We start from the raw sequence: 92923 nt of genomic DNA, 5'->3' as shown, positions 1-92923 counted from the left end.
ATTCGCAAGCTGACCAGCGGTTACCGTTTCGTCGACGCCGGGTCGGTTACCGCCCTGTGCCGCCAGCGCAAGTCGGCCGCCGAAATCGCCCTGATGCAACGCGCCAAGGACATGACCCTGGAAGTGCACAAGGCCGCGGCGAGCATCCTTCACGAAGGCATCACCACCACCGAAGTCGTCGAATTCATTCGTCAGGCACACCGCAAGGTCGGCGCGCCGGGTTCGATCTTCTGCATCGTGCTGTTTGGCCCGGCCAGCGCCTTCCCCCATGGCGTCAAACATGCGCAGACCCTGAAGGACGGCGACATGGTGCTGATCGACACCGGCTGCCAGGTGCACAGCTACCTGTCGGACATCACCCGTAGCTACGTCTTCGGCACGCCGAGCGAGCGCCAGCGCGAGTTCTGGAACAAGGAAAAGGCCGCCCAAGAGGCGGCCTTCGAAGCCGCCGTGATCGGTGCGCCCTGCGCCAGCGTCGACGCCGCCGCTCGCCGCAGCCTGGAGGCCGCGGGCCTGGGCCCGGCCTACAAACTGCCGGGCCTGCCGCACCGCACCGGTCACGGCATCGGCCTGGACATCCACGAAGGCCCGTACCTGGTCGGTGGCGACGATACGCCGCTTGCCGAAGGCATGTGCTTCAGCAACGAGCCGATGATCTGTGTGCCGGGCGAGTTCGGCATCCGTTTGGAGGATCACTTCTACATGACGGCCGAAGGCCCGCGCTGGTTTACCCAGCCCAGCCACTCGGTGGATGATCCATTCGGGTTGAATGCCTGAAGCGTCCCTGGAGCCGACTTTTTGGGCGCCATGAAAGGCAAAAGCGGACATCGGGCGATCTGGTAGGAGTGGCTTTAGCCGCGAGCTTTTTATCAAGGTAAACAAAGAGCTCGGGGCTGAAGCCCCTCCTACAAAGCCACGCATTCATCGGCCGCCCCCGCCTTTTGCAGGCAACGCGCTGAATTCAATCCGCAAGATCATGAACAGGCTCCTGGAAACGAAAACGCCCGGCCAATTGGCCGGGCGTTTTTCATTCACCGCGCTGGTTCAGTCGATGCTGACGCCGTAGAAGGGCGTCAGGCCGAACGGGCTGATGCGGAAGTCCTGCACCTCCTTGCGCATGGGCTGGAACACCCGGGAGTTGGCGATCGGGGTGATCGGTACCTGAGCCTTGAGGATCTGCTGGGCCTGCTGATACAGCTTGATGCGCTCGTCGTGGTTGCTGGTGGTCTTGGCCTGGGTGACCAGCTTGTCATAGGCGGGGTCGCACCACTTGGCATAGTTGCTGCCCTTGACCGCTGCGCAGCTGTAGAGAACACCCAGCCAGTTGTCCGGGTCGCCGTTGTCGCCGGTCCAGCCGTAGATCATCACGTCGTGTTCGCCGGCCTTGGCGCGCTTGATGTACTCGCCCCACTCGTAGCTGACGATATTGGCCTTGATGCCGATCTTGTCCCAGTCGGCCTGAATCATCTGGGCCGAGAGCCTGGCATTGGGGTTGGAGGCGCGCTGTACGGTCATGGCCCACAGGTTGATCTGGGTGCCGGGGACGATGCCGGCCTCCTTGAGCAGTTGCCGGGCCTTTTGCGGATCGTGCGGGGCGTCCTTGATCTTCGGGTCGAAGCCCCACTGGCCAGGCGGCAGGGCGTTCTCGGCCACTTGCCCGGCACTGCGGTAAACGGCCTTGATGATCGCCGGCTTGTCGATGGCCATGTCCAATGCCTGGCGCACCTTGAGCTGGTCGAGTGGCGGGTGCGTGACGTTATAGGCCAGGAAGCCCAGGTTGAAGCCCGGCTGGCTGAGTACCTTGAGGTTCGGGTCCTTCTCGGCCAGCTCGATATCTTCGGGCCGCGGGTAGCCGCTGACCTGGCATTCGCCGACCCTGAGCTTCTGCAGGCGCACGGCGGCGTCGGTGTTGATCGAGAAGATCAGGTTGTCGAGCTTCACGTCTTCGGGCTTCCAGTACTGCCGGTTGGCGGTATAGCGGATGCTGGAATCTTTCTGGTAGCGCTTGAACACGAACGGCCCGGTGCCGATCGGCTTCTGGTTGATCTCGCCAGCCTTGCCTTCCTTGAGCAGCTTGGCGGCGTACTCGGCCGACTGGATCGAGGCGAAGCTCATCGCCAGGTTCTGCACGAAAGCGGAATCGACATTGTTGAGGTTGAAGCGCACGGTGTAGTCGTCGAGCTTTTCCACGCTCTTGATCGTGGTGTTCAGGCCCATGTCGGTGAAGTAGGGCGACTCCGAAGGATAGGCCTTGCGAAATGGCTGCTCGGGGTCGAGCAGGCGGTTGAAGGTGAACAGCACGTCGTCGGCGTTGAAGTCCCGACTCGGCGTGAAATAGTCGGTGGTATGGAATTTCACACCCTTGCGCAGGTGGAAGGTGTAACTCAGCCCGTCATTGGCCACCTGCCACTCGGTGGCCAGCCCCGATTCGACCTCGGTGCCGCCACGCTTGAACTGGGTGAGGCGGTTGAACACGGTTTCCGCCGACGCATCGAAATCCGTGCCGCTGGTGTACTGGCTGGGGTCGAAGCCGGCCGGACTGGCCTCGGAGCAGTAAACCAGGGTGCTGGCGGCCTGGGCCATTGGCGCACAGGCCAACAGTGCGGTGGTCAGTAGCAAGGGTTTGAATAGGGTCTTGTCCATGAATGTCCTGTCGACAGGTGTGAATCGGTGTGTCGATGGAGCATGCCGCACTCTGGATTTTTTCTACAAGATCATCTGGTTTGCTGCTAATAACCCGTTTGCGATCCTTTTCCCATTGCCTATGCGATGCCGTACTGGATCGCGCTCACGGGCTCTGTCTGGTGCCGGCCAGTGCTTGCCGCTTTAGTGGTGGCGAGCCTGCTTATTTGCGCATAGTCGCGAACCCCGTGATGGGCTGGCTCAGCACCCGCTTTCGTTGGCGCGTGACGACACGCCGCTGGCCTGCGTGCCGGGTGAGTTCGGCGTCCGCCTGGAAGATCACTTCTATATGACGGTCGAAGGCCCGTGCTGGTTTACCCAGCCCAGCCACTCGGTGGATGATCCATTCGGGTTGAATGCCTGAAGCGTCCCTGGAGCCGATTTCTGGGCGATATGAAAGGCAAAAGCGGACATCGGGCGATCTGGTAGGAGTGGCTTTAGCCGCGAGCTTTTTATCAAGGCAAACAAAGAGCTCGGGGCTGAAGCCCCTCCTACAAAGCCACGCATTCATTGGCCGCTCTCACCTTTTGCAGGCAACGCGCTGAAGTCGATCTGCAAGATCACAGGCTCCCGGAAACGAAAACGCCCGGCCGATTGGCCGGGCGTTTTCATTCACGCTGCAGGGATTACTCGATACTCACACCGTAGAAGGAGTTCAGGCCGAACGGGCTGATCTTGAAGTCCTTCACCCGGGTGCTCATCGGCTGGTACACCGTGGAGTGGGCGATTGGCGTGTTCTGCACGTCGGCCTTGAGCAGCTGCTGGGCCTGCTTGTAGAGCGCGGTACGCTCGTCGCGGTCGTTGATCGCCTTGGCTTTCTTGATCAGCGCGTCGAACTCCTTGTTGCACAGGCGGCTGTAGTTGTTGCCGCCAATGGAGTCGCAGCCGTACAGCACGCCCAGCCAGTTGTCGGGGTCACCGTTGTCGCCGGTCCAGCCGATCAGCAGGGTGTCGTGCTCGCCGGCCTTGGCGCGTTTGTTGTACTCGCCCCACTCGTAGCTGACGATGCGTGCCTTGATGCCGACCTTGGCCCAGTCGGCCTGAAGCATCTCGGCCATCAGCTTGGCGTTGGGGTTGTACGGGCGCTGCACCGGCATGGCCCACAGGGTGATCTCGGTGCCTTCCTTCACGCCGGCGGCCTTGAGCAGCTCCTTGGCCTTTTCCGGGTTGTAGGGGGTGTCCTTGATGGTGTCGTCATAGGACCACTGGGTCGGCGGCATGCCGTTGACCGCCACCTGGCCGGCGCCCTGGTACACGGCATTGATGATCGCCGGCTTGTTGATCGCCATGTCCAGCGCCTGGCGCACTTCCAGCTTGTCCAGCGGCTTGTGCTCGGTGTTGTAGGCCAGGTAGCCGACGTTGAAACCAGCCTGATCAGGCATCTGCAGCTTGGGATCCTTCTTCAGGGTTTCCAGGTCGGCGGGGCGCGGGTAAACGCTGACGTGGCACTCGCCAGCACGCAGTTTCTGCATGCGCACCGACGGGTCGGTATTGATGGCGAAGATCAGGTTGTCGATCTTCACGTCATCCGGGTTCCAGTATTCCTTGTTGCCCTTGTAGCGGATCTGCGCGTCCTTCTGGTACCGGCTGAACACGAACGGGCCTGTGCCAATGGGCTTCTGGTTGATTTCCGATGCCTTGCCGGCCTTGAGCAGCTGGGCGGCGTATTCGGCGGAGTGGATCGAGGCGAAGCTCATGGCCATGTTCTGGATGAAGGCGGCGTCGACCGTGTTGAGGGTGAAGCGCACCGTGTGTTCGTCGACCTTTTCGAGCTTGGCGATGTTCTTGTCCATGCCCATGTCGGTGAAGTACGGGAACTCGGTGGGGTAGGCCTTACGGAACGGGTCGTCCTTGTTGAGCATGCGGTTGAAGGTAAACAGCACGTCGTCGGCGTTGAATTCGCGGCTCGGCTTGAAGTAGTCGGTGGTGTGGAATTTCACGCCTTTACGCAGGTGGAAGGTGTAGGTGAGGCCGTCATCGCTGATGTCCCACTTCTCCGCCAGGCCCGGCATCACCGAGGTGCCACCACGCTCGAACTGCGAGAGGCGGTTGAAGACGGTTTCCGCTGCGGCATCGAAATCGGTGCCGGTGGTGTAGAGCCCCGGGTCGAAGCCCGCGGGGCTGCCTTCGGAGCAGTACACCAGATTGCCGGCTGCCTGTGCGAAGGGGGCGCTGGCTATCAGGCCGGCGACGACAAAAGCCTGAATAAAGGCGTTCTTGTGCATGGTTACCTCATGTCTGTTGTGATTTTTCCTGAGGGGTCTGCTGCGTTGAAGCGTGGCGTGTCGGATGGTGACGAGCCTGCCTTGAGCCTAGACCTTGTTTCAGCCTATGCACGGGCTGTGCCGAAAAGCGCCGGGCAAAAAAAGAGGAGGTTGCGAGCACGCTCGCAACCTCCTCTTTTGTGACGCCGGCAGGCGGATTACAGCTGTACCTCGATCACGCCGTCGGCGTTCATGGTCACCTGGCTGGTACCGGCTTCGACCTCTGGCGTTGCGCTGTCGGAAAACGCCGAGGCCTTCATGGCCTCCATGCGCATCGGTGGACGTACGAAGCCGCCGCTGTTGAGGTTCAGGCTGACCAGCTTGTAGCTCTTGCCGCCCAGGGCTTCGGTGGTCAGCTGGGCGCGCTCCTTGAAGGCCGCGACGGCGTCCTTGATCAGCGCGTCTTCTTCCTTCTTGCGGGTGGCGTCGGCAATGCTGAAGCTCATGCCGCCCATCTTCAGGGTTTTCAGCATCTCGCCGGTGAGCTTGGAGAGGGCGGCGAAGTCGGCGCTTTCCAGGCGGATTTCGGCACGCTCGCGCCAGGCGCTGATTTCTTCACCTTTCTCGCTGTATACCGGGTAGCTGTTGCGGCTGCCCTGGGAAACTGTCACGCCCTTCACGCCGCGGGCCTGGGTCAGGCCTGCATTGAGGGTGCGGGTGATCTCGGCGGCCAGTGCCGCCGGGTCCTTTTGCTGGGCTTCGGTGTACAGGGTGACCTGCATCAGGTCGTGGGCCACTTCATGGCTGACCTGGGTGCTCAGGGAAATCTGGTTGTAGCGCGGCTCTTCGGCGTGCGCGGCGATGCTCAGCAGGCCGGCGGTGGTGAAGGCCAGTGCGGTGGCGAGGCGGGACAGTGGCAGCATGGCGATTCCTTTTCGGTTACGTGCGGCTGGCTGCCGCGTTCATCAAGGTAGACGAAGGACATCGGGTAACCGGGTCAAGGTTCGGCAAATTTTTTTGCAGGGCAGGTAGACAGCGCTTTTCAGACAGTAGACGGCGCAGCGGGGAACCACGCCCAGCCAGTGCCGGGCGTGGTGTGCGGTCAGGCGGGAGTGACGTGGGCGTCAGGCAGCGGGGTGGGCGCCGGCGCTCCGGTGTCATGCCGTTCGCGGGCGACGGTCCAGACCAGAATGGCAGCGACGATATCGAAGATCGCCAGTACCACGAACAGCGGGCTGTAGCCGATCTGGGTGACCAGCACGCCGAACACCAGGGTGAAGGCTGCAGCGCCCAGGTAGCCGCACATGCCGCCCAGGCCGGTAGCAGTGGCCACCTGATCTTTCTTGAAGGAGTCGGAGGTGATCGAGTAGAGCGCGCCGGACAGCGTCTGGTGCGCGAAACCGCCGATGCACAGCAACAGAATCGCCGTGTACGGGCTTTCCACCAGGCCGATGCAGGCCGGGCCGATCATGCAGCTGGCGCCGAACAGCAGCACCATCTTGCGCGAGGTGAACAGCGATACCTTGCAGTAGCGGTGGAAGAACGGGCTCAGGTAGCCGCCGAGCACGCAGCCGATGTCGGCGGCAAGGAAGGGCAGCCAGGCGAACATGGCGATTTCCTTGATGTTCATGTGCCGCTCGGTCATCAGGTACAGCGGAATCCAGGCGTTGAAGGTCTGCCAGGCCGGTTCGGACAGCACCCGCGCGGCGGCGATTGCATAGAAGTTGCGCACCTTGAAGATGCCTTTCCAGGCGCCTTTCTCACGCTTCTCGCTGTGCAGGTGGGCTTCCTGACCAGAAAGGATGTAGTCGCGCTCTTCGTCGCCCAGGCGCCTCTGGTCACGCGGGTGCTTGTAGAGCCAGGCCCACAGCAGCGTCCACACCAGGCCCGAGCCGCCGACGATCAGAAACGCCAGCTGCCAGCCGCTGTGCAGGATCGCCCAGACCACCAGGGGTGGCGCCAGCAGCGCGCCAAGGGAGGAGCCGATGTTGAACCAGCCGATGGCCACCGAGCGCTCCTTGGCCGGGAACCATTCGGTGGTGGCCTTTACGCCAGCCGGTAGGCCGGCTGCTTCGGTGATGCCGAGCAGACCGCGCATGAACGCCATGCTCTTCCAGTCGGTAGCCAGCGCGGCAGATGCGCAGGCGATGGACCAGCCAATGGCGAACACCGCGAAACCCAGTTTGGTGCCGATGAAGTCGATGACCCAGCCAGCAATGGGCTGCATGAGGGCGTAGCAGATCTGCCAGGCGGCGACGATCTTGGCGTATTGCTCGGTGCTGATGGCGAGGTCGGTCATCAGCGTAGGGGCGGCGACCGACAGGGTGTTGCGAGCGAGGTAGTTGATGACCAGGCCGGCAGTGACCAGGCTGACCATCCACCACCGGATACCTTTTATTCTCATTATTTCACCTGAATTATTCTTGGAGACTGGTGATTGTTCAGGGCTGCTTTCGTGAGCGATCTGAGACAATTTGTTACATATATACGCTCTCAAGAAATATGTTGTCATACAACATAAATATGTGAATATTGAGTTTTATTTTTATAACTAAAAAGGAGTTTGGCGCTGATTTTCGGGTTTTTAACCGTTTTGACGTGCGTTTTTGCTCGGTTTTGTCGCGCGGTATAGGCGGGAACCTGCCGCGAAAAACCGTGATTTAGCCCTGTCGTACGATGACGTGTGGCGTAGTGCTATTCCTGTCCCAGTGCAGTTGAGGGCAGCGAGCTGTACCTCATGACTTGCGCGTGCGCACGTGCATGACGATGCAATCGAGCCTGCCGCCTGGGCTGCTGCGGCGCGTTGCCGCATCAGCCGGCAGGTGGCCTTGGTTATACTCGCCGGGCTCGCCATGAGCCTTTAGGAGAGTTGATGCTGGCCCCTGTTCAGTTGTTGTCCGCCAGTCGCCAGAACCTCTGGCGGCTGACCCTGATTCGCCTCCTGGTGCTGGCCGCGCAAGCCGGTTCGGTTGGCCTGGCGTATAAATCCGATCTGTTGCCGCTGCCCTGGCTGCAGCTGAGCATCACCCTGGGCGCGTCCCTGGTGCTTTTCCTGCTGACGGCGCTGCGCTTGCGCGGGCCCTGGCCGGTTACCGAGGCCGAGTACGCCATTCACCTGGGCTTCGACCTGATCATCCACAGCGTGCTGCTGTATTACTCGGGCGGCTCCACCAACCCCTTCGTGTCCTATTACCTGGTGCCGCTGACCATCGCCGCCGCGACGCTGCCATGGCTGTTCACCATGATTCTCGGCGGCATGGCGCTGGCGTCCTACACGCTGCTGCTGGTCTGGTCGCACCCGCTGCAACTGCCCGTGGGGCCACGCGAGAGCCTGCTGGTGTACGGCATGTGGCTGAGCTTCGCCCTGGCGGCGGGGCTGATCACCTTCTTCGTCGCCAAGATGGCCGAGGAACTGCGCCAGCAGGAAAAACTGCGCGCCGAGCGCCGCGAGGAGGGCATGCGTGACCAGCAGTTGCTGGCCGTCGCCACCCAGGCTGCCGGCGCCGCCCACGAGCTGGGCACGCCGCTGGCAACCATGAGCGTGCTGATCAAGGAGCTGCGCCGCGAGCACCAGAATCCGCTGCTGCAGGAGGACCTGGCGCTGCTGCAGGAGCAGGTCAAGCTGTGCAAGGAAACCTTGCAGCACCTGGTGCGCGCCGCCGAGGCGGACCGTCGCCAGGCCGTGGTGGAAATGCCGGCGGTCAGCTGGCTGGAAACCACCCTAAACCGCTGGCACCTGATGCGCCCGGAAGCCAGCTACCGTTACGAGTGCCTGGGTGTGGGCAAGTCGCCGCAGCTGATGCCGCCGGCCGACCTCACTCAGGCGCTGCTCAACCTGCTCAACAACGCCGCCGATGCCTGCCCGGACAACCTGGAAATCAGCCTGGACTGGGATCACCAGTGGGTACGCCTGAGCATCCGTGACTACGGCGCCGGTGTACCCTTGGCTATCGCCGAGCAGTTGGGCCGGCCGTTCTTCACCACCAAGGGCAAAGGCAAGGGCTTCGGCCTCGGCCTGTTTCTCAGCCAGGCCAGCGTGACCCGCGCCGGCGGCACGGTGAAGCTGTATAACCATGAAGAAGGCGGCACGCTCACCGAGCTCAAGTTGCCGCGCGCCTACGCCCGGGTGTGAGCCTGGCGCAGGTTTGTCGATGCAGCGCACTGCCGAGCCGGCAGACCGCGAGCATGTATTGAGGAGTGAACCATGAGTGACGAAACGCTGCTGGAAAGCGAAGAACAGCCCCACCTGCTGCTGGTCGACGACGACCCCACCTTCACTCGCGTGATGGCGCGCGCCATGAGCAGCCGTGGGCTGCGCGTGTCCACCGCCGCTTCCGCCGAGGAAGGCCTGGCACTGGCCGCCCAGGACCTGCCCGATTACGCCGTGCTCGACCTGAAGATGGAAGGCGATTCCGGCCTGGTGCTGCTGCCCAAGCTGCTGGAGCTGGATGCCGAGATGCGCGTGGTGATCCTCACCGGCTATTCGAGCATCGCCACCGCCGTGGAAGCCATCAAGCGTGGCGCCTGCAACTACCTGTGCAAGCCTGCCGATGCCGATGACGTGCTTGCCGCACTGCTGACCCAGCACGCCGATCTCGACACCCTGGTGCCGGAAAACCCCATGTCGGTGGATCGCTTGCAGTGGGAGCACATCCAGCGCGTGCTGACCGAGCATGAGGGCAACATTTCGGCGACCGCCCGCGCCCTGGGTATGCACCGCCGTACCCTGCAGCGCAAACTGCAGAAGCGCCCGGTTCGCCGCTGAGGTCAGTCGCATTGCTTGCGAGCGGCGCGCCCTGACAAGCGCCCGCCCGGGGGGCTGAAGCCTTGCTATCATTAGCAGCCTATCGACGTGCCTGAGCGCAGGCGCGTCGGCGCTTTCCATGGCCTCTTCACCCTTCGGAACCTCCATGCTCGCTGTAGTCCAGCAGACACTGGCGATCACCGCCCCCGTCTTCGCCATGCTGTTTCTCGGCGTGCTGCTCAAGCGGTTGCGCTGGATCGACGACCCCTTCATCGATACCGCCTCGTCCCTGGTGTTTCGCGGCACCATGCCGACGCTGCTGTTCATCAGCATCGTCCAGGCGGACCTGAGCACCGCGCTGCAACCTGCGCTGATCGGCTACTTCGTATTCGCTACCGTGGCGAGCTTCGCCCTGGCCTGGTTGTGGTCGATCTGGCGTTGCCCGAAGGTAGACCGCGGCATCTATACCCAGGGTGCGTTTCGCGGCAATAACGGCATCGTTGGCCTGGCTCTGGCCACCAGCATGTTCGGCGACTATGGCCTGTCGGTAGGCGCGGTGCTCGGTGGTATCGTGATCCTCTGCTACAACGTGCTGTCGGCCATCGTGTTGAACATCTACGCGCCAGGCATGAAGGCCGACCCCTGGTCGCTGTGCAAGAGCATTTTCACCAACCCGCTGATCATCGGCGTGCTATCGGCCATTCCCGTCGCCTACTGGAAGGTGCCGCTGCCGCACTGGACCATGGTCTCCGCCGAGTACTTCGCGCAGATGACCCTGCCGCTCGCACTGATCTGCATCGGCGGCACGCTGTCCCTGGCCTCGCTGCGCGAGAGCAGCGCCATGGCGGTCAGCTCCAGCCTGATGAAGATGGTCTGGCTGCCATTTCTGGCGACCATCGGCGCCTGGGCTCTGGGCTTCCGCGGCGCCGACCTGGCGATCCTGTTCCTCTATCTGGGCAGCCCAACGGCAGCGTCGAGCTTCGTCATGGCCCGGGCGGTGAATGGTAACTACCAGCTGGCCGCAGCTATCATCGTGATCACTACGCTGGCCGCGGTGGTCACCACCAACGTCGGGTTGTTGCTGTTGCAGTGGGCGGGATGGGTTTGACGGCGATTGTTGTGAGCGGACGCGCGTTGATTGTGATTCAGTACCGATTCGCAAGTGCCACGATTGTCAGCCTCCGGGCAACTCGCTAGCATTCCTGCCCAGCGTGTAACCTGATGTGACGGCGCCGCCCAATGCGGCTGATGACGCCGCACGCAGCGATTTCTTTTCTCAGAGCCAACAGTGTGAGTGCGGGCGCCAGCGCTGCTGAGCCAGCACAAGGAGTGCAGTGCGGTGGTTCGTTTCCCTCTGCGATGCCGAGCCTTTCGGCGCGCACCGGTCGCCTCGCGGCTGGTGCTGCTGCTCTGCGCCCTGCTTGCCATGCCATTGAGCTGGGCCGAGCCTGGGCAGACCGCACCGTCCGTTTCCCTGCAAGGCCCCAGCGGCGGCTGGCGCTATTACGGCCTCAACGATGGCGATAGCGACGCCCGTGTGGCGTACCCGACGCCGCCCATCGACCGCGGCGCCCAGCGTGGGCGCAGCCTGATCGAAGGTACTCTCAAGAACATCGGTCAGCTGCGTGCGCCACATCGGCTAGTGGTCAACGGCAACCCGCTGCCGCTGTACACCGATGAGCAGGGCAGCTTTGCCCGGCCTTACGCCTTTGGTGCGGGCTCCAATAGCGTGGAGCTGGTGGCTGGCGAGGGCAAATCGCTCAAGCGCGTGCAGTTCTACGAGGCCAATAACCTGCGCACGCCGGCGCGAATCCGCATGGTGCTCGGTTGGGACGATCCCAAGGCCGAGCTCGACCTGCATGTGGTCACCCCGGATGGCCAGCACGCGTTCTGGAGCCACCCGGTACTCACCAATGGCGGCGGCCTGGATGTCGACAGCGTCGATGGTCCCGGCCCGGAAATGTTCACCATGACTGCGCCGCTGCAAGGTACCTACCTGATCTACGTGAACTACTGGGGTAACCTGGGCAGCGAGGGCTACAACTTCGAGGCCGGCAGCAACCAGAACGAGATCATCACCGCGCAGATCAACCTGATCTTCAACGAGAACACCGTCAACGAGAAGCGCGAGACCTTCGTGGTACCGCTGCGCGCCATTGGCGAGCTGCTTTTCGTGAAATCCTTCAATTACTGATATCCCGAGGCTCGGATGAACCGGAATACCACTGCCCACCTGCGCCACGTCGCTCTGCTGCTGACGGCCGGCCTGCTGGCTGCCTGCGGTCAGGACTCACGCGAACTCGGTGAGCGCAGCGCCTTGGGCCTGGACCTCAAACACCCCGATGCGCTGATCGAAAGCGCCTCGCTCAGCCGTCTGCCCAAGGACCTGCTGGCCGTGCCGCTGCTGCGCGACACCCTCACCGAGGACTTCGTGTTCTATTACGAGCACAACGCCGACCGCCTCGGGCTGGTCGGCAGCCTGCGGCGGATCATCTACGAGCGTGACCTGAAACTGCGCGACAACTTGCTCGACGAGTTGCTCGACCAGCCCGCCGACGTCGCCCTTTGGAAGGGCGCCGACGGCAAGCTCAAGCACTTCGTGATGGTCATGCAGCGCGGCGGCCTGGCCAAGGTACTCGAGCCCCTGGCCCATGTGGCGCTGGACGACACCCAGCTCAGCCAGGCCGGTGAGCTGCGCGTCGATGGCAGCAGCGTGCCGCTGTACCGCCTCAATTACCTGGGTGATCGCGCCCTGCTGTTTGCCAGCCATGGCGACAAACTGCTGGTGCTGTCATCGCCCGGCATGCTGTTCGGCGAGGACGACAAGCTCGGCCGCGACGCCACCGAATCCGTCGAGGCACTGCTCGATGGTGACAATCCCTTCGCCAAGCGCTTCGGCCTCAAGGCTCGCGAAACCGAGCAGCAGCGCATTTCCCTGAGCGGCGAGTACGTCGCACTCGGTTATCAGCGCTTCTTCCCGGCCTTTGCCGGGGTGCGTTTCGAGAAGGGCGAGGGCGGCTGGAGCAGCTTCCTGGCACTGAACGAAGTGGACGACCAGCCGGCCATGGACTTCACGGCGATCTGGAAAGCCATGCCCATGGGCGCCAGCGCTTGCGTGGCGGTGCCGGTGGCGCCGGGCAGCGCCGAAAAACTGCTGGCCAAGGTCGGCGCCAGCGAGCAGGCCAGCGAAGAGCTGCGCAAGCGCCTGGGCAACGTTGCCGGCCTGTGCTGGTACGCCGACTCGCGGCTGCACTCGCCGCTGCTGGTCGCCCATCTGGATGAAGTCGCCACGCCGGAGCTGGATCAGGCCATCGGCGGGCTGTTCGACGGCATGATCGGCGCCTTCGAGCCCAATGCCGAGAACGGTCGCTTTCCGGTGGAAAGCCAGGCCACGGCCGATGGCCACACCTGGCGCCGCGAGGTGGGCTCCAACTTCGGCCAGTACCCGGCGGAGCAGGGCGCCATCCCCGATGCGCTGGTCTCCCAGGGCTTTTTCCGGGTGAGCCTGGCGCGTCAAGGCCAGACCCTGCTGTTCTCCCTGGATGACCGGCTGGTTAACAAGGCGCTCGATACGCTGAACAAGCGTTTCCCGCCACTGGCCGAAGTGCTGCCAGCCGACGGCGTGGTGCCCGGATACCTGGCGCCCGAAGGCCTGTCGCGCCTGCTCGAACAGGAAACCCTGGACAGCCTGCCGGCCAACTACGAGCCGGTATTCCGCAACGCCGCCGACACCCACCTGCTGCCCAAGCTGCGCGCCCTCGGCGGTTATGGCCAGTTCGCGCTGACGCTGCCCAAAGACACCGAAGCCGATGACGATTGGAAGTGGATTCCGCTCGAATGGCGCGCGCTTTGATCACTGCCATGCCGGCCTGGCGCGTGCTGCTGGCTGCGGCGCTGTTCGCGTTTGGCCTGTGCGCGCGCGCCGAGCAGGCGCCCGGCCTCGATCCCGAGCAGTCGCAGATCTTTCGCGCCTGGTTCGTGCGTATCGCCCAAGAGCAGCTGCGCCAGGGCCCGAGCCCGCGCTGGTATCAGCAGGATTGCGTAGGTCTAGTGCGTTTCGCCGCCAACGAGGCGCTCAAGGTGCACGACGCCAAGTGGCTGCGCGCCAATGGCCTGTCCAATCGTTACCTGCCGCCCGAGCTGCAGCTGAGCGACGCGCAACGCACGCTGGCGCAGAACTGGGAGCAGGGCGGCGGCAAGCGCGGCCCCTACGTCAACGCGATCAAGATGATCCAGTTCAACAGCGCTCTGGTCGGTCGCGACCTGAACCAGGCGCGCCCCGGCGACCTGATGTTCTTCGACCAGGGCGACGACCAGCACCTGATGATCTGGATGGGCCGCGACATCGTTTACCACACCGGCACCACCACTCCCACGGATAACGGCATGCGTGCCGTCAGCCTGCAACAACTCATGACATGGAAGGACACCCGATGGATACCCGACGACGCCAACCCCAACTTTATCGGCATCTATCGGCTGAATTTCCTCGCGCGATGAACCGTCTGCTCGCCGTCGCGCTGCTGGCGCTCATGCCCCTGGCCGCTCACTCCGAAGACGAAGTGCCGGCCAGCGGCTACACGCCGCTGGCCGGCGAGTCGTTCTTCCTGCTCGCCGACTCGAGCTTCGCTGCCGATGAAGTGGCCACCGTGCGCCTCGAGGCGCCGGGCCGCGATTACCGCCGTTATCGGATGGAAGGCTACGGCGGCGTGGACATGCGCCTGTACCGCATCGACCAGCCGCTGGAGTTCCTCAAGCGCCAGAAGAACCTGCACCGCGTGGTCGCCGAGGGCCAGTTCAAGGGCGAGGGGCTGTCCAACACCCTGTCGTACCTGTGGGACAACTGGTACCGCAAATCCCGCCGGGTGATGCAGCGCGCCTTCTCCTACGAGTCGCGCAAGCAGGTCACCGAGGAGGCGCCGGAGCTGAAGATGGGCAACGCCATCGCCGCTCCCACCGAGTACACCCCGCAGGTGCAATTCGCGCCGATGAAGGGCCTGCCGCTGGTCGCCGAGTTCCGCTACCCGCTGTGGGAAGCCAAGCCTATCGAGCCGCCTGCCGGCGTCGACCTGTCCGGCTCGTCGAGCAACTTCGTCAGCGTCGCCTCGGGTAACGTCTACGTGCCGCTGGGCAAGCTCAAGCCGGGCCTGTATCTGGCCGAAGCGATCATCGGCAAGTACCGCGCCACCACCGTGGTGTTCGTCTCCAACACCGTGGCGGTCAGCAAGATCGCTGGCGGCGAGCTGCTGGTGTGGACGGCCGACAAGCACCAGGGCACCCCTGTAGCCGACGCCAAGCTGCTGTGGAGCGATGGCGTGGGCGTGATGACCAGCGGCAAGACCGACGCCCAGGGCCTGCTGCGCCTGGGCCACGCCAGCCCGGAGCGCTCCTACGTGATAGGCGAGGACGTCGACGGCGGCGTGTTCGTTTCCGAGAACTTCTATTACGACAGCGAAATCTATGACACCAAGCTGTACGCCTTCACCGACCGCCCGCTGTACCGCCCCGGCGACTGGGTGGAAGTGAAGATCGTCGGCCGCGAGTTCAAGAACGCCCGCGAATCCGTAGCGGCCGGCACCGCACCGATCAGCCTCAGCGTGCTCGATGCCAACGGCACCGTGCTGCAGACCCAGAAGCTCGATTTCGACAGCGCCCGTGGCGGCCAGGCTCGCTTCCAGCTGCCGGACAACGCCGTGGCGGGCGGCTACGAGCTGCGCTTCGCCTACCGCGACGGGCTGTACAGCAGCGCCTTCCGCGTCGCCGAGTACATCAAGCCGCACTTCGAGGTGTCACTGGATCTCGACAAGCCGGACTTTCGCACCGGCGAGCCGGTCAAGGGCGCCCTGGTACTGCTTTACCCGGACGGCAAGCCGGTGGCCAACGCCAAGGTGCAGCTGAGCCTGCGTGCCCAGCAGCTGTCGATGGTCGACAACGAACTGCAGTACCTCGGCCAGTTCCCGGTCGAGCTGGCCAGTAGCGAAGTCAGCACCGACAGCCAGGGCCGCGCGGCGCTCGACCTGCCGGCTGCCGACAAGCCGAGCCGCTACCTGCTCAGCGTGTTCGCCAGCGATGGCGCCGCCTACCGGGTCAAGACCAGCAAGGAAATCCTCATCGAGCGCGGCGCCGCCCGCTATCGCCTGAGCGCGCCGCAGCGTTTCAGTTCGGCCGGCCAGGCGGTGAACTTCACCTATCAGAGTGAAGGCGCCAGTGAACGTAAACCGGCCCGCTACGAGTGGGTGCGCCTGGAAGATCAGAGCACCGGCAACGGTGAGCTGGCGGCGGATGCCAAGGGCTTCGAGCTGAATTTCGAGCGCCCCGGTACCTACAGCATCACCCTCAAGGATGACAGTGGCCTGATCCTCGGCGCCACCGGCCATTCGGTCAGCGGCGAAGGCGTCAAATCGGTGGCCGGCACCATCGAGATCGTGCTCGACAAGGCCGAGTACCAGGCCGGCGACGAAGCCCTGGCGCTGATCACCTTTCCCGAGCCGGTCAGCGATGCGCTGCTGACCCTGGAGCGCGACAAGGTCGAAGCCACCGCGCTGCTCTCCAAGGGCGGCGACTGGCTCAAGCTCGAGCGTTTGTCCGACACCCAGTACCGCGCGCGGATTCCGGTCGGCAAGACCTTCTCGCCGAACATCACCTTCTCGGCGCTGTATACCCGCGGCGGCGATTACAGCTTCCAGAACGCCGGCATCAAGGTCGCCACGCCGCAGATCGACATCGCTATCAAGGCCGACAAGGAGGTGGTGCAACCGGGCGAGCTGGTCACCGTCGAGCTGAGCACCCTGTTCGAAGGCAAGCCGGTGCCGACGCGCCTGACGGTCAGCGTGGTGGACGAGATGATCTACGCCCTGCAACCGGAAATCGCCCCGGGCATCGACCAGTTCTTCTATCACCCGCGCCGCAACAACGTGCGCACCAGCGCCAGCCTGTCGTTCATCAGCTACGACCTGGCCCTGCCGGGCATTCCCAGTGCACCGGGCCGCGCCAACCGCAGCGAGCGTGGTGTCAAGGTGCTGGAGCGCCCGCGCCGCGAAGAAGTCGACACCGCTGCCTGGCAGCCGGATCTGGTCACCGATGCCAACGGCAAGGCGAGCTTCAGCTTCCGCATGCCGGACTCGCTGACCCGCTGGCGCATCACCGCCCGAGCAGTCAGCGCTGACGGCGATGTCGGTCAGAAGCGCCAGTTCGTGCGCTCGGAAAAGCCGCTGTACCTGAAGTGGAGCGGCCCGAGCCGCTTCCGCGTCGGTGACAAACCGGCGTTGGGCCTGTTCGCCTTCAACCAGGGCGAGGCGGGCGCCAAGGCCGAGCTGCTGATTCGTCATGGCGAGCAGGAGCAGCGCCGCGAGGTGATGTTGGCCAAGGGCATCAACTACCTGCCGGTCGAAGAGGCAGTGATCGCCGCTGGCGATTTCAGCGCCGAGCTGCGCCAGGCCGACAAGATCGCCGACGCGCTGGCCGTCAAGCTGAGCACCGTGGCGCCCGGCTGGCAGCAGGTGCGCAGCGAGCACCTGTCGGTGTTCCCGGGCAGCACGCCGCTGCAATTGCCGGCCGATGCCAGCCAGGTGCAACTGCGCGTGGCCGACAGCGGCGCGGGCCTGTTCAACGCCGCGCTGGACGACCTGCTCGACTACCCCTATGGCGGTGTCGAGCAGACCGCCAGCCGCCTGCTGCCACTGAGCCTGGCCTACCCGGCGCTGGCCGCCGGCGAGCCGCGCATCAAGGATCGCCTGCGCCTGATCATGCAGAACAGCCGCCTGCGCCTGGTGCAGATGGCTGGTCCCGAAGCGACCTTCACCTGGTGGGGCGGCGATGCCGATGGCGACGCCTTCCTGACCACCTACGCCTATTATGCCGACTGGCACGCCAGCCGCGCCCTGGCCATTCAGTTGCCGCCCGAGCACTGGCAGCGCGTGCTGGAACTCTATGCCAAGCGCGCTCCAGAAACGCCACTGCTGCAGCGTGCGCTGATCCTGGCGTTCGCCCGCGACATGGGCCTGCCGGTGAAAACCCTGCTCGAAGGCCTGGTGTATGACCTGGCCGCCGCGGGTGAGGGCGAGGAAGTGGTGCTTGGCGAAGGCGACAGCCTGGTGATGGCGGCGCCGGATTCGGCCCTGGGCCAGGCGATTGCCCGCGAGCTGGGCAATCGCCTGGCGCAGCAGAACAACGTGCCGGTCGCCGAGGCCCTGCAAGTACAACTCGATGGTGCCCGTCGTCGCCTGGCCGAGAGCCAGTCGCCGTTCGTCGCGGCCGTCGCCTTGTACCTCGATGGCCCGGATCGTCAGCGCGCCCAGCGCCTGCTCGGCGAGCTGGCACCGGCCCAGGCCGGCCTGGAACGCGCCCTGGCGCTGACCTGGCTGCAACCTTCGCTGGACCTGCGCAGTGCCCAGCCGACGCTAGCGCTGGAGGGCGACTGGCAGGCCGTGGAAGGCACCAGCGGCGACAACTACTGGCAGTGGACGGGCGTGCAACCGCCCCAGGCCCTGCAGGTGGCCGGCGATCTGGATCAGCCGAACGACGTACGCCTCGACTACCAGAGCGCCCAGGCTGCGCCGAGCAATGTGCCGGTCACCGTCAAGCGTCGTCTGCTGCGGCTGGTACCGGGCGAAAAGGCCTTCGAGTTCCGTGCCGAAGAAGTCGGCAAGGACGAGATATCCAGCGCCGACCTGTACCTGGACGAAGTGACCCTCAGCAGCGAAGGCGAACAGATCCTGCGCTACGGCATGCTGGAAGTGCCGCTGCCGCCGGGCGCCGATGTGGAGCGCACCACCTGGGGCATCCAGGTCAGCGGCCTGGGTGGCGATGAAGCCGCGGCGCTGGAAAAGGCCCGCAACGAGCCGGGCGAACTCAGCTATGCGGTGCCGGTGGACGCCCTGCAAGGCGAACTGGTGCTGCGTCACCTGGTGCGCTTCTCGCAGAAGGGCGAGTTCGTGTTGCCGCCGGCTCGCTACGTGCGCCTCTACGCGCCGGGCCAGCAGGCACTCGAGAGCGAGCCCGCATTGCAGAAGGTAACCGTTGAGTAAGTACGGCCTGCTCGTTTCGCTAGCCCTGCTGGCCGCCTTGGGCGGTTCGGCGATGGCCAGCGAAGCGCCGCTGTCGCTGGCCTGGCTACGGGCCGACGGCAGCGAGTTGTTGCGCCTCGACGGGCAGCGGTTGCTCAGCCGCGAAGCTCTGTCTGACAGCCTGGAGGCGCCGCTGGGCAGCCTGTGGAAGCTGTTCGTCTACGCCTATCTGGTCGACACCAAACAGCCGGACAACGGCTATCAGTGCCGCGGGCAGGACAAGGAAGAGGTTTACTGCTGCAACCCCGGCGAGCGCATCGACCGGGACCAGGCGCTGGTCAAATCCTGCGGCCTGTATTTCGAGCAGCAGAACCTGCAACTGGACCAAGACGACTGGTCGCGCTACTGGCAGGCGCGCAAGGCGCCGAGCTGGATCAGCGAGCGCCAGCGCCTGGCGCCGGCGACCCGCGTCTCCATTCAGCAACTGCTCACGCAACTTGCGCAATTGCCCGCCCAGGCCGATGCCCGCAAGGTGCTGCTGGACGTGGTGCTGGCCGGCGACGGCTCGACCGTCAGCGCCCTGGGCAGCCGCCTGCGGGTGAAGACCTGGAGCTGGCTGGCCGATAACGATCCCCAGGCGCGCCAGGGTGGTTTCGCCGGCTGGCTGGCCGACGGCACGCCCGTCTGGGCGGGCGGCTCGGGCACCAGCGTGATGGTGCTCAAGCGCCATGCCGAGGCGCTCGGCCAGGTGCTGCCAGCGGCCTGGCCAAGCGAGGCCGGCAGCTGCGTCGAGGTGCGCCTGTTCGCCCGCTACCCGTTGCGTCAGCTGCGGCGCGAGGGCAGTGACGCGGCCATGGAGCCGGGTGTGCTCAACGGGCGCTACGAGGTCGAGTTCGCCAATGGCAACCGCCTGCCCATCGAAAGCCACGGCGAGCTGTTTCTCGAACGTACGAACGAGGGCCAGCAGCTCACTGCCCATCTGCAGCGCGAAGACTACGTGGCCCGGGTGCTGGATCGAGAGGCCTCGGCGCAGCCCGCCGAGGCCGCCAAGGCACTGGCCATCGCTGCGCGCACCTACCTGTTGCAGAGCGCCGGTCGCCGTGGCGAATGCCTGCGCATCGACGACAGCAGCGCCAGCCAGCGCGTGGCGCCGCGCCCGGCCAGCCAGGGCGCCAAGTATATCGCCGCGTGGACGGCCGACCTGGTGCTGGCCGGTACGCCGGTGACCTATCACAGCACCCAGCCGGGGCCTGATCGTCTGGCCTGGAGCCAAGCGGTCGAGCAGGCGAACAGTGGCCTGCGTTACGACGCCATCCTCGCTCGCGCCTTCCCGCGTGCCACCCTGAGCCGTTGGGACAAGCCCGTGGCCGCCTGCCAGCCGCTGGTCGCTGCCGAGCAGTGGCTGCGCAAGCAGCGCCGCGACTGGCGCCCGCGCCTGGACATGGAGCCGGGGTATGAAGAAATTCAGCAGTTCACCGTTTGCCAACTGGCTTCCGGGCGGCCCTATGTGGATCGTGAGCGGCAGCGCATTTTCGTGCGCGGCTTCTTCTCCCTACAGGATCGCCTCGACCTGACCCACGAATACCTGCACCTGGCGTTCGTCGCCCACCCCAATGGACAGGACGAGGCCTACGTCGAAGGCCTCGCCCGCACCCTGTTACTGGAATGACATCATGGCCCTGATCACCCCTCGTATCGCCCTCTGCCTGACCCTGCTGCCGCTGTGCGCACTGGCCGAGGTGAAGCTCGACACGCCACGTAGCGGTTGGCGCGTCGGCGGTGGCGACGGCGCGCAGTTCATGCAGGAGGTCAATTACCCGGCCTCTTCGGTGAACAGCGCCGCCAACCAGGCCGACACCGCACGCATCAAGGGTGCGATCAGCGCGTTGCGCAAGGACGAGAGCAGGGCGCCGGGTCGCTTGGTGGTCAACGGCACCAGCATGCCGCTGAAGATCGACGAGGACGGCGGCTTCGACCGCCCGTTCGTGTTCCCGGCCGGCAGCAACAACGTCGAGGTGCGCAGCCCGGATGGCAGCCAGCGTCGGCGCGTGCAGTTCTACAACAATGGCAGCGGCGAAACCCCCGCGCGCCTGCGCGTGGTGCTGTCGTGGGACAGCGACAACACCGACCTGGACCTGCACCTGGTCACGCCCGATGGCGAGCATGTGTGGTACGGCAATCGTTCGCTGGCCAACGGCGCTGCCCTGGATGTCGACGTGACCACCGGCTACGGCCCGGAAATGATCGCCTCGCCCACGCCGCTAAAGGGCCGGTACCTGGTCTACGTGAACTACTACGGCGGCGGCTACAGCTACGACGAAGAGGGCGAGGGCAACCCCGAGCAGATCCTCACCACCGGGCAGATCACCTTGATTACCGAAGAGGGCACGGTCAACGAGAAGCAGGAGAGTTTTCTGGTGCCGATGCGTACGCCGGGTGAGCTGACGCTGGTAAAAAGCTTCAGCTATCCCTGATCTTCAACCCGGGCTACAGGCGTGATGCGTGTCGTTTGGTATCAAAAAAAGCTTATCCATTCTTCATTATTATTCGTTTGATCGCGCTGAATCCCTTAGTCACACTCAGCTCCATTGCTCGCCACGGTTTCTCTGCCGGGGCGGGCAAGGTTGCAAACAGACGAGTACATCATCCAGGGACGGATGCTCCTGCCAGCCGCTTCCAGCGGTCCCCAGCGGGCCTCTCATTTGAGAGGCTCGATCTTTTCGACGGTAGCGATGAAGTCCCACGCGCATTTCCCCCAATGGCTCTCCGCCTTTCTGCCTGATGCCCTGCACACCCGTCCTCGTGAGTGGAGCCGCGCCGCCTTTGGTGCCGCTGCCGGGTTCCTGTTCAGCGCCTGGGTATGCAGCCAGTTGTTCGGCTTGCACATGGCGGTACATTTCTCCGGCCCCCTGGCGGCTTCGGCCGTGCTGCTGTTCGCCGTGTCCTCGGGGGCTCTGGCCCAGCCCTGGTCGATTCTCGGCAGCTACCTGTGCGCCAGTGCCGTCGCACTGACGATCACCCATTTCATCGATCACAGCCTGCTCGGCGCGGCGTTGGCCCTGGGCCTGAGCCTGCTATTGATGTGCCCGCTGCGCTGCCTGCATCCGCCGGGCGGGGCCATCGCTTTCTGCATGGTGTTCGCCACACCGCTGTCGGGCGAGCCATTCTGGCAGCCGGCGCTGGCGGCGATGACCGCCGGCGTCGGGCTCCTGGCCTGCGCGCTGCTCTACAACAACCTGACCCGCGTGCCGTATCCGCGCCCGCACCCCGGCACGCCTGCGGTGCATCACACCCGCGACCCGCTGCCGAGCGAGCGCGCCGGCATCAACGCCGATGACCTGGACTACGCCCTTGACGAACTGGGTTCCTTCGTCGACATCACCCGTGAAGACCTCGAGCTGATCGTGCGCAGCACCGAGAAGCACGCGCTGCGCCGCAGCACGGGCGAGATCCGTGCCGGGCAGATGATGTCCCGCGACCTGATCCACGCCACGCCGCAAACGGCGGTCGCCAAGGGCCTGTACCTGCTCACCCATCACGGCCTCAAGGCGCTGCCGATTCTCGACGCCGGCAGGCTGGTCGGTATCGTCAGCCTGGTCGATCTGGTCAGCGCCACGCGGGCCAATACGTTCAACCTGCGAGCGATCCTCGGCCTGCAGAAGAAGCAGACGCTGGGCGAGCTGATGACCGCGCCGGTGCGCACGGTGGATGTCGATACCCATGTCGTCGACCTGATCGCGTTGCTCTCCGACGACGGCCTGCATTGCCTGCCGGTGCTCGACGAGGGCCGGCTGGTCGGGGTGATCACCCAGACCGACCTGGTCGCCGCGCTGCACCGCGACCTGCTCAGACACCTCGATTGAAGCATCGAATGATCCGCCGCGCGCCCGTACACTGGGCGCCGGATCAGGCTTGAGGAATCGCCAGCGCCAATCGGGCTGGCCCAGCGACCATGGATATCGACCTTACCCGTACCTTTCTGGAAATCGTCCGTAGCGGCAGTTTCATCGCCGCCGCCGAGCGCATGCACGTCACCCAGACGGCGATCACCGCGCGTATCCAGAAGCTGGAAAGTCATCTGGGCAGCATGCTGTTCGTGCGCAATCGCGCTGGCGCGCGGCTGACGCCCGATGGCGAGGCGTTCGTCACCTACGCCAACCAGATCCAGCAGACCTGGGAGGCCGCGCAGCGCGACCTGCCGTTGCCGGACGGTTATCACAACGTGCTGCATATCGGCGGCGAGGTGAGCCTGTGCAATCCGCTGATGCTGCGTTGGGTCAGCGCCATCCGCGAGGGCGTCGACGGCTACGCGGTGCGCGCCCAGGTGGCCGAATGCGCCAGCCTGTTGCGGCAGGTGGAAATGGGCGTGATGGACGCGGCGCTGGTCTACCAGCCCACCTACTGGGCCGGCGTGCAGGTCGAGCAGGTGCTCGAGGAAAAGCTGATTCTGGTCCGTGCGGCAAACCCGGAGCCCTACGTCTATATCGACTGGAGCGACAGCTTCCGCGCCCAGCACGACCGCGCCCTGCCGGACAAGGCGCGGGCACCGGTGTCCTTCAATCTCGGGCCGCTGGCCCTGCAATACATCCTGGAGCACGGCGGCTCGGGCTACTTCCGCACGCGCGTTGTGCAGAGCTACCTGGACAAGAAGGTACTGGAGCGGGTGCCCAGGGCGCCAGAGTTCAGCTACCCGACCTATCTGGTGTATTCCCGCGAGCGGGATTCGGCAGCCCTGCAGCAAAGCTTCGAGCTGCTGCGCGAGATCGCTGCGCAAGATACCGACTGGTCGCAGCGCTGGGATCCGGCGTTGTAGGCGTCTGCTCACGATTTTCAGGTTGAAGTTCAGCGCTTTGCCTGCGAAGTGGCGGTAGCAGCCATAAGGCCCATCTGTGGGAGCGGGCCATGCCCGCGAAAAAATCACGGGCATGGCCCGTCCCCACAGGTAAAGCAACGATGTCCGCTTTTGTTTTGTAGCAGTCCTTTACGCTGCCTGAGAGATCATGAGCAACCCCTCCGTCTTACTTCAGGCTTTCCACCCGCACCGGCGCCACGCCCGTCTTGAGCATATCCAACGACTCGGCCGCCTTGCGCGACACGTCGATGATGCGCCCGCGGGCGAAGGGGCCTCGGTCGTTGATGCGCACCACCACGCTCTGGCCATTGTCGAGGTTGGTAACCCGAACCATGGTGCCGAAGGGTAGGGTGCGGTGTGCGGCGGTCAGCGCGTTCTGGTCGAAGCGCTCGCCGCTGGCGGTCTTGTTGCCGTGGTGCGCGCGGCCGTAATACGAGGCCTTGCCTTCAGCGCGGTAGTCGCCGGCCACGCTGCTGTCATAGCTGCCATAGGGCAGGCCGCCACGGGGCGTGCTGCAGCCGGCGAGCAGCAGGCTGAACAGCACCAGCACAATCGACAGTCCTCGCATCGTTGTTCTCCCTTTGCCATCCATCAGACATGAAAACGCCGGGCAATCCCGGCGTTTTCAAATCGCTCAACCTTCGAGCTTCTTCTTCAGCAGTTCGTTCACTTGCCCCGGGTTGGCCTTGCCCTTGGAGGCTTTCATGGCCTGGCCGACGAAGAAGCCGAACATCTTGCCGCGCTTGGCTTCGTCGCTGGCGCGGTATTGCTCGACCTGCTCAGCGTTGGCCGCCAGCACTTCGTCGAGCATCGTCTCGATGGCGCCGGAATCGGTGACCTGCTTGAGGCCCTTCTTCTGGATCACTTCATCGGCCGTTGCGCCTTCACCGGCAGCCAGGGCCTCGAAGACCATCTTGGCGATCTTGCCGCTGATGGTGTTGTCCTTGATGCGCAGGATCATGCCGCCCAGTTGCTCGGCCGACACCGGCGACTGCTCGATCTCCAGGCCTTCCTTGTTGAGCAGGCTGGACAGCTCGCCCATCACCCAGTTGGCCGACAGCTTGGCATCGCCACAGGTCTTTTCGACGGCTTCGAAGTAGTCGGCCATTTCGCGGCTGGCGCTGAGCACGCTGGCATCGTAGGTGGACAGGCCGAACTGGCTCTCGAAACGCTCGCGCTTCTGCGGCGGCAGCTCGGGCAGTTGGCTGCGCAGTTCGTCGAGGAAGCTGCGCTCAATCACCACCGGCAGCAGGTCCGGGCAGGGGAAGTAACGGTAGTCGTTGGCTTCTTCCTTGCTGCGCATGGAGCGCGTCTGATCCTTGTTGGGATCGTACAGGCGGGTTTCCTGCACCACCTTGCCGCCGTCCTCGATCAGCTCGATCTGGCGCTGCACTTCATGGTTGATGGCTTTCTCGATGAAGCGGAAGGAGTTGACGTTCTTGATCTCGGCGCGCGTGCCGAACTCGGCCTGGCCCTTAGGGCGTACCGACACGTTGCAGTCGCAACGCAGCGAGCCTTCGGCCATGTTGCCGTCGCAGATACCCAGATAACGGACGAGTGCGTGGATGGCCTTCACATAGGCCACCGCTTCCTTGGCCGAACGGATGTCCGGTTCGGAGACGATTTCCAGCAGCGGCGTGCCGGCGCGGTTCAGGTCGATGCCGCTCATGCCCTGGAAGTCTTCGTGCAGGCTCTTGCCGGCGTCTTCTTCGAGGTGCGCGCGGGTGATGCCGATACGCTTGACGGTGCCGTCTTCCAGGGTGATGTCGAGGAAGCCCTTGCCCACGATGGGATGATCCATCTGGCTGGTCTGGTAGCCCTTCGGCAGGTCCGGGTAGAAGTAGTTCTTGCGCGCGAAGACGTTACGCTCGGCGATCTCTGCATCGATGGCCAGGCCGAACTGGCAGGCCATGCGCACGGCCTCGGCGTTGAGCACCGGCAGGGTGCCGGGCATGCCGAGGTCGACCAGGCTGGCCTGGGTGTTGGGCTCGGCGCCGAAGGTGGTGGCGCTGGCCGAGAAGATCTTCGATTGGGTGCTGAGCTGAGCGTGAATCTCGAGCCCGATGACGGTTTCCCATTGCATAAAAGTGTTCCTCAGAATCCGCTCGGTGCTTGTTTGTGCCAGTCGCTGACCTGCTGGTACTGGTGCGCGACGTTGAGCAGACGACCTTCCTGGAAGTAGTTGCCGAGCAACTGCACGCCCACCGGCAGGCCATCGACGAAGCCGGCCGGCATCGACAGGCCGGGAATGCCGGCCAGGTTGGCGGTGATGGTGTAGATGTCTTCCAGGTAGGCGGAGACCGGGTCGGCGTTCTTCTCGCCGAGTTTCCAGGCCAGGTTCGGCGTGGTCGGGCCGAGGATCACGTCGACGTCCTTGAAGGCCGCCACGAAGTCGTTCTTGATCAGTCGGCGGATCTGCTGGGCCTTGATGTAGTAAGCGTCGTAGTAGCCGGCGGACAGCGCGTAGGTGCCGACCATGATGCGGCGCTTCACTTCCTCGCCGAAGCCTTCGCCACGGGAACGCTTGTACAGGTCCTGCAGGTCCTTCGGGTTTTCGCAGCGATAGCCGAAACGCACGCCGTCGAAACGCGACAGGTTGGAGCTGGCCTCGGCCGGGGCGATCACGTAGTAGGCCGGGATGGCATGCTGCATGTTCGGCAGGCTGATGTCCTTGACGGTTGCGCCGAGCTTCTTCAGCTCCTCGACCACGGCCATGACTTTCTCGCCGATGCGCGCGTCCAGGCCGGCACCGAAGTACTCCTTGGGCAGGCCGATGCGCAGGCCCGCCAGTGGCTGGGCGAGGGCGGCCAGGTAGTCATCGACCGGTTGATCGACACTGGTCGAATCCTTCGGGTCGAAACCGGCCATGGCGCCGAGCAGCAGGGCGCAATCCTCGGCAGAGCGGGCCAGCGGGCCGCCCTGGTCGAGGCTGGAGGCGTAGGCGATCATGCCCCAGCGCGACACCCGACCGTAGGTCGGCTTGATGCCGGTGAGGTTGGTCAGCGCGGCCGGCTGGCGAATCGAGCCGCCGGTATCGGTGCCGGTGGCGGCCGGAATCAGCCGTGCCGCCACGGCAGCCGCGGAGCCGCCGGAGGAACCACCGGGTACACGGCTGGTGTCCCAGGGGTTCTTGACCGGGCCGTAGTGGCTGGATTCGTTGGCCGAGCCCATGGCGAACTCGTCCATGTTCAGCTTGCCGAGGCTGACGGTACCGGCAGCCTTGAGCTTGTCGACCACGGTGGCGTCGTAGGGCGCCTTGAAGCCGGTGAGGATCTTCGAGCCGCAACTGGTCAGCACGCCCTGGGTGCAGAACAGGTCCTTGTGGGCGATCGGCGCGCCGAGCAGCGGACCGTTTTCACCCGCAGCGCGGCGGGCGTCGGCGGCCTTGGCCTGCTCGAGGGCCTGGTCGGCGGTGACGGTGATGAAGCTGTTGAGCTGCGGATCGAGCTGCTCGACGCGGCTCAGCAGGCTCTGGGTCAGCTCGGCGGAGGAGAATTGCTTGTCGGCGAGTGCGCGGGCGATCTCGGCCAGGGTCAATTGATGCATGGCGGAAGGCTTTCCTTACTCGATGACTTTGGGAACCAGGTACAGGCCGCTTTCCACGGCCGGGGCGATGGCCTGATAGGCGTCGCGCTGGTTCGCTTCGGTAACGGCGTCGGCACGCAGGCGCTGGGTGGTTTCCAGCGGGTGGGCCAGGGGCTCGATGCCGGTGGTGTCGACCGCCTGCATGTTGTCGATCAGGCCCAGAATGCTGTTGAGGGTTGCGGTGGTCTGTGGCAGTTCACTGTCACTCAGGCCCAGGCGGGCCAGGTGTGCGATCTTTTCCACCTCGGAGCGTTCAAGCGCCATCGGGTTCTCCCTTTGAAAACTGGCCGCCAGGCGGTCGCCAGCGCGCGTATCGGCAGGTACCCGTGCACAGGTGGCAGGGAACGGATGCGCTTGGCTGGCGGTCTAAGGCGGCGACGTGCGGCTTGGGGCAGTTACCGGTAGCGCATGACAGCTTTTCAGTGCTGTCGCCACCCGTGTGAAAGATGCCTCAAGGCCGCGGAAAAACAGGCAATCTAACATATTGGTGCCTTGCTCAAAATCCCTGCCGTTGTTAGAGTTTGCCGCACTTTTTTACCTGCGTGTTTTCTTGCGCCGATCTTTACCACGCGTTGCCTAGGGTCCCTATCCCATGTTCAAAAAACTGCGTGGCATGTTTTCCAGCGATCTGTCGATTGACCTGGGCACTGCCAATACCCTTATTTATGTACGCGAGCGCGGCATCGTCCTGAACGAGCCGTCGGTCGTCGCCATTCGTACCCATGGCAATCAGAAGAGCGTCGTCGCCGTCGGTACCGACGCCAAGCGCATGCTCGGTCGTACTCCTGGCAACATTGCCGCCATTCGCCCGATGAAAGACGGCGTGATCGCCGACTTCAGCGTCTGCGAAAAGATGCTGCAGTACTTCATCAACAAGGTTCACGAAAATAGCTTCCTGCAGCCGTCGCCACGCGTGCTGATCTGCGTGCCGTGCAAGTCGACTCAGGTCGAGCGCCGCGCCATCCGTGAATCCGCCCTGGGCGCCGGTGCCCGCGAAGTGTTCCTGATCGAAGAGCCGATGGCCGCTGCCATCGGTGCCGGCCTGCCGGTCGAAGAAGCCCGTGGTTCGATGGTCGTCGATATCGGTGGTGGTACCACTGAAATCGCACTGATCTCCCTGAACGGCGTGGTCTATGCCGAATCCGTACGGGTTGGCGGCGACCGTTTCGACGAAGCCATCATCACCTATGTGCGCCGCAACTACGGTTCGCTGATCGGCGAATCCACCGCCGAGCGCATCAAGCAGGAAATCGGCACCGCCTACCCGGGCGGCGAGATCCGTGAGGTCGACGTACGTGGCCGCAATTTGGCCGAAGGCGTGCCGCGCAGCTTCACCCTGAACTCCAACGAAGTGCTCGAAGCGCTGCAGGAATCCCTGGCAACCATCGTCCAGGCGGTCAAGAGCGCCCTGGAGCAGTCGCCGCCCGAGCTGGCTTCGGACATCGCCGAGCGCGGCCTAGTGCTGACCGGTGGTGGCGCGCTGCTGCGTGACCTCGACAAGCTGCTGAGCCAGGAAACCGGCCTGCCGGTGATCGTCGCCGAAGACCCGCTGACCTGCGTCGCCCGTGGCGGCGGCAAGGCGCTGGAGATGATGGATCGTCACAGCATGGATCTGTTGTCCACCGAATAAGCCGCACGCCTCACGCTGCAGCAGCTCGGAAGCTACCATCGCGCCGCATGCAGCTTCCGGGCAGGCTACGAGGTAATCACCATAAAGCCGCTATTCGCCAAAGGTCCTTCGCTCGGTGTTCGCCTGCTGGTGTTCGCCGTGCTGTCGGCCGCTCTGATGGTCGTCGACGCCCGTCTCACCGTCCTGCATTCGGTTCGTAGCCAGCTCGGCCTGATCGTCGAGCCAGTGTACTGGCTTGGCCGTCTGCCGGTCACTCTGTGGGAAAGCGCCACCCAGGAGCTCAGCTCGCGCAACGAGCTGGCCGCCGAGAACGAGAAGCTCAAGGCCGAACAGCTGATGATGCAGCGCCGCCTGCAGAAGCTGGCCGCGCTGACCGAACAGAACGTGCGCCTGCGCGAACTGCTCAACTCCTCGGCGCTGGTCGACGATGAAGTGCTGGCCACCGAGCTGATCGGTATCGACCCCAACCCCTTCACCCACCGCATTCTCATCGACAAGGGCGAGAAGGACGGCGTGGTGCTCGGCCAGCCGGTACTCGATGCTCGCGGCCTGATGGGCCAGGTGGTTGAGGTGATGCCCTACACCTCCCGTGTGCTGCTGCTCACCGACACCACCCACAGCATTCCCGTGCAGGTCAACCGTAACGGCCTGCGCGCCATCGCCACCGGCACCGGTAACCCCGAACGCCTCGAGCTGCGCCACGTCGCCGATACCGCCGACATCAAGGAAGGCGATCTGCTGGTCAGCTCCGGTCTTGGCCAGCGTTTCCCGGCTGGCTATCCGGTGGCCACGGTGACCGAGGTGGTGCATGACTCCGGTCAGCCGTTCGCCATCGTCCGGGCCGTGCCGACCGCCAACCTTAATCGCACCCGCTACATGCTGCTGGTATTCACCGACCCGCGTTCGCCGGCGCAGCGTGCTGCCGAGTCGGCGGAGGCTCAGGAAGAAGTCGACCGCCAGACGCGTCACCGTCCTGACGCCGAAGCGCCTATCGAAGACGCCCCACCGGTCGAGGCGCCGCCACCGGAGGTGCAGCCCGTAGAGCCACCCAACGGTGAGGAGCCCCGCTAATGATCGCGTCCCGTTCGAGCAACCTCTGGGTGATCTGGGCCAGTCTGGTGCTGGCCTTGCTGCTCAGCGTATCGGCCATGCCGCGCTTCATGGAAATCGGCCGACCGCTGTGGCTGGCGCTGTTTCTCACCTACTGGGTGCTGGCCGTGCCGCACCGCATCGGCATGACCAGCGCCTTCTGCATCGGCCTGCTGGCCGACGTGCTCAATGGCACTTTGCTGGGGCAAAACGCGCTGATCCTCACCCTGATCACCTTTCTGGTGCTCAGCCTGCATCAGCGCCTACGCATGTTTCCCATGTGGCAGCAGAGCATGGTGCTGTTGGTGGTGTTCGGCGTGGCTCAACTGGTGCAGCTCTGGCTCAACGCCCTGACCGGCAACCGCCCGCCGACCCTCGCCTTCGTGCTGCCGGCTCTGGTCAGCGCGCTACTCTGGCCCTGGGTGTGCACCCTGCTGCGTGCCGTGCACCGGCGCATGCGAGTCAACTGAACCGCGCTGTAGCGCCTGATTGCGAGACCTGTGCATGACCACGCTCTACCTGGCCTCCGCTTCGCCGCGCCGTCGCGAGCTGCTCGCGCAGATCGGCGTCCCCTTCACCACCCACGTGGTGCCCATCGATGAAACCGCGCAGCCCGGCGAGGCGCCTGCGGCCTACGTCGAGCGCCTGGCACGGGCCAAGGCTCAGGCTGCTCTCGCGACTCTGGCTGATCGCCGCGACGCCGTGGTGCTCGGCTCCGACACCGCCGTGGTGCTCGATGGCCGGATTCTCGGCAAGCCCGTCGACCGCGAGGATGCGCTGGTCACGCTGGGGGCGCTGTCCGGCCGCGAGCATCAGGTGCTGACCGCCGTCGCGCTGGTCAGTGATAGCCGCGCCGAAGCGCGCGTGGTGACCAGCACGGTGTGCTTCAAGCCTCTCGACCGGAAACAGATTGAAGCCTATTGGGCCACTGGCGAGCCGCGCGACAAGGCTGGCAGTTATGGTATTCAGGGGCTGGCTGCAGTGTTCGTCAGCCAGATGCAGGGCAGTTATTCAGCGGTGGTTGGCCTGCCGTTGTGCGAGACTGCCGAACTGCTCGCGCAATTCGCGATTCCGTGTTGGCAAACGACTGCCAGCGCATAACCTAAGAGGTTGCAGGCTGCGATGGTTCGGGCGCGATGAGCCCGCCGCTGCTTTCAGCTTCATCTCAGCCAAGAGATGGGCGCATGAGTGAAGAGATTCTGATCAATATCACGCCGATGGAGTCGCGCGTGGCGGTGGTGGAAAACGGTGTCCTGCAGGAAGTGCACGTCGAGCGCACCCAGCGCCGTGGCATCGTCGGCAACATCTATAAAGGCAAAGTGGTGCGCGTGCTGCCCGGCATGCAGGCGGCGTTCGTCGACATCGGCCTGGAGCGTGCGGCGTTCATCCATGCTTCGGAAATTTCCAGCCGCGAAGGCAGCGCCGTGGAGAGCATCAGCGCCCTGGTGCACGAAGGCCAGAGCCTCACCGTCCAGGTCACCAAGGACCCGATTGGCAGCAAGGGCGCGCGCCTGACCACCCAGTTGTCGATCCCGTCGCGTTATCTGGTGTACATGCCGCGCACCAGTCATGTCGGCATCTCCCTGAAGATCGAAGACGAAGCCGAGCGCGAACGCCTCAAACAGGTGGTCACCGATTGCGTGGCCGCTGAAGGCATCGCCGAAGCCGGCGGGTTCATCCTGCGTACGGCGGCCGATGGCGCGCGGGCCGAGGAGATTCTCGTCGACATCCGCTACCTGCGCCGCCTGTGGACGCAGATCGCCGAGCAGATGAAAAGTGCGCCGACGCCCTCGGTGATCTATGAGGACCTGAGCCTGGCCCTGCGCACCCTGCGCGATCTGGTCAGCCCGCGCTCCGAGAAGATCCGCGTCGACTCCCGGGAAACCTTTGGCAAGGCCACCGCTTTCGTCGCCGAACTGATGCCGGAAATAGCCGACCGTCTGGAGCATTATCCGGGCGAGCGGCCGATCTTCGACCTGCACGGCATCGAGGACGAGATCCAGAAGGCCCTGGAGCGCAAGGTGCCGCTCAAGTCCGGCGGCTATCTGATCATCGACCCCGCCGAGGCGATGACCACCATCGACGTGAATACCGGCGCCTTCGTCGGCCATCGCACGCTCGAAGAGACCATCTTCAAGACCAACCTCGAGGCGGCCACCGCGATCGCCCGCCAGCTGCGCCTGCGCAACCTCGGCGGCATCATCATCATCGACTTCATCGACATGGAAGACGAGGAGCACCAGCGCCAGGTGCTGCGCACCCTGGAAAAGCAGCTGGAGCGCGATCACGCCAAGACCAACATCATCGGCATCACCGAGCTGGGCCTGGTGCAGATGACCCGCAAGCGCACTCGTGAAAGCCTCGAACAGGTGCTGTGCGAGCCTTGCAGCCACTGCCAGGGGCGCGGCAAGCTGAAAACCGCGGAAACCACCTGCTACGAAATCTTCCGTGAGATCCTCCGCGAGGCCCGTGCCTACCAGCCCGAGGGCTACCGCGTGCTGGCCAACCAGAAGGTGGTCGACCGCCTGCTCGACGAGGAATCGGGCAACGTCGCCGACCTTGAAGCATTCATAGGACGAACCATCAAGTTCCAGGTCGAAACCATGTACTCCCAGGAACAATATGATGTGGTGCTGCTGTAACGTTGCCCGGCCGGGCCGGGAAGTGAACTGAATGGCGCGTCTGGGGCAGGCATTCGCCACGTTGCTGCGCTGGGGCCTGGGGCTGTGTGCGCTGGGCCTGGTGCTGGCCGCCTTTTACGTGAGCCTCGGTCGCCAGTTGGTGCCCCTGGTGGCCGAATACCGCGAAGAGGCGCAAACCCGCGCCAGTGAGGCCCTGGGCATGCCGGTCAGCATCGGCGCACTGGAAGGGCACTGGAGCGGTTTCGCGCCGCTGCTGACCGTGCGCGATCTGCGCATTGGCGAAGGCGAGCAGGCACTGGCTCTCGACCAGGTGAAGGTGGTGCCCGACTTGCTTGGCAGCCTCATGACCTGGCAACCGCGCCTCGCCGATCTACAGCTCGATGGCCTCAGCCTGACCCTGCGTGAAGACAAGCAAGGCGCCTGGCACGTGGACGGCCTGCCGCAACGGCAGAATCAGCCGCCGCTGGATATCGCCAAGGCGCTGCGCCAGTCCCAGGTGCTCGGCCATCTTTCCCTGCTCGGCAGCCAGGTTAGCGTCCAGGCGCTCGGGCAGGCGCCGCTGCAACTCACCGACATCAACCTCAGCGTCGATAACGGCAGCAGCCGTCAGCGCCTGAACGCACGCCTGCACCTGCCGGATGGCCAACCCCTGGCCCTGCAGCTGCGCACGCGCATCCAGGCCGAGCACTGGCAGGACGCCCGTGCCGAGCTGTACCTGAGTGCGCCACAGAGCGACTGGGCCGCCTGGCTGCCGCAGAGGCTGACCCGCGATTGGCACCTCGACAATCTGCAACTGGGCGGTGAGCTGTGGGGCGTGTGGGACCAGCGTCAGTTGCAGCGTGCCGTTACTCGCCTGCATGCGCCAGCCATCAAGGGGCATTATGGCGAGCGCAAGTCCGTCGCCCTCAAGGATCTGGCCCTGAATGCCTACTTCGAGCGCAAGGGTGATGACTTCGACCTGTTGCTCGATGATTTCGCCTTCAGCCGTGGTGACAACCGCTGGGGCGAAGCGCGAATCGCCCTGGGCCATCAGGCGGCCAAGGACGACCAGTCGCAGCGTTGGAAACTGAGCGCCGACCGCCTCGATGTCGGCCCGCTTGTGCCGCTAGTCGAGAGCCTGGCGCCGCTGCCGGACACGGCGCTGGATCTGCTGCAGACCCTCAAGCCCCACGGCGGCCTGCGTAACCTCAACGCCAGCTTCCAGCCGGATGCTGAGGGGCCGAAACGTTTGCAGTTCTCCGCCAACCTAGAGCGCGTCGGCTTTTCCGCCTGGCATGCCTCGCCTGCCGTGGAGAACGGCAGTGGCAGCATCACCGGAGACCTGGGCGGCGGCGAACTGAAGGTCGACAGCGAAGATTTCTCCCTGCACCTGACCACCCTGTTCCCGAAGGCCTGGGTCTATCAGCAGGCCAAGGGTCGGCTGACCTGGACCCTCGACGACGAAGGCTTCACCCTGCGTGCGCCTTATCTGCAAGTGGTGGGTGAAGAGGGCAAGGTGGCCGGCGATTTTCTGATCCGCATGCTCAAGGACCCAGAGCGCGAGGACTATATGGACCTGCGCGTCGGCATGCGTGACGGCGATGCGCGTTTCACCGAAAAGTACCTGCCGACCCCGGTGCTCAGCCCGGCCCTCGACGAATGGCTGAAGACCGCCATCCGCAGCGGCAAGGTCAACGAGGGCTACTTTCAGTATCAGGGTTCGATCAACCGCAACCCGGATCCGGCAGTGCGTAGTATCAGCCTGTTCTTCGACGTGCAGGACGCCGAGCTGGCCTTCCAGCCCGGCTGGCCGGCGCTGCGTGATGCCCGCGGCCAGGTGCTGATCGAAGACAGCGGCGTGCGCGTGCGCGTTTCCGAAGGCAAGATTCTCGACAGCCGCGTGCGCGAGGCATTTGCCGATATCCCCCATGTCGACAGTGGCCAGACTCCGCACCTGAAGCTCAAGGGCAAGCTGCAGAGCAGCGTCGGCGATGGTCTGAAGATCCTTCAGGAAACCCCGCTTGGCGTCGCCGACACTTTCGCTGGCTGGAAGGGCGAGGGCGCCCTCAATGGCGCTCTGAATCTGGATATCCCACTGCAGAAAGGCGAGCCGGCCAATGTGATCGTCGACTTCAGCGCCAACAAGGCCTCGCTCGCCATCAGCAAGCCCGATCTGCAATTGAGCGACGTGACCGGAGATTTCCGTTACGACACGGGCAAGGGGCTGAGCGCGCCGACGATCACTGCCCGAGCGCTGGGACATGCCATCCGTGGCAAGGCGGTGGCCGATGGCAAACCCGGTCAGCCACGTAGCCAGATCGAGGCCAATGGCGTGGTAACTCTGGCGAGCCTGACGCAGTGGTTGGGCGTCAAGCAGAAGCTGCCGGCAGAAGGGAGCCTGCCATATCGCCTGAACCTGAGCCTGGAGGGCGCGCAAAGCCAGCTGAGCGTCGACTCCGACCTCAAGGGCCTGAGCATTGGCTTGCCGGCGCCCTTCGGCAAGGCTGCCAACGAGCAGCGCGCGGCTCAGTGGCGCATGAGTTTCGGCGGTGCCGAGCAGCGCTATGGGCTCGACTACGCCAATGTGGCCAGCTTCACCCTGGCTGCACCTACAGGCAAGTTTGACCAGAGTCGCGGTGAGCTGCGCATTGGCGATGGCCCGGCGATCCTGCCGAGCAGTCGCGGCGTGCGGGTGCGTGGGCGCGTCGAGCGGGTCAACCTGGCCGAATGGCAGAAGGCGATCGAGCCTTATCAACAGGCGTCACGTCAGCAGACGCAGCAGTTGTTCAGCGATGCGCAGCTGCGTATCGGCCACTTCGAAGGCCTTGGGCAGAAGCTCGATGATCTGGATGTGGGCCTCCGTCCGCTCAATGGCGGCTGGTCGCTGAAGCTGGACAGCACCCTGGCCAAGGGCCGCATCGACCTGTTCGAGGCCGCCGACAAGCCTATCGTCGCCGATATGGAATATGTGCGCCTGCCGGCCGCCAAGCCGAAAACCGAGGACGAACCGGAGCCTGAGGCGCCTGACCCGCTGGCCGATTTCGACCCGCGCAAGATTCCGGCGCTGAACCTGCGCGTCGCCCATGTGTTTCAGGGCGACGACGACATGGGCACCTGGTCGCTCAAGGCACGGCCGGACGGCCAGGGCGTGCAGTTCAGCGATCTGGACATCAACCTCAAGGGCTTGCATATGGGCGGCGCCATCGGCTGGCAGGGGGTGCCGGGGCAGACGCGCAGCTGGTACAAGGGCCGCCTGCAGGGCGAAAAGCTCTCCGAAGTGCTCAAGGCCTGGGGCTACGCGCCGTCGGCGACCAGCGAAAGCTTCCGCCTGGACGCCGACGGCCACTGGCCGGGCTCGCCAGCCTGGTTCAGCCTCAAACGCTACTCCGGCAGCCTCGACGCAGCGCTGCGCAAGGGCCAGTTCGTCGAGGTGCAGGGCTCAGCATCGGCGCTGCGGGTATTCGGCCTGCTCAACTTCAATTCCATCGGCCGGCGTCTGCGCCTGGATTTTTCCGACCTGCTCGACAAGGGCCTGAGCTACGACCGGGTGAAAGGCAACCTGCTGGCTACCGACGGCGTGTTCGTCACCCAGGAGCCGATCACCATGACCGGCCCGTCGAGCAACCTGGAGCTCAACGGCACCCTTAACATGGTTAACGAGGGCATCGACGCCAAGCTGCTGGTCACCCTGCCGGTGACCAACAACCTGCCGATTGCCGCCTTGATCGTCGGCGCACCGGCCATTGGCGGTGCGCTGTTCATCGCCGACAAGTTGTTGGGTGATCGCGTGGCGCGCTTCGCCAGCGTGCAGTACGACGTCAAGGGCACGCTGCACGACCCGGAACTGAAGTTCGACAAGCCGTTCGAGAAGCCCAACTGAGCCGGAGGTCATGATGTCATTCGCCGTGATCCAGATGGTCAGCCAGGACGATATCGCCGCCAACCTCCTGCAGGCCCGGCGCCTGCTGGAGCAGGCCGCGGCGGGTGGCGCGCGACTAGCCGTGCTGCCGGAAAATTTTTCCGCTCTGGGCCGCCGCGACGCCGCAGCTCTTGGCCGCCAGGAGGCCAGCGGCGAAGGCCCGGTGCTGCCCTGGCTGCGCAGCGCCGCCCGCGAGCTTGGTTTGTGGATAGTCGCCGGGACCCTGCCGCTGCCACCGCGAGATGAGCCCGACGGCAAGCCGCGGGCCTGCTCGCTACTGGTCGATGAGCACGGCGAGTTCGTCGCCCGTTACGACAAACTGCACCTGTTCGACGTGGATGTCAGCGACAGCCGCGGCCGTTATCGCGAGTCGGACGACTATGCCCATGGCGGGCAGATAGTGGTGGCCGACACGCCCGTCGGGCGTCTGGGTTTGACCGTCTGCTATGACCTGCGCTTTCCTGAACTCTATGGCGCCCTGCGTGAGGCTGGCGCCGAATTGATCACCGCGCCCTCGGCCTTCACTCGGGTTACCGGGGCGGCGCACTGGGAGGTGCTGATTCGCGCCCGCGCCATCGAAACCCAGTGCTACCTGCTGGCGGCGGCCCAGGGCGGCATTCACCCTGGCGGCCGGGAAACCCACGGCCACAGCCTGATCGTCGACCCCTGGGGGCGTAAGCTGGCAGAGTACGCCGAGGGTGAAGCGATGCTGCTGGCCGAGCGGGATGCCGGCGAGCAGGTGGCGATTCGCGAGCGCATGCCGGTGCTGCGACACAAACGTTTTTTCGCTGCGGCCGAGCCGCGGCAGCCTGATGTGGAGACCTTATGAGCGACCTGTTATCGACCGTCAGCGAGCAACTGCTGAGCCCCGGCGGCTTGACCCTGGAGCACCTGCCGGGCGTGCTCGGCGAGCTGGCCGGCCCTGGCATCGACGCCGCCGACCTGTACTTCCAGACCCAGGTCTCGGAAACCTGGGTGCTGGAAGACGGCATCGTCAAGGAGGGCAGTTTCAACCTCGACCAGGGCGTGGGCGTGCGTGCCCAGTCCGGTGAGAAGACCGGTTTCGCCTACAGCAATGCCATCACCCCCGAAGCGCTGAGCCAGGCGGCTCGCGCCGCGCGCTCGATTGCCCGCGCCGGTCAGCAGGGCCGCGTGCAGGCCTTCAAGGCTACCGAAGTGATGCCGCTGTACGCCGCCGACAACCCGCTGGACGTGATCGACCGCGCCCAGAAGGTCGAGCTGCTCAAGCGCATCGACCTCGCCACCCGTGCTCTGGATCCGCGCATCAAACAGGTGACGGTGAGCCTGGCCGGCGTCTGGGATCGCGTGCTGGTCGCGGCTACCGACGGCAGCCTGGGCGCCGATATCCGCCCTCTGGTGCGTTTCAACGTCAGCGTGATCGTCGAGCAGAACGGCCGTCGCGAGCGCGGCGGCCACGGTGGCGGCGGGCGTACCGACTACCGCTATTTCCTCAACGAAGATCGCGCCATGGGCTATGCCCGCGAGGCGCTGCGCCAGGCACTGGTCAATCTCGAGGCGATCGCTGCACCAGCCGGCACCCTGCCGGTGGTGATGGGCGCCGGCTGGTCCGGCGTGCTGCTGCATGAGGCGGTCGGCCACGGCCTGGAAGGTGATTTCAACCGCAAGGGCAGTTCCAACTACAGCGGCAAGATCGGCCAGCAGGTGGCATCCAAACTGTGCACCATCGTCGATGACGGCACCCTGGCCGAGCGCCGTGGTTCGTTGAGCATGGACGACGAGGGCACGCCGACCCAATGCACCACGCTGATCGAGAACGGCGTGCTCAAGGGCTACATGCAGGACAAGCTCAACGCCCGCCTGATGGGCGTGGCGCGCACCGGCAACGGCCGCCGCGAGTCCTACTCGCACCTGCCGATGCCGCGCATGACCAACACCTACATGCTGGCCGGCGAGAGCGACCCCGAGGAAATCATCCGCTCGGTAAAGAAGGGCATCTATTGCGCCAACCTCGGCGGCGGTCAGGTCGACATCACCAGCGGCAAGTTCGTGTTCTCCACCAGCGAGGCTTACCTGATCGAGGACGGCAAGATCACCGCACCGGTCAAGGGTGCGACCCTGATCGGCAACGGTCCGGAGGCGATGAGCCGGGTATCGATGGTCGGCAACGACCTGGCGCTGGACAGCGGCGTCGGCACCTGCGGCAAGGATGGCCAGTCGGTGCCGGTCGGCGTCGGTCAGCCGACCCTGAAGATCGATGCGATCACGGTCGGCGGTACTGGCGCGTGATGCGCGCGGGCGACGGCGTCATCCGCGCGGGGCGCTCAGCGCAAGCCGCGCTGGGTGTCGTCGAGCTCGCGTATGTACTTGAAGATCTTGCGTGAGGCGGCCGGTGCCTTGTTCTGCGCCGCTTCGTGCTGGGCATGGCGAATCAGGCCGCGCAGGTGCTGGCGGTCGGCGTCGGGGTACTCGCTGATGAATTTTTCCAGTAGCTCGTCGTTGCCCTCGATCAGCCGGTCACGCCAGCGCTCGAGATTGTGGAAGCGTTCGTTGTACTGGCGCGTGGAGGCATCGACCTGGTCGAGCAGCGCGACGATGGCGTCGATGTCCTGTTCGCGCATCAGCTTGCCGATGAACTGGACATGGCGCTTCTTGGCCGAATTGGCGGTGTGCTTCGGTGCTTCTTCCAGGGCGCGGCGCAGGGCGTCGGTCAGCGGTAGCTTGCGCTGCAGGTCGGGCTTGAGGCCGGCCAGGCGCTGGCCTAGTTCCTGGAGCGCATGCAGCTCGCGCTTGACCTGGGATTTGCTCTTCTCGCCGGAGAAGTCATCGGAGTAATCAGACATGGGGCGGTGATCCAATGGGAAACGCCGCCATGATAGCAGCAAGTTTCTTGCCGCATGCGCGACCCGCGTCGTTGCCGCTGTGGCTATCGTTCAGGAGTCGTTATGAGTGAAGTGGAAGTAGTCGGACCTGCCGCGTTGCCTGGTTTGCAGGCGCAGGTCGAACAGATCATCGCCGAGGCCAAGAAGCAGGGCGCCACCGCCTGCGAGGTCGCCGTATCGGTAGAGCAGGGGCTGTCCACCACGGTGCGGCAGCGCGAGGTGGAAACCGTCGAGTTCAATCGCGACCAGGGTTTCGGTATCACCCTGTACGTGGGCCAGCGCAAGGGCTCGGCCAGTACGTCGGCCACCGGCGAAGCGGCCATTCGCGAAACCGTGGCGGCTGCTCTGGCGATTGCCAAGCACGCCTCCGAAGATGAGAGTGCCGGCCTCGCCGACGCGGCGCTGATGGCTCGCGATCTGCCGGATCTGGACCTCTATCACGCCTGGGACATCACCCCCGAGCAGGCCGTCGAGCGTGCGCTGACCTGTGAAGCGGCGGCCTTCGATACCGATGCGCGCATTCGTAATGCCGATGGCACCAGCCTGGGCACTCACCAGGGCTGCCGCGTGTATGGCAACAGCCACGGTTTCATCGGCGGTTACGCCAGCACCCGCCACAGCCTGAGTTGCGTGATGATCGCCGAGAGCGAAGGGCAGATGCAGCGCGACTACTGGTATGACGTGAACCGCCAGGGCAACCTGCTCGCCGACGCCGCCAGCATCGGCCGGCGTGCCGCCCAGCGTGCGGTCAGCCGCCTGGGCGCGCGCCCGGTGCCGACCTGCGAGGTGCCGGTGCTGTTCTCGGCAGAGCTGGCCACCGGCCTTTTCGGCAGCTTTCTGGGCGCCATTTCAGGCGGCGCCCTGTACCGCAAATCGTCGTTCCTGGAAGGCACCCTGGGCGAGCAACTGTTCCCGTCCTGGCTGAGCCTCGATGAGCGCCCGCACATTCCGCGCGCCATGGGCAGCGCCTCTTTCGATGGCGACGGCCTTGCTACCTACGCCAAGCCGTTCGTCGAGGGCGGCCGGTTGGTGTCCTACATCCTGAGCACCTATTCCGGGCGCAAGCTGGGCATGCCGAGTACCGCCAACGCCGGTGGTGTGCACAACCTGTTCGTCAGCCATGGCGAGGAAGATCAGCAGGCGCTGATCAAGCGCATGGGCCGCGGCCTGCTGGTTACTGAGCTGATGGGCCATGGCCTGAACATGGTGACCGGTGACTATTCCCGCGGCGCAGGCGGTTACTGGGTCGAGAATGGCGAGATCCAGTTCGCCGTGCAGGAGGTGACCATCGCCGGCAACATGCGCGACATGTTCCGGCAGATCGTCGCCGTGGGCAGCGACCTAGAACTGCGCAGCAATATCCGCACGGGCTCGGTGCTGATCGAGAAGATGACCGTCGCCGGCAGCTGAACCAGAAGGGCGATCTCGGCGCCCTTCCTTATTGCAAGCCGTCGTGCAAGGCGACGGCTTTCCTTCCTACCGTTTCTTTCTCTGTGCTTTTTACCGGGCAAGTCCGCTTACGACATCCCACCTCTGCGAATCGGCACCTGCGTTTGCATTTGCCATAAAGGATTGATTATTTTTCCTATATAGGAATTAATATCATTATCTTTTGAGGGTTCGCCATGAGATTTCGTTCGAGCACTACGCCTTGTCTGGATTGCTGGCACTGGCTGGGATTCAGGATCCGCTGCGCGCTGCTGCCAGACGAGCCGCGACTGCTGGAACTGCACTGGGCGCAGGGCCGCCAGCTGGTCGAACACGGGCGTCTGTGCCCCTGGCGGATGTCGCTGACCACTCTGACCTTGCTCATGGACACCGCCTGCGACACGGCACTGCCCTGGCACTGGCGCAGTGTCTGTCTGGATCACGCCTATCGCTCGCTCTACGCCCTGCAGCATCTGGCGGTCGACCGCGAGCAGCAGCGCAGCCTGATTAGCGCGCGCAATCGCCTGTCCACCTTGCGCATGCAGCCCTCGCTTTCGATCTCCGAACTGGCAGAAGGAAACCCCTATGAATAATTTCCACAGCGACACCCGTATCGAGCGCGACAGCATGGGTGAGCTGGCTGTGCCCGCCGCAGCGCTGTATGGCGCCCAGACCCAGCGTGCGGTCAATAACTTCCCCGTTTCGGGGCAGGCCATGCCCGAGGCGTTCATCCGTGCCCTGGTGCTGGCCAAAGCGGCCGCCGCTCGCGCCAACGTCGACCTGGAGCAGATCCTGCCGGCTCAGGGCGATGCCATCGTCGCCGCCTGCCAGCAATTACTGGCTGAAGACTTCATGCAGCATTTCCCGGTGGATGTGTTTCAGACCGGTTCCGGCACCAGTTCCAACATGAACGCCAACGAGGTGATCGCCACCCTGGCCACGCGCATTCTGGGCGAGCCGATTAACCCCAACGATCACGTCAACTGCGGCCAGAGCAGCAACGACATCATTCCCACCACCATCCATGTCAGTGCCGCCATCGAGGTCAGCGAGAAGCTGCTGCCCGCGCTAGGGCATCTGCTCGAAGTGCTGTGCAACAAGTCCTTGGCAGTGCAGCCCTACGTGAAGACCGGCCGTACTCACCTGATGGATGCCATGCCCGTGCGCATGAGCCAGGTGCTCGATGGCTGGGCCCAGCAGATTCAGGCCAACATCCAGTTGCTCACTGGGTTGCTGCCGGCGCTGCAAGCGTTGGCCCAGGGCGGCACCGCCGTGGGCACCGGCATCAACGCCCATCCCCGTTTCGCCGAGCTGTTCTGTCAGGAGCTCAATGCCCTGACTGGCCGGCAGTTCACGCCGGGCACCAATTTCTTTGCCCTGATCGGCTCCCAGGACACCGCGGTCGCGCTCTCCGGTCAGCTGAAGACCACTGCCGTTTCGCTGATGAAGATCGCCAACGACCTGCGCTGGATGAACTCGGGGCCCCTGGCCGGCCTCAGCGAGATCGAGCTGGAAGCCCTGCAGCCCGGCTCGTCGATCATGCCCGGCAAGGTCAATCCGGTGATCCCCGAAGCCACCGCCATGGTCGCCGCGCAGGTAATCGGCAACGACGCTGCCATCGCCGTGGCCGGGCAGTCCGGCAACTTCGAGTTGAACGTCATGCTGCCGGTCATCGCCCATAACCTGCTCGGCAGCATCGAGCTGCTGGCCAATGTCAGCCGTCTGCTGGCCGATCGCGCCATCGCCAGCTTCAAGGTCAACGAACCCAAGCTCAAGGAAGCGCTAGGGCGCAATCCGATTCTGGTCACCGCGCTCAATCCGCTGATTGGTTACCAGAAAGCCGCGGAAATCGCCAAGAAGGCCTACCGCGAAGGTCGGCCGATCATCGATGTGGCCGAAGAAATGACCGAACTCGGTCGCGCCGAGCTGGAGCAGTTGCTCAACCCCGAGCGGCTCACCCAAGGCGGTCTTTAAGCGCTGCGTTTGTCAGCCGGGAGAGGGCAGATCATGGAGCAGTGGAAACGACTCATCGAGACCGGTAACCGCTACTTCGCCGAAGGCTCCTGGGTCGAGGCGCGTGAGCAGTACCTGCAGGCGCTCGCCCTCGCTCAGGTGCTGTTCGAACGCTGGCGTGATGCCGATGCGGCGGTGGCGGCGTTCGTCGTCTCGCAGCACAACCTTGCCGACCTGCAATTGACCATCGGCCATCCCGAGAGCGCGGCCGAGCATCTATGTGCCTGCCACGAGCACCTGCTGCACTGCATGGCGAGCGGACAGCTGTCGCCTGCGCTGTGTCAGGCGGCCCTGCATCACAGTCGGCGCAGCTACTCGGGGGTGTTGAACTTTGTCGCCGAGCACGGAGCCTACCCCCGTACGGAGCGATTGCTGGGTGCCCAGGCGTCCGGCGATGTGCCAATGGCAGTGCGCTCGGCGCCTGTCAGTCGTCAGTACCATTAGAGGAGTGAAATGATGCCGTACAGCCTGCCTGCTTTGCCCTATGCCTACGAAGCTCTGGAGCCGCATATCGATGCGCAAACCATGGAAATCCACCACAGCAAGCATCACCAGACTTATGTCAACAACCTCAATGCCGCGCTGGAAGGCAACCCGCTCGGCGAGCTGCCTGTCGAAGAGCTGCTGACCCGTCTCAAGGAGGTGCCGGAAGACAAGCGTGGTGCCGTGATCAATAACGGTGGCGGGCACGCCAACCATTCGCTGTTCTGGACGGTGATGAGCACCAGCGGCGGCGGTGAGCCCCAGGGCGATCTGAAAGCCGCCATCGACAGCCAGTTGGGCGGCTTCGAGGCCTTCAAGGAAGCCTTCACCAAGGCGGCACTGACCCGCTTCGGCAGCGGCTGGGCGTGGCTCAGCGTAACGCCAGAGAAGAAGCTGGTGGTCGAGAGCACCGGCAACCAGGACAGCCCGCTGATGAACGGTAATACGCCGATCCTCGGTCTGGATGTGTGGGAGCACGCCTATTACTTGCGTTATCAGAACCGTCGCCCGGAATACATCAGCGCGTTCTATAACGTGGTGAACTGGGCGGAGGTCACCCGTCGCTATCAGGCCGCGCTGGCTTGATCCAGCGCTTGGAGAGTATTCCATGAGCCCATTGCATGAGCTGATCGTGGCCAACCGCCGCTCGCTGCGTTATGCGCTGGGCTTCATGCTGGTGTTTGCGGGCGGGCTGATCATCGCCGTCAAGATCCTCGACGGCGCCACGGCCTGGTTCTTCTGAGCGCCCACGTCGAGGGGCGTGGTGGTTACTCGCCTTCGTCGAAGTAATTGTTGATCAGATCGACCAGCGCCTGCATCGCTTCGTCTTCCCGTTCACCGTCGGTCAGCAGGTGCACATTGGTGCCCTTGCCAGCGGCCAGCATCATCACCGCCATGATGCTTTTGCCGTCGACCATCGATTCGGCGCTACGACCAATCTTGATCTGGCACGGAAAGCGCCCCGCGACGCCGACGAACTTGGCAGCTGCCCGGGCGTGCAGGCCGAGCTTGTTGATGATGGTGATTTCACGGGCGGGCATCGCGGCAATTCCTTAACTGAGGTCGCGGTGGCGAATCTGAACGTTCTTCAGCAGCGGCTTGAGGGCCTGGCCCAGGCGATTGGCCAGATAGACGGAGCGGTGATGGCCACCCGTGCAGCCGATACCTACCGTCACGTAGGAGCGATTGCTGGCGGCGAAGCGCGGTAGCCATTTGTGCAGGTAGGTGTAGATGTCCTGGTACATCTCCTCGACGTCCGCCTGGGCCGACAAGTATTCCTCCACGGGCTGCTCCAGGCCGGTGAAGTCACGCAGCTCGGGTTTCCAGTAGGGGTTTGGCAGGCAGCGCACGTCGAACACCAGATCGGCATCCACCGGCATACCGCGCTTGAAGCCGAACGACTCGATCAGATACGCGGTGCCAGGCTCCGACTGGTTGAGCAGGCGCAGCTTGAGCGTATCGCGGAGCTGGTAGAGATTCAGGTGCGTGGTGTCGATCTTCAGGTCGGCCCGGTCGATGATCGGGCTGAGCAGCTTGACCTCGGCCACCATGGCCTCGGCCAGCGAGCGCTGGTCATTGGTCAGCGGGTGCCGGCGACGCGTCTCTGAGAAACGCTTGAGCAGGGTTTCTTCGCTGGCGTCGAGGTACAGCACGTCGCACTGGATATTGCGTGAGCGGACCTCGTCGAGCAGTTCGGAGAAGCGCCTGAGCTGGCTGGGCAGGTTGCGCGCATCGATGGACACGGCCACTTGCGGATGCAGAAGTTCGGAATGGGGCAGTGCGCGTTCTGCCAGCTCGGGTAGCAGGCCGGCCGGCAGGTTGTCGATGCAATAGAAACCGTTGTCTTCGAGCACGTCGAGCGCCGTGCTCTTGCCCGAACCGGAGCGACCACTGACGATGATCAGGCGCATGGCTCACCCTCGCAGGCTATTGGCCGTTCTGGACGTCGACGACGGTCTGGTATAGGGATTCGCTGTCTTGAGCCTGGCGAAGCCGTTCGCGGACATCCTCGCGGTCGAACATGCTGGCGATCTGGCGCAGCAGCTCGAGGTGCTCGTCGGTGGCCGCTTCGGGTACCAGCAGCACGAAGAGCAGGTCGACAGGGGCGCCGTCGATGGCATCGAAGTCGACGGCAGTGCTCAGCTTGAGCAGCGCGCTAATCGGCGTACTGCAACCGGGCAGGCGGCAGTGGGGAATGGCGATGCCATTGCCGAAGCCGGTGGAGCCAAGCTTCTCGCGGGCAATCAGGCTTTCATAGATGATCTGGCCGTCGAGATCGGGCAGGTCACGCGCGATCACGCTGGCTATCTGTTCGAGGACACGCTTCTTGCTGCCGCCCGGCACGTTCACCAGGGAACGGCCGGGGGTCAGGATGGTTTCAAGTCGGATCATAGGAGAAGGACGAACTCAGCGGGCCATTGCGCCCTGCTGGCGATCGAGCTGTTTTTCCTTGTGCTTGATAAGTTGGCGATCGAGTTTGTCGGTGAGTAGATCGATGGCTGCGTACATGTCGTCGTGCTCGGCATTGGCCACCACTTCGCCTCCTGCGATGTGCAAGGTGGCTTCGACTTTCTGCTTGAGTTTCTCGACCTCCAGGATGACCTGCACATTGGTGATCTTGTCGAAGTGCCGCTCGAGGCGCTCGAGCTTCTCTTCGATGTAGCTGCGTAGTGCGTCTGTCACATCCAGCTGGTGTCCACTGATGTTGACTTGCATACCGCTTCTCCTTGTTGCCGTGTGTGAGTGGCGGGTATCGAACCCACCGCAGGAACACTGGGGCGTCGCTTTCGCTACAAGGGCTCCCTTACATCAGTCGCTTGCGTTCGCTCGAAGGCGCTATACCGAGCGATTCACGGTACTTGGCGACTGTGCGGCGCGCCACTTGAATGCCCTGTGCTTCCAGTAAACCAGCGATCTTGCTGTCGCTCAATGGCTTTTTCGCATTTTCCGCTGCGACCAGTTTTTTGATGATCGCGCGGATCGCGGTCGACGAACATTCGCCGCCTTCGGAGGTGCTGACGTGGCTGGAGAAGAAGTATTTCAGCTCGTAAATGCCACGCGGGGTATGCATGTATTTCTGGGTGGTGACGCGGGAGATGGTCGACTCGTGCATGCCCACCGCCTCGGCGATGTCGTGCAGCACGAGAGGCTTCATTGCTTCGTCGCCGTAGTCGAGGAAACCGCGCTGGTGTTCGACGATCTGCGTGGCGACCTTCATTAGGGTTTCGTTGCGGCTCTGCAGACTCTTGATGAACCAACGTGCTTCCTGCAACTGATTGCGCATGAAGGTGTTGTCGGCACTGGAGTCGGCGCGCTTCACGAAGCCGGCGTACTGGGCGTTGACGCGCAGGCGTGGCATGGCTTCCTGATTGAGCTCGACCAGCCAGCGGTCGTTGTGCTTGCGCACGATCACGTCCGGCACCACGTATTCCGGCTCGCTGGATTCGATCTGCGAGCCTGGGCGGGGGTTGAGGCTTTGGATCAGCTCAATGACCGGGCGCAGCTCATCTTCCTTGAGCTTCATGCGGCGCATCAGCTGGCTGTAGTCACGGTTGCCGAGCAGATCCAGGTAATCACTGGTCAGGCGCTGTGCTTCCTTGAGCCAGAGCGTGGAGGCAGGCAGCTGGCGCAGTTGCAGGAGCAGGCATTCGCGCAGATCCCGCGCACCGATTCCCGAGGGCTCGAACTGCTGGATGCGGCGCAGCACGGCTTCGACTTCATCCAGCTCGACGTCCAGCTCCGGATCGAAGGAGTCGACGATTTCCTCGAGAGTTTCTTCCAGGTAGCCTTGGTCGTTGATGCAGTCGATGATCGTGACGGCGATCAGGCGGTCCTTGTCGGACATGGGCGCGAGGTTGAGTTGCCAGAGCATGTGGCTCTGCAGGCTCTCACCTGAGGACGTACGGGTAGTGAAGTCCCATTCATCATCGTCGTTGCTAGGCAGACTGCTGGCGCTGGTCTGATAGATGTCTTCCCACGCCGTGTCGACCGGCAGCTCGTTGGGAATGCGCTCGCCCCATTCGCCGTCTTCCAGGTTGTCGACGGTTTGTGGGGCTTCCTGGAAGCTCGGCTCCTGAAAGGTTTCTTCCTGAGCAGCAGTCGCGGTGGCGCTTTCGGCGCCATCGGCCATCGGGTCGGAATTGTCGAAGTCTTCGCCTTCTTCCTGACGCTCCAGCATCGGGTTGGATTCCAGCGCCTCCTGGATTTCCTGTTGCAGGTCCAGGGTCGACAGTTGGAGCAGGCGAATGGCTTGTTGCAGCTGCGGTGTCATCGTCAGCTGCTGGCCCATTTTCAGGACTAGCGATGGTTTCATTGCAGACCTTATCCGGCGTCTGTACGTAATCCACGACAGGGCGACGAAGCGCCACTAGGAAGCAAATTATATGCCTGAGTCCGAGCGCTTTGCCTAGGCCCTGTTACCATTTCGTTGCCGCCAGGGTAACGGGCCTTTGCAAAGGATCATGAGGAGCTGTCCGCTAGAGGCGGAATTCGTGGCCCAGATAGACTTCCTTGACCACCTGGTTGGCGAGAATCGCCTCTGAATCGCCTTCGGCGATCAGTTGACCATCATTGACGATGTAGGCGGTTTCGCAAATGTCCAGGGTTTCGCGCACGTTGTGATCGGTGATCAGCACGCCAATGCCTTTGGCCTTGAGGTGGTGAATGATCTGCTTGATGTCACCGACGGAAATCGGATCTACGCCAGCGAAGGGTTCGTCCAGCAGGATGAATTTTGGCGAGGTGGCCAGGGCGCGAGCGATTTCCACCCGGCGACGTTCACCGCCGGAGAGGCTCATGCCCAGGTTGTCGCGAATGTGGGTGATGTGGAATTCCTGCAGCAGGCCTTCGAGCTCCTGCAACCGCTGCTCGCGGTTCAGGTCCTTGCGGGTTTCCAGGATCGCCATGATGTTGTCGGCGACGCTGAGTTTGCGAAAGATCGAGGCTTCCTGGGGCAGGTAGCCGATCCCTGCGCGCGCGCGGCCGTGCATCGGCTGATGGCTGACGTCCAGATCGTCGATCAGTACGCGGCCCTGATCGGCCTGAACCAGGCCGACGATCATGTAGAAGCAGGTGGTCTTGCCGGCGCCGTTAGGACCGAGCAGACCGACGATCTGGCCGCTGTCGATGCTCAGACTGACGTCGCGCACAACCTGGCGACCCTTGTAGCTCTTGGCCAGGTGCTGGGCTTTCAAAGTTGCCATGGTTATTGGCCCTGCTCGGCAGCCGGGGCTGCCTTTTTCTGCGGCTGAATCACCATGTCGATGCGTGGGCGCGGGCTCGACACGTTGGTGCCGGTGGCGCGACCAGCGTTGACGATCTGACGGCGCGTGTCATAGACGATCTTCTCGCCTTCAAAGGTGTTGCCTTCCTGTACGACCTTGGCCTGGTCGATCAGCACGATGCGCTCATTGGCCGCGAAGTACTGGATGGTCAGGCCGTATGCCTTAACGATCTGCTTGTCGACCGCCGGCTTCTGCTCGTAATAGGCCGGTTTGCCCACCGAGGTGAACACGTCGACATCGCCCTGGGCATTCTGGGTGATGGTCACCGTATCGCCGGTGATCTTCATGGTGCCCTGGGTGATGACCACGTCGCCGCGGTACACCGCGACGCCTTGTTTGTCGTCCAGTTCAGCGCTGTCGGCCTGCACGCGGATCGGCTGATCGCGGTCACTCGGCAGAGCCCAGGCGCTTACGCTTCCAAGCGTGGCGCCGAGGCTGAGAAGTAGGGGGAGGGTTTTAACGAACCTCATGCTGGCCTCTTACGTTGGACTGCAGGATCATCCTGCCGTCATTCAAGTACGCTTTCATTCCTTGTGCCGTGGTCACCCCATTGGCCGCGTCGATTCTAACGGCTTGCTGGGTCTGCGCATATTCCTTCTGTGGGAATACGGTCAGGCGGCTGGTGGTGAGTATAGTGGGGCGGCCCTTTTCGTCCGTGCGCTCGACGCGTACCTGTTCGATCAGCTCGACTTCGTTGCCGTCAGGGCCGACTTCGCCACGGGCGCTGCGCACCTTCCAAGGCAGGTCGGTGCCGCGAAACAGGTTCATGCGCGGCTCGGTCAGCAGGGTGGTGTCGGTGCTCTGCACGTGCTCGAGCTTTTCGCTGGTCATGTCGTTCTGCACCCGACCGTCAGGCAGGTACTGAATGCTGCGCGCATTGAGCGCATAAAAGTCGATCGGGTTTTCTGGCCCGGTGTGTTGCGGTGTACCGGAAAAGCTGTCCGGGTTGATGTTCCAATAGCCGGCCGCGACCACCAGCAGGGCGCCGAAGGTCAGCAGAACGGGAGTGAGGAGTTTGCGCAGCATTGTCAGGCCCTAGAGGTAGGCAGACTGGGCGGCGTCGAGCGTGCCCTGTCCGCGCATGATCAGTTCACAGAATTCACGGGCAGCGCCTTCACCGCCTCGTGCGCTTGTTACGCCGTGGGCATGCTCACGAACGAATTCGTTGGCGTTGGCCACAGCCATACCCAGGCCGACGCGGCGAATCACTGGCAGGTCCGGCAGATCATCGCCCAAGTAGGCGACCTGCTCGTAGCTCAGGCCCAGTTCGGCGAGCAGCTCGTCGAGCACGTCGAGCTTGTCCTCGCGACCCTGATACAGGTGCTGGATGCCGAGGTTCTGGGCGCGGCGTTCCACTACCGGGGTCTTGCGGCCGGTGATGATGGCGGTGCGCACGCCGGAGTTGATGAGCATCTTGATGCCCTGGCCATCGAGCGTATTGAATGTCTTGAATTCGCTGCCATCGACGAGAAAGTACAGTTTGCCGTCGGTCAGCACACCGTCGACATCGAAGACCGCAAGTTTGATCGCCTGAGTGCGTTTCAGTAGATCGCTCATCACATGACCCCCGCGCGCAGCAGGTCGCCCAGGTTGAAGGCGCCGATCGGAAAGCCCTTGGCGTCGATCACCACCAGCGCGCTGATCTTGTTGTCTTCCATGATCTTCAGGGCCTCGGCGGCAAGCATGTCGGCGCGGGCGGTCTTGCCGTGGGGGGTCATGACGTCGTCGATGCGCGCATCGCGTACGTCGATACCTTTATCCAGGGCTCGGCGCAGATCGCCGTCGGTGAAGATGCCGGCCAGGCGGCCATCGCCTTCCAGTACGGCGGTCATGCCCAGGCCCTTCTGGGTCATTTCCAGCAGTGCATCGCGCAGGCTGGTGCCGCGCTTGACCTGAGGCAGGCTGTCGCCGGCATGCATGACGTTCTCGACCTTGAGCAACAGGCGGCGGCCCAGGGCACCACCCGGGTGCGAGAAGGCGAAGTCTTCGGCGGTGAAACCGCGGGCTTCGAGTAGGGCGATGGCCAGGGCGTCGCCCAGTACCAAGGCGGCAGTGGTCGAGGAAGTTGGCGCCAGGTTAAGCGGGCAGGCTTCCTTGGCGACGCGGGTATCGAGGTTGACTTCGGCGGCCTTGGACAGCGGCGACTCGGGGTTGCCAGTCATGCTGATCAGGGTGATGCCTAGGCGCTTGATCAGCGGCAGCAGGGTGACGATTTCTGCGGTGGAGCCCGAATTGGAGAGCGCCAGCACCACGTCGTCACGGGTGATCATGCCCATGTCGCCGTGGCTGGCCTCGGCCGGATGCACGAAAAAGGCGGTGGTGCCTGTGCTCGCCAGGGTTGCAGCGATCTTGTTGCCGATATGCCCGGACTTGCCCATACCCACTACGACCACGCGGCCCCTGCTGGCTAGAATCAGCTCGCAGGCCTTGACGAAATTGGCGTTGATGCGAGGCAGCAGCTCCTGAATTGCCTCAATCTCGAGGCGAATGGTGCGCTGTGCGGAATCAATCAGGTCGGAGGTCTGGTTCATGCTCGGCTTGGACTGTTCTGATAAAAGTCCAAGATTATAGCGGGAAAGCCTTGGTGACTCATCACCCATGCAGTGGCTCATAAATGGCAAGGCTGTCACAACGTTGAACGCTAGGGCTGCCGAGCTTTGGTGGCCAAATGGGCAAGTGCTATAGTCCGCAGCCGTTTGAGAGGGCGAACGGAGTGCCCTTGTCCCGATCCCGGGCGTCTGATTAGGAAGGCAGTACGCAATGGAGTTCCGATGAGCGCGGAAAATCAGTACGCGGTCGAGCTTAAGAACGTAAGTTTTCAGCGCGGCGAGCGACACATCTTCAAGAACGTCGATATCTGTATCCCGCGGGGTAAGGTCACCGGGATCATGGGGCCGTCCGGCTGTGGCAAGACCACGCTGCTGCGCCTCATCGCCGCTGAGCTGCGTCCCAGCGCCGGCGAGATTCGGGTCAATGGCCTGAACCTGCCCGACCTGTCGCGCAGCGAGCTGTTCGACATGCGCAAGCAGATGGGCGTGCTGTTCCAGAGCGGCGCGCTGTTCACAGACCTCGACGTATTCGAGAACGTGGCGTTTCCGCTGCGTGTGCACACCCAGCTGCCTGAAGAAATGATTCGTGACATTGTTCTGATGAAGCTGCAGGCCGTTGGCTTGCGTGGCGCCATCGAGCTGATGCCTGATGAACTCTCCGGTGGCATGAAGCGTCGCGTGGCGCTGGCGCGGGCAATCGCCCTGGATCCGCAGATTCTCATGTATGACGAGCCGTTCGTCGGTCAGGACCCGATCGCTATGGGCGTGCTGGTGCGCTTGATCCGCCTGCTCAACGATGCGCTGGGCATCACCAGCATCGTGGTTTCCCATGACTTGGCCGAGACGGCCAGCATCGCCGACTACATCTATGTGGTAGGCGACAGCCAGGTGCTGGGCCAGGGGACGCCGGCCGAGCTGCGTGACTCGGATAATCCGCGAGTGCGTCAATTCATGCAGGGAACGCCGGATGGCCCGGTTCCCTTCCATTTCCAAGCGCCGAATTACCACGACGATCTACTGGGAGGGCGCTGATGCGCAGGACATCTTCACTCGAACGCGTGCGCCTGTTCGGACGGGCGGGTATCGATGTGGTCGCCGCGCTGGGGCGTTCGACTATCTTTCTGCTGCGCGCGCTGTTTGGCCGGGGTACCTCGGGCAACGGCCTGCAGCTGTTGATCAAGCAGCTGTATTCGGTGGGCGTGCTGTCGCTGGCGATCATTATCGTCTCGGGTGTATTTATCGGCATGGTGCTGTCGCTGCAGGGCTTCAGCATTTTGGCCAAGTACGGCTCCGAACAGGCGGTGGGACAGATGGTTGCTCTGACTCTGTTGCGTGAGCTGGGGCCGGTGGTGACCGCGCTGCTGTTCGCCGGGCGTGCCGGCTCGGCGCTTACTGCCGAGATCGGCAACATGAAGTCCACCGAGCAGTTGTCCAGTCTGGCGATGATCGGTGTCGACCCGCTCAAGCACATCGTCGCGCCACGCTTGTGGGCCGGCTTCATTTCCATGCCGCTGCTGGCGATGATTTTCAGCGTGGTCGGCATCTGGGGCGGCGCGATGGTCGCCGTGGACTGGCTGGGCGTTTACGAAGGCTCGTTCTGGGCCAACATGCAAAACAGTGTTTCTTTCCGCGAAGACGTGCTCAACGGTGTGATCAAGAGCATCGTCTTCGCCTTCGTGGTGACCTGGATCGCCGTGTTCCAGGGTTACGACTGCGAAGCCACTTCCGAAGGCATCAGCCGTGCGACCACTCGCACCGTGGTGTATGCCTCGCTGGCCGTACTGGGCCTGGACTTCATTCTGACCGCTTTGATGTTTGGAGATTTCTGATGCAAAACCGCACGATGGAAATCGGTGTCGGCATGTTCCTGCTCGCCGGCTTGCTGGCCCTGTTGCTGCTGGCTTTGCGAGTCAGTGGTCTGGCGCCGGGTAGCAGCGTCGATACCTACAAGGTGTACGCTTATTTCGACAACATTGCCGGCCTGACCGTGCGCGCCAAGGTGACCATGGCGGGCGTCAATATCGGTCGCGTCACGGCCATCGACCTGGATCGCGACAGCTACACCGGACGCGTAACGATGGAACTCGACCACGCTGTAGACAATCTTCCGGTGGACTCCACCGCGTCGATCCTGACCGCTGGTCTGCTTGGCGAGAAGTATGTGGGGATCAGCGTCGGTGGCGATGAACAGTTGCTGGCCGATGGCGGAACCATCCACGACACCCAGTCTTCCCTGGTGCTTGAAGACCTGATTGGCAAGTTCCTGCTCAATTCGGTCAACAAGGATCAGCAAAGCCAATGAGGTACCCGATGATGATCAAGACCCTGCGCAACAGCCTCGTCGCAATGCTGGCCGCTCTGCCTTTGCTGGCCATGGCCGCGCCTGCCGCCCACGAAGTGGTACAGAAAACCACTGACACCCTGCTGGCAGATCTGAAAGCCAACAAGGACGAATACCGCAAGAACCCGGACGCTTTCTACAAGTCGCTCAACGAGATTCTCGGCCCTGTGGTGGATGTCGACGGTGTTGCGCGCAGTGTGATGACCGTGCGTTATTCCCGTGAAGCCACGCCCGAGCAGATGACCCGTTTCCAGGAAAACTTCAAGCGCAGCCTGATGCAGTTCTATGGCAACGCGCTGCTGGAATATAACAATCAGGACATTCGCGTGATTCCCGCTTCCGGCAAGCAGGACCCGCAACGCACCTCGGTGAACATGGAAATCCGTGACGGCAAGGGCACCGTATACCCGCTGTCGTACACCATGGTCGCGATGGACGGCACCTGGAAGCTGCGTAATGTGGTGATCAACGGCATCAACGTCGGCAAGCTGTTCCGTGACCAGTTCGCACAATCGATGCAGAACAATCGCAATGACCTCGACAAGGTCATCGACAGCTGGGCCGACACCGTCGCCAGGGCCCGCCAGGCCCGGGGTGCGCAGTGAGTTCGGCAGCCATCATCGAGCAGGCGCCGGGCGTGCTCGCCCTCAGTGGCGTACTCGATTATCAGAGCGGCCCGGCCTTGCGCGAGCAGGGCGGGCGGCTGATTCGTAACCTGCAGGGCCCCGAGTGCGTGATCGATTGCTCGGCGGTGGAGAAATCCAGTAGCGTCGGCCTTTCACTGCTGCTCTGCTACATGCGTGATGCGCGCGCGGCCGGCAAGCAGCTGAGCGTACGCGGGCTGCCTCAGGACATGAGTGGCATCGCCAAGGTCTGCGAGTTGCAGCACGTACTGCCGGTTCCCGCCTGAGCAGCCATCGGGCACTTGTCTTAGCCTGTGAAGTCGAACTGCAGCGGTAAATCGCCGCTGGCAATTTTTTGGTATGATGCCGGCCCCATGCCTCCAGGCCAATGATCACCGGCTGCCTGGGTACCGGCTCACGCTTTACACAGATGTCGCCTGGCGACGTCCATGCCTATTGAACACGTTGATCGAGGTTGAGCATGCAGGCCCTTGAGGTAAAAAGTTTCTTGGAGACCAAACTGCCGGATGTCCAGGTAGAGGTCGAGGGCGAAGGCTGCAATTTCCAGCTCAACCTGATCAGCGACGAGTTGGCCGGCCTCAGCCCGGTCAAGCGTCAGCAACAGATCTACGCTCACCTCAACCCGTGGATCGCCGATGGCAGCATCCACGCCGTGAGCATGAAATTCTTCAGCCGTGCCGACTGGGCCGCGCGTTCCTGAGACGACGAATTAGCTATGGATAAATTGAGCATTACCGGCGGCGTCCGTCTCGACGGCGAAATCCGCATTTCCGGTGCGAAGAACTCCGCACTGCCGATCCTCGCTGCCACCCTGCTGGGTGACGCGCCGGTGACCATCTGCAACCTGCCGCACCTGCACGACATCACCACGATGATCGAGCTGTTCGGCCGCATGGGCATCGAGCCGATCATCGATGAGAAACTCAGCGTCGAAGTCGACGCGCGCACCATGAAGACCCTGGTCGCGCCTTACGAGCTGGTGAAAACCATGCGCGCCTCGATCCTGGTGCTCGGCCCCATGGTCGCGCGTTTCGGTGAGGCCGAGGTGGCGCTGCCGGGTGGTTGCGCCATTGGTTCGCGTCCGGTCGACCTGCACATCCGTGGCCTCGAAGCCATGGGCGCGATCATCGACGTCGAAGGCGGCTATATCAAGGCCAAGGCGCCCGAAGGCGGCCTGCGCGGTGCGCACTTCTTCTTCGACATGGTCAGCGTGACCGGCACCGAGAACATCCTGATGGCCGCCACCCTGGCCAAGGGCCGCACCGTTCTGGAAAACGCCGCGCGTGAACCGGAAGTGGTGGATCTGGCCAACTGCCTGATCGCCATGGGCGCCAAGATTCAGGGCGCCGGTACCGACACCATCACCATCGATGGTGTCGAGCGCCTGCATGGCGCACGTTTCAACGTGATGCCCGACCGTATCGAAACCGGCACCTACCTGGTTGCCGCTGCCGCCACCGGTGGCCGCGTCAAGGTCAAGGACGCCGATCCGAGCACGCTGGAAGCCGTCCTGGCCAAGCTGCAGGAAGCAGGTGCCGAGATCACTACCGGCGCCGACTGGATCGAGCTGGACATGAAGGGCAAGCGTCCGAAGGCCGTGAGCCTGCGTACCGCACCGTACCCGGCTTTCCCGACCGACATGCAGGCGCAGTTCATCGCCCTCAACGCCATTGCCGAAGGTACTGGCACGGTCATCGAAACCATCTTCGAAAACCGCTTCATGCATGTATACGAAATGAGCCGCATGGGCGCGCATATCCAGGTCGAGGGCAACACGGCCATCGTCACCGGCGCGCCGCAGCTCAAGGGTGCTCCGGTGATGGCCACCGACTTGCGTGCTTCGGCAAGCCTGGTCATCGCCGCGCTGGTCGCCCAGGGCGACACCGTAATCGATCGCATCTACCACATCGACCGTGGTTACGAATGCATCGAGGAAAAACTGCAATTGCTGGGGGCGAAGATTCGCCGCGTGCCGGGCTGACCACATGCTGACCATTGCCCTGTCCAAAGGCCGTATTCTCGATGACACCCTGCCGCTGCTCGCGGCTGCAGGCATCGTGCCGACCGAGAATCCGGACAAGAGCCGCAAGCTGATCATCTCCACCACCCAGGACGATGTGCGCCTGCTGATCGTGCGTGCCACCGATGTGCCGACCTACGTCGAACACGGCGCCGCCGACCTCGGCGTAGCTGGCAAGGACGTGCTGCTCGAGTACGGCGGCCAGGGGCTCTACGAGCCGCTGGACCTGCGTATCGCCCGCTGCAAGCTGATGACCGCCGGTGCCGTAGGCGCGCCCGAGCCAAAGGGCCGCCTGCGTGTGGCCACCAAGTTCGTCAACGTCGCCAAGCGCTACTATGCCGAGCAGGGCCGTCAGGTCGACATCATCAAGCTGTACGGCTCCATGGAGCTGGCGCCGCTGGTAGGCCTGGCCGACAAGATCATCGACGTGGTCGACACCGGCAATACCCTCAAGGCCAACGGCCTGGAAGCCCAGGAGCTGATCGCTCACATCAGCTCGCGACTGATCGTCAACAAGGCCTCCATGAAAATGCAGCACGGCCGCCTGCAGGCCCTTATCGACACGCTGCGTGAAGCGGTCGAGAGCCATCATCCGCATTGACCTTCTCTCGCGTGGCCTAGCCGCCACGCACTGCCTATCCGTGTCATAGCCAAATTCTCAGGTGCCCGCACGGTGGGCTTGCTACTCTAGCGGCGCCTGAGAATACCGCCATCCAGATGAGGCTTCAGCTATGACCGCTCCAGTTGCCATTCGCCGACTCAACGCTGCCGACGCGGATTTCGCCCAGCATCTGGATCATCTGCTGAGCTGGGAAAGCGTCTCCGACGACGGCGTCAATGGGCGCGTGCTGGATATCATCAAGGCCGTGCGCGAGCGCGGTGACGCCGCCGTGGTCGAGTTCACTCAGCGTTTCGATGCGCTCGACGTGGCCTCGATGGCCGACCTGATCCTGCCGCGCGAGCGTCTGGAACTGGCGCTCACCCGCATCACCGCCGAGCAGCGCCAGGCGCTGGAAACTGCCGCCGCCCGGGTGCGCAGCTACCACGAAAAGCAGAAGCAGGATTCCTGGGCCTACACCGAGGCCGATGGCACGGTGCTGGGGCAGAAGGTCACGCCGCTCGATCGTGCCGGCCTGTACGTGCCTGGCGGCAAGGCTTCGTACCCATCCTCGGTATTGATGAATGCCATTCCCGCCAAGGTCGCCGGCGTGCCTGAGGTGGTCATGGTGGTTCCGACGCCGCGTGGCGAGATCAACGAGATCGTATTGGCCGCCGCCGCCATTGCCAGCGTCGACCGGGTGTTCACCATCGGTGGTGCCCAGGCTGTCGCCGCGCTGGCCTACGGAACCGAGAGCGTGCCGCCGGTGGACAAGATCGTCGGGCCGGGAAATATCTACGTGGCCACCGCCAAGCGCCATGTGTTTGGCAAGGTCGGTATCGACATGATCGCCGGGCCGTCGGAGATCCTCGTGGTGTGTGACGGCCAGACCGACCCGGACTGGATCGCCATGGATCTGTTCTCCCAGGCCGAGCACGACGAGGATGCCCAGGCGATTCTGGTCAGCCCGGACGCCGCCTTCCTCGACAAGGTCGCCGCAAGCATCGCCAAGCTGCTGCCGAGCCTGGAGCGCGAGACCATTGCCCGCACCTCCATCGAAGGTCGCGGTGCGCTGATTCTGGTCGAGGACATGACCCAGGCCATCGAAGTGGCCAACCGCATCGCCCCCGAGCACCTGGAGCTGTCGGTGGAGAACCCGGAGCAGTACCTGCCGCAGATTCGCCATGCCGGCGCGATCTTCATGGGCCGCTACACCGCCGAGGCGCTGGGCGATTACTGCGCTGGCCCCAACCACGTATTGCCGACCTCGGGCACCGCGCGCTTCTCCTCTCCACTGGGCGTATACGACTTCCAAAAGCGCTCGTCGATCATCCATTGCTCGGCCGCCGGTGCCTCCGAGCTTGGCAAGATCGCCTCGGTGCTGGCCCGCGGCGAGTCGCTGACCGCCCACGCGCGCAGCGCCGAATATCGCATCAAGAATTGACAGCCGGCGCGGGTATCCGCGCCACGATCACCATCGAATTCGAGGAGAGAAGGGCAGATGAGCAAATTCTGGAGCCCCTTCGTCAAGAGCCTGGTGCCCTATGTGCCAGGTGAACAGCCGAAGCTGACCAAGCTGGTCAAGCTCAACACCAACGAGAACCCTTACGGTCCGTCGCCAAAGGCCATCGCCGCCATGCAGGCGGAGCTCAACGACGACCTGCGCCTGTATCCCGACCCCAATGGCGATCGCCTCAAGCAGGCTGTCGCTACTTATTACGGTGTGCCGACCAGCCAGGTATTCGTCGGTAACGGGTCGGACGAAGTCCTGGCCCATGCCTTCCACGGCCTGTTCCAGCACGGCAAGCCGCTGTTGTTCCCGGATATCAGCTACAGCTTTTATCCGGTCTATTGCGGGCTGTACGGCATCCAGGCCGAGCCGATCGCTCTGGACGAGCAATTCCAGATTCGCGTCGAGGACTATGCGCGGCCCAACGGCGGCATCATTTTCCCCAATCCCAATGCGCCGACCGGTTGCCTGCTGGCGCTTGAGGCGGTGGAGCGTCTGCTGCAAGCCAACCCTGACAGCGTGGTGCTGGTGGACGAGGCCTATATCGACTTCGGCGGTGAGTCGGCAATCAGCCTGGTGAGCAAGTACCCCAACCTGCTGGTCACCCAGACATTGTCCAAGTCGCGCTCGCTGGCCGGTCTGCGTGTCGGCCTAGCGGTGGGTCAAGAGGATTTGATCGAGGCCTTGGAGCGGATCAAGAACAGCTTCAACTCCTACCCACTGGATCGCATCGCCATTGCTGGCGCCGCGGCCGCGTTCGAGGATCGTGCCTATTTCGAGCAGACCTGCGCTGCGGTGATCGAAAGTCGCGAGCAGGTCGTTGCCGGTTTGCAGGCTCTGGGCTTCGAGGTGCTGCCTTCGGCTGCCAACTTCATCTTCGCCCGCCATCCACAGCGTGACGCGGCCGGTATCGCCGCCTCGCTGCGTGAACAGGGCGTGATCGTGCGCCACTTCAAGCAGGAGCGAATCGCCCAGTTCCTGCGCATTAGCATCGGCTCGCCGGAGCAGAACCAGGCGCTGTTGGACGCACTCGCGGCGCTCTGAGCGATAGCTGCAATGAAAAAGCCAGGGCCTGAGCCCTGGCTTTTTTATATCGGCGGCAGTTGTTAGTTGCTGGTGGCCACCGGTGGGCGGATGCCGACCTCGGCCTTTAGCTCCAGCGGTTTGCCGTTGCGCATCACTTCGATGCGGATGGTCTCGCCGGGCTTGGCGCGTGCCACCTGGTTCATCGAACGGCGGGCGTCGCCGGCTGGTTCGCCGTCAATCTTGAGGATCAGGTCGTTTGGCTGCAGGCCAGCCTTCTGCGCCGGGCCGTTGCGGTAGATGCCGGCAACGATGATGCCCTTGCGGCCTTCAAGCCCGAAAGACTCGGCCAGTTCCGGGGTCAGCGGCTGCACTTCCAGGCCCAGCCAGCCGCGAATCACCTTGCCGTGCTCGATGATTGCCTGCATGACATCCATCGCCAACTTGACCGGGATGGCGAAGCCGATGCCCTGAGAACCGCCGGACTTGGAGAAGATCGCCGTGTTGATGCCCACCAGATTGCCGTAGGCGTCGACCAGGGCGCCGCCGGAGTTGCCCGGGTTGATCGCCGCGTCGGTCTGGATGAAGTCTTCGTAGGTGTTGAGGCCCAGCTGGTTGCGGCCGGTGGCGCTGATGATGCCCATGGTCACGGTCTGGCCGACGCCGAAGGGGTTGCCGATGGCCAGGGTGACGTCGCCGATGCGGATGTTGTCGGAGCGGCCGAGGGTGATGGCCGGTAGATCCTTGAGATCGATCTTCAGTACCGCCAGATCGGTCTCCGGGTCACTGCCGATCACCCGAGCCAGAGTCTCGCGGCCATCCTTGAGGGCCACCACGATCTGGTCGGCGTTGGCGGTCACGTGGTTATTGGTCAGCAGGTAGCCTTCCGGGCTCATGATCACCGCCGAGCCGAGGCTGGATTCCATGCGGCGCTGGCCGGGCAGATTCTCGCCATAGAACTTGCGGAACTGCGGGTCATCGAGCAGCGGGTGGTTGGATTTGCCCACGTACTTGGTGGTGTACAGGTTGGCCACCGCGGGCGAGGCGACACTGACGGCGGTGGCGTAGGAGGCAGGGCCCTCCTCGAAGCGCGTGTAGATCGGCGCCTGACGCAGCTGCACGTCATGCATGGGCAAACCGACCAGCTGCGGGTACTGCTGCATGATCAGCAGCGACACCAGAACGCCAACCAGTAGTGGCCAGCCGAAGAAACGCAGGGCCTTGAGCATCGATCCAGTCCTGAGAGTTGCGAGGCCCCTAGCGGGCCCTTAAGGTGCGCCATTATAGAGAACCGTGCCAAGAAAGCAGCGGTTCACAACCGTTCGTGAGGAATTCTGTATGGCCATTGCCCTGACCACTCTGGTGGAGGAAGCCGAACGCTGCCTTGGCGCCTCGCGCATCAGCGATTATTGCCCCAATGGCCTGCAGGTCGAGGGGCGGCCGCAGGTGCAGCGCATCGTCAGCGGCGTGACCGCCAGCCTGGCGATGATCGAGGCTGCCGTCGAGGCGCGCGCCGATGTGCTGCTGGTTCACCACGGGTACTTCTGGAAGGGTGAGAATCCCTGCATCACCGGCATGAAGCAGCGCCGTCTGAAAACCCTGCTGGCCAATGACATCAGCTTGCTGGCCTATCACCTGCCATTGGACGTGCACCCGGACGTCGGCAACAACGTGCAGCTGGCGCGGCAGCTCGATATCACCGTAGAGGGGCCGCTGGAGCCCGACAATCCTCGCACCGTTGGCCTGGTCGGCTCGCTGACGCAGCCAATGAGCGCCCGCGACTTCGCTCGCCGTGTGCACGAAGTGCTGGGCCGCGAACCACTGCTGGTGGAGGAAGACCGAATGGTCAGCCGTATCGGCTGGTGTACCGGCGGCGGCCAGGGCTATATCGACCAGGCCATCGCTGCTGGCGTCGACCTGTACCTCACCGGGGAAGCTTCGGAGCAGACCTACCACAGCGCCCGGGAAAACGGTGTCAGCTTCATCGCCGCCGGCCACCACGCCACCGAGCGCTACGGCGTGCAGGCGCTGGGCGAATACCTTAGCCGACGCTTCGCCATCGAGCACCTGTTTATCGATTGCCCGAATCCAATTTGAGTACCAGACGTCCAAATTCCCAGGCATAAAGCTAGAGCGTTTCGATCTAAGCGGCGCCCTGATTAGAAGTAGGTGCTGTGCTAGAGTGCGCGCTCGTCCAAGGCCCGTTTGGCCTGAATAAATACCGTGACCTCGTGAGTAGCCATGCTCGACAAACTGACGCACTTGAAACAGCTCGAGGCGGAAAGTATCCACATCATTCGTGAAGTGGCCGCCGAATTCGACAACCCGGTGATGCTCTATTCCATCGGCAAGGATTCCGCCGTGATGCTGCATCTAGCGCGCAAGGCGTTCTTTCCCGGCAAGCTGCCGTTTCCGGTGATGCACGTCGATACGCGCTGGAAATTCCAGGAGATGTATCGCTTCCGCGACAAGATGGTCAGCGAGATGGGTCTGGACCTGATCACCCACATCAATCCCGACGGTGTGGCGCAGGACATGAACCCCTTCACCTACGGCAGTGCCAAGCACACCGATGTGATGAAGACCGAGGGCCTCAAGCAGGCGCTGGACAAGTACGGCTTCGACGCCGCCTTCGGTGGGGCACGCCGCGACGAAGAGAAGTCCCGTGCCAAGGAGCGTGTCTACTCGTTCCGCGACAGCAAGCACCGCTGGGACCCGAAGAACCAGCGCCCCGAGCTGTGGAACGTGTACAACGGCAACGTCAAGAAGGGCGAGTCGATCCGCGTGTTCCCGCTCTCCAACTGGACCGAGCTGGATATCTGGCAGTACATCTATCTGGAACAGATCCCGATCGTGCCGCTGTACTTCGCCGCCGAGCGTGAAGTGATCGAGAAGAACGGCACGCTGATCATGATCGATGACGAGCGTATCCTCGAGCACCTGAGCGACGAGGAGAAGGCACGCATCCAGAAGAAGAAGGTGCGTTTCCGCACCCTGGGCTGCTACCCGCTGACCGGCGCGGTGGAGTCCGAGGCCGAAAGCCTGACCGACATCATCCAGGAAATGCTCCTGACCCGGACTTCCGAGCGCCAGGGCCGCGTGATCGATCACGACGCCGCCGGCTCGATGGAAGAAAAGAAACGTCAGGGCTATTTCTGAGGATCACGCACCATGAGTCACCAATCCGATTTGATCAGCCAGGACATTCACGCCTACCTGGCTCAGCACGAGCGCAAGGAACTGCTGCGCTTCCTCACCTGCGGTAACGTCGATGACGGCAAGAGCACCCTGATCGGGCGCCTGCTGCACGACTCCAAGATGATCTACGAAGATCACCTGGAAGCCATCACCCGCGATTCGAAGAAGAGCGGCACCACTGGTGAGGAGGTCGACCTGGCGCTGCTGGTCGACGGCCTGCAGGCCGAGCGCGAGCAGGGCATCACCATCGATGTCGCCTACCGCTATTTCTCAACCGCCAAGCGCAAGTTCATCATCGCCGACACCCCCGGCCATGAGCAGTACACGCGCAACATGGCCACCGGCGCTTCGACCTGCGACCTGGCCATCATCCTGATCGACGCCCGTTACGGCGTGCAGACCCAGACCAAACGGCACAGCTTTATCGCGTCTTTGCTGGGCATCAAGCACATCGTCGTCGCCGTCAACAAGATGGACCTCAAGGACTTCGACCAGGGCGTGTTCGAGCAGATCAAGGCCGATTACCTGGCCTTTGCCGAGAAGATCGACCTGCGCCCGACCACCCTGGAGTTTGTACCCATGTCGGCGCTCAAGGGCGACAACGTGGTCAACAAGTCCGAGCGCTCGCCCTGGTACACCGGCCAGTCGCTGATGGAAATTCTTGAGAGCGTGGAAGTGGCGGGCGATCGCAACTTCGACGACCTGCGCTTACCGGTGCAGTACGTCAACCGCCCGAACCTCAATTTCCGCGGTTTCGCCGGCACCCTGGCCAGCGGCATCGTGCGCAAGGGCGATGAAGTCATCGCGCTGCCGTCGGGCAAGGGCAGCCGGGTGAAGTCCATTGTCACCTTCGAAGGTGAGCTGGAGCAGGCCGGCCCGGGCCAGGCGATTACCCTGACCCTGGAAGACGAGATCGACGTGTCGCGCGGCGACATGCTGGTGCATGCCGACAACCGTCCGCAGGTGACCGACAGCTTTGACGCCATGCTGGTGTGGATGGCCGAAGAGCCGATGCTGCCGGGCAAGAAATACGACATCAAGCGTGCTACCAGTTATGTGCCGGGCTCGATCGCCAGCATCACCCACCGGGTCGACGTGAACACTCTGGAGCAGGGGGCGGCGAGCAGCCTCCAGCTCAACGAGATCGGCAAGGTCAAAATCGCCCTGGATGCCCCGATTGCGCTCGACGGCTACGAGCACAACCGCACCACCGGTGCGTTCATCGTCATTGATCGCCTGACCAACGGCACCGTAGGCGCCGGCATGATCATCGCCGATGCCAGCAGTGGTGCGCACCATGCCGACAGCGGCCACGTGTCTACCGAGGAACGTGCTGCGCGCCTCGGCCAGCAGCCGGCCACCGTGCTGTTCAGTGGTCTGTCCGGCGCTGGCAAGAGCACCCTGGCCTATGCCCTGGAGCGCAAGCTGTTCGACATGGGGCGTGCGGTGTACGTGCTCGACGGCCAGAACCTGCGCCATGACCTGAACAAAGGGCTGCCGCAGGATCGTGCCGGCCGTGCCGAGAACTGGCGTCGTGCCGCCCATGTGGCGCGTCAGTTCAACGAAGCAGGGCTGATTGCTCTCGCTGCGTTCGTGGCGCCGGATGCCGAAGGCCGCGAGCAGGCCAGGGCGCTGATCGGCGCCGAGCGACTGGTCACCGTCTACGTACAGGCTTCGCCGCAGGTGTGCGCCGAGCGCGATCCGCAGGGGCTGTACGCGGCCGGTGGCGACAACATCCCGGGCGAGTCCTTCCCGTACGATGTACCGCTCAATGCCGACCTGGTTATCGACACCCAAAGCGTGTCGGTGGAGGACGGCGTCAAGCAGGTGCTAGCCGTACTGCGTGCCCGCGGCGCCATCTAAAACCTGCTTATGGTCAGCTGCGCTTCGGCGCAGCTGCGTTAGAGGCAGGTTTTGCTGGACATAAAAAATGCCCGCTCTCTCACGAGGCGGGCATTTTTAATTTCAGCGTCAGCAATCAGATGCCGTGACCACGGGCGCGCTCGCGCTCGTTGATCTCCATCTGTTCGCAGGTCAGGAAGCCCTTGCTTTCCACGCGGTCAGCCGAGTTGAACGCGACGTAGTAGGGCTGCTGCTTGCCATCCTTGTTGAGGATGTAGTTGTTGCAGGTGCCCGGCGCGACGGTGCGGTTGATTTCCGTGGAAGGTGGGCCGCCCAGTTCGAGAACGGTGGACTTGCTCATATCCTTCTCGACCTGCTTGACCAGCGGTTCGTTGCGGAAGGTGAAGTGGTCGACCGGATTTTCCGGCTTGCCGGCACAACCGGTCAGAACGGCCAGTACGCAGGCGGCACCCAGGCTTTGCTTGAACATGGTTAATTTCCCTTGTGATGAACCAGACCATTTTTCTGAGCCTGGGCCAGGGAATTAAGTTCGGCTTAAATCAGGTGCCTTCGCACAGGCCTTGCGGTGGGCGCCTCACTGCTCGGTCGGCATCTGCAGCTGGGTGCTGTCTACGGCTTCACCAAGGATCGGCGACGGGTTGCGGCTTGGGAGGGCCATCACCTGGGTGCTGAGCAGGCTCAGCAGCAGGGTAATTGTCAGGGCTTTCATGGTGTACCTCGTTTCGCATTCGGTGTTTCACGGAACCATGCTAGGGGCGAGGCAGTCTTGGATGAAGTCGAACGGCTCGATAGTGGCCATCGACTGTCATGATGCGCGTTGCACGTGACCAGTCGCTCACGAGGTAACGCTCCAATGGAAGCTGAAAAGGGTCATCGCGCAGTTCCCCGGTATCCACTGGTGCTGGTGCCCGGCATGCTGGGCTTCGTAAAACTGTGCGGGATGGACTACTGGTATGGCATCACCACTGCGCTGCGCAATCAGGGTGTTGAGGTATACCCGGCGCGTCTGTCGCCGGTGCATGCCACCGAACTGCGTGGTGAACAGCTGCTGCTGCAGATTGCCGAGGCGCGGCGGCGCAGCGGCGCGCAGAAGGTGCACCTGATCGGCCATAGCCAGGGCGCACTGGTGTGCCGGTACGCCGCCGCCCACCGCCCGGAATGGGTCGCCTCGGTAACCTCCGTGGCCGGGCCCAACCAGGGTTCCGAGCTGGCCGATCACCTAGAACGCAAGTACGCCTCGAAAAGCCTGCGCAGCCTGCTGATGCGCACCAGCACCCATATGCTGGCGCGGCTATTTACCCTGCTCGACGGCGGGCTACGCGGGGCGAGCCTGCCGATCAACGCCACCGCCGCCCACCGCTCGCTGACCACCGAGGGCGTGGGCATTTTCAACCACCAGTACCCGCAGGGTTTGCCCTCGGCTTGGGGCGAAGACGGGCCCGAGGAGGTCAATGGCGTGCGCTATTACTCCTGGTCCGGCACCCTGCAGCCGGGCATCACCGACCAGGGTGGCAACCGACGTGATCCGTCGAACTGGTTCTGTCGGCGTTTCGCCCGCACCTTCGTGCGCGAGGCCGGTCAATGCGACGGCATGGTCGGGCGGGTCAGTTCGCATCTGGGCAAGGTGATCCGCGACGATTACCCGCTCGATCACCTGGATATCGTCAACCAGCACTTCGGCCGGGTCGGCGAGGGTGTCGATCCGGTCGGCCTGTATATCGAGCACCTGCGTCGGCTGCACGACGCGGGGCTTTAAAGTGACGTAGCCTGGGTCGAGCGAAGCGACACTCAGGTGCCAGCAGTATTTATTGCGCCCGAGCAGCCTTCAGCGCTTCGTAAGCCGGCGCCGCGTAAATGCCGATCTCGACCGCCAGCTCCAGCACTCGTGGCAGGTCGGTGGTGTAAACCAGCACCGCCTGCAGCTCGTCATCCAGCGGTTCGCTGAAGTCGACCAGCGTGTAGCCCTGGGTTTCCTTCGACAGGCTGCCGAGCTGCACCTGGATGCGGTTCAGGGCCTTGAGCGGTTCGACCTTCTTCAACTGCTTGGCGGCCAGTACGAAGCTCACCTCGGGCCCGAACGACTCGGTGATCTGGCTGAACAGGTCTTCATAGCTGTCGGCCTGGAACAGCACGGTCTCTGGCAGGTTGCCGACCACCATCCACTCGCCCAGGGGAATGGGAAAACTGTCGTCGTAATTGATGTCCGGATTGGCCGCCAGGAAAGCGGCCGGGTCTGCGTAGGCCTGGGCGGCCTCGTCGGCAATGCGGGTGATTTCATCCTGCGGCAGGCAGCCCGAGCTGATTTTGCCGATGAGTTCTTCGAACTGGGCGCGCATGGCGATTTCCTGATGATGACGTTGGGTGGGCAAGGCTGACCGTTAGCGGCGTTCAGCGCAACTGGCTTTCCGCGAGGTTGCGGGTACGGGGAATGAGGCTGGCGTCCCAATGCCTGGCGCTCCACTGCAGCAGCTCTTCGACGCTGGTATCGACCAACTCGTCGGGCGCGGGCTGACCCAGGGCACGTAATGCGCGGATCAGCAAAGGCGTGGCCTGGTCGCCGGGCAGGGGCGGCGAGCGGTAGGACTTGCCGAGCTTGTGGCCGTCGGGCTGGATGATCAGCGGCACATGCAGATAACGCGGCTGGGATAAGCCGAGCAGCTCCTGCAGGTAGAGCTGGCGCGGCGTGGAGTCGAGCAGGTCGGCGCCGCGTACCACGCTGTTGATGCCCTGCCAGGCATCGTCCAGCACCACGGCGAGCTGGTAGGCGTACAGGCCGTCGCGGCGACGGATCACGAAGTCGCCGACCTCGCGGCCCAGGTGCTGGCTGTATTCGCCCTGCACGCGATCGGTGAAACGGTAGGTCAGCTCGGGCACGCGCAGGCGGATGGCCGCGTCATGGCAGGCGTGCCCGGCGTTGCGGCAATGGCCCGGGTAAATGCCACCGCAGCCTTCGAGCTGCTTGCGCGAACAGGTGCAGGCGTAGGCCAGGCCCTGGTCGAACAGGCGCTGCACCAGCGCTTCGTATTCGCCGTGGCGATCGCTCTGGCGCACCAGCTCGCCGTCCCAGTGCAGGCCATAGCGCTCCAGGGTCTGCAGGATGGCGGCCTGGGCACCAGGCACTTCTCGGGGCGGGTCGAGGTCTTCCATGCGCAGCAGCCAGCGGCCGCCGACGGAGCGGGCATCGAGATAGGAGGCAAGGGCGGCGACCAGTGAGCCGAAGTGCAGGTAGCCACTGGGCGTGGGCGCGAAGCGACCGATATAGGCGGGTTTATGCATGGCGGGGCGTTTGTGCGGGGGCGAAACGAAACGGGGCGCCTGAGCGCCCCGTCTGTGGATCGACTCAGGAGCCGACCTGTTTTTCCTTGATTTCCGCCAGGGTCTTGCAATCGATGCACAGGGTGGCGGTAGGGCGCGCTTCCAGGCGACGGATGCCGATCTCGACACCGCAGGAGTCGCACCAGCCGTAGTCTTCGTCTTCGATCAGCTGCAGCGTCTCGTCGATCTTCTTGATCAGCTTGCGCTCGCGATCACGGGCGCGCAGTTCCAGGCTGAATTCCTCTTCCTGGCTGGCGCGGTCGGCTGGATCCGGGAAGTTGGCCGCTTCGTCCTGCATGTGGTGCACGGTACGGTCGACTTCCTGCATCAGTTCCAGCTTCCATTTGTTCAGGATACTGGTGAAGTGGGCGCGCATCGCCTCGCTCATGTACTCCTCGCCCTTGGTTTCCTTGTAGGGTTCGAAGCCACGAATCAATTGGCCGTTTGTTGCTTTTGCTTTGGTGGGCATGGATGACCGCCTCTCACTCTCTCTAATCCACTGCGCAGGGAATGTGTCCGTTGCCGTTTACAATAACGGCCCTGCGACTGCAAGCCGGCGAACTTACCAGATCGACTCAAGCCGCGCCACTCCCGGATGTCGCGGTTGTGCGTCTGGTTTCCAGCCGGCCCTGCCTGGGCTTCGTGGTGAGCCTGAAGAGCCACCCCATGGCGGATGCCAAAGCCTGCAATCGCAATGTAAACACGTATTTCAGTGGTGCGTTGGCACGGTATGACAGAGCGCCCCTGATAGAATTCCACCTTTATCGTTTCCCGGGGCATTCCCATGGCACAGCCTTACAGCGCCCGCAGCCGCGCGATCGAACCCTTTCATGTGATGGCCCTGCTGGCGCGCGCCAACCAGTTGCAGGCCGAGGGCCATGACGTCATTCACCTGGAGATCGGCGAGCCGGATTTCACCACCGCCGCGCCCATCGTGGCCGCTGGCCAGGCGGCGCTGGCTGCCGGCCATACCCGTTACACCGCCGCACGCGGCTTGCCGGCATTGCGTGAGGCGATTGCGGGCTTCTACGCGCAACGCTATCGGCTGAGCATAGACCCCCAGCGCATTCTCATCACGCCGGGCGGCTCCGGTGCACTGCTGCTGGCGGCGAGCCTGCTGGTCGACCCCGGCAAGCACTGGCTGCTGGCCGACCCGGGCTACCCCTGCAACCGGCATTTTCTGCGCCTGGTCGAAGGGGCGGCGCAGTTGGTGCCGGTCGGCCCCGAGCAGCGTTATCAGCTCACACCGGGAACGGTTGCCGAGCACTGGAATGACGACAGCGTCGGCGCCTTGCTCGCCTCACCGGCCAACCCGACCGGCACGCTGTTGAGCGCCGCCGAGCTCGCTGCCCTGTCCCAAGCGCTGAAAGCCCGTGGCGGGCATATGGTGGTCGACGAGATCTACCACGGCCTGACCTACGGCGTGGACGCCAGCAGCGTGCTGGAAGTGGATAACGACGCCTTCGTACTCAACAGCTTCTCCAAATACTTCGGCATGACCGGCTGGCGCCTGGGCTGGCTGGTGGCGCCCGATGCGGCGGTGGCGGACCTGGAGAAACTGGCGCAGAACCTCTACATCAGCGCGCCGAGCATGGCTCAGCATGCTGCGCTGGCCTGCTTCCAGCCGGAGTCGATGGCCATCTTCGAGGAGCGCCGCGCCGCCTTTGCCGAGCGCCGCGACTTTCTGCTGCCGGCGTTGCGCGAGCTCGGCTTCGGCATCGCCGTCGAGCCCGAGGGGGCCTTCTATCTGTATGCCGACGTGAGCGCTTTTGGCGGTGATGCCTATGCCTTCTGTCAGCACTTCCTGGAAACCGAACATGTGGCCTTCACGCCGGGATTGGACTTCGGTCGCCATCAGGCCGGCCACCATGTGCGTTTCGCCTACACCCAGAGCCTGCCGCGTCTCGAAGAAGCCGTCGCGCGCATCGCCCGTGGCCTGAAGAGCTGGCAAGCCCATGCAGTTTGATCCGCCCCTCGAAGAGGCCCGGTTGCTGCGCCGCTACAAGCGCTTTCTCGCCGATATCGAAACCGCTGGCGGTGAACTGCTGACCATCCACTGCCCGAACACCGGCTCGATGCTCAACTGCATGAGCGAAGGCTGTTGGGTGTGGTTCAGCCGCTCCAACGATCCCAAGCGCAAGCTGCCCGGCACCTGGGAAGTCGGTGAAACGCCCCATGGTCGGCTGGCCTGCATCAATACGGCGCGGGCCAACGCGCTGGTCGAAGAGGCCTTGCGTGCCGGGCGAATCCCCGAGCTGGCCGGCTTCACTGCCTTGCGCCGCGAGGTGCCGTACGGCGTGGAGCGCAGCCGGGTCGACTTCTGCCTCGAGTATCCGGGCGGCGTAGCCTTCGTCGAAGTGAAAAGCGTGACCCTGGGATTTTCCGACAGCAGGGTCGCTGCCTTCCCGGATGCGCGCACCGAGCGCGGCGCCAAGCACCTGCGCGAGCTGGCTGCCCTGGCGCGCAGCGGCGTGCGCGCCGTGCAGCTGTATTGCGTGAACCTGTCGGGCATCGAGGCTGTGCGGCCAGCCGAGGAAATCGATCCGGCTTACGCCGCTGCGCTGCGCGAGGCGGTGCAGGCGGGCGTCGAGGTGCTGGCCTATGGGGTGGATATTTCGCCTCAGGGGATCGAGGTGATGCGACGGCTGGATGTGCTGCTGGGTTGAGTGCGTTCCTGGGTATCGCAGCGCTCGACTCGGGCTACGGGGCGGCGTCGCTCCTGTAGCCTGGGGTTGAGCGAAGCGATACCCAGGGTTATTGGCGCTACAGATCGACCCAGATCCCCTCGCCATCTTCGCGGCTGTCGATAGGCCGCAGCGCTTGCCCCTCGCACGGCCCCGCCACGCACTCACCGGACTCGATCAGAAACAGCGCGCCATGCCGTGCGCACTGGATCAGGCTGGCACTGGGATCGAGAAACTGGTCGGCCTGCCATTCCAGCGGCACGCCGCGGTGCGGGCAACGGTTGCGGTACACGAACACCTCGCCGCCCTTGCGCACGGCGAACAGCTGCATGTCTTCAACACGAAACCCCCGGCTCTGAGCTTCCGGCAGCTCATCGGGGGCGCATAGACGGATCATCGAATTCTCCAGGCCAGGGCGGGGATTATCCCGCATCGGCCTGGGGATGGAAGGGGCGCGCGTCCGTATGCAAGGAGCTTTGGCTCAGATCTCCCAGATCAGGTTGAAGGCCGCGTGACGACCTGGCTGGGTGTAGCGGCCAAGGCTCGAACTGTTCTCGGTGAGGCTGCGCACGTCGCCCCAGTGCCAGTACTGCTTGTCCGTCAGGTTGAACAGCCCGGCATTGACCGATACGCCAGCGCCGATGTTCCAGTACGCGCTCAGATCCAGTGTGCCGTAACCCGAGGGTTCGTACTGATTGGCGATCTGCGTCTGATCGACACGCTTCTTGGCGGCCGCCAGGGTCCAGCTCAGTTCGCCGCCGTATTGCCCGCTCGGTGCATCGTAGCCGAGACCGAAGACTGCCTTGAGCGGGTCGATGCTGTTGATCGGCTGGCCGGTTGCCTCATCCTTGCCGCGGGCGTAAGCGATGGCGCTGCGCAAATGGCTGCCGGCGGGCAGACCGAGGCGATCCAGGCGCAGTTCGCCGCGCGCCTCGGCACCACGGATGGTCACCCGGTCGAGGTTCTGGTACTGGAACGTCATGCGGCCCGCTCCCGTTGGGTCGTTGGGCAGCGTGACCTGCTCGATGAAGTCGTCGTAGCGGTTGTAGAACAGAGCGATGCCGAAGACCCCGGCATCGTACTGACCGCGCAGGCCGATTTCGTAGCTGTCGCTGGTTTCCGGCTTGAGGCTGGGGTTGGCGATGGTCTGGTAATTACGGGCGAAGTTGATGAACTCGCCAAAGATATCCACCGGGTTAGGTGCGCGAAACCCAGCGGCGTATTGGCCGTAAACACTGTGGGCGTCATCGATGCGATAAGTGATACCGAGCTTGGGCGATAGCGCCTCATCGCGATAATTAGCCGGGTTGCGGTTGATCGGCTGGCTGTTCAGGTAGTGCGTTGTGACCTCCGGCTTCATCTCATAATGGTCGTAGCGCAAGCCGGGCAGCAGCGTCCAGCGACCGATGTCGATGGTGTCCTGCACGAAAAAGGCGTATTCGGTCGAGGTGGGATCGGGGAAGTCGCTGAGCGGGAAGCTTTCATCACCGGGAATGGCCGGTACGGGCAAGCCGGTGCTGGCGAATACTTCGCGGCCCTTGCGCAGGTCGCTGCTTTCCAAGCGCTTGAAGTCGACGCCATAAATCAGGTGGTGGCTTGCTGCTCCGGTGTCGAAGGCCTTGTCGAGCTTGGCGTTGAACGCCCACAGGTCTTCCTGATACGTCGAGTCGCGACTGCGCTCGCGCAGGCTGCCACCGCTGAAGCGCTGCTGGAAGGTACGCTGCCGAATCTGGCTTTGCTGATAACTCACTTGCCATTCGGCGCTGTCACTGATGGCCGTATCCAGGGCGAAGCTGTGCTGCAGGCTGAGGCGCTGGCGGTCGGTGTTGTCGGTCGCGTCGGAGGTACGGACGGTGGCCGTGGTGCTGTATTCGCTGAGCACCCGGGTATCGGCATCGTCTTCGTAGCGCTCATAGGTCAGTTGCAAGCGATCAGTGTCGAGGTAATTCCAGCCGAGCTTGGCGAGCAGGTTGTTGGCTGTGTAGTCCTGGGGGTTGGCTTCTTCCCGTGCAGCCCCGATTCCGCTGCGTCCACCGAAGGTGTCGAGCGCCTGGCCGTCACGTCGCCCCAGGTGCAGCAGGCCATCGACCTGACCCTGGCGTGCGGCGAACGTGGCACTGCGCGACCACCTGTCGTCGGCGCCATCGTAGCCCGTCTTGAATCGTGCGTAGGCGTCATCGCCCGCGTCGAGATAGTCGGCGGCATCCTTGGTCAGGAAGCTGACCGCGCCGCCAATCGCATCGCTGCCGTACAGTGAGCTGGCGGGGCCGCGAATGATCTCCACGCGCTTGAGCGTATCCGGGTCGACATAGTTGCGCCGCGCGTCGAGGAATGGGCCGAAGGCGAATGCATCCGGCATCGGCACACCATCCACCTGGGTGAGGATGCGATTGCCGCCGATGCCGCGAATGGTGAAGCCTGCCAGGCCGAATCGGCTACCTGTACCGCTGACCGACACCCCGGGCTCGTAACGCACCAGATCGCGGATGTCCTTCACGTTCTTGCGGTCGATGTCCTGCTCGGTCAGCACCGTCACTGTGCTGGGTACGGCATCCACAGGCTGTTCCGTGCGGGTTGCACTGATCGTGGTTCGTTCCAGCTGCAATGGTTCTGCGGTGGCGAGGGTGGAGCCCAATAGCAACAAGGGCAGGCAGGCGCGAAGCGGGTAGGGCGGGCGAGTCGACATGCGATTCTCCTTGATCATGTCGGAAGGGGTCGGCACGGCGGCTGATTAAATATTAATGATTCGTATTTGTAAAAGAGATTGTTTGTCGATTAGGATTCGTCGGCTGTTGGCGGTTTCGTTCCCCGTACCAGGCGTTTAACCTTTCAATTAGGGGCGCCCCGCCTGTCGATGGGCCTAAAAGGAGTTGGTGTGATGAGTGATCTATCCGTAGCGGGCGAGGGCTTGCATGCCGCCTGGCAGAACCTGCGTGCCGAGCAGCCGCACCTGCGGGCCCGGGATGCGGCGGCGAAGCTGGGCGTCAGTGAGGCCGAGCTGACCGCCAGCCGCCTGGCTGTGGATACCGTGCGCCTGCGCCCCGACTGGGCAACGCTGCTGCCCGCGCTGGGCGAGCTCGGCCACGTGATGGCGCTGACCCGCAACGAATCCTGCGTGCACGAGCGCAAGGGCGTTTACCGCGAGGTGACGATCGCCGGTAATGGCCAGATGGGCCTGGTGGTGTCGCCGGATATCGACCTGCGTCTGTTCCTCGGCGGCTGGGCCAGCGTCTTCGCCGTGGCCGAGCAGACGCCGCGCGGCGTGCTGCGCAGCGTGCAGGTGTTCGATCACCAGGGCACCGCGGTGCACAAGGTCTACCTTACCGAACGCAGCGAGCTGGAAGCCTGGGAGCCGCTGCTCTCGCGTTTTCGCGATGAGCAGCAAAGCAGCGAACTGGCGCTCAAGCCGATGCCGGCTCCTGCGACCGTTCAGCCGGACGCCGCTATCGACGGCGACGCCTTGCGCGCCGGCTGGGCAGCGCTGAAGGACACCCACCATTTCTTCGCCCTGCTGAAGAACCACGGCGCGGCACGCACCCAGGCGTTGCGCCTGGCCGGTCGTGAATGGGCCGAACCGCTGGCGCCCGAGGCGCTTGCGGGGTTGTTCGAGCGCGCGGCAGCCGGCGAAGTGCCGATCATGGTGTTCGTCGGCAACCGTCACTGCATCCAGATCCATACCGGGCCGGTCAGCAACCTGAAGTGGATGGACACCTGGTTCAACGTGCTCGACCCGCAGTTCAACCTGCACCTCAAGACCGGCGACATCCATGAACTGTGGCGCGTCCGCAAACCGAGCAGCGACGGCGTGATCACCAGTTGGGAGGCGTTCGATGCCAGCGGTGAGCTGATCGTGCAGTTGTTCGGCGCGCGCAAGCCCGGCGTGCCGGAGCGCGAGGATTGGCGTCTTCTGGCCGAGCAGACACCTGCTCTGCCGGCCTGACGCTACACTGCCAGCCTCGGCCGCCCCTGCGTTCGGGCGGCCGCTACGAACCCGCTTCCGGAGTTGTTCCATGATCCGTCCCCTCGCTGCATTCACCCTGCTCGCCAGCCTGCTGGTGCCACTGGCGGCAAGCGCCGACAACCTGCCGCAACGCTGGGTCAGCGCCGGGGGCTCCCTGAGCGAGTGGGTGGTCGAGCTCGGCGGTGAGGCCAAACTGGTCGGCGTGGACACCACCAGCCAACACCCGGCCTCGTTGCAGAAGCTGCCAAGCGTCGGGTACCAGCGCCAACTGGCCGCCGAGGGCATTCTGGCCTTGCGCCCCGAGGTGCTCCTCGGTACCGAGGAGATGGGCCCGCCGCCGGTACTGGCGCAGCTGGCCGCCGCCGGCGTAAAGGTCGAGGCGCTGCCTGCCGATGCCGACCTGCAGGTGCTGCATGGCAATCTCAAGCGCATTGGGGTGCTGCTGGGCGACGAGGCGCGGGCCGAGAGCGTGTTCGCCGCTTATCAGGCGCGTTTGAGCGAACAGGCCGACTGGGTCGCCAGGGCCCAGGCGCAAAGCCCGGCGCCGACCGTTCTGCTGCTGCTGCTCGGCCATGCCGGCAGCAGCCCCATGGCCGGCGGCAAGGATACGGCGGCTGCCTGGATGATCGAGCAGGCTGGCGGCAAGAACCTGACCACCCACGAAGGCTACAAGGCGCTGTCCACCGAGGCGCTGCTGGCGCTGGATCCTGAGGTGGTGGTCTTCGCCGACCGCCGCCTTAGCGGCGACGAGGCCCGCCAGGCGCTGCTCAAGCAGAACCCGGCTCTGGCCTCGACCAAGGCCGGCAAGCAAGGGCGCCTGGTGGCTATCGACCCGACCCTGCTGGTCGGCGGGCTCGGCCCGCGCATTCCCGCCGGCCTCGCCGAGCTTTCCGCCGCCTTCTATCCCGGGCTTACACCGCTGGCACCCGCCACGCCATGAAACCGGTGATCGCCCCGCGCTCACTGTTCATCGCGCTGGGCCTGCTGCTGGCGCTCGCCCTGTGGCTGTCCCTGGCCCTCGGGCCGGTGAGCCTGCCACTGGGCGATACCCTGCGGGCCGCCCTGCGCCTGGCCGGCTTACCACTGGCGGACGATGGCCTGCAGCAAGCCGAGCTGATTCTTGGCCAGATCCGCATGCCGCGCACCCTGCTGGGCCTGGCGGTCGGCGCCGTGCTGGCGCTGTGCGGCGTGGCCATGCAGGGGCTGTTTCGCAACCCGCTGGCCGACCCCGGCCTGATCGGCGTTTCCAGCGGTGCGGCACTCGGCGCAGCCATCGCCATCGTCGGGGGCGCCGCCATGGGCGGGATGCCGGAGCTGTTCGCGCCTTACCTGCTATCGCTGTGCGCCTTTCTCGGCGGCCTGGTGGTGACCGCGCTGGTCTATCGCCTGGGGCGCCGCAACGGGCAAACCAGCGTGACCACCATGCTGCTTGCCGGCATCGCCCTCAATGCCCTGGCGTTCGCCTGCATCGGCCTGTTCACCTACCTGGCCGACGATGCCACCTTGCGCACCCTGACCTTCTGGAACCTGGGCAGCCTCAACGGCGCCAGCTATGCCCGGCTGTGGCCGCTGCTGCTGGTCACCCTGGCGGTGGCGCTGTGGCTGCCGCGCCGCGCCCAGGCGCTGAACGCCCTGCTGCTCGGCGAGTCCGAGGCGCGCCATCTGGGCGTTGCGGTGGAACGCCTCAAGCGCGAGCTGGTGTTCTGTACCGCGCTGGGCGTGGGTGCTGCCGTAGCTGCTGCGGGGATGATCGGTTTCATCGGCCTAGTGGTGCCGCACCTGGTGCGGCTGCTGGTCGGCCCCGATCACCGCGTGCTGCTGCCGGCCTCGGCGTTGGCGGGCGCCAGTTTGCTGCTGCTCGCCGACCTGTTCGCGCGGCTGATCCTGTCCCCCGCCGAGCTGCCCATCGGCATCGTCACCGCCCTGATCGGCGCGCCGTTCTTTCTCTACCTGCTGCTGCGAGGACGCACCTGATGCTCAGTGCCCGCAAGCTGTCGATCCAGCGTGGCGACAAGACCGTACTGGCCGATATCGACCTGCAGCTGCAGCCTGGTGAAGTGCTGGGCGTGCTCGGCCCCAATGGCGCTGGCAAGAGCACCTTGCTGGGCGCCCTGTGCGGCGAGTTGAGCCCTGCAGCGGGCGAGGTCGTTCTGGACGATCGTCCGCTGCAGGGTTGGCCGGGCACGGAACGCGCGCGGCGCCTGGCGGTGCTGCCGCAAAGCTCGTCGCTGAGCTTCGGTTTCGTGGTCGGCGATGTGGTGATGATGGGCCGCATGCCCCACGACACCGGCCGCGAGCGTGATGAACAGATCGTCCGCGAGGCGCTGCAGGCCGCCGATGCCGAGCACCTGGCCGAACGCAGCTACCTGCAGCTGTCCGGCGGCGAGCGTCAGCGTGTGCACCTGGCGCGGGTGCTGGCGCAGCTATGGCCTGGCGGTGCCGAGCAGACGCTGCTGCTCGACGAGCCGACCTCCATGCTCGACCCGTTGCATCAGCACACCACCTTGCAGGCCGTGCGCCGCTTCGCCGAACAGGGCGCCGCGGTGATGGTCATTCTCCATGACCTGAACCTGGCGGCGCGTTATTGCGACCGCCTGCTGTTGCTCAACGACGGTCGTGCCCATGCCATCGGACTGCCTGCCGAGGTGCTGCGTGCCGAGCCGCTGCACGCGGTGTTCGGCCTGGAAGTGCTGGTGCAACGCCACCCCGAACGCGGGCACCCGTTGATCGTCGCCCGTTGAAGGAAGCCCGATGCGTACGCTGTTTTTCGCCCTGCTGTTGCTGCTCACTGCCTGCCAAAGCCCGCCCGCCCTGGCGCCCGTGCCCGTGTGGCAAAGCCCGGAGGGGCGTGGGCACGCCAACCTGGGGCAGATCATCGACCTGCGCAGCGGCGCACGGCTGACGCCCGAGCAACTCGTCGCTCACCTGGCGAAGGCGCCCCGGGTGCTGGTCGGCGAGCAGCATGACAATCCGGATCACCATGCCCTGCAGCTGTGGTTGCTGCGCGCCCTGGAGGCGCGGCGAGGGCAAGGCAGCCTGTTGCTGGAAATGCTCGCGAACAGCCAGCAGCCGCAGGTCGAAGATGTGAAGCAGCAATTGCGTGAAGGCCTGCAGATCGCCGATCTGCCCAAGGCGCTGGAGTGGAGTAACGGTTGGCCGTGGGCGCTGTACGGCCCCATCGTGCGTCATGCACTGGTGCAGGATTACCCGCTGCGTGCAGCGAATCTCGACCGTGCCGAGATCATGACGATTTACCGCAAGCAATCGCTGCTGAGAGGGGAGGCCTCGACCGCGGCGGCCGTGCAGGAGCCGCTACTGGCGCAGATTCGCGAGTCCCATTGCGACAAGCTGCCGATCAGCCAGCTGCCAGCGATGCTCGCCGTGCAGCAGCAACGCGACCGGCGCATGGCCGAGCAACTGTTGAAAGCGCCGCAGCCGGCGATGCTGTTCGCTGGCGCCTTTCACGTGCGGCGCGATCTGGGCGTGCCGCTGCACCTGAGCGACCTGGGCGAGCCAGATGGCGCCCAGGTGCTGATCCTTTCCGAAGTGGGTAAACCGGTGACCGCCGAGCAAGCGGATTACGTGTGGTACACCGCCGCCTTGCCGCCCGAGGATCATTGCGCACGATTTCGATAGTGCAAGATCCCCGTAGGGCAGGTCAGGTGCCTGTCCCAGAGGCGAGGCGCTCCGGTTATCGGCGCCTCTCAGGCAGGATCAGAACCCTTCCAGCACGATCTTGCCCTTGGCCTTGCCGCTTTCCAGCAGGGCATGGGCGCGGCGCAGGTTTTCGGCATTGATGGTGCCGAAGTGCTCGCCCAGTGTGGTTTTCAGGGTGCCGGCATCCACCAGGTCGGCGACGCGATTGAGCAAGCGGTGTTGCTCGATCATGTCGGCGGTCTCGAACAGCGAGCGGGTGAACATCAGTTCCCAATGCAGGGAGATGCTCTTGCGCTTGAGCTTCATCACGTCCAGCGGCTGCAGCGGGTCGTCGATCAGCGCCAGGCGGCCTTGCGGGGCCAGGGCTTCGACGATGGCGTCATAGTGCTGGTCGGTCTGGGTCAGGCTGGCCACGTGGGTGACCTGGGCGATGCCGATCCGCGCCAGTTCTTCGTTCAGCGGCTTGCTGTGGTCGATCACATGATGGGCGCCCAGTTCGCGCACCCAGGCCTGGGTTTCCGGACGCGAGGCGGTGCCGATCACGGTCAGCCCGGTGAGCTGTCGGGCCAGTTGCACGAGGATCGAGCCGACGCCACCGGCGGCGCCGATGACCAATAGGCTCTGGCCCTGGTCGGCCGTGCCATCGGCGACCTGCAGGCGGTCGAACAGCAGCTCCCAGGCAGTGATGGCGGTCAGCGGCAGGGCAGCGGCTTCGGCGAAGGGCAGGCTGCTTGGCTTGCGACCGACGATGCGCTCGTCGACCACGTGCAGCTCGCTGTTGGCCCCGGCACGGTTGACGGCGCCGGCGTAGGCGACTTCATCACCGACCTTGAACAGCGTCACCTCGCTGCCGACCGCCTTGACCACACCGGTGGCGTCCCAGCCCAGCACCTTGGGCTGGACGGCGTCGGGCGCCACGTTACGGCGGATTTTGGTGTCCACCGGGTTCACGGAGATGGCTTTCACTTCGACGAGCAGGTCGCGCGGGCCGGGCGTCGGTGCGTCGAGCGTGACGTCCTGCAGAGCCTGCGGATTATCGATGGGCAGCGACTGGTGATAGGCAACGGCTTTCATGGGGGCGTCCTGTAGCGGATGTGAGATGGAAGGCAGCTTGCGCCAATCCATTGCCAGGAGAAACCATAGGCAGCTAGAGTCTCTTTCAATATTTTTTTGAAGATGATCGCCATGCTGCGTTTCGATGACCTGCAACTGTTCGTGCGCATCGCCGGGGAGGGCAGCCTGTCGGCGGCCGCGCGCCAGCTGGACATATCGCCGGCCGTGGCCAGCGCCGGCCTCAAACGCCTGGAGCAGCAGTTGCAGGCGCGCCTGTTCGTGCGCTCGACCCGCAGCTTGCGGCTGACCGCCGACGGCGAGGCCTTTCTGCTGCACGCTCGCCAGGCGCTACAGAGCCTGGAGGCGGGGCGCCAGCAACTGGCCGGCAGCAAGTCGGCGATCAGCGGGCCGCTGCAGCTCGCGGCGCCTTCGGACTTCGGCCGCAACACGCTGCTGCCCTGGCTCGATACCTTCATGCAGACCCATCCCCAGGTGCAATTGCGCCTGCTGCTTGGCGATCGGGTCACCGATCTGTTTCGCGAGCCCGTCGACATCGCCCTGCGCTACGGCGAGCCAGAGGACTCGAGCCTGGTGGCGCTGCCGGTGGCGCCGGGCAACCGCCGGGTGCTGTGCGCCGCGCCAGCCTACCTGCAGCGCCATGGCGAGCCGCGGCAGATCGCTGATCTGCGCCAGCACAACTGCCTGGTCTACATGCTTGGTGGCCGCGCCTACGAGCGCTGGCGGTTTCACGACGGCGACCGGGCACACAGCCTGCAGGTGGCTGGTGATCGCCTCAGCGACGATGCCGATGTGGTGCGGCGCTGGGCCGTGGCTGGCGCCGGGGTGGTGTACAAATCCTGGCTGGACGTGGCCGGCGACGTGCACGCCGGGCGCCTGAAAGTGCTGCTACCAGAGGTGCTCGGCGAACCGACGCCGCTCAACCTGATCTGTACCCACCGCGAGCAGCTGAGCAAGCCGGTGCACCTGCTGCGCGAGTTCGTGCAGGCCCGTTGCGCCGAGTTGCTGGCGCAGGCGCCGTGGCGCCGCTAAGCTGCTGCGGCAATCCACCACAGCCCGTTTGCCGCCACTGCCCCTAAAATCGCCAGCCATGAACCTGTCCCGCTCCAACCGCTCATTGCTCGCCTGGGTGCTGTATTTCAGCGTCCTGTTCAGCGCGCTCGCCTGTGCGGTCGGTCATGGGCAGATGACCGGTCTGCAGCTCAGCGGCATGGATGGCGGCTACTGCGGCCTGGATGCCGGCGCAGGCCACGGAGCCGCCATGGACATGGGCGCTGCCGGCACGAACATGCCAATGCCGCTGATGGGCAGTGGCTGTCTGCTGTGTTCCACCTTTGTGGCTCTGGCGCTGGCCGCTTTCTTCGGCCTGCTCGGCCTGCTGCCCAGGCTGCGCCGGATCACTCCACGCCCCAGCGCCGAACCCGGCGGTGCTGTCCGTTATCTGTGGCCCTCGGCCAACCCTCGCGCTTCGCCCCTGATCGCCTGATTCGCTGATTTGTCGTGGCCTGCTGCGCGCTTGGCGTTGCGGGCCGTTCGCTTATGCACACGATCGGGCTTCACATGAAAAACGCGACACCGTCCTTCTATAACCTCGCCTGGCGCTGGCACTTCTACGCCGGGCTGTTCGTCATTCCGTTCATGATCATGCTGTCGCTGACCGGCATCATTTACCTTTTCAAACCGCAGCTGGACCAGTTGATGTACGCCGACCTGCTGCAGGTCGAACCTTCGGGGCAGCAGCTGACCGCTGACGAGATGTTCGGCCGCGTGCAGGCCGTTTATCCCCAGGGCAGCATTGGCAAGTACCTGCCGCCGGTGGACGCCAACCACAGCGCCCAGTTCGTGGTGAAGGTCGGCGAGCGCACTCGTAACGTGTTCGTCGACCCCTACGGGGGCGCGATTCTCGGTACCCAGGACGCCCACGACAACCTGCAGGCCCTGGCCCGCGCCGTGCACGCCGACCTGTTGATAGGCACGCCGGGCGATCGGCTGATCGAACTGGCTGCCGGCTGGGGCGTGGTGCTGGTGGTGTCTGGGCTGTACCTGTGGTGGCCGCGTGGGCGCGGCGCGGGTGTGCTATGGCCACGGCTGTCGGCTCGTGGCCGCTTGTTCTGGCGTGATCTGCACGCAGTCACCGGCTTCTGGGGCGCTTTGCTACTGCTGTTCATGCTGCTCACCGGCATGACCTGGACCGGCTTCTGGGGCAAGCAGTTCGCTGGCGCCTGGAACCAGTTTCCGGCCGCTATGTGGGATCAGGTGCCGACCTCCGAGCGCCAGGCCGGCGAGCTCAATCAGAGCCACAAGCAAACCGTGCCCTGGGCGCTGGAGAACACCCCGCTGCCCGAATCCGACCCCCATGCGGCGCACAATGGCGGCGCCACCCCGGCATCCACCGCCAACCCGACCGTGGGCCTGCAGCAGGTGGTGGACATCGCCAGCGAGCGAAACGTGCACCCAGGCTACAGCATCACCTTTCCGACTACGCCGACCGGCGTCTACACCATCGCGGTGTTCGCCGATGATCCGCGCAACGACGCCACCCTGCATGTCGATCAATACAGCGGCGCGGTGTTGGCTGACGTGCGCTGGGCCGACTACGGCCTGGCGGCGCGTGCAGTGGAAGGTGGCGTGATGCTGCACATGGGCAAATTCTACGGCCTGCCACATCAGCTGTTCATGCTGTTCGTGTGTCTGATGATTCTGCTCAGCTCGGTCAGTGGCCTGATCATGTGGTGGAAACGCCGCCCCGCCGGAGGCCTGGGCGTGCCGCCGCTGCGCCATGACCTGCCGCGCTGGAAGATCGGCGTGGCGATCATGATCGGCCTCGGCGTGCTGTTCCCCCTGGTCGGCGCTTCGCTGTTGGCGATTTGGGCACTCGATTTTCTGCTGCTGTCACGCCTCGGCGCGCGCCGTCTGGCCTGAACCTGTCGGCCGCCTCGCAGCGGCCGACCCGAATTCATTTGAAGGAGAAACACCATGATCTTGAAGAAACTGGCTCTGACCGCCGCACTGCTCGCCACTAGCCTGCTGGCCAATGCTCACGAATATGAAGTCGGCCAACTGCACATCGACCACCCCTGGTCGCGTGAAATGCCGCCGGTGGCGCCGACTGCCGCTGCCTACTTCGTGGTGCACAACAAGGGCGATGCCGATGACCGTCTGCTCACCGTCGAAACGCCGGTTGCCGGCAAGGCGGAGATCCATGAGCACGCCCACGTGAACGGCATGATGAAGATGCAGCAGGTACAGAACGTGGTGATTCCGGCTGGCGGCGAAGTGAAGTTCGCGCCCATGGGCTATCACGTGATGCTGTTCAACCTGAAGCAGCAGGCCCAGGCCGGTGATCGCTTTCCGATGACCCTGACCTTCGAAAAGGCCGGGCCGGTGACGGTCGAAGTGGCGGTGCAGAAGGATGAGCCGGCGGCAGAAGGTGGGCATGAGCATAAGGGGCATTGATCCCGGCTCGCCACCCGTAGGCTGCTTTTGAGCGCAGTGATACCCAGGAATCGGCTGCCCCGGGTATCGCTTCGCTCAACGCCGGGCTACCGGCTTTTCACACCAGCCTGGCATCCAGGCTGTTCTGCGCCAGGCGCTTGGCTTGCGCTTCGCTCATGCCCAGGCCTTCGTGCAGGGCCATGAAGTTCTCGGTGACGTAGCCGCCGAAGTAGGCCGGGTCGTCGGAGTTGACGGTGACCTTCACGCCGCGCTCGAGCATGTCGAGGATGTTGTGCTGGCCCATGTGCTCGAACACGCAGAGTTTGGTGTTCGACAGTGGGCAGACGGTCAGCGGAATCTGCTCGTCAATGATGCGCTGCATCAGCCGCTCGTCCTCGCTGGCCCGTACGCCATGGTCGATGCGCACGATCTTCAGCAGGTCCAGCGCTTCCCAGATGTACTCGGGCGGGCCTTCCTCGCCAGCATGGGCCACGGCGTGCAGGCCTTCGCTGCGGGCCTTGGCGAACACGCGCTCGAACAGGCGCGGTGGAAAGCCTTTCTCCGAGCTGTCGAGGCCAACGCCGATAAAGGCGTCGCGAAACGGCATGGCCTGCTCCAGAGTCTTGAAGGCCTGCTCTTCGGGCAGATGGCGCAGGAACGCGAGGATTAGGCCGTGGCTGATGCCCAGCTGCTTCTCGCCATCGACCAGCGCGCCCTTGATGCCGCGCATCACCACTTCGAAGGGAATGCCGCGGTCTGTGTGGGTCTGCGGATCGAAGAACGGCTCGACGTGCACCACGTTCTGCGCCTTGCACTTGAGCAGGTAGGCCCAGGTCAGGTCGTAGAAGTCCTGCTCGGTGCGCAGTACATCGGCGCCGCGGTAATACAGGTCGAGGAATTCCTGCAGGTTGTTGAAGGCGTAAGCCGCGCGCAGCGCCTCGACATCGCTCCAAGGCAGGGCGATACGATTGCGCTCGGCCAGGGCGAACAGCAGCTCGGGCTCCAGCGAACCTTCGAGGTGCAAGTGCAGTTCGGCCTTGGGCAGGGCGTTGAGCCAGTCGTACATGGGCAAATCTCATCAGCTTGAAAACGTGGTGCGGAGTTTACCTGCCTGGGGTCGCTCGTGCGGCATCGGCCTTGCCGAGCGGTAGTTGGGTTGAATCATTTACAGAATGTTGCAGTCGGAGCAGGATCGTCCGCCGTCACAGACCCATAGAAAGGAATCACCCCATGTTCAATGCCGTCAAGCAGGAATACTGGCTGCTGCTGGCCGTGCTCGCCGCCCTGATCGCTCTGCCGATGGAGCACGCGCTGCTCGGCCATGGCCAGGTCATCGCCCTGGCTGGCGCGGTTGCGCTGATCGCCGCCATCGTCTGCGCCTCGCTGCGCGTTGCCCACCATGCCGAGCAACTGGCCGAGCGGGTCGGTGACCCCTACGGCACCATGATCCTCACCCTGTCGGCGGTGCTGGTCGAGGTAGTGATCCTGGCGATCATGATGAGCAACCAGGCGTCGCCGACCCTGGTACGCGACACCATCTATTCGGCGGTGATGCTCGACATCAACGGCATTCTCGGCCTGGCCGCGCTGATGGGCGGCCTCAAGCACGGCGAGCAGCCCTACAACGATGACTCGGCGCGCAGCTACAGCGTGATGATCCTCACCGCCATGGGCATTTCCATGGTGGTGCCCGAGTTCATTCCCGAGTCGGACTGGAAGGCGTATTCGATGTTCACCATCGGCGCCATGCTGGTGCTCTACGCGGTGTTCCTGCGCATGCAGGTCGGCCCGCACAGCTACTTCTTCAGCTACAGCTACCCGGAGAAGAAGCACCGCGGCGGCGACGGGCATGGCCACGGCGAGCAGGGCTCGGAGGTCAACGTGGCCTGGTCGATCGGCGTGCTGGTGTTCGGGGTGATCGTCATCGGCGTGCTGGCCGAAGTGATGTCCCTGGCGCTGGACGTCGGCCTGGAAGGTACCGGCGCGCCGCCCGTGCTGACTGCCATCGTGGTAGCCGGCATATCCGCCGCGCCAGAGATCCTCACCGCATTGCGGGCGGCGCTGGCCAACCGCATGCAGTCGGTTGTCAACATTGCCCTGGGTGCGTCGCTGTCGACGGTGATTCTCACCGTGCCGGTGATGGAGGCCATGGCGCTGTACAGCGGCCAGCCGTTCCAGATGGCGATGACCCCGGTGCAGACGGTGATGGTGTTCATCACCCTGATCGTCTGCGCCATCAACCTCAACGACGGCGAAACCAACGCTATCGAGGGCATGACTCACTTCGTGTTGTTTGCCACGTTCATCATGTTGGCGATGCTGGGGCTTTAGGTAGCGTCTCTACCGCGGTCTCGATGGGCTGTCGCCCATCCTACGGTTGCGCGTCGCAATATGTGGGCGCGGGCGTCAGAATCGTAGGATGGGCGCCAGCCCATCACCGTACTACCAATCGATCTTCTGGCCCTGATAGTCGACGAAGTGGTGGCCGCCCTGGCCAGCGAAGCGTTCGACCTGGGCGATCAGGCCGCGGCAGCTGTCGGCCACTTCGACCATGGCATTTTCGCCGCCCATGTCGGTCTTCACCCAGCCCGGATGCAGCGACAGCACCGTCGGGCGCGGCTCTGGCAGCTCACAGACAAAGGTGTTGGTCAGCGAGTTGAGCGCTGCCTTGCTGGCCTTGTACAGCGCCAGGTTGTTGCCTTCCGGGTTGGCCACGCTGCCCAGCCCCGAACTCATGAACGCCAGCACGCCGGTCTGCGGGCGCACTTGACCGACCAGGCGCTCGGCCAGGCGGATAGGCGCTGTCACGTTGGTCAGGAACAGCTGGCCGAGCTCCTCGGCTGTAGCCTGTGCAGCCGACTGGTGGCCGGGGCCCAGAACGCCTGCGTTGACGAACAGCAGGTCGAAGACCTGGCCCTGCAGGCGTTGCGCCAGGGCATCCAGCGCAGCGCCGTCATCGATATCCAGCGATTCGATCTGCACACCACTCAATGCCTGTAGTTCGGTGGCACGCGCTGGGCTGCGCACGGTGGCGGTCACCTGCCAGCCATCGGCGTGTAGCTGGCGTACCAGGCCCAGGCCGATGCCGCGCGAGGCGCCGATGATCAAGGCAGTTCTGTTCGAGGGCATAACGAAGCTCCGCTAATTGGCAAGGCCCATCAGCTTAGCAAGGGCGCGCAACTGTTACCTCGGATTACTACATATTCACTGACAAATCATGGGCTTAGCGACGCCAGCCATAAAGGTTCGTGAAAGGTTGGTGGTCTAGAGTCCGCGCCTCGTGTCCGTGCCCGCACCGACTTGAACAAGAAAAAGAGGAGAACCCGGTTTGTTGACCCTGATTGGCTTGTTGACCATTTTCTGCCTGGTGGTGATGCTGCTCAGCGGGCGCATGTCACCCGTATTGCCGCTGATCGTGGTGCCCTTGCTGGGCGCACTGTGTGCCGGTTTCGGCGCGGATGAGATTTCCGGGTTCTTCACCGACGGCGTTGGCAAGGTGGTGTCCATCGCCACCATGTTCATCTTCGCCATTATCTTCTTCGGCGTGCTGCAGGACACCGGCCTGTTTCGGCCGATCATCGGCTTTCTGGTCAAACTGACCCGCGGCAACGTCATCGCCGTTGCGGTCGCCACGGCGATCATCGGCATGCTGGCCCACCTCGACGGTGCCGGCGCAACTACTTTCCTGCTGACCATTCCCGCCCTCTTGCCGCTGTACAAGCAGCTGCGCATGAGCCCGTACCTGATGCTGATGCTGCTGGCCACCGGCGCCGGCATCCTCAACATGGTTCCGTGGGCAGGCCCGCTGGGCCGTTCGGCCGCGGTCACCGGGTTGGACGTCACTGAACTGTGGCGGCCGTTGCTGGCCATTCAGGGCACCGGCGTCGTGCTGCTAATAGTGCTGGCAGCCTTTCTTGGCTGGCGCGAGCAGCGTCGCATTGCTGCGACCGGTGGCACCGTAGTGGACGATGGCTCCGAGGATCATGTCGGTGCGCCTGGCCAGATCAGCGACGAAGAGCGTGCCCTGGAGCGCCCGGGCCGCATGTGGATCAACTTCGGCCTGTTCGTGCTGGTGCTGGTGGCGCTGTTCACCGGCGTGCTGCCGGCCGGCTACGTGTTCATGATCGGCCTGAGCCTGGCGCTGCTGATCAACTACCCCAACGGCAAGATGCAGATGCAGCGCATCGCCGCGCATTCTTCGGCGGCCCTGAGCATGGGCATGATCATTCTGGCCGCTGGCTCCATGCTCGGCATTCTGTCCGGCACCGGCATGCTCACTTCCATCGCCCAGGATCTGGTCAAGGTGCTGCCCGCCGGCATGGTCGGCCAACTGCACATCATCCTCGGCGTGTTCGGCTTCCCCATGGAATTCGTGCTCAACACCGACGCCTATTATTTCGGCCTGCTGCCGGTGGTGATGGAAGTGGTCGAGAACCATGGTGTCGCCGCCCCGAGCGTGGTCTACGCGCTGATGATCGGCAACATCATCGGCACCTTCATCAGCCCATTCTCCCCGGCACTGTGGCTAGCACTCGGCCTGGCGCGCCTGGAGATGGGCCAGCACATTCGCTATTCGTTCTGGTGGATGTGGGGCTTCTCGCTGGCGCTGTTCGCCACGGCCTGGGCCATTGGGCTGTTCTGAGCAAAAACCTTTGCTGAATAAAAAAGGCGCCGTGGAAACGGCGCCTTTTTGCTTTCAGCGGCCCAAGCGCCGCAGCTCGTCGGATTCGACGATACGCAGCCCTTCGCCTTCTTCCAGGGCCAGGCGCCATAACGCACGGGCCAGGGCGGTGACGTCGATGGCGCGGTGCTTGCCCGGCAGCCAGCGCAGGAAGGGCGCGGCCAGCCGCTCGCCAAGGCGGAACTCGTTGCGCGGGCCAAGCAGCAGGGAAGGGCGGGCGATGGTCAGTTGCGGCCAGCCCTGGGCCTTGAGCGCTTCTTCGGTCTGGCCCTTGGTGCGGTTGTAGAACACCGAGGACTGCGGGTCGGCGCCAATGGCGCTGACTACCAGCAGGTGGCGGGCGCCCAGTTCCCGGGCACGCGCCGCGAACGCTACTACCAGATCATGATCGACGGCGCGAAAAGCGTCCTGCGAGCCAGCCTGCTTGATGGTGCTGCCCAAACAGCAGAAGGCGGTATGCACCGAGCCATCCAGGGCTGGCAGAAGGTCGAGCAATTCGCCGACCGGGTTTTCCAGATGAGGATGTTCGGCCAGCGGCTTGCGACTCGGTGCCAGCACGCGCTCGACGGTAGGTTCGTTGAGCAGGCGGTCCAGCAGGTGTTCACCGGTCATGCCCGAGGCGCCTGCCAGAAGAATGTGCTGGGGAGTCAAATACATGGTCGATCCTCGACTGCTATTCATTATAGAGTTTAGAGGGCAATCGCCGATTTATCGTTCAAGGCGCTTCGCTGTTTGCCCGGCGCAGCGCATTCCAGTGCTCGAGCACTGCGGCAGGCGCCCAGATCTGCGGCTCGGACGGCTCGAAACCGTCGGCCTGCTCGCGCTCGGCCACCGCCTGGCGGGCCAGCTCGAACGCCTCTTGCAGGTCATCGGTTTGCTGCAGCGCTTCGGCGAACAGGGCGCGGCCGAAGTAGGTGAAGTCGGCCTCCTCGGAGCAACCGAAGGACACCCGGTCGGCTCGGGCGGCAGTCATTACCAGGGTCTTGTCATCTTTCAGGGCCGGGATGAACCCACCGGAATAGCAGGCGGAAATCACCACCACCTTGTCGCGCCCAGCCAGGGGCTTGAGCAGATCGGCCAGATCACTGGCGAGCAGATCAGCGAGTTGCAGGCGCGGCTGGTCAAGGTTCAGCTCGTGAGTGCGCGAACCGTGGCTGGTCAGGTAGATGAACACCAGGTCTTCCGGGCCGCTGCGCTCGGCGATGGCCTGTACCGCACGGCGCAGGTTCTCGCGGGTCGCCACGGGGCGGTCGGCCAGATGATCACGGTGGTTGGCCAGGGTGATGCGGCCGTAGGCGGCAAAACGCTTGCTAAGCAAGTCGGCCACGTAGTCGGCCTCACGCAGGAACACGCTCTGCTTGCCGTCGCCGGCCAGGGTCAGCGCATAGAGCTCGCGGCGGGGGGTTGAGGCGGGCAGGGCAGCGATGGCCTGGTCGAGCAGCTCGCCCTGTTTCAGCAGGCCGATTTCCAGTGGATCAGGCAGCGCCTGGCCGTTTTCGTCACGCACGCGAATGCCGCGACGCCAGGTGCCTTGCTGCTTGCTGCCATCTGCATTGAGCCGAGTGCCCACGCCGTTGAACTGGCCATTGGCGAACTGACCGTCATAACGGCTGCCGTCGGGCTGTTGCAGATGGCCTTCACCCTGGTAGCGCCAGTCGCGAAATTGCCCGGTATAACGGCTGCCATCGCTGCCGCGGTATTCACCCTTGCCGTTGAGCGCGCCCTCGGCAAAGGTGCCGCTCCATGCATCGCCGGCTGCGCTCTGGTAGCGGCCCTTGCCATGGAACAGGTTGTCTTTGAAGTCGCCGTCGTAGCTGTCGCCTTCGCTGCCGCGGTAGCTGCCGGCACCCTTGAGCTGGCCGCCTGCGAAGTGCCCGGAAAGCTGGTTGCCGGCTTCGTCTTCGCGCATGCCCTGGCCGTCCGGCAGACCTTTGACGAATAAGCCCTGGAAGCGGCTGCCATCGGCCTGTTCGAGAATGCCGAAGCCGTGAAAGCGGCCAGCACGAAACTGCCCGCGATAGGTTTGCCCGGCTTCTTCCAGCACGCCTTCGCCCTCGAACTGGCCCTGGCGGAAGCCGCCGCTGTAATGGCTGCCATCAGCTTTTTTCAGCGTACCCTGGCCGTCGTAACGGCCGGCAGCGAATTCACCGACGTAGTGCTCGCCATTGGCGCCCTGCCACTCCCCGGCGCCCTGCCACTCCCCGGCGCCCTGGCGCTGGCCATCGACGAAGTGGCCGACGTAGCGGCTGCCGTCGGGATAGTCGAGGCGGCCTTTGCCCTGCAGCAGGCCGTCGACCACATCGCCTTGGTAGCGCGAGCCGTCGGGCAGGATAGCGTCAGGTGGCAGCAGCTGCGTGCTCGGGCCGCAGGCCGTGAGGGCAAGGGTGAGGGCCAAAGGCGCGAGGCGAAGCATGCGGTACGTCCCTGTCAGCGAGGAGATGCCGCAGTATGCCGCAAACTCTCTGCCGCGCGCTGCCCGGCTGATTCACTCGCAGCCAAGGGTGTTAAGGCACCTGTATTCGCGGCCTATAATGGCCGTCTTGTTGACGGGCGCGCCCGTCGAGTTTGCGGGAGACAATCATGCTGCTTCGTGGCCTGTTCTGGTTGGTGCTGTGCCAACTGCTGGGCACGGCGCTCAATGCGCTGTTGCTGCCTATGCTGCCGGGGCCGATTCTCGGCATGCTGCTGCTGGTGGGATTTCTGCTCTGCCGCGGCCAGGTCGATGAACCGATCCAGCAGGCAGCCAGCGGACTGCTCAAATACCTGCCGCTATTGCTGGTACCGCCGGCAGTGGGCGTGATGGCCTATGCCGAGGCCATCGCCGCCGACTTCTGGGCGGTGATCGGCGCGCTGGTGCTGTCGCTGATTCTGTCCCTGGTGTTCGCCGGCTGGATGATGCAGAAGTTGATCGAGCGCCAGGCGCGCCGTCGGGAGCAGCCATGATGCTCGACTGGCACGGCGCCTGGATGGCCGTTACCCATCACCCGCTGTTTGGCGCGGGCGTCACCCTTGGTGCCTATCAATTGGCGATTGCTCTCTATGAAAGGACTCGCCTGGTATTTCTGCAGCCGGTGTTGGTGTCGACCAGCCTGGTGATCGCTATCCTGCTGCTGTGTGGCCTGACTTTTACCGAGTACAAGGCCAGCGCCGACACACTGACCCTGTTCCTCGGCCCGGCCACCGTCGCCCTGGCGGTGCCGCTGTACCTCAACCTGCGGCGCATCCGCCAGGTCTTCTGGCCTACGGTGCTCACCCTGCTGGTCGCCGGCGTGGTCGCCACGGTGCTTGGCGTCGCCCTGGCCTGGTTGCTGGGTGCCGAGCACAACATGCTGATGAGCATGGCGCCCAAGTCCGTCACCTCGCCGATCGCGATGCTAGTTGCCACGCAGATTGGCGGCCTCGCGGCACTTGCCGCGGTGTTCGTGATGATTACCGGGGTACTGGGTGCGATCATCGGGCCGTCGTTGCTGCGTTGGTGTGGCGTGCGCAATCATGCCGCCATGGGCATGGCGCTGGGCATCACCGCCCACGCAGTCGGTACATCACGCGCGATGCAGGAGAGCGAGGAGTGCGGCGCGTTTGCGGCTCTGGCCATGAGCCTGATGGGCGTGTTCACGGCGATCCTGCTGCCGCTCGCCATCGTCTTGCTGAGTTGAGAGCCTTATGACCCTATCTCTATTCCCGCTGCACACTGTTCTGTTTCCCGGCTGCACGCTGGATCTGCAGATCTTCGAGGCGCGCTACCTGGACATGATCAGCCGCTGCATGAAGCAGGGTGAAGGTTTTGGTGTGGTGTGCATCGTCGAAGGCGCCGAGGTCGGCGAGGCCGCCGAGCGCGTCGCGCAGATCGGTTGCGAAGCGCGGATCACCGATTTCCAGCAGCGTCCCAATGGCCTGCTGGGCATTCGCGTAGAGGGCGGGCGGCGTTTTCGCGTCAAGCAGGCTCAGGTGCTGCCCGACAAGCTGACCGTCGCTCAGGTGCAATGGCTTGACGAGCAACCTGATGCGCCGCTGGGTGAGGAACATGAGGATTTGCTGGCGCTGCTCGCCGCCCTGGCCGAGCACCCGATGGTCGCCAGCCTGGACATGGGCGCAGACGCCGGCAGCCAGGCCGAGCTGGCCGACAAACTCGGCTATCTATTGCCGTTCGGCGCCGAGCAAAAGGTCGCCCTGCTGGCCGAGCCCGACGCCAGCGTGCGGCTGGACATGCTGCAAGCATGGGTCGAGGAGCTGCAGGGCGACGGCGCCGCCTAGCCTAGTAGCGGTAAATCTCCACCCCTTCGGACATGCGTATCAGCGCCATGCTGGTGAGCAGCAGGGCGCAGGCCGGCACTATCATCCACCACGCCCGCGCCGGCAGCGGCGGCAGTGACGCGTAGCGCTGCATCAGTGCCAAGCTCAGCGCGCATAGGCTGCTGGCCAACAGGGCGCCGGCGATAATGTCGCTCGGCCAATGCACACCCAGATAAACCCGCGACAGGGCGATGAACAGCGCCGGCAGGCAGGCCAGTAGAATCCAGGTCAGACGCAGGCGCGCCGGCTGACCACGGCCGGCCAGAATGGCAACGCTCAGGAAGAAGGCGAAGGCCGCCGAGCTGTGGCCGCTGGGAAAACTGTAGGTATTGAGCGGCTCGAGCAGCACATCCGGTCGCGCCCGCTCGAACAAACCCTTGAACAGGCGATTGCCCAGCGCCGTGCTGAGCATGGCGCCGCCGGCGAACAGCAGCGCCTGCCATTGGCGATTGAGCAATAGCAGGATGCACAGCAGCGCAGCGACCGCGAACTGCACGCCGAAATCGCCAAAGTGGGTGACCAGCACGGCGATATGATCGAAGCGCGGATTGCGTTCTTCCTGAATCAGCTTCATCAGACCTTGGTCCAGAGCGATCAGGTGTGGCCAGCCGATAAACAGCGCGATCAGCAGTACGCTGCCCAGCCCGGCAGCGATCAGTGCAGCTTGGCGCTGTTCGCGCAGACTGCTCTGGATGGTCAGCACCAGCAGCAGCGCCAGGCCGCCGGCCACCACCGCCGCTTGCGGCCAGAAGCCATCGGGCAATGGTAGGCGCAGCGCGGCTCCGGCGGCCCAGCCCGGCATCAGGTAGGCGATCGCCCAGCCGGCGGCGGCCAGCATGCTCACGGCGATGAAGCGGCCAACCGGCATGCTCAGCATGCCGGCAACCATCGGCAGCATGGGGCGCAACGGGCCGATGTAGCGGCCCACCAGCAGGCTGGCCACGCCATAGCGTTCGAAATAGGTTTCCGCGCCACTGAGCCACTGCGGGTGGCTGCGCAGGCCCGGTAGGCGGCGTATGTCCTGATGGAAGTAGCGGCCCAGAGCGTAGGAGATGGCGTCACCGAGCAGGCCGCCGAAATAGGCCAACAGCAAGGTTTCCCAAAGGCTCAGGGCGCCGTTGCCGGCCATCACGCCGACGGCGAACAGCAGCACGGTGCCGGGAACGATGATGCCGGCGATGGCCAGGCATTCGATGCAGGCGATCACGAAGATCGCCAGGCCCAGCCACTGCGGGTTGGCCGCCAGCCAGGTAGTCAGACTATCGAGCCATTGGCCCATGGATGGACACCTTAATAGAGACGAAATCGAGCCTTCGACCTGCCGACCTGAAAAGCGGTTCCTTTGCGCGCAAGCCGCTGGCGGGCGCCTGTCGCGGGCGATCATAGCAATGCATCCGGCGTTTGCGCCGCCGCCATACGCCCCGTTACAAGCCTTTGATGACCATCTGCCCGGCGCCGCTGTGCGCGGGGCGGCTTGACCGCTATAATCAGCAACTTTTTCCAACTGCCGACCTGAGTTGCCATGACCGAGTCCGTGCTTGACTACATGACCCGCCTGGGCCGCGCCGCCCGCCAGGCTTCGCGCGTGCTCGCGCGGGCCAGCACTGCGCAGAAGAATCAGGCCCTGCAGGCCGCCGCTGCCGCCCTCGATGCGGCGCGTGACGAGCTGACCGCCGCCAATG

90 protein-coding genes and 1 pseudogene (1 of these 91 only partly in view) are annotated in these 92923 nt (G+C 64.1%); 58 read left to right on the top strand and 33 right to left on the bottom strand.

Going from position 1 to position 92923, the window contains the following annotated elements:
• Positions 1–777 (top strand): M24 family metallopeptidase (locus BM279_RS13060; RefSeq protein ID WP_244154160.1); only part of this gene is annotated, 777 nt, incomplete at its 5' end.
• Between the two features lie 267 nt (positions 778–1044).
• On the opposite strand, the gene BM279_RS13055 is transcribed toward BM279_RS13060, so the two are convergent.
• Positions 1045–2643 (bottom strand): ABC transporter substrate-binding protein, encoded by a 1599-nt coding sequence (locus BM279_RS13055; protein ID WP_093504246.1) that lies wholly within the window; start codon positions 2641–2643, stop codon positions 1045–1047.
• Between the two features lie 274 nt (positions 2644–2917).
• Here BM279_RS13055 and BM279_RS23170 point away from each other — a divergent pair.
• A pseudogene (locus BM279_RS23170) lies at positions 2918–3046 on the top strand (aminopeptidase P family protein); the annotation flags it as partial.
• Positions 3047–3308: 262 nt separating this feature from the next.
• Here the strand turns inward: BM279_RS23170 and BM279_RS13050 are convergent.
• From BM279_RS13050 to BM279_RS13040, 3 genes are all read right to left on the bottom strand, one after another.
• Complete coding sequence (locus BM279_RS13050; protein WP_093504244.1) at positions 3309–4907, bottom strand: ABC transporter substrate-binding protein; 1599 nt, start codon at positions 4905–4907, stop codon at positions 3309–3311.
• 197 nt (positions 4908–5104) lie between these two features.
• Positions 5105–5809 carry an SIMPL domain-containing protein gene (locus tag BM279_RS13045; protein WP_093504242.1) on the bottom strand — a complete coding sequence of 235 codons (705 nt, stop codon included), beginning with the start codon at positions 5807–5809 and terminating at the stop codon, positions 5105–5107.
• A 179-nt stretch (positions 5810–5988) separates the two neighbouring features.
• Complete coding sequence (locus BM279_RS13040; protein ID WP_093504240.1) at positions 5989–7290, bottom strand: MFS transporter; 1302 nt, start codon at positions 7288–7290, stop codon at positions 5989–5991.
• Between the two features lie 468 nt (positions 7291–7758).
• Between BM279_RS13040 and BM279_RS13035 the strand changes: the two genes are divergently transcribed.
• From BM279_RS13035 to BM279_RS12985, 11 genes are all read left to right on the top strand, one after another.
• Positions 7759–9018, top strand: coding sequence for an ATP-binding protein (locus BM279_RS13035; RefSeq protein WP_093504238.1), 1260 nt, complete (start codon positions 7759–7761; stop codon positions 9016–9018).
• Between the two features lie 72 nt (positions 9019–9090).
• Positions 9091–9651 carry a response regulator transcription factor gene (locus tag BM279_RS13030; protein ID WP_093504236.1) on the top strand — a complete coding sequence of 187 codons (561 nt, stop codon included), beginning with the start codon at positions 9091–9093 and terminating at the stop codon, positions 9649–9651.
• 145 nt (positions 9652–9796) lie between these two features.
• Positions 9797–10738, top strand: a complete 942-nt coding sequence (locus BM279_RS13025; protein ID WP_093504235.1) for an AEC family transporter — start codon at positions 9797–9799, stop codon at positions 10736–10738.
• Between the two features lie 318 nt (positions 10739–11056).
• Positions 11057–11824: a YfaP family protein gene (locus tag BM279_RS13020; RefSeq protein WP_093504297.1), complete on the top strand. Its 768-nt coding sequence runs from the start codon at positions 11057–11059 to the stop codon at positions 11822–11824.
• Between the two features lie 15 nt (positions 11825–11839).
• Positions 11840–13483, top strand: coding sequence for a DUF2138 domain-containing protein (locus BM279_RS13015; RefSeq protein ID WP_093504234.1), 1644 nt, complete (start codon positions 11840–11842; stop codon positions 13481–13483).
• Positions 13484–13491: 8 nt separating this feature from the next.
• Positions 13492–14130, top strand: coding sequence for a DUF1175 domain-containing protein (locus BM279_RS13010; protein ID WP_093504295.1), 639 nt, complete (start codon positions 13492–13494; stop codon positions 14128–14130).
• Positions 14127–18656, top strand: coding sequence for an alpha-2-macroglobulin family protein (locus tag BM279_RS13005; protein ID WP_093504233.1), 4530 nt, complete (start codon positions 14127–14129; stop codon positions 18654–18656). Before BM279_RS13010 ends, BM279_RS13005 begins: the two co-directional genes overlap by 4 nt.
• 52 nt (positions 18657–18708) lie before the next feature.
• The gene (locus BM279_RS13000; protein ID WP_167363140.1) at positions 18709–20304 is read left to right on the top strand and encodes a DUF2300 domain-containing protein; all 1596 of its coding nucleotides are present in this window, start codon (positions 18709–18711) and stop codon (positions 20302–20304) included.
• Between the two features lie 4 nt (positions 20305–20308).
• A complete protein-coding gene (locus tag BM279_RS12995) occupies positions 20309–21109 on the top strand; it encodes a YfaP family protein (protein ID WP_093504231.1) in 801 nt (266 codons plus the stop codon).
• A 258-nt stretch (positions 21110–21367) separates the two neighbouring features.
• Positions 21368–22498: an HPP family protein gene (locus tag BM279_RS12990; protein WP_093504230.1), complete on the top strand. Its 1131-nt coding sequence runs from the start codon at positions 21368–21370 to the stop codon at positions 22496–22498.
• Between the two features lie 89 nt (positions 22499–22587).
• Positions 22588–23448 (top strand): LysR family transcriptional regulator, encoded by an 861-nt coding sequence (locus BM279_RS12985; RefSeq protein WP_093504229.1) that lies wholly within the window; start codon positions 22588–22590, stop codon positions 23446–23448.
• A 205-nt stretch (positions 23449–23653) separates the two neighbouring features.
• On the opposite strand, the gene BM279_RS12980 is transcribed toward BM279_RS12985, so the two are convergent.
• The 4 genes from BM279_RS12980 to gatC all read right to left on the bottom strand — a co-directional run bounded on the left by BM279_RS12980 (position 23654) and on the right by gatC (position 27336).
• On the bottom strand, positions 23654–24055 hold the full coding sequence (locus tag BM279_RS12980; protein ID WP_093504228.1) for a septal ring lytic transglycosylase RlpA family protein: 402 nt from the start codon (positions 24053–24055) through the stop codon (positions 23654–23656).
• Positions 24056–24121: 66 nt separating this feature from the next.
• Entirely contained in the window at positions 24122–25570 is a 1449-nt protein-coding gene (gatB, locus tag BM279_RS12975; protein WP_093504227.1) for an Asp-tRNA(Asn)/Glu-tRNA(Gln) amidotransferase subunit GatB, read from the bottom strand.
• 11 nt (positions 25571–25581) lie between these two features.
• A complete protein-coding gene (gene gatA / locus BM279_RS12970; protein WP_093504226.1) occupies positions 25582–27033 on the bottom strand; it encodes an Asp-tRNA(Asn)/Glu-tRNA(Gln) amidotransferase subunit GatA in 1452 nt (483 codons plus the stop codon).
• A 15-nt stretch (positions 27034–27048) separates the two neighbouring features.
• Complete coding sequence (gatC, locus tag BM279_RS12965; RefSeq protein ID WP_013792779.1) at positions 27049–27336, bottom strand: Asp-tRNA(Asn)/Glu-tRNA(Gln) amidotransferase subunit GatC; 288 nt, start codon at positions 27334–27336, stop codon at positions 27049–27051.
• 328 nt (positions 27337–27664) lie between these two features.
• On the opposite strand from gatC, the gene mreB reads away from it, so the two are divergent.
• The 8 genes from mreB to tldD all read left to right on the top strand — a co-directional run bounded on the left by mreB (position 27665) and on the right by tldD (position 38599).
• Complete coding sequence (gene mreB, locus BM279_RS12960; protein ID WP_013792778.1) at positions 27665–28702, top strand: rod shape-determining protein MreB; 1038 nt, start codon at positions 27665–27667, stop codon at positions 28700–28702.
• A gap of 81 nt (positions 28703–28783) precedes the next feature.
• Positions 28784–29773, top strand: a complete 990-nt coding sequence (gene mreC, locus BM279_RS12955) for a rod shape-determining protein MreC (protein ID WP_093504225.1) — start codon at positions 28784–28786, stop codon at positions 29771–29773.
• Complete coding sequence (gene mreD / locus BM279_RS12950; protein WP_093504224.1) at positions 29773–30261, top strand: rod shape-determining protein MreD; 489 nt, start codon at positions 29773–29775, stop codon at positions 30259–30261. Before mreC ends, mreD begins: the two co-directional genes overlap by 1 nt.
• Positions 30262–30295: 34 nt before the next feature.
• Positions 30296–30892: a Maf family protein gene (locus BM279_RS12945; RefSeq protein ID WP_093504223.1), complete on the top strand. Its 597-nt coding sequence runs from the start codon at positions 30296–30298 to the stop codon at positions 30890–30892.
• 83 nt (positions 30893–30975) lie between these two features.
• Positions 30976–32433, top strand: a complete 1458-nt coding sequence (gene rng / locus BM279_RS12940) for a ribonuclease G (protein WP_093504222.1) — start codon at positions 30976–30978, stop codon at positions 32431–32433.
• 31 nt (positions 32434–32464) lie between these two features.
• On the top strand, positions 32465–36292 hold the full coding sequence (locus tag BM279_RS12935) for a YhdP family protein (protein ID WP_093504221.1): 3828 nt from the start codon (positions 32465–32467) through the stop codon (positions 36290–36292).
• A 13-nt stretch (positions 36293–36305) separates the two neighbouring features.
• On the top strand, positions 36306–37160 hold the full coding sequence (locus BM279_RS12930; RefSeq protein ID WP_093504220.1) for a carbon-nitrogen hydrolase family protein: 855 nt from the start codon (positions 36306–36308) through the stop codon (positions 37158–37160).
• On the top strand, positions 37157–38599 hold the full coding sequence (tldD, locus tag BM279_RS12925) for a metalloprotease TldD (RefSeq protein ID WP_093504219.1): 1443 nt from the start codon (positions 37157–37159) through the stop codon (positions 38597–38599). Before BM279_RS12930 ends, tldD begins: the two co-directional genes overlap by 4 nt.
• A 35-nt stretch (positions 38600–38634) precedes the next feature.
• Here tldD and yjgA read toward each other — a convergent pair whose 3' ends face one another.
• Positions 38635–39153 carry a ribosome biogenesis factor YjgA gene (gene yjgA, locus BM279_RS12920; RefSeq protein WP_093504218.1) on the bottom strand — a complete coding sequence of 173 codons (519 nt, stop codon included), beginning with the start codon at positions 39151–39153 and terminating at the stop codon, positions 38635–38637.
• A 102-nt stretch (positions 39154–39255) separates the two neighbouring features.
• Here yjgA and pmbA point away from each other — a divergent pair, with 102 nt between their 5' ends.
• The 6 genes from pmbA to BM279_RS23685 all read left to right on the top strand — a co-directional run bounded on the left by pmbA (position 39256) and on the right by BM279_RS23685 (position 43858).
• Positions 39256–40602 carry a metalloprotease PmbA gene (gene pmbA / locus BM279_RS12915; RefSeq protein WP_093504217.1) on the top strand — a complete coding sequence of 449 codons (1347 nt, stop codon included), beginning with the start codon at positions 39256–39258 and terminating at the stop codon, positions 40600–40602.
• Between the two features lie 215 nt (positions 40603–40817).
• Positions 40818–41213, top strand: coding sequence for a FagA protein (locus BM279_RS23595; RefSeq protein WP_244154158.1), 396 nt, complete (start codon positions 40818–40820; stop codon positions 41211–41213).
• Positions 41206–42594 (top strand): class II fumarate hydratase FumC, encoded by a 1389-nt coding sequence (gene fumC, locus BM279_RS12905; RefSeq protein ID WP_093504216.1) that lies wholly within the window; start codon positions 41206–41208, stop codon positions 42592–42594. The genes BM279_RS23595 and fumC overlap by 8 nt, the downstream gene beginning before the upstream one ends.
• A 33-nt stretch (positions 42595–42627) precedes the next feature.
• Positions 42628–43077: a hypothetical protein gene (locus BM279_RS12900; protein ID WP_093504215.1), complete on the top strand. Its 450-nt coding sequence runs from the start codon at positions 42628–42630 to the stop codon at positions 43075–43077.
• A 12-nt stretch (positions 43078–43089) separates the two neighbouring features.
• On the top strand, positions 43090–43701 hold the full coding sequence (locus BM279_RS12895) for a superoxide dismutase (RefSeq protein WP_093504214.1): 612 nt from the start codon (positions 43090–43092) through the stop codon (positions 43699–43701).
• 22 nt (positions 43702–43723) lie between these two features.
• On the top strand, positions 43724–43858 hold the full coding sequence (locus BM279_RS23685; RefSeq protein WP_013792764.1) for a hypothetical protein: 135 nt from the start codon (positions 43724–43726) through the stop codon (positions 43856–43858).
• 25 nt (positions 43859–43883) lie between these two features.
• Here the strand turns inward: BM279_RS23685 and BM279_RS12890 are convergent, their stop codons facing one another.
• The 10 genes from BM279_RS12890 to BM279_RS12845 all read right to left on the bottom strand — a co-directional run bounded on the left by BM279_RS12890 (position 43884) and on the right by BM279_RS12845 (position 50929).
• Positions 43884–44156, bottom strand: coding sequence for an HPr family phosphocarrier protein (locus BM279_RS12890; RefSeq protein ID WP_093504213.1), 273 nt, complete (start codon positions 44154–44156; stop codon positions 43884–43886).
• Positions 44157–44168: 12 nt separating this feature from the next.
• A complete protein-coding gene (gene rapZ, locus BM279_RS12885) occupies positions 44169–45026 on the bottom strand; it encodes an RNase adapter RapZ (RefSeq protein WP_093504212.1) in 858 nt (285 codons plus the stop codon).
• A gap of 16 nt (positions 45027–45042) precedes the next feature.
• Positions 45043–45507 carry a PTS IIA-like nitrogen regulatory protein PtsN gene (gene ptsN / locus BM279_RS12880; RefSeq protein ID WP_093504211.1) on the bottom strand — a complete coding sequence of 155 codons (465 nt, stop codon included), beginning with the start codon at positions 45505–45507 and terminating at the stop codon, positions 45043–45045.
• A gap of 15 nt (positions 45508–45522) precedes the next feature.
• A complete protein-coding gene (gene hpf / locus BM279_RS12875; protein WP_013792760.1) occupies positions 45523–45831 on the bottom strand; it encodes a ribosome hibernation-promoting factor, HPF/YfiA family in 309 nt (102 codons plus the stop codon).
• An 88-nt stretch (positions 45832–45919) separates the two neighbouring features.
• On the bottom strand, positions 45920–47428 hold the full coding sequence (locus BM279_RS12870; protein ID WP_093504210.1) for an RNA polymerase factor sigma-54: 1509 nt from the start codon (positions 47426–47428) through the stop codon (positions 45920–45922).
• Positions 47429–47591: 163 nt separating this feature from the next.
• A complete protein-coding gene (gene lptB / locus BM279_RS12865; protein WP_093504209.1) occupies positions 47592–48317 on the bottom strand; it encodes an LPS export ABC transporter ATP-binding protein in 726 nt (241 codons plus the stop codon).
• A gap of 2 nt (positions 48318–48319) precedes the next feature.
• Positions 48320–48868, bottom strand: a complete 549-nt coding sequence (gene lptA / locus BM279_RS12860; protein ID WP_093504208.1) for a lipopolysaccharide transport periplasmic protein LptA — start codon at positions 48866–48868, stop codon at positions 48320–48322.
• Complete coding sequence (gene lptC / locus BM279_RS12855) at positions 48855–49424, bottom strand: LPS export ABC transporter periplasmic protein LptC (RefSeq protein ID WP_093504207.1); 570 nt, start codon at positions 49422–49424, stop codon at positions 48855–48857. Before lptC ends, lptA begins: the two co-directional genes overlap by 14 nt.
• A 9-nt stretch (positions 49425–49433) precedes the next feature.
• Positions 49434–49955: a KdsC family phosphatase gene (locus BM279_RS12850; RefSeq protein WP_093504206.1), complete on the bottom strand. Its 522-nt coding sequence runs from the start codon at positions 49953–49955 to the stop codon at positions 49434–49436.
• Positions 49955–50929 carry a KpsF/GutQ family sugar-phosphate isomerase gene (locus tag BM279_RS12845; protein WP_093504205.1) on the bottom strand — a complete coding sequence of 325 codons (975 nt, stop codon included), beginning with the start codon at positions 50927–50929 and terminating at the stop codon, positions 49955–49957. The genes BM279_RS12850 and BM279_RS12845 overlap by 1 nt, the downstream gene beginning before the upstream one ends.
• Before the next feature lie 240 nt (positions 50930–51169).
• On the opposite strand from BM279_RS12845, the gene BM279_RS12840 reads away from it, so the two are divergent.
• The 10 genes from BM279_RS12840 (at position 51170) to hisC (ending at position 59104) form a co-directional block, all read left to right on the top strand.
• Positions 51170–51979 (top strand): ATP-binding cassette domain-containing protein, encoded by an 810-nt coding sequence (locus BM279_RS12840; RefSeq protein WP_093504204.1) that lies wholly within the window; start codon positions 51170–51172, stop codon positions 51977–51979.
• Entirely contained in the window at positions 51979–52776 is a 798-nt protein-coding gene (mlaE, locus tag BM279_RS12835; RefSeq protein ID WP_013792752.1) for a lipid asymmetry maintenance ABC transporter permease subunit MlaE, read from the top strand. The genes BM279_RS12840 and mlaE overlap by 1 nt, the downstream gene beginning before the upstream one ends.
• Positions 52776–53249: an outer membrane lipid asymmetry maintenance protein MlaD gene (gene mlaD / locus BM279_RS12830; RefSeq protein WP_093504203.1), complete on the top strand. Its 474-nt coding sequence runs from the start codon at positions 52776–52778 to the stop codon at positions 53247–53249. Before mlaE ends, mlaD begins: the two co-directional genes overlap by 1 nt.
• A gap of 11 nt (positions 53250–53260) precedes the next feature.
• A complete protein-coding gene (locus tag BM279_RS12825) occupies positions 53261–53893 on the top strand; it encodes an MlaC/ttg2D family ABC transporter substrate-binding protein (protein ID WP_093504291.1) in 633 nt (210 codons plus the stop codon).
• Positions 53890–54198 (top strand): STAS domain-containing protein, encoded by a 309-nt coding sequence (locus BM279_RS12820; protein ID WP_093504202.1) that lies wholly within the window; start codon positions 53890–53892, stop codon positions 54196–54198. Before BM279_RS12825 ends, BM279_RS12820 begins: the two co-directional genes overlap by 4 nt.
• Positions 54199–54392: 194 nt before the next feature.
• Positions 54393–54632 carry a BolA family protein gene (locus BM279_RS12815; protein ID WP_013792748.1) on the top strand — a complete coding sequence of 80 codons (240 nt, stop codon included), beginning with the start codon at positions 54393–54395 and terminating at the stop codon, positions 54630–54632.
• A gap of 15 nt (positions 54633–54647) precedes the next feature.
• Positions 54648–55913, top strand: a complete 1266-nt coding sequence (murA, locus tag BM279_RS12810; RefSeq protein WP_027903674.1) for a UDP-N-acetylglucosamine 1-carboxyvinyltransferase — start codon at positions 54648–54650, stop codon at positions 55911–55913.
• 4 nt (positions 55914–55917) lie between these two features.
• A complete protein-coding gene (gene hisG, locus BM279_RS12805) occupies positions 55918–56553 on the top strand; it encodes an ATP phosphoribosyltransferase (protein ID WP_093504200.1) in 636 nt (211 codons plus the stop codon).
• Between the two features lie 130 nt (positions 56554–56683).
• Positions 56684–57994, top strand: a complete 1311-nt coding sequence (gene hisD, locus BM279_RS12800; protein WP_093504199.1) for a histidinol dehydrogenase — start codon at positions 56684–56686, stop codon at positions 57992–57994.
• Between the two features lie 57 nt (positions 57995–58051).
• Entirely contained in the window at positions 58052–59104 is a 1053-nt protein-coding gene (hisC, locus tag BM279_RS12795; protein ID WP_093504198.1) for a histidinol-phosphate transaminase, read from the top strand.
• 62 nt (positions 59105–59166) lie between these two features.
• On the opposite strand, the gene algW is transcribed toward hisC, so the two are convergent.
• Entirely contained in the window at positions 59167–60312 is a 1146-nt protein-coding gene (gene algW, locus BM279_RS12790) for a Do family serine endopeptidase AlgW (RefSeq protein ID WP_093504197.1), read from the bottom strand.
• A 109-nt stretch (positions 60313–60421) separates the two neighbouring features.
• Here algW and BM279_RS12785 point away from each other — a divergent pair, with 109 nt between their 5' ends.
• The 3 genes from BM279_RS12785 to cysN all read left to right on the top strand — a co-directional run bounded on the left by BM279_RS12785 (position 60422) and on the right by cysN (position 64144).
• The gene (locus BM279_RS12785) at positions 60422–61180 is read left to right on the top strand and encodes a Nif3-like dinuclear metal center hexameric protein (protein ID WP_093504196.1); all 759 of its coding nucleotides are present in this window, start codon (positions 60422–60424) and stop codon (positions 61178–61180) included.
• Positions 61181–61324: 144 nt separating this feature from the next.
• Positions 61325–62242 (top strand): sulfate adenylyltransferase subunit CysD, encoded by a 918-nt coding sequence (cysD, locus tag BM279_RS12780; protein ID WP_074881383.1) that lies wholly within the window; start codon positions 61325–61327, stop codon positions 62240–62242.
• A gap of 12 nt (positions 62243–62254) precedes the next feature.
• The gene (cysN, locus tag BM279_RS12775; protein ID WP_093504195.1) at positions 62255–64144 is read left to right on the top strand and encodes a sulfate adenylyltransferase subunit CysN; all 1890 of its coding nucleotides are present in this window, start codon (positions 62255–62257) and stop codon (positions 64142–64144) included.
• 115 nt (positions 64145–64259) lie between these two features.
• Here cysN and osmE read toward each other — a convergent pair whose 3' ends face one another.
• Both osmE and BM279_RS23680 read right to left on the bottom strand, forming a co-directional pair.
• Positions 64260–64613 carry an osmotically-inducible lipoprotein OsmE gene (osmE, locus tag BM279_RS12770; protein ID WP_013792739.1) on the bottom strand — a complete coding sequence of 118 codons (354 nt, stop codon included), beginning with the start codon at positions 64611–64613 and terminating at the stop codon, positions 64260–64262.
• A gap of 105 nt (positions 64614–64718) precedes the next feature.
• The gene (locus tag BM279_RS23680) at positions 64719–64853 is read right to left on the bottom strand and encodes a hypothetical protein (protein WP_256662692.1); all 135 of its coding nucleotides are present in this window, start codon (positions 64851–64853) and stop codon (positions 64719–64721) included.
• A 144-nt stretch (positions 64854–64997) separates the two neighbouring features.
• Here BM279_RS23680 and BM279_RS12765 point away from each other — a divergent pair, with 144 nt between their 5' ends.
• On the top strand, positions 64998–65900 hold the full coding sequence (locus BM279_RS12765; protein ID WP_093504194.1) for a lipase family alpha/beta hydrolase: 903 nt from the start codon (positions 64998–65000) through the stop codon (positions 65898–65900).
• Positions 65901–65949: 49 nt separating this feature from the next.
• Here the strand turns inward: BM279_RS12765 and BM279_RS12760 are convergent, their stop codons facing one another.
• The 3 genes from BM279_RS12760 to dksA form a co-directional block, all read right to left on the bottom strand.
• A complete protein-coding gene (locus tag BM279_RS12760) occupies positions 65950–66480 on the bottom strand; it encodes a hypothetical protein (RefSeq protein WP_093504193.1) in 531 nt (176 codons plus the stop codon).
• A 52-nt stretch (positions 66481–66532) separates the two neighbouring features.
• Positions 66533–67420, bottom strand: a complete 888-nt coding sequence (gene gluQRS, locus BM279_RS12755) for a tRNA glutamyl-Q(34) synthetase GluQRS (RefSeq protein ID WP_093504192.1) — start codon at positions 67418–67420, stop codon at positions 66533–66535.
• A gap of 64 nt (positions 67421–67484) precedes the next feature.
• Positions 67485–67928 (bottom strand): RNA polymerase-binding protein DksA, encoded by a 444-nt coding sequence (gene dksA, locus BM279_RS12750; RefSeq protein WP_013792734.1) that lies wholly within the window; start codon positions 67926–67928, stop codon positions 67485–67487.
• A 315-nt stretch (positions 67929–68243) separates the two neighbouring features.
• Between dksA and BM279_RS12745 the strand changes: the two genes are divergently transcribed.
• Together BM279_RS12745 and sfsA are read left to right on the top strand one after the other, a co-directional pair.
• The gene (locus tag BM279_RS12745) at positions 68244–69425 is read left to right on the top strand and encodes a pyridoxal phosphate-dependent aminotransferase (RefSeq protein ID WP_093504191.1); all 1182 of its coding nucleotides are present in this window, start codon (positions 68244–68246) and stop codon (positions 69423–69425) included.
• A complete protein-coding gene (sfsA, locus tag BM279_RS12740; RefSeq protein ID WP_093504190.1) occupies positions 69415–70125 on the top strand; it encodes a DNA/RNA nuclease SfsA in 711 nt (236 codons plus the stop codon). The genes BM279_RS12745 and sfsA overlap by 11 nt, the downstream gene beginning before the upstream one ends.
• Positions 70126–70222: 97 nt before the next feature.
• Here the strand turns inward: sfsA and BM279_RS12735 are convergent, their stop codons facing one another.
• Positions 70223–70540, bottom strand: a complete 318-nt coding sequence (locus BM279_RS12735) for a Rieske (2Fe-2S) protein (RefSeq protein ID WP_093504189.1) — start codon at positions 70538–70540, stop codon at positions 70223–70225.
• An 84-nt stretch (positions 70541–70624) separates the two neighbouring features.
• Positions 70625–72829 (bottom strand): TonB-dependent hemoglobin/transferrin/lactoferrin family receptor, encoded by a 2205-nt coding sequence (locus BM279_RS12730; RefSeq protein WP_093504188.1) that lies wholly within the window; start codon positions 72827–72829, stop codon positions 70625–70627.
• A gap of 192 nt (positions 72830–73021) precedes the next feature.
• Between BM279_RS12730 and BM279_RS12725 the strand changes: the two genes are divergently transcribed.
• From BM279_RS12725 to BM279_RS12705, 5 genes are all read left to right on the top strand, one after another.
• Complete coding sequence (locus BM279_RS12725; RefSeq protein WP_093504187.1) at positions 73022–74083, top strand: hemin-degrading factor; 1062 nt, start codon at positions 73022–73024, stop codon at positions 74081–74083.
• Positions 74084–74153: 70 nt separating this feature from the next.
• The gene (locus BM279_RS12720) at positions 74154–75044 is read left to right on the top strand and encodes a heme/hemin ABC transporter substrate-binding protein (protein ID WP_093504186.1); all 891 of its coding nucleotides are present in this window, start codon (positions 74154–74156) and stop codon (positions 75042–75044) included.
• Positions 75041–76078 (top strand): FecCD family ABC transporter permease, encoded by a 1038-nt coding sequence (locus tag BM279_RS12715; RefSeq protein ID WP_093504185.1) that lies wholly within the window; start codon positions 75041–75043, stop codon positions 76076–76078. The genes BM279_RS12720 and BM279_RS12715 overlap by 4 nt, the downstream gene beginning before the upstream one ends.
• A complete protein-coding gene (locus BM279_RS12710) occupies positions 76078–76845 on the top strand; it encodes a heme ABC transporter ATP-binding protein (protein ID WP_093504184.1) in 768 nt (255 codons plus the stop codon). The genes BM279_RS12715 and BM279_RS12710 overlap by 1 nt, the downstream gene beginning before the upstream one ends.
• A gap of 10 nt (positions 76846–76855) precedes the next feature.
• Positions 76856–77740, top strand: a complete 885-nt coding sequence (locus tag BM279_RS12705) for a ChaN family lipoprotein (RefSeq protein ID WP_093504183.1) — start codon at positions 76856–76858, stop codon at positions 77738–77740.
• A 78-nt stretch (positions 77741–77818) separates the two neighbouring features.
• On the opposite strand, the gene BM279_RS12700 is transcribed toward BM279_RS12705, so the two are convergent.
• Positions 77819–78835, bottom strand: coding sequence for a zinc-binding alcohol dehydrogenase family protein (locus tag BM279_RS12700; protein ID WP_093504182.1), 1017 nt, complete (start codon positions 78833–78835; stop codon positions 77819–77821).
• Positions 78836–78946: 111 nt separating this feature from the next.
• On the opposite strand from BM279_RS12700, the gene BM279_RS12695 reads away from it, so the two are divergent.
• The 4 genes from BM279_RS12695 to BM279_RS12680 all read left to right on the top strand — a co-directional run bounded on the left by BM279_RS12695 (position 78947) and on the right by BM279_RS12680 (position 82288).
• On the top strand, positions 78947–79864 hold the full coding sequence (locus BM279_RS12695) for a LysR family transcriptional regulator (RefSeq protein WP_093504289.1): 918 nt from the start codon (positions 78947–78949) through the stop codon (positions 79862–79864).
• 58 nt (positions 79865–79922) lie between these two features.
• A complete protein-coding gene (locus BM279_RS12690; protein WP_093504181.1) occupies positions 79923–80318 on the top strand; it encodes a DUF2946 domain-containing protein in 396 nt (131 codons plus the stop codon).
• A gap of 74 nt (positions 80319–80392) precedes the next feature.
• A complete protein-coding gene (locus tag BM279_RS12685; protein ID WP_093504180.1) occupies positions 80393–81754 on the top strand; it encodes a PepSY-associated TM helix domain-containing protein in 1362 nt (453 codons plus the stop codon).
• A 54-nt stretch (positions 81755–81808) separates the two neighbouring features.
• Entirely contained in the window at positions 81809–82288 is a 480-nt protein-coding gene (locus BM279_RS12680) for a copper chaperone PCu(A)C (RefSeq protein ID WP_093504179.1), read from the top strand.
• 97 nt (positions 82289–82385) lie between these two features.
• Here the strand turns inward: BM279_RS12680 and BM279_RS12675 are convergent, their stop codons facing one another.
• The gene (locus BM279_RS12675; protein ID WP_093504178.1) at positions 82386–83333 is read right to left on the bottom strand and encodes an adenosine deaminase; all 948 of its coding nucleotides are present in this window, start codon (positions 83331–83333) and stop codon (positions 82386–82388) included.
• Between the two features lie 164 nt (positions 83334–83497).
• On the opposite strand from BM279_RS12675, the gene BM279_RS12670 reads away from it, so the two are divergent.
• Positions 83498–84598 (top strand): calcium:cation antiporter, encoded by a 1101-nt coding sequence (locus BM279_RS12670; protein WP_093504177.1) that lies wholly within the window; start codon positions 83498–83500, stop codon positions 84596–84598.
• A 111-nt stretch (positions 84599–84709) separates the two neighbouring features.
• Here the strand turns inward: BM279_RS12670 and BM279_RS12665 are convergent, their stop codons facing one another.
• Positions 84710–85396: an SDR family oxidoreductase gene (locus tag BM279_RS12665; protein WP_093504176.1), complete on the bottom strand. Its 687-nt coding sequence runs from the start codon at positions 85394–85396 to the stop codon at positions 84710–84712.
• A 199-nt stretch (positions 85397–85595) separates the two neighbouring features.
• On the opposite strand from BM279_RS12665, the gene BM279_RS12660 reads away from it, so the two are divergent.
• Positions 85596–86909, top strand: a complete 1314-nt coding sequence (locus tag BM279_RS12660; RefSeq protein WP_093504175.1) for a CitMHS family transporter — start codon at positions 85596–85598, stop codon at positions 86907–86909.
• 54 nt (positions 86910–86963) lie between these two features.
• Here BM279_RS12660 and BM279_RS12655 read toward each other — a convergent pair whose 3' ends face one another.
• Positions 86964–87605 (bottom strand): oxidoreductase, encoded by a 642-nt coding sequence (locus BM279_RS12655; protein ID WP_093504174.1) that lies wholly within the window; start codon positions 87603–87605, stop codon positions 86964–86966.
• A gap of 58 nt (positions 87606–87663) precedes the next feature.
• Positions 87664–89361, bottom strand: a complete 1698-nt coding sequence (locus BM279_RS12650) for a C13 family peptidase (RefSeq protein WP_093504173.1) — start codon at positions 89359–89361, stop codon at positions 87664–87666.
• Between the two features lie 167 nt (positions 89362–89528).
• Between BM279_RS12650 and BM279_RS12645 the strand changes: the two genes are divergently transcribed.
• Genes BM279_RS12645 through BM279_RS12635 form a run of 3 tightly spaced genes read left to right on the top strand, consistent with a single transcriptional unit; the run spans position 89529 to position 91202 of the window.
• Positions 89529–89891, top strand: a complete 363-nt coding sequence (locus tag BM279_RS12645) for a CidA/LrgA family protein (protein ID WP_093504172.1) — start codon at positions 89529–89531, stop codon at positions 89889–89891.
• Positions 89888–90604: an LrgB family protein gene (locus tag BM279_RS12640; protein ID WP_093504171.1), complete on the top strand. Its 717-nt coding sequence runs from the start codon at positions 89888–89890 to the stop codon at positions 90602–90604. Before BM279_RS12645 ends, BM279_RS12640 begins: the two co-directional genes overlap by 4 nt.
• A gap of 7 nt (positions 90605–90611) precedes the next feature.
• On the top strand, positions 90612–91202 hold the full coding sequence (locus tag BM279_RS12635) for an LON peptidase substrate-binding domain-containing protein (protein WP_093504170.1): 591 nt from the start codon (positions 90612–90614) through the stop codon (positions 91200–91202).
• A 1-nt stretch (position 91203) separates the two neighbouring features.
• Here BM279_RS12635 and BM279_RS12630 read toward each other — a convergent pair whose 3' ends face one another.
• Positions 91204–92520 carry a bifunctional DedA family/phosphatase PAP2 family protein gene (locus tag BM279_RS12630; protein ID WP_093504169.1) on the bottom strand — a complete coding sequence of 439 codons (1317 nt, stop codon included), beginning with the start codon at positions 92518–92520 and terminating at the stop codon, positions 91204–91206.
• Positions 92521–92763: 243 nt separating this feature from the next.
• On the opposite strand from BM279_RS12630, the gene BM279_RS12625 reads away from it, so the two are divergent.
• Positions 92764–92923 carry the 5' end (the start) of a glutamate-5-semialdehyde dehydrogenase gene (locus BM279_RS12625; RefSeq protein WP_093504168.1) on the top strand. The gene runs 1106 nt beyond the window's last position, so only the first 160 of its 1266 coding nucleotides appear in the window; its start codon is at positions 92764–92766; its stop codon lies beyond the right edge, outside the window.

The sequence above is a fragment of the Phytopseudomonas straminea genome (genome assembly GCF_900112645.1).
Lineage (GTDB): Bacteria > Pseudomonadota > Gammaproteobacteria > Pseudomonadales > Pseudomonadaceae > Aquipseudomonas > Aquipseudomonas straminea.
The sequence above is the reverse complement of the archived record's forward strand: the minus strand, read 5'-3'. Positions and strand labels throughout refer to the sequence as shown.

Coding starts and splice junctions, on each gene's coding strand:
- BM279_RS13055 (WP_093504246.1), bottom strand. CDS start 2,643: ATGGACAAGACCCTATTCAAACCCTTGCTACTGACCACCGCACTGTTG.
- BM279_RS13050 (WP_093504244.1), bottom strand. CDS start 4,907: ATGCACAAGAACGCCTTTATTCAGGCTTTTGTCGTCGCCGGCCTGATA.
- BM279_RS13045 (WP_093504242.1), bottom strand. CDS start 5,809: ATGCTGCCACTGTCCCGCCTCGCCACCGCACTGGCCTTCACCACCGCC.
- BM279_RS13040 (WP_093504240.1), bottom strand. CDS start 7,290: ATGAGAATAAAAGGTATCCGGTGGTGGATGGTCAGCCTGGTCACTGCC.
- BM279_RS13035 (WP_093504238.1), top strand. CDS start 7,759: ATGCTGGCCCCTGTTCAGTTGTTGTCCGCCAGTCGCCAGAACCTCTGG.
- BM279_RS13030 (WP_093504236.1), top strand. CDS start 9,091: ATGAGTGACGAAACGCTGCTGGAAAGCGAAGAACAGCCCCACCTGCTG.
- BM279_RS13025 (WP_093504235.1), top strand. CDS start 9,797: ATGCTCGCTGTAGTCCAGCAGACACTGGCGATCACCGCCCCCGTCTTC.
- BM279_RS13020 (WP_093504297.1), top strand. CDS start 11,057: ATGCCATTGAGCTGGGCCGAGCCTGGGCAGACCGCACCGTCCGTTTCC.
- BM279_RS13015 (WP_093504234.1), top strand. CDS start 11,840: ATGAACCGGAATACCACTGCCCACCTGCGCCACGTCGCTCTGCTGCTG.
- BM279_RS13010 (WP_093504295.1), top strand. CDS start 13,492: ATGCCGGCCTGGCGCGTGCTGCTGGCTGCGGCGCTGTTCGCGTTTGGC.
- BM279_RS13005 (WP_093504233.1), top strand. CDS start 14,127: ATGAACCGTCTGCTCGCCGTCGCGCTGCTGGCGCTCATGCCCCTGGCC.
- BM279_RS13000 (WP_167363140.1), top strand. CDS start 18,709: ATGGCCAGCGAAGCGCCGCTGTCGCTGGCCTGGCTACGGGCCGACGGC.
- BM279_RS12995 (WP_093504231.1), top strand. CDS start 20,309: ATGGCCCTGATCACCCCTCGTATCGCCCTCTGCCTGACCCTGCTGCCG.
- BM279_RS12990 (WP_093504230.1), top strand. CDS start 21,368: ATGAAGTCCCACGCGCATTTCCCCCAATGGCTCTCCGCCTTTCTGCCT.
- BM279_RS12985 (WP_093504229.1), top strand. CDS start 22,588: ATGGATATCGACCTTACCCGTACCTTTCTGGAAATCGTCCGTAGCGGC.
- BM279_RS12980 (WP_093504228.1), bottom strand. CDS start 24,055: ATGCGAGGACTGTCGATTGTGCTGGTGCTGTTCAGCCTGCTGCTCGCC.
- gatB (WP_093504227.1), bottom strand. CDS start 25,570: ATGCAATGGGAAACCGTCATCGGGCTCGAGATTCACGCTCAGCTCAGC.
- gatA (WP_093504226.1), bottom strand. CDS start 27,033: ATGCATCAATTGACCCTGGCCGAGATCGCCCGCGCACTCGCCGACAAG.
- gatC (WP_013792779.1), bottom strand. CDS start 27,336: ATGGCGCTTGAACGCTCCGAGGTGGAAAAGATCGCACACCTGGCCCGC.
- mreB (WP_013792778.1), top strand. CDS start 27,665: ATGTTCAAAAAACTGCGTGGCATGTTTTCCAGCGATCTGTCGATTGAC.
- mreD (WP_093504224.1), top strand. CDS start 29,773: ATGATCGCGTCCCGTTCGAGCAACCTCTGGGTGATCTGGGCCAGTCTG.
- BM279_RS12945 (WP_093504223.1), top strand. CDS start 30,296: ATGACCACGCTCTACCTGGCCTCCGCTTCGCCGCGCCGTCGCGAGCTG.
- rng (WP_093504222.1), top strand. CDS start 30,976: ATGAGTGAAGAGATTCTGATCAATATCACGCCGATGGAGTCGCGCGTG.
- BM279_RS12935 (WP_093504221.1), top strand. CDS start 32,465: ATGGCGCGTCTGGGGCAGGCATTCGCCACGTTGCTGCGCTGGGGCCTG.
- BM279_RS12930 (WP_093504220.1), top strand. CDS start 36,306: ATGTCATTCGCCGTGATCCAGATGGTCAGCCAGGACGATATCGCCGCC.
- tldD (WP_093504219.1), top strand. CDS start 37,157: ATGAGCGACCTGTTATCGACCGTCAGCGAGCAACTGCTGAGCCCCGGC.
- yjgA (WP_093504218.1), bottom strand. CDS start 39,153: ATGTCTGATTACTCCGATGACTTCTCCGGCGAGAAGAGCAAATCCCAG.
- pmbA (WP_093504217.1), top strand. CDS start 39,256: ATGAGTGAAGTGGAAGTAGTCGGACCTGCCGCGTTGCCTGGTTTGCAG.
- BM279_RS23595 (WP_244154158.1), top strand. CDS start 40,818: ATGAGATTTCGTTCGAGCACTACGCCTTGTCTGGATTGCTGGCACTGG.
- fumC (WP_093504216.1), top strand. CDS start 41,206: ATGAATAATTTCCACAGCGACACCCGTATCGAGCGCGACAGCATGGGT.
- BM279_RS12900 (WP_093504215.1), top strand. CDS start 42,628: ATGGAGCAGTGGAAACGACTCATCGAGACCGGTAACCGCTACTTCGCC.
- BM279_RS12895 (WP_093504214.1), top strand. CDS start 43,090: ATGCCGTACAGCCTGCCTGCTTTGCCCTATGCCTACGAAGCTCTGGAG.
- BM279_RS23685 (WP_013792764.1), top strand. CDS start 43,724: ATGAGCCCATTGCATGAGCTGATCGTGGCCAACCGCCGCTCGCTGCGT.
- BM279_RS12890 (WP_093504213.1), bottom strand. CDS start 44,156: ATGCCCGCCCGTGAAATCACCATCATCAACAAGCTCGGCCTGCACGCC.
- rapZ (WP_093504212.1), bottom strand. CDS start 45,026: ATGCGCCTGATCATCGTCAGTGGTCGCTCCGGTTCGGGCAAGAGCACG.
- ptsN (WP_093504211.1), bottom strand. CDS start 45,507: ATGATCCGACTTGAAACCATCCTGACCCCCGGCCGTTCCCTGGTGAAC.
- hpf (WP_013792760.1), bottom strand. CDS start 45,831: ATGCAAGTCAACATCAGTGGACACCAGCTGGATGTGACAGACGCACTA.
- BM279_RS12870 (WP_093504210.1), bottom strand. CDS start 47,428: ATGAAACCATCGCTAGTCCTGAAAATGGGCCAGCAGCTGACGATGACA.
- lptB (WP_093504209.1), bottom strand. CDS start 48,317: ATGGCAACTTTGAAAGCCCAGCACCTGGCCAAGAGCTACAAGGGTCGC.
- lptA (WP_093504208.1), bottom strand. CDS start 48,868: ATGAGGTTCGTTAAAACCCTCCCCCTACTTCTCAGCCTCGGCGCCACG.
- lptC (WP_093504207.1), bottom strand. CDS start 49,424: ATGCTGCGCAAACTCCTCACTCCCGTTCTGCTGACCTTCGGCGCCCTG.
- BM279_RS12850 (WP_093504206.1), bottom strand. CDS start 49,955: ATGAGCGATCTACTGAAACGCACTCAGGCGATCAAACTTGCGGTCTTC.
- BM279_RS12845 (WP_093504205.1), bottom strand. CDS start 50,929: ATGAACCAGACCTCCGACCTGATTGATTCCGCACAGCGCACCATTCGC.
- BM279_RS12840 (WP_093504204.1), top strand. CDS start 51,170: ATGAGCGCGGAAAATCAGTACGCGGTCGAGCTTAAGAACGTAAGTTTT.
- mlaE (WP_013792752.1), top strand. CDS start 51,979: ATGCGCAGGACATCTTCACTCGAACGCGTGCGCCTGTTCGGACGGGCG.
- mlaD (WP_093504203.1), top strand. CDS start 52,776: ATGCAAAACCGCACGATGGAAATCGGTGTCGGCATGTTCCTGCTCGCC.
- BM279_RS12825 (WP_093504291.1), top strand. CDS start 53,261: ATGATCAAGACCCTGCGCAACAGCCTCGTCGCAATGCTGGCCGCTCTG.
- BM279_RS12815 (WP_013792748.1), top strand. CDS start 54,393: ATGCAGGCCCTTGAGGTAAAAAGTTTCTTGGAGACCAAACTGCCGGAT.
- murA (WP_027903674.1), top strand. CDS start 54,648: ATGGATAAATTGAGCATTACCGGCGGCGTCCGTCTCGACGGCGAAATC.
- hisG (WP_093504200.1), top strand. CDS start 55,918: ATGCTGACCATTGCCCTGTCCAAAGGCCGTATTCTCGATGACACCCTG.
- hisD (WP_093504199.1), top strand. CDS start 56,684: ATGACCGCTCCAGTTGCCATTCGCCGACTCAACGCTGCCGACGCGGAT.
- hisC (WP_093504198.1), top strand. CDS start 58,052: ATGAGCAAATTCTGGAGCCCCTTCGTCAAGAGCCTGGTGCCCTATGTG.
- algW (WP_093504197.1), bottom strand. CDS start 60,312: ATGCTCAAGGCCCTGCGTTTCTTCGGCTGGCCACTACTGGTTGGCGTT.
- BM279_RS12785 (WP_093504196.1), top strand. CDS start 60,422: ATGGCCATTGCCCTGACCACTCTGGTGGAGGAAGCCGAACGCTGCCTT.
- cysD (WP_074881383.1), top strand. CDS start 61,325: ATGCTCGACAAACTGACGCACTTGAAACAGCTCGAGGCGGAAAGTATC.
- cysN (WP_093504195.1), top strand. CDS start 62,255: ATGAGTCACCAATCCGATTTGATCAGCCAGGACATTCACGCCTACCTG.
- osmE (WP_013792739.1), bottom strand. CDS start 64,613: ATGTTCAAGCAAAGCCTGGGTGCCGCCTGCGTACTGGCCGTTCTGACC.
- BM279_RS23680 (WP_256662692.1), bottom strand. CDS start 64,853: ATGAAAGCCCTGACAATTACCCTGCTGCTGAGCCTGCTCAGCACCCAG.
- BM279_RS12765 (WP_093504194.1), top strand. CDS start 64,998: ATGGAAGCTGAAAAGGGTCATCGCGCAGTTCCCCGGTATCCACTGGTG.
- BM279_RS12760 (WP_093504193.1), bottom strand. CDS start 66,480: ATGCGCGCCCAGTTCGAAGAACTCATCGGCAAAATCAGCTCGGGCTGC.
- gluQRS (WP_093504192.1), bottom strand. CDS start 67,420: ATGCATAAACCCGCCTATATCGGTCGCTTCGCGCCCACGCCCAGTGGC.
- dksA (WP_013792734.1), bottom strand. CDS start 67,928: ATGCCCACCAAAGCAAAAGCAACAAACGGCCAATTGATTCGTGGCTTC.
- BM279_RS12745 (WP_093504191.1), top strand. CDS start 68,244: ATGGCACAGCCTTACAGCGCCCGCAGCCGCGCGATCGAACCCTTTCAT.
- sfsA (WP_093504190.1), top strand. CDS start 69,415: ATGCAGTTTGATCCGCCCCTCGAAGAGGCCCGGTTGCTGCGCCGCTAC.
- BM279_RS12735 (WP_093504189.1), bottom strand. CDS start 70,540: ATGATCCGTCTATGCGCCCCCGATGAGCTGCCGGAAGCTCAGAGCCGG.
- BM279_RS12730 (WP_093504188.1), bottom strand. CDS start 72,829: ATGTCGACTCGCCCGCCCTACCCGCTTCGCGCCTGCCTGCCCTTGTTG.
- BM279_RS12725 (WP_093504187.1), top strand. CDS start 73,022: ATGAGTGATCTATCCGTAGCGGGCGAGGGCTTGCATGCCGCCTGGCAG.
- BM279_RS12720 (WP_093504186.1), top strand. CDS start 74,154: ATGATCCGTCCCCTCGCTGCATTCACCCTGCTCGCCAGCCTGCTGGTG.
- BM279_RS12715 (WP_093504185.1), top strand. CDS start 75,041: ATGAAACCGGTGATCGCCCCGCGCTCACTGTTCATCGCGCTGGGCCTG.
- BM279_RS12710 (WP_093504184.1), top strand. CDS start 76,078: ATGCTCAGTGCCCGCAAGCTGTCGATCCAGCGTGGCGACAAGACCGTA.
- BM279_RS12705 (WP_093504183.1), top strand. CDS start 76,856: ATGCGTACGCTGTTTTTCGCCCTGCTGTTGCTGCTCACTGCCTGCCAA.
- BM279_RS12700 (WP_093504182.1), bottom strand. CDS start 78,835: ATGAAAGCCGTTGCCTATCACCAGTCGCTGCCCATCGATAATCCGCAG.
- BM279_RS12695 (WP_093504289.1), top strand. CDS start 78,947: ATGCTGCGTTTCGATGACCTGCAACTGTTCGTGCGCATCGCCGGGGAG.
- BM279_RS12690 (WP_093504181.1), top strand. CDS start 79,923: ATGAACCTGTCCCGCTCCAACCGCTCATTGCTCGCCTGGGTGCTGTAT.
- BM279_RS12685 (WP_093504180.1), top strand. CDS start 80,393: ATGAAAAACGCGACACCGTCCTTCTATAACCTCGCCTGGCGCTGGCAC.
- BM279_RS12680 (WP_093504179.1), top strand. CDS start 81,809: ATGATCTTGAAGAAACTGGCTCTGACCGCCGCACTGCTCGCCACTAGC.
- BM279_RS12675 (WP_093504178.1), bottom strand. CDS start 83,333: ATGTACGACTGGCTCAACGCCCTGCCCAAGGCCGAACTGCACTTGCAC.
- BM279_RS12670 (WP_093504177.1), top strand. CDS start 83,498: ATGTTCAATGCCGTCAAGCAGGAATACTGGCTGCTGCTGGCCGTGCTC.
- BM279_RS12665 (WP_093504176.1), bottom strand. CDS start 85,396: ATGCCCTCGAACAGAACTGCCTTGATCATCGGCGCCTCGCGCGGCATC.
- BM279_RS12655 (WP_093504174.1), bottom strand. CDS start 87,605: ATGTATTTGACTCCCCAGCACATTCTTCTGGCAGGCGCCTCGGGCATG.
- BM279_RS12650 (WP_093504173.1), bottom strand. CDS start 89,361: ATGCTTCGCCTCGCGCCTTTGGCCCTCACCCTTGCCCTCACGGCCTGC.
- BM279_RS12645 (WP_093504172.1), top strand. CDS start 89,529: ATGCTGCTTCGTGGCCTGTTCTGGTTGGTGCTGTGCCAACTGCTGGGC.
- BM279_RS12640 (WP_093504171.1), top strand. CDS start 89,888: ATGATGCTCGACTGGCACGGCGCCTGGATGGCCGTTACCCATCACCCG.
- BM279_RS12635 (WP_093504170.1), top strand. CDS start 90,612: ATGACCCTATCTCTATTCCCGCTGCACACTGTTCTGTTTCCCGGCTGC.
- BM279_RS12630 (WP_093504169.1), bottom strand. CDS start 92,520: ATGGGCCAATGGCTCGATAGTCTGACTACCTGGCTGGCGGCCAACCCG.